Below are 113,603 nucleotides of genomic sequence, written 5' to 3'. Positions count from 1 at the left end.
GCCTCGCTGGCGCTTTCCTTCACCACCACCGAGAGGCCCGGCGTGACATAGAGTTCGTCCGGGTCACGGCCGTACTTGGTCATACGATTCTTGACGTCCTGGTAGTAGGCCTGGCCGACGTCGATGCTCTGTGCCGAGCAGTAGGTCATCTCGGCATGGCGGGCGCAGAACTCGCGGCCCAGCTCGGAGTTGCCGGCCTGCACGATTACCGGGTAGCCCTGGATGGGGCGGGCGATGTCCAGCAGGCCCTGGGACTGGAAGAACTCACCCTCATGGCAGATCACATGGCCGTGGCGTGGGTCGAAGAACTGGCCGTTGATGCGATCCGGCTGGTCGAAGGTTTCGTCGTCCCAGCTATCCCAAAGCTGCTTGCTCAGTTCCAGAAACTCGGCTGCGCGGCCGTAGCGCTGTTCGCGGCTGGGGGTGGGCAGGCCAAAGTTGGCGCCGGCCGCCGGGTTGAAGGATGACACCACGTTCCAGCCGGCGCGACCGCCGCTGATATGGTCCAGCGAGGCGAACTGGCGGGCGATATTGTAGGGCTGGGTGAAGTTGGTGTTGACGGTCGCCACCAGGCCGATATGGCGGGTCTGGGCCGCGATGGCCGAAAGCAGGGTAAAGGGCTCGAACTGGAAGCTGATGCCGACCCGGCCACTCTGCGCCAGCCCGTCGCCGGAGCGGCCGATGAAGTCGGCCAGGAAGAAGGTATCGAACTTGCCCTGCTCGGCCAGTTGCGCCTGGCGTACCCAGTACCCCACGTCTGGACGGCCGCTGTCGGTCGAGGTCTTGTGTCGCCAGGCGGCGGGGTGGTGGCCAAAGCGCATGAAGAAGGCGTTGAGGGCCAGTTGGCGGGGTCGTTGGCTCATGACGGTCATCCGGTTGGGTTGCTCGATGTAGGTCTGCTTGGCCCGCAATGCGGGTCTTGCATGACACATTGCAGCTTCCATGCCATCTTGTGATTTGCTGTAAGCCATTGAAATTCAAGTACTATTTTTTCCTCGGTCTATTCCGGTGGCTGTGTTGCTGCTGCGTTGCCAACAGTTATGCAGAACGGGTGGTGGCGAAAGCAGCAGCGTTTGGCCGCCAACCTGGCTGTTGCCTATGGAGCAGGTGTATCCACGGGCTGCTGCAAATCGCGCAGTTTATTGGGCGACGAAGTTCGGGCCGTGTCTGTAAGTGGCTGTTATTCAATGAATAAGTGCGTGGCATGCTAGCTGCTAAAGCCGGGCTTCCCTCCTTGAAAGCCGCCCGCCATGACCCACCCTGTACGTGTCCTCGTCCTTGCCGGCAGTGCCCGCCGCGCATCCTTCAACCAGGCGCTGGCCCGCCTTGCTGCGGCGGCGGTCGAGGCGCAGGGCGGCGTTGCGACCTACCTGGATATCGGCAGCCTGGATATCCCGCTCTACAACGGTGATGACGAGGATGCCTTCGGCCTGCCCACCGGTGTGCAGGCCTTGCGCGCCCAGCTGTTCAGCCACGATGCGCTGATCATTGCCTCGCCCGAATACAACGGTTTTCCCTCGCCCCTGCTCAAGAACGCGCTCGACTGGGCTTCCCGCAAGCAGCCGGATGAAGTACCGCGGGCAGCCTTTATCGGTAAGCAGGCCTTGTTGCTGGCGGCGAGCCGGGGCGAATCCGGTGGTGCGCGTGGCTTGGCACAGCTCCGACAGTTGCTGATCAACCTCAAGGTCGACCCGCTGCCCGAGACCCTGGGGCTGCCGAAGGCCGGCGAGGCCTTTACTGAGGATGGTCGCCTGCACGACGCCGCCAGGCAGGCGGAGCTGGCGGCACGGGTGCATGCGCTGCTGGCGGTGGTCCAGGCTGCGCGGCTGCAGTTGCAGGCGGTATCTGCCTGAATCTTGCGGCGCTGCATCAAATGCAGCAGCGCTGGCCTGGGGTTGCTGTTTTGCCATCAGCAAGGTGGCGAGATGGCAAGACGAGTGATCGGCTAAGTGTTTGATGGGGCTGGATTTTATGCATGGTTATTAAACTGGCACCTTTCATGCTCTTTGGTGATTAAGTCCCGTGTGATTAAGCCCTGTGTGACTAAGCCCGATGTGGCTTGTTGCCGCTACTGACTACCGCCTGGAGCACGAATCATGACCAGCCTCGCCTACGCTCACCAAGCCTTTGCCCATTCGGCCCGGCGCAGCCCCATACGCCGGCAGATGCGAGAGCAGACCCCGCCCGTGACCGAGCTGACACCCGCACAGCTTGCCGCCAGCCACGCTGCGGTGAGTAAGCCGAAGCTGGGCGGCTGGTGGTGGGTGCTGCTGGCGGTGGCGGTCCACGGTGGCGTGGCCTGGCTGGCCTTGCAGGGCAAGGAGGCACCGGTCGCGGCCAGCGAGCCACGGCAGCTCAAGCTCACCTTGACTCGACCCGAGCCGGTCAAGCCGCCCGAGCCGGAACCGATCCGGCAGGCCAAGCCCTTGCCCATGGCGGCCAAGCCCAAGACCGTTGCACCGGCACCGCAACCGGTGGCGACGACGCCGGTCGCACTGCCGCAGACTGAACCTGCGCCAAGCAGCGCCCCGGCCGTACCGGTGGCCGCCGCCCCGGTGGCACCACCGGTGGTGGAAAAGGTCAGCGAGGCGCGCGGCGGTATTGGCTACCTGAACAACCCCGCACCGGAATATCCGCGGCAAGCGGTGGCGCAGGGCTGGGAGGGCAGGGTGCTGCTGCTGGTGAAGGTGGCGCCCGACGGCACGGCCCTGCAAGTGGACATCAAGCAGTCCAGCGGCCGCAAGGTACTGGATGACGCTGCCGTCCGTACGGTCAAGGCCTGGCGTTTTGCCGCCGCCAAGCGAGGCGATACCGCCATTGAAGGCTGGGCCAGCGTTCCCATCGATTTCAAACTCTGATTACCGATCAACCGATTACGACTACCCGATTAGCCTGATAGCGAGCTTACCCATGATAGATACCGCACATATCCCCGCCGTCGAGATCACCCTGTGGTCGCTGGTTGGTTTTTCCCTGGCCACCTGGACGCTGATCCTGGTCAAGGCCTGGCAACATTGGCAGTTGGGCCGCCAGAATGGCCGCTTCTCGCGCGCCTTCTGGGAAGCCGCCGATCTGCGCGATGCCGCGCAGGTGACCGAGGGCAATGTCGGCCCGTTGCAGCGGCTGGCACAGGCCGGCTTTGGGGCCTTGCGCGATGGTGGCGGCACTGCCCATAACCTCGAGTACAGCTGGGACAGGCAGGAGCTGTTGGAGCGGCATCTGCGACAGCAGATCCAGAAGGAGCACCGCGCGCTGGAAAGCGGTCTCGCGCTGCTGGCCAGCATAGGCAGCACCGCGCCGTTCGTGGGGCTGTTCGGCACGGTGTGGGGGATCATGAATGCGCTGACCCACATCAGCAAGCTGGGTTCGGTCAGTATTGACGTCGTGGCGGGGCCGATCGGCGAGGCCCTGGTGGCGACCGGCATCGGCATCGCCGTCGCGGTGCCGGCGGTGCTGGCTTACAACTTCTTCGTGCGGCGGCTCAAGCTGATCCTGGCGGACCTGGATGACTTCGGGACCGACTTCCTCAATCTGGCGCAGCGTGCATCCTTCCGCCTGCAGGCGGGTAACCGCGACAGCAAGGTGGTGGACCTGCACGCCGGTAACCGGGAGGCGTTTGCATAATGGGCTTCTCTACCCGGCAGGATAACGAGGCGGTGCTGAGCGAGATCAACATCACCCCGCTGGTGGACGTGATGCTGGTGCTGCTGGTGGCTTTTATCGTCACCATCCCGGTGATCAACAACGCCTTACATATCGAACTCCCCAAGACCGCCAATACCGCACCGCCGCCACCGGAGAAAGCCGTGGTGGTGAGCGTGGACAAGGACAGCCGCGTGTATATCGACAAGCGCGAGATTGCCCCGGGCGAGCTGGAGGCAGAACTTAAGGCCCTGGTGGCGGCCAACCCGCAACTGGCATTGCGCCTGCAAGGCGACGAGAAGGTGCCGTACGGGCCGGTGGCCCGGGCCATGGCGGCGATAGAACGGGCTGGGGTGGGCAACGTATCGGTATTGACGGCGCAGTAGCGGTCACATGGCACGAGGCCCCATAAGGGCCGCGCCTTACAGGCTGCCCGGCGCGGTTGATACGACGGTCGGGCGGTGGCGACTACCTTGTTTTTTCCGGGGTGGAGGGCTGTGCTCGCGCCCGATTCTATAATCTCTAAAAGTTATCTGGAAACTACTTTTAATTATTGGTGGTTATAAGCGGTGGCGCATAGATTGTGAGTCAGACAACGATGCCGGCCACCCGAATACCGGCGAAAGGAGCCAAGCATGTTAAGCCAGACGACTGACAAGCCCTCGCTGATTTCGCTGGAGGGCTGTAACTCGCAGCCGACGTCGATCCGCGCCAAGGCACTGGTGTTTGCCGATCCTGCCTCGCAATTGCTCAAGCAGCAACTGGAGCAACTGGGGCCGAGCGAAGCACCGATCCTGATCATCGGCGAGACCGGTACCGGCAAGGAGTTGGTCGCCCGGCACCTGCATTATCTCAGTGGCCGTACCGGCCCCTTCCTGGCGGTGAACTGCGGGGCGATCAGCGAGCAGTTGGCCGAGAGTGAACTGTTCGGCCACGAGGCCGGCGCGTTCACCGGTGCCACGGCACGCCGCGCCGGCTGGTTCGAGGCGGCCGACGGCGGCACCTTGTTCCTTGACGAGATTGGCGACCTGCCACTTAACCTGCAGGTCAAGCTGTTGCGAGTCTTGCAGGAGCGGGAGGTGGTACGGGTAGGGGCGCGCAAACCGGTGCCGGTGGATATCCGCCTGGTGGCGGCGACCAACGTGGACCTGCATGACGCCGTGTCGTCCGGCAATTTCCGGCTCGATCTTTATTACCGGCTCAATATCGCCCAGATCAACCTGCCGCCGCTGCGCGAGCGCATCGGCGACATTCCGCCGCTGGCGGAGTACTTCCTGGCGCTCTACAGCCAGCGGCTCAAGCGGCCCTTGCCGGTGATCAACGACGACACGCTGGAGGCACTGCAGCGCTACCCCTGGCCCGGCAATATCCGCGAGCTGGAAAACGTCATTCACTACGCGCTGCTGGTCAGCGGTGGCAAGCAGATACGGCCCAACCACCTGAAGCTCAGCGGCGGCCTGCAGGCGGACTCGCGCCTGGGTGCGGCGGCCACGCCGCAGGTGGCGATACGGGGTGCGTTCGAGCAATTGTTCCGGCAGGGGGAGGGGGAACTCTTCAACCAGATCGAGGCGACGCTGGTCAAGGAGGCGTTCGCCTACGCCAAGGAAAACCAGGTCCGCACCGCTGCACTGCTGGGGATATCGCGCAATGTGATGCGCACCCTGCTCAAGAAGCATGGCCTGCTGGCCAGCGGTGAAGCGGATGAAGGACAGGAGGAGGGGGGAGAACTGCAGGCGGTGTATACCTACTGATTTTTTGCTGATTTCTGTGACAAGTCTCATAAGAGGTGGAGGAAGCCGTAACGAACAAGGCCCCCGGCAGTGCTGCTGCCGGGGGCCTTGCTTATGCTTGCGGGCTAGGGTTATTCGTAGACCAGCACGTTGCTTTGCAGGTTACCCAGGGCATCGTTCCCGCCAACGATCAGCACGCGGCCGTCTGGCAGGCGGTTGGTGCTGTGGCCCAGGCGGGCGGTCGGCATATTGGCCAGGGCGACATTGTCGTTCGCGCCAATGCGCAGGGCCTGGTTGGTGGGGGACTTGGCATCCAGATAGCCACCAAACATCAATACATCGCCATTACCCAGGACCACATGGCTGGCAGCGCTGAGGGCGGCCGGGATATCGGTCTTGTTGCTGAAGGTGCCGGTGCTGGGCAGGTATTGTTGAGCGGTACGCACGCCGGCGCTCGATTGCTGGTTCTCGCCACCGAGGAGCCAGACGCTGCCATCGGGGCGCAGGGCCGCGGTCTGCAGTGCCGGGATGGCGGTGGGGCCACCTGCCTGCACGCTGAAGGTGTTGTTGACCGGGTCATACAGCTCGGCGTACTGCGCGGTGCCCCAGGTGCTGAAGCCGCCGGTGATCAGGACCTTGCCATTGCTCAGCAGGGTAGCGTTGTGACTGGTACGTGCCATGGTCATACGGTTGGCCGTACCGCTGAAGGTCTGGGTGACTGGATCCCAGATCTCGGCCGTATTGCTGATGCCGCCGGGGAAACCCTCTGCCGTCTCGCCACCGGTGATCAGCACCTTGCCGTTGTTGAGCAGGGTGGCGGTATGGCGCAGGCGCTGGGTGGTCATGGGGCTGAGTACGGTGCTGATACCGGTGGCCGGATCGAACAGCTCGGCATTGACGGCGCCAGCGATGTTCAGGTTACCGCCGGTGAACAGCAGCTTGCCGCTGGGCAGCAGCGTCATCCGGTGCTCGCTGCGACCGTTGTTCAGGTTGCCCACCTGGGTCCAAACCTGGTTGACGGGGTCAAAGCGGTTGATCGCATCGGACTGGATGCTCAGGCCCCGCGAGCCGCCGCTGACCAGGATGCTGCCGTCCGGCATGGTTGCCGACGCGTGATAGGCGACCGAGAAGGTCTGCGACAGGGCGCGATAGCTGTTGCGGAAGCTGACCGGCAGGGTCAGCGAGACGGTTTTCACGTCTGCGCCGGTCCCGACCACCAGCTTGTATTCGATATTGTCGGCCAGGGCCGGGGTCTTGACGGCGACACCGCTGGTGACGGCACCGAGGCCGGGGTCGATACGCGCAACCTTGCCGGTGAACTTGGGTGTCAGCGTGGCGACCTCGCCGACCAGGTAGGTGCTCTTGTTGGCGGTCAGCGTGGCATTGCTGCCGTCGCCACCCGAGCCGTCGTCGAGCCGGTCACTGACATTGCAGGCTGCCAGGAAGGCCAGCGGCAGGATACAGACGAGGCGAAGTATTGGTTTGATCATGGGTTCCATCCTAATGGGGCATGGCCGTCATCGGGGACGGCCAATCTCGTTCTTTGTGCGTGGGTACCATCCCCGCATGCGGCTCGCTACGATTCGGCTTGGCCGTAGTCTGGCTTGTTACAGATACGGGATGGCGCGCACTTGGATGGTGCACGATATACATGGTTCCCGGCCTGCGGGGCAATACCCGCGCTGCCGGGAAACTAGACCAGTTGTACCTGCGGCTTGTCACCTTGCAGCCAGTCGGGCGCACGGTCGGTGATCAGGCGGTCGAAGGCCGCCAGGGGGGCCACGGCATGTGGTGTGATCTGGCCGAACTTGCTGTCGTCTGCCAGCAGCACGGCGCTGGCGGCATGCGTGATCATCGCTGCCTTGACCTGGGCATCGGTCGCCTCGTTGGCGGTGACACCGAGCTTGGGGTGGACGGCACAGGCACCAAGGAAGGCAATATCGGCCCGGTACTGGCTGACCATGGCAACCGCGGCGGGGCCGGCGAAGTAGCGTTCGGCGGCGCACCACTGCCCGCCGGTCAGCACCAGATCCACGCCGGCTTGCTCCGAGAACACATTGGCGACATCGAGCGAGTTGGTGATCACGCGCAGTGGCGAGACGCGCAGGGCGCGTGCCAACTCCAACGTGGTACTGCCGGCATCGATGAAGAGCGTCTGATGCGGCTCCACCAGTGCGGCGGCCGCGGCACCCAGCCCGGCCTTGGTCGCATGCCGTACCTCCGCCCGTTCCGGAAAACGCATCTGCGCGGTTACCAGCAGCACGGCGCCGCCGTGTGTCTTCTGCAGGAAGCCCTGGCCGGTGAGGGCCTTCAGGTCGCGCCGTACGGTGTCTTCCGAGACGCCCAGCTCGCGGGCCAGCGGGGCGACCTCCACCCGGCCGTGCTCGGTCAGTGCGGCGAGGATGCGTTGATGACGTTCCTGGACAAACATGGGCGAGCTCGCTTGCGTGAATTTGCGGTTTTATGCCTGATGTTATTTGTTACTGCAAGCCTTGCTTGACTAATTCAGCGTATTTCGGCAAATATTGGTGCTGTTGTTTGCAAGTTTGTGCGAGAAAAGCATGAAAATAGAGCATATCGCCCTCTGGGTTGCCGATCTGGAAGGCATGAAGGACTTTTACGTGCAGCGTTTTGGCGGCTCGGCCGGCGATCGTTACCTCAACCCACGCACCGGCTTCTCTTCCTATTTTGTCAGCTTCCATGAGGGGGCCCGGCTGGAGCTGATGCAGATGCCGGGCATCGGTGCCAACCCCAACCAGGTGCCGCAACAGACCATGGGGTATGTGCACATGGCCTTTTCGGTCGGCTCCGCGCTTGAGGTGGAGCGCAAGACCGAGGCCCTGACGGCCGCTGGCGTGCCGCTACTCTCGGCACCCCGGCTGACGGGCGACGCCTACTACGAGAGCGTGGTGCTGGACCCGGAAGGCAACCGGATCGAGATCACGATCTAGCCTCAGGAATGCTCCCAGAAAGCGCAGTTCCCAAGCCAAGAAAAAGGCGCGCTACCTGACGGTAGCGCGCCTTTTTCCTTTCCGTCTCCTCGCCTACTTGGCAGGTGCGGTGTCCTTGAACTGCTCACCCATCCAGCCCTTGAAGGCATCCATATTGGTAGGCCGACCGAGGAAATCCTTGACCAGATCCGCCGCCGGCTTGGTGGCACCGGGGTTGATCACGGCTGCACGGTAGCGCTGGGCGGCATCGCCATCCAGCGGGCGGTCGTGATTGAACTGGGCGAAGAAGTCGATCGCGATCACCTTGTCGAGGATATAGGTGTAGTAGTTCGAGGCGTAGCCAGCCAGGTGGGTGAAGCTGGTGTACATGCGGTCGCCCTCGACAAAGGCGTAGGGGCTGAACTGCTCGCGGTTCTTGCGCAGCAATGCGTCCAGATCCACCTTGGCCGGGTCGCGATCGTGCAGGTCGAAGGAGAAGCCGGCATAGAACAGTTGCCCTTGCGCCCAGCGGCCACGGCCAAAGGTACCGGCGGCGTTCATGCGATCCACGGTGGCCTGGGGAATGACTTCGCCGGTCTGATAGTGGCGGGCGAAGGGTGCCAGTACGGCCTGGCTGTGGAAGAACTCTTCCAGCATCTGCGACGGGGCTTCGACAAAGTCACCCTCCACATTGAAGCCGCCCTGATTCACCCAGCGGTTCTGGCTGCCGAGGATGTGGTGCATCAGGTGGCCGAACTCATGGAAGTAGGTCACGACTTCGTCGTACTGCATCAGGCCAGGATCGCCCGGTACGCCGCCGGAGAAGTTGCAGATCAGGATACCCTCGGGGACCTGCTTGCCACCGATGCCAGGCACCACCGGGCCGGCGGAGAACCATTTGTCCTTGCCGTCACGCGGGTGCATGTCCAGGTAGACGCGGCCGACGCGGCGACCCTTGTCGATCACGTCAAAGGTGGTGACCGAAGGGTGCCAGGTCTTGGCGTCCTTCACGGCCTTGAACTCGACATTGAAGATCTTGCCGGCGGTGGCGAGGATGCCAGCCTCGACCTTGTCGTAGGGGAAGTAGGGGCGGACCGATTGCGCATCGAAAGCATAGCGATCACGACGGTACTGTTCGACCCAGTAGCGGCCATCGGCCTGGGTGATGGTGGTCAGGCCCGGCTGCTTGGTCTTGGCAAAGGCCAGCAACTGCTCGAATTCACGGGTCTTGGTCTCGCGCGAGGCGACGTCCACGTCGGCAAACAGCTTACGCACATTGGCGGCGTTGCCCATCATCATGTCGGCGGTGGCGTAGTCCGCATAGCTTGGATAGCCCAGCAGGTTGGCCAGTTCATGGCGTGCCGCCAGGAAGTCGAGCAGGACCTGCTTGTTGGCCGGATAGGCGCGGGTGGAGTAGGCGAGGAAGACGCGACGGCGCAGGTCGGCATTGCTGGCGAAGTCGAATACCGGCGAGGCATCGGGCTCGTCGGTGGTGATGGTGTAGAGACCTTCCGCGTTAGGCTTGTGGCGGGCGATATAGTCTTCCGGCAGGCCGGCGAGTTCTTCACGCGTGGCGGTGACCGACTGGATGCCATCCTGCACGTTGCGGCCGAAGGCCAGCGTCAGGCTGGTGATCTTGTCCTGCAGGGTGCGGATCTTCTCGCGGGTGGCGTTGTCCTTGTCCACACCGGCCAGGCGGTATTGCAGCAGGGTACGGCGCAGGTACTGGCTGGTTGCCGCGTCGTTCGCTGGCATCGGCACGGCCGAGAGCGCCTTGTAGACCCCCTGGTTCAGCATGACGTCGGTCGAGACGGCGGAGATCTTCTGGTTCAGCTCCTGCGCCTTGTCGCGCAGGGCGGCGTTATCGCCCACCGCGAACATCACGTAGGCCTGGCTGCTGGCAAGGCCGATCTCGTTCTGTGCATCGTCAAACGGCTGCAGGGTATTGGCAACGGTGCGCGTGCCCTTGACCGCCAACAGCTTGTCCAGATGCCGCTGGGCCGCCGCAAGGCGCGCGTTCACCCAGCGCTCCAGGTTGGCGGGATCATTGCCGCTGATCCAGACGTGCAGCGGGTCTACCTTGGGCTTGGCGGCCTCGGCAGGGGCGGCGAGAAAGGCGGATGCGCAAAGTGCGGCGCATAGAGTGAGGTTGAGGCTACGCCCCAGGGAAAATGCGGCCACTGTCTTGCTCCATTCTTATGCTTGGAAAAGTCTTGCAGCAAGATAGGAGGCGCGCGCCGGGATAGCAAACGAATGCGCTCGCTGGCTGGATGTTTATCGATGCGCGCAACACAGTCTGGCTTCCTGTCAGGGTGATGGGGGCTTGCGCATGAAACATGCTTCAATCAAGTTACTGGTCCGAGTGCGGCCCAGGCCGGGATGGAGGATGCAATGAGTACGGTATGTCTGATCGGTGGCGGCTGGACGCCTGCGGCGTGGCCGCTGACCTATGGCCCGTTCGTGCAGGCGGCCAGCCATGGCGTGGAGTGCAAGGTGCTGGTGGTGCTGCATGGTGAGCCGGGTGACCCGCGGGGCGAGATGGAGGTGCGCTTTGCGCACGCCTTCGAGGCAGCGGGGCTGGCGGCATCGCAGTTGCAGTTCGTCTGGGTATCGGCCCAGTCACCGCTGACCGCTGCCTTGCTGGATGAGGCACGCGCGACCGGGGTGTTTGTTGGGGGCGGATTGACACCCGGCTACCATGCCGCCTTGTGCCTGGACCTGGACTGGCTGGGTCTGGTGAAGGCGCGCGGGTTGGCCTATGGCGGGTTCTCCGCCGGAGCGGTGATTGCGGCGCGGCAGGCCATCCTGGGTGGCTGGCAGGTGCAGCGCCGTGGCCGGGCGCTGCCCATGGTGCACCCGGATACCGGCGAGGACCTGGACCTGCTGACCGTCAAGCCGGGACTGGGGCTGGTACCGTTCTCGGTCGACGTGCATGCCGGGCAATGGGGCACGGTAAGCCGGCTGATGCAGGCGGTCGAGACCGGCGCGGTCGCCGAGGGCTGGGCCATCGACGAGGACACCGCGCTGGTGCTGGAAGAAGGCCGGCTGCGGGTGACGGGCTTCGGCCATGCCTATCAGGTGCAGCCGGGCGAGGATGGTTCGCTGCAGGTGCGCATACAGGCCGCCCTGGCTTGATGCCCGGCTAGCGGGCCGGATCGACGGTCAGCAGGATGAACTGGCTGACCTGGTTGTCGGCAAAATTGTCATCCGACGCCAGTAGCAGGGTCGCCCGGCCATCGGGGAGTCGCGGTCCCCAACTGGCGGCCTCGATATTGTCGATGCGGCCGATGCCCGCCTGGTTCAGGTGCAGCAGCAGGCGCTTCTTGAGCGGCGTGTAGGTCGTGCCGTTCAGGCTCGGCAGGTCGAGCACATTGCTGGCGCCCGTCACGGTTGCCTCGTACAGGCGCACGTCGAATTCAAAGGCACCCTTGCCGACTTCATGGCCAGACCGTTCGATCACCAGCAGGTGTTCGTCGTCGATGGCGAGGATTTCGCTCACGCCATTGTCGGCGCGTTTTTCGCCGTAGCTCCCGGCTACCGGTACGGCATCAAGCGGGTAGGCGTACTGGCGGCTGTTGCCGCCGGCCAGGTCGATCCGGCTGAAGCGGGTGTACGCGCCGTGTTCGGTGCTGGGTAGCGGGCCGTCCTGGTAGCGCGGGGCTTCCATTGATGTCCACAGTACCTTGCCACCCTGGGTGAAGGTCAGCCCTTCCAGCGCCAGGTTGTCGCGCACGCCGCGTTCCTGTCCCGGGACCATGCGCAGGTTGGTGGGGAGCGGGATGGTGCCGCTGTAGCGGCCGTCATCGGTGGCGCGGCGGATAAAGGGATGCAGACCCAGTTTGCGGTCTCCCTCGCTGGACCAGACCAGTCCGCCCTGGCAGGGATCGACGCGGATGGACTCGGCATCCGGGACATCGCCTCCTTCCCGTTTAGATGGGAAGTAACCACCGTCGGCCTGTCGCAGCGGCTGCACCTGCAATACCTCCAGGCGGCTGAAGCCTGCGGCGCCGTAGCGGATATCCGCCGTGTACAAGCGAGCGGGCGCGCGCTGGGAGCGATCGTCCGAGATCATGACCCAGCGCTGGGTCTGCGGGTTGTAGTCCAGGCCGGAGATACCGCCGAAATCGATCAGGGTGTTCGTGGCCTGACGTGGTAGCGTGGTCGTGGCCAGCACGCTCAGCTTGCCGATGCCGGTCGGGGCGAGCGAAGGCAGTGGGGCGGTGCAGGTGAGCGTGTGAACCGGAGGGGTAGCACAGGCGGCTAGCAGGAGGGCGATCAGCGCGGTGGCAAGCAGGTGCGGTTGGCGGGTGGGCATGGTGTTCGTACCGGGCGGTGAAGGGTGTTGCGGAGATGTTGGAGTGTAGGGGTGTTGCGTGACACGGCGGTGTTACGTGTATTTACACAAGCTGTTTGCAGGCTCAATCATCCGACGCTTATGCTGCTTTGTCTCCCCGTCTGGAGTTGTGCCTCATGCTGAGCTTTGCCCGCCCCTTTCTCCTTATCGGTCTGCTGCTGGGCCAGGTATGGGCCGCCGACTATCCGACGCCTACCGAGGGCGACTTCAAGATCAAGGATTTCCGCTTTGCCAGTGGCGAGGTGCTGCCCGAACTGAGATTGCACTATCGCACTCTGGGTACGCCAAAGCGTGATGCGCAGGGGCGGGTAAACAATGCGGTGCTGATCATGCATGGCACCGGCGGTACCGGCGGCCAGTTCATCCGCCCCGAGTTTGCGGGCGAGCTGTTTGGCGAGGGTGCCTTGCTGGATGCCGGACAGTACTACCTGATCCTGCCCGATGGCATTGGCCATGGCAGGTCGTCCAAGCCCTCCGACGGGCTTAAGGCCAGCTTTCCACGCTATGGTTACGAGGACATGGTCAAGGCCCAATACCGGCTGGTGACCGAAGGGCTGAAAGTGGACCACCTGCGCTTGGTCATGGGGACGTCCATGGGCGGCATGCATACCTGGCTGTGGGGTGAACGCTATCCGGATTTCATGGATGCGCTGATGCCGCTGGCCAGCCTGCCGACGCAAATCTCCGGTCGCAATCGGATTTGGCGCCGGACCATCATCGATGCGATCCGTAACGACCCTGCCTGGAACAAGGGCAACTACAGCCAGCAGCCACCCAGCCTTGCCACGGCCAGCGCCTTGCTGATGTTCATGTCCAGTAACCCGACCCTGCGCCAACAGCAGATGCCCACCGTCGCGGCGAGCGACGTGGCGATCGACGCCTTTGTCGCGAGCCAGGGCAAGACCAGCGATGCCAACGATACGCTGTACCAGATTGAGGCTTCCCGCGATTACGACCCCGGCCCTGGCCTCGAGAAGATCACGGCGCCGTTGATGGCGATCAATACGGCAGACGACATGATCAATCCGCCGGAGCTGGGCATACTGGAGCAGGAGATCAAGCGCGTGCCGCTGGGCATGGCGGTGGTCATCCCCCAGAGCCCGGAGACGCGTGGGCATGGCTCGCATACTGTGGCGCGGCTTTGGATGGGGAGATTGGCGGCATTGCTGATGTTGCCTCCTGCGAACGCTGCGCAGACACGTCCCCAACTGCCCTGACGGATTGACGATCCGGCGTGGCATGCTTGATGCCGATGACGATTGCAAACATGGGGGCGATCGATTTTGTGATCCTGTCGTGGTCGGGCATGCGATATTTACTGCTACCACGACGCGAATACCCACAGTAATCCGAACCTTACTTGAGGAAAGACAAATTCCAGCAAGTAAGCTGGAGGTACACTCTTGACGTGTGCGCGCGTTGTAAATATTGGTTGGTGTTCGTACTTGCGCTTCACATGAGGTGTTGCGCCATCATTCGGTAGGATAGTTCTGATATAGGTAATGCTTGGCTGGCTTCGTTTCGTGCAACAGGCGTAAGCAGGTCGGGGTTTGTGGGTCAGTCTGACCTCCATCCCATGGAAGCGATATGAAGTTCCGTTTGGAATTTCTGTAATCACAAGAATGACCACACTGCGCGATGTTGCTGCTTCGCGTTAAGTGTGGTCGAGAGGCTGCTGCGCGGAGTGCGGTTCATGCCCGTGGCATAAATAACTATTCGAGGGGGAGCAATGGAAAAAGCCCATTATTCAGGGCGGGTAGACTCGCGTGCAACGCGCTATGGTCTGTTCGCAGCGGTGGCAGCGTGGGGTATGGGGATGTGTCTTGTGCCAACGCTGAGGCGTCTGTTGTCTGCGTGCCTTCTGATACTGTTGAGCTGTGCCTTGGCGCCGCTGGCGCAGGCGGGCTGCACCATTACTTTCAGCGCCAATAAAACGGGTTCCACGCTTTATACGTTTATCAATGGCGACATGGTCTTATGCGACCCTACTCTGCAAGGGGCATATAACGATGCAAACTTGGGCCTGGGTAATGTGACGATGTCACCCAGCGGTTCAACGTTGCAGATGGACTCGTTTTCAGACCCTTCCCATATCCAGTTTACATATGTGGGGAATGGCAATGGCTCATCAGCCCAGGTTGAAACGGCCCATTTCTGGACCATTGCCAATGATGGCTTCACCATTGTTCAAAACGACGTTCGTGTATTCATCAACCCGACCATCGCCATCAGCCCTTCGTCGCTGACTAACGGAGCGGTCGGCAGTAGCTACAACGAGACGTTGGCTGCCACAGGCGGCACTGCGCCGTATTCCTATGTCGTGAGTTCGGGGTCATTGCCTCCAGGATTGCTGCTGAGTAGTGGCGGGGTGTTGAGTGGCACGCCAACAGCTAACGGCACTTTCAACTTCAGCATCAGGGTGACTGACAATACCGGCAGCACCGTCACTCAGGCTTATACCCTGACGGTCAACGCGCCGACGATTACTTACTCGCCGTCTTCACCAGCTTCAGGCACGGTGGGCAGCGCTTATAGCCAATCTCTGGCTAGTGCCAGTGGCGGAACGGCACCTTATACCTACGCAGTCGTCGCAGGTGGCTTGCCGTCGGGGGTAACGTTGGCCAGCAACGGTGCGCTATCTGGTACGCCGACCGCCGGTGGCACGTTCAACTTTACCGTGCGTACCACCGACAGTAGCGGAGGATCTGGCCCGTTCAACCGAACCAGCAGCAATCTGTCGCTGACCATTGCTAGTCCGTCCATCACCCTGGCTCCGGCGTCACTTAGCGATGGGACAGTCGCTTCGGCCTACAGTGCTGCGTTGAGCGCCATAGGCGGGACAAGCAGCTATACCTATGCGATTACGGCCGGCACACTACCGTCCGGGCTGAGTCTGAATACCAGTTCTGGCGCGCTGTCCGGCACACCCACGATGCAGGGTACATACAACTTTACTGTAACCGCTACCGACAGCTCGACCGGCACGGGTCCCTATACCGCCAACCGTGTCTACACGTTGACCGTGAATGCGCCCACCCTGGCGATCAACCCGGCTTCCGGTGGTTCCTACAATGGTACGGTAGGTATTGCGTATAGCAGAAGCTTCAGTGCCAGTGGCGGTACTTCACCTTACACCTATGTCTTGAACGTCAATTCCGGCAGTCTTCCGACAGGCCTGTCGTTCTCTACCAGCACCGGCGTGCTATCGGGTACACCCTCGACTGCCGGCTCGGTCAGCTTTACCGTAACCGCCATGGACAGTAGTGCCGGAAGCGGGCCGTATTCGGTTTCGGGCAGCTATAACCTATCCGTTGGGGCTCCAAACATTCAGGTTGCACCGGCATCACTGCCTAGTCCGGCAGCGGGCGCAGCGTACAGTGAGTCAGTTAGCGCCAGCGGTGGTACTGCACCATACGGTTATACCGTATCGGCTGGTGGCTTACCTGCCGGCTTGACCCTGAACAGCACCACTGGGCTTATCTCTGGTACGCCGACGGCGACGGGCAGCTTCAACTTTACGGTTACGGCTACGGACGCTGGCAATTACACAGGTAGTAAGGCCTTTAGTGTGGTTGTCTCGGCTCCAACGATTGCTGTAGCACCGGCATCCCTCACTTCTGCCATGGTGGGATCGCCGTACAATCGGACCGTCAGTGCGACAGGTGGTACGGCTGCTTATAGTTATGCGGTCACTGCGGGCACCCTGCCGGCTGGCTTGAATCTGAATGCTACAACCGGTGCGCTTTCTGGCACGCCTACGGCTGCAGGCTCTTTTAACTTCACTGTGACCGCGACAGACAGTACGACGGGTGTGGGCAGCCCCTTCACCGCTGGCCTCGCTTATACGTTGACCGTGCTGGCTCCAGCGTTGACGATCAGCCCGACGTCCGGCAGCAACTTGTCCGGTTCTGCCCTGACGGCCTACAGCCAGACGTTTGCAGTAGGGGCTGGCGCTTCGCCGTATACCTACGGCTTGGTAATCAATTCCGGCAGCATGCCTACCGGCTTAACGTTCTCCACCAGTACCGGTGTGCTCTCCGGGACGCCGACATCAGCCGGTACCGTGAACTTCACGGTGACTGGAACGGACAGTGCGACTGGTACAGGTGCGCCGTTCTCTATCTCTGGTACCTATAGCCTCACTATTGGCGCGCCGACAGTCACAGTGGCCCCCGCATCGCTGCCGAACCCGGCCGTAGGAAGTGTGTATAGCCAGACTGTCAGTGCAAGTGGCGGCTCCGCGCCGTATACCTTTGCCGTCAGCGCTGGTTCGTTACCCCTTGGGTTGAACCTGAACGTGACGACTGGCGTGGTGTCCGGTACCCCGACTGCTGCCGGGACTGCCAACTTCACCGTCCAAGCCACCGATGCCAATCATTTCGTCGGCACCCGCGTCTATAGCTTTACCGTTGCAGCGCCAACCATCGCAGTAGCGCCGGCCAGTTTGAGCAATGGGCAACAAGCGGTGGCATACAGCCAGACGGTGAGCGCGACGGGTGGTATTGCGCCTTATACCTTTGCGGTAACAGCAGGTTCCTTGCCTGTGGGTGTGTCGCTGAATACGGTCTCTGGTGTGCTCTCAGGCACGCCAAGCACTATTGGCAATTACAGCTTCACTGTCTCGGCGACGGATAGCTCGACCGGCACAGGTGCCCCCTTTACGGTTAGCCGCGCTTATTCAGTTACAGTCAGCATGCAACCGCCTGTGGCAGCAGCCAAGAGCGCAAGCACCAACAGCAATACGCCAGTTGCTTTCGACCTGACTGGCTCGATTAGCGGTGGTGTGCCGGCCAGCATTGCGGTAGCCACTGCGCCGGGCCACGGCACGACGTCAATCAACGGTCTGGTGATCACCTACACGCCTGCCAATGGATTCAGTGGTACGGATAGCTTCACCTACACGGCGATCAACGCCGGTGGGACCTCTGCCGTGGCGACCGTCACGATCAGCGTTACGTCCCCGCTGCCTGCGCCAGTGGTGAACAATGTCACGATGTCGGTACTGGCTGACAGCAGCAACAACGCTGCGCCGCTCAGCATGACGGGTGTGGTAGATGCGGTATCAGTTACCTCGCCCGCGGGCCACGGGACGGCTGTCGTCAATGGTACGGGTATTGTGTACACCCCGGCTTCGAGCTTTGTCGGCGTGGATAGCTTCACCTATGCGGCAAGCAACCTGGGTGGTTCTTCTTCACCAGCCACGGTAACGGTCACGATCGTGCCACGTATCATCCGGCCAGTTGCGGGTGATGTCAGTATGGTTATCGCTGCCAACAGCAAGAACAATCCGGTCACGCTGAATTTAAGTGGTGGTTCGGCATCGAGCATTGCCGTTACTACTGCTCCAGCGCATGGCACCATCATCGTCAATGGCACCGCTGTCAGTTACACCCCCGCTGCAGAATTTTCGGGGGTAGACAGCTTCACGTATACCGCGACCAACGAGGCGGGTTCATCGGCACCCGCGACGGTCAGCATCACGGTCGTCCCGCCCCCACCCGTCGTACGTCCTGTGCAGAGCAATGTGGTTATCAATAGTGCCAATAACACCATCCAGCTAATAATTGATGGCGGTCCGGTGACCAGCATTACCATCGTTACGCCACCTAAGCATGGCAAAGTTACGCTGGTTGGGCAGAGTGCGGCGATGAAAACTGGCGCTGTTGCGGCTGCTGCCATCTCTACACCCAGCTTGAAGTACACCCCTGATACTGGCTACGTCGGTCCTGACAGTTTCACCTATACGGCTAGCAATGCAGCGGGTACCTCCGCTCCTGCAATGGTGTCCTTGCAAGTGACGCTGCCACCGCCGGTGCTTGGCAAAGTGAGTGGCGTGGTACAGGCAGGTCAGTCGATCTCGCTGGATGTTGCGGCGCAAGCGACGGGCGGACCGTTTACCGGCTTGGCGATTGTCGGTGCGCCAGGCAGCGGTTCTGCGGTTGTGCAGGGCACCAGCATTGTCTATACGTCGAAGCCGGGTTTCAGTGGTCAGGTATCCATCACTTACGCGCTCAGCAACGCCTATGGCGCCAGCCAGGGGGTCGCTACCGTGGATGTGGAGGATCGGCCTGATCCCTCCAGGGATGCTGAAGTGAATGGTTTGCTGTCCGCACAAGCAGACTCGGCCCGTCGTTTTGCCGATGCGCAGGTCAACAACTTCGCACGTCGCATGGAGAGCTTGCATCGCGATGGCTGGAGTGATTCGAGCTTTGGTCTGAGCGTGGCACCCGTGGGTGCTGGTCCGGCAAGTTCGGGCAAGCACAATACGCCAGATCAACCCGGTACGACGCAGAGTGAACGTCGCGCCAAACTTTCAGCAATGCGATCCAAGCGCGGTGCAGATGTCGCAGGGGATGCGCAACTGGACGATGCTGGCCCCGCGGCGCCAGCAGCGCGGCGCGCACTCGGGATCTGGGTCGGCGGTAACATCGACTTTGGTCAGCGTAACGCCTTGACCGGCCAGGAGGCGTTCCGTTTCCATACAGACGGGGTGAGCCTGGGTGCCGACTATCGGGTCAACTCTGCACTCTCCCTCGGGGTCGGTGCGGGATTCGGTCGTGATGTCAGCGATGTTGGTGAGAAAGGTTCCAAGAGCAAGGCCACCAACAACGTGATGGCGCTTTACGGTACGTTGCGCCCAGCCGCAAAGGTGTTCATCGACGCTTTGGTGGGGTATGGCCAGCTCGACTATGACCTCAACCGTTACCAGACTGGTGGCGGTAGCCATGCGACCGGTTCGCGCAAGGGCCGGCAGACGTTCGGTGCACTGGTTGGTGGCTATGAGTTCCGTGGCGCAGACTGGTTGGTCTCGACCTATGGTCGACTCGATGGCATGAACACGACGCTGGATGGGTATACCGAATCGGCAGCAATCTACCCACTCCGTTTTGACGAGCAGGTCATCCGTTCGTCTTCGGCCGCAGCTGGCTTGCGCCTGCTGACGCGTTACGATCTGGGCTTGGGCAGCATTGAGCCGCGTGCACGTATCGAGTATCGCCGAAACTTCCAGGGCGCCGATGATGCACATATCCGCTACGCCGATTTTGGTAATGCAGGTGTGCTGTACACGTCGACAGCTGCTGAGTCACAGCGTAGCCAATGGCTGGTAGAGATTGGCGGTAAGTGGCATCTGCGCAGCGATGTATCGATATCACTCGACTACTCGGCTGGGCTGAACAACAGCAGTGGCTACAGTCATGCCATTCGTACTGCAATTGAAATGTTGTTCTAACGCATAGCGACACTTGCGAGACAAAGACGGGCAATGGTAGACATTGCCCGTCTTTGCCTGTGTGGCTGAGCCATCCGCTCGCACCTGGCAGGCACTATTTCATCAACAATTGTTAGCTTGCTATCACGGTACAGCGGCAATAACGGGCTATATGGAGGATGTTTTTGAAAAACTGGTCAAGACGGTTGATTGGCGTTCTGGGGATTGCTGGGGGTATCACTGCCGTTGCCGTCATTGGTGCTCAAGCGCTTGCCGTACCTGGGCTGCTGATGAAGTTGGTCATGATGCTGTATATCTTTGTCGCACTCTGGGGGATATATGTAGGCATTCTGCTGATCGAGCGTGATCAGAGGGCAGATCGGCAGAATTTCTACTTTTGGTTATGTCAGGTGCCAATCGTTTTCCTGCCGGGGATTGGTCATAAGCTAGGTATCGGGGCTTTCTTCTTTCTTTGGCTGGAGTTTCCGATCAGGGCGAACTTCTTTGTGGGTCTTGGTGCCAATCTCCAGTTCCGCTTGTTTCGGATTGAGCCACCGGTTGCTATTGGCGTAAATATTGTCGCCCTCGCCTTGGCTATTTGGTTCTGGCGCCAGATTGCCGCAGTCAAAGCTGAACCGTTGCCCGGCGGGGTGGCTGAAGTTGGGATGCCGGACGCTGCCGAGCAAGCCGAATCGGTTGGAGCAGCTTCCCATGCTTGAACAGAGGAGAAATGGAATGCATACCGGTAGCTGCCTTTGTGGCGCAGTGGAATATGAAATCGACAGTGAGCTGGGTGTGATTACCCTGTGCCACTGCTCGCGCTGCCGCAAGGCCAGCGGCTCTGCCTTTGGCGCAGTGATGCCGGTTGCGGCCAAGGATTTTCGCGTGGTCAAGGGGCAGGGTGCCTTGCGCAGCTTCACCAGTGATGGCGGGGTGGAGCGGGTGTTCTGTGGCGAGTGCGGATCGCCCATCATTGGTAAGCGGGCAGCCATGCCGGATGTGGTGCGGGTGAGGGTGGGGACGCTCGACGAGCCCGAAGGCACGCATATCGGCTCGCATATCTTTGTCGGGTCGAAGGCGTGCTGGTACGAGATTGCGGACGATGTGCCGCAGCATGTAGAGCGACCGATGTAGCGGCTTTTCCCCAGGCATGCTCTGGAGGCGTTGCTGCCCTGGTGCCTTAGCATCCTAGCCTACCCGGCAGGTGCGCTTCCCTACGGTAGCACGGCCTGTTCGGCACGGGCGGGGACGTCGATGGCGCAGGTGGTGTGTCCGGTTGTGGCAAGGAAGCGTTGCAGATCGTCCCGGGTCAGCGACAGGGTGATGGTGTTGACCAGGGGGTGGCAGAGTAGCCGCTCGGCATGCCAGAGCGGAGTATCCAGCAGCACTTCCACGCGCTGTTCGCGGTCGTTGATGGCGGCGAGCAGGGAGACGGAGCCGGGGGTGATGCCGAGGTGGGCAAGCAGGTCGTCGCTCGAGGCGAGTGTGAGGCGTTTTACGCCCAGGACTTCTGCCAGTTGCTTCAGGTCGGCGCTCTTGTCGGCCGGCAGGCTGATCAGGAAGTAGCGGCGGCGCTTGTCGTCCCGCAGGAACAGGTTCTTGGTCTCCGCGCCGGGGATGGGCGGGACGAGCCGGGCGGCCTCCTCGCAGGTGAAGACGGCAGGGTGGTCGACCCGCAGGTAATCGATCCGGTGCGCGGCGAGATGGTCCAATAGCGGGCGTGCCTGGGCGTCGGTCATGGCGTTTCGATTCCATTCTGCGGGCTGTTACCATGGAGGCCATGCGGCCTTCCTGCCGTGCAGCCTAGCGGCTTGTGCCTCCGATGGGAAGTCGTACCCTTCATTCCCACTTCAAGCAGACCTGACCATGAACCAAGCGACCTGGACCGAGGTTGATCACTATTTCTCCAACAGCCTGATCCCTGCCGACCCGGTGCTTGAACAGGCGTTGGCGGATAGCGATGCAGCGGGCATGCCATCCCATCATGTGGCACCGAACCAGGGCAAGCTGTTGCAGTTGTTTGCCCGGATGTGCGGTGCGCGGCGTGTGCTGGAGATCGGCACCCTGGCGGGTTACAGCACGATCTGGCTGGCGCGGGCGTTGCCGGAGGGCGGCAAGGTGGTGACGCTGGAATTCAACCCTGCGCATGCCGCGGTGGCGGCAGCCAATATTGCGCGAGCGGGTTTGTCGGATCGGGTTGATATCCGCATCGGAAAAGGCGTCGAGACCTTGCCCCTGCTGGTAGCGGAAGGTGCGGGGCCGTTTGACCTGATCTTCATCGATGCCGACAAGCCCAGTAACCCGGCCTACCTGGAATGGGCGCTCAAGCTCTCACGGCCGGGTACCGTGATCATCGGCGACAATGTGGTGCGCAATGGCGCGGTGGCGGACCCTGGCAGCACCGATGCCAATGTGATCGGCGTGCGGCGCTTCTTTGAGCTGATGGCCGAGAACCCAAGGCTCTCCGCAACGGCGATCCAGACCGTGGGCAGCAAGGGCTACGACGGGTTCTCAATGGCGATCGTGCAGGACTAGGCTACGAAGCGGGCAACTGCGTAATAGTGGCTCGCGCTGCCGCCCAGGACGAACAGGTGCCACACGCCGTGCGAGTGGCGCCAGCGCTCGCCCAGGCCATAGAACACTGTACCCACGGTATAGAGCACGGCGCCGATGCCCAGCCATAAGAGGCCGTAGGCGCTGAGCCGCTCGGTGAGCGGGACGATGGCCACGAGGCCGAGCCAGCCCATGACGGCGTAGAGCGTGACCGAGGGGGCGGCGTGGCGCGCCCACCAGAGTTCACGCACGATGCCCAGCAGGGCCAGCCCCCAGATCACACCAAGCAGGGACCAGCCCCAGGCGCCATGCAGCGTAACCAGGGCGATGGGGGTGTAGGTGCCGGCGATCAGCAGGAAGATGGCGCAGTGGTCGAGCTTGGCAAAGAAGTCGCGAACCCGGCCCCGGCTGCCGTGGTAGAGCGTGGAGGCCGCGTACAGCAGGATGAGCGTCGCCCCGAAGATACTGAAGCTGACGATCTTCCAGGCGTCGCCCAGCCGGGCGGCCATGAGGATGAGCACCACGGCACCGGCGATGGCGAGCAAGGTCCCTACCAGGTGGCTGAGGCTGTTGAAGCGTTCGCCGTGGTACATGATTGTCCTTTGGCAGCATCCAGTCTCCCGATATACCCGTGCTAAATGACAATCATTCGATGGTGGCCCGATGGATGGCCCCGACCTTGCGATCGACCGGCAGCGTGCTGAGCAGCCAGTCACGCACTGGCGCCCACAGCACGGCGTTCTGACGACGGAAGAAATTGAAATGACCAATCTGCCGCAAGCCCATCGCCTTGGGGCTGAGGGTGCGATGGTCGATGCGAGCGGCGCTGAACTGTTGCAGCAAGTTTGCGACCGTACGGGGCGGTGCAAAACCATGATCGTCAGCCATGCCGATGGCGAGCAGGGGGCCGCGGAAGCGCGCATAGCCCGATACGTCGAGCGAGGTGTCGCTGAACAGGTAGTCCGCTTGCAGGCTCCAGTTGCGCCAGTCCCGGGCGATGCCGGCGGGAAGATGGTGCCCCACGCCGAACCGGGCGGGCAGGTAGCCGAAGCTGCGCAGCAGCAAGGGCATGGCGACGTGCCAGGCGAACAGCATGCGCAACCATTGCTGCTTGGGGTAGAGCCGCCAGTAACAGGTGCCGGAGGCGATCAGGCACAGGCCACCGACCTGTGACAAAGAGGGGGCGAGTCCGCTAAGGTTGCCGCCAGCGCTATGGCCGATGACGACCACGCGGCGGCCGTCGGGTCCGATTGCGTCCAGTACGTGGCGGATCACGCCTTCGAGGTCGTAGCGGCCCCAGTCGGCCATGCGGGCCGGGTCCAAGCGCGCCGGCTGCAGGGCGGAGTCCCCAATGCCGCGTGCGTCCCAGCTCAGGACATCGAAGCCGGTATGAGCCAGGTCGCGGGCGAAATCGTCATAGAAGCGGCGCTTTACGCCGGCGGCCGAGTTGAGGATGACAACCCCGCGCCGTGGTCGGGTTGCGCGGTAGAGGCTGGCCTGCAGGCAGATGCCGTCGGCAGCGGTGAGGGTCAGGCGGGTGGCGTCCATGGTCTTGGGTCCGGTAGTCGAGTGCGGGAAAAGTGCAGCCGGAAACCATGGTAGGGTATGGACTTTACTCCACAGTAAGCAGGTGGCCGATGCGTATCGCCGAGCTGGAAAAACTGTCGGGCCTGAGCCGCGACACGATCCGCTACTACGAGCGGGAAGGACTGATCAGCACGCCGCGTCGTAGCGACAACGGCTATCGGGACTACGACCGGCATACGCTGGCCGAATTGCACTTTATCCACAAGGGCAAGTGGCTGGGCTTCTCGCTCGAAGAAATGAAGGTGGCGATTCCTTCGCTGCGCAAGCCGCCCGAGCGTTGCCAGGCACTGCACGAGGCGCTGCGGGAAAAGCGTGCCGCCATCGTCACCGCGCTGGCCGAGCAAACGGCGAGGTTGGCGGCGATGGACGCACTGATGGGCAAACTCGGGGTGTCGCCGGACGACACCTGAATCGGCTAGACGAGATGTCGCTCAGACCTTGAAGCGGGCGACCTGTTCTCCCAGCACCTGTGCCTGGTTCTGCAGGCTGGCGGCCGCCTCACGGGTGCCCTGGATGGCGCTGTCGTTGTCGCGGGCCATCTCGCTGATCAGCTCGATATGCTGGGCAATCTGCGTGCTGGAACTCGATTGCTGCGCGGTGGCGAGCGCGATTTCGCTGGTCTGGTCGGTCAACTGGTGGATATTGCGCTGGATGGCATCGATGGCGGCCGCTGCCTCGCGTGACATGGCTACGCCATGCTCCACCTTCTGGCTGGCCTGTTCCACATGGCTGACTGCTGCGCTGCTCTCCTGCTGGATGCCGGACAGCATGTCGCCGATCTGCACCGTGGCCTGGCTGGTACGCTCCGCCAGCTTGCGCACCTCGTCTGCGACGACGGCAAAGCCTCGGCCCTGCTCGCCGGCCCGCGCCGCCTCGATGGCGGCATTAAGCGCCAGGAGGTTGGTCTGGCCGGCGATATCGTGGATCACGGCGGCGATGGCGCTGATCTCCCGGGCCCGGCCATCCAGTTGCTCGACGCCGGATTTGACATCGTGCATGGAGACGTTGATGGCGGCGATCTCGTCGGCCGTTGCCTGGATGCGTTGGGCGGCGTCGCGAGTCAGTTCATCCGTCGCGCGGGCGGCCTGGTTGGATTCGCGGGCGTAGTCGGCCACGTGGGTGATGCTGACCGTCATTTCCTCGACCGAGGCGGCGGTCGATGCCGAGGCATCGCTCTGCCGGCGCGAGCGGTCGGCGATGCTGCCGGTGGTGCCGGTGAGATTGCGGCTGGTCTCATCAAGCAGGCCACTTTGCTGCTTGATGTCGGTGATCAGGCCCTGGATGCGGCTGACGAAGTCGTTGAAGGCACCGGATATCTGGCCGATCTCATCGCGCCGCTCCACCTTGAGGCGGCTGGTCAGGTCGCCCTGGCCGCGGGCGAGCTCCGCCATGGCACCGCTCAGGCGCTTCAGCGGGCGGGTGACGGTATGCATGGCCAGCATCAATACGATGCCCATGCCCAGCAGGCTTAGCAAGGCCACCACGAGCGTGGTGACCACGATGGCATTGGCGGGCCCCATGACGGCGGAGAGCGGAAAGCTCACGCGCAGCGACCAGGGCGTACCACCGTTGCCGACCACCAGCGGCGAGAACAGATGGGCCTGGCCGTTCTCGATGTATTCGTAGGTCTGGCCGGCCTTGATGGCGGCCAGGGCGGCCGGTGGCAGGTCGTCGGCCTGCTTGGCCAGCCGGGATGCATCGGCATGGGTGGCGTACAGGCCGCCGTTGGAGATCAGCGTCACGCTGCCGGCGTCGAAGGGTTTGACCTTGGCGAGTGAGGCTTGCAGACCGGATAGCGGAAAGTCTGCCCCCACGACCGCGACGAACTTGCCGTCGATCAGCAGTGGCGACATCAGCGAGGTCATCAGCACGTCCTTGCCCATGACCTTGTACAAGTAGGGCTCGATCAGTGCGTCTTTCAAGGTGCGTTGCGGGATGGCGTACCAGTCGTTCGCGCCAGCCTTGTCGTAGTCGACCAAGGGCTCGACCGCGATCTGGCCGCTGCCGCGGTTCCAGTAAGGCAGGTAGCGGCCGGTCTTGTCGTGTGCCGGTTTCTTGTCGACGTACTCAGCGTCCTTGCCATCGAGCGCGTTTGGTTCCCAGAGGGTGCTGTAGGCGAGGACGTCGGGATTGGCCTTGAGGAGATTGGCCATCATGGCGTCGATCTGCTCGCGGCTTGGCGGCGCACCGGCGGCCTTGGCGCCGATCAGCAGGTTGCCCAGGCTGTGGACGGTTTCGTAGGTGGCGTTCAGGCTGCCTTCGAGCTTGGCGGATTCGCTGGCGGCAAGGTGGCGAGCGTCTGCCATTGCGGCTTCACGCACGCTGTTGCGGCTCTGGTAGGCGACGATGCCGCCGGATACGGCGAGGCCGACCAGGGCACAGGCGAGGGCGGTCAGGGTGAGGCGAACCTGCAGCGAGAGGTGGCTGGAAACCATGGTGTGCGTCCCAAAAGATCCGGTCTTGCCGGGTATGGACCGCTCGCTGACGGTTTGCAACGGGCGTGATGGCTACGCCTTTCCTCCGCTTTAGGTATACATCGACCACGCGAGGGTGCCAAGACGTTTCGGGTGTGAAGATGACCAAGCCCCCGGGGTGGCTTTGTTCATGGTGCTGACACGTTGGGTCGATACGATGTCAGTTTTATCGATGATCGTATGCCATGCCTGCGACTATCTATTCAAAAACCGACAAGGGCCGGGAGGAGATCGAGCGTCGCCTGCACGGCCTGCCGGCCAAGGCGCGCCGCCTGCTGATCCTGGTCGATGGCTTGCGTCCCGCTAACGAGCTGGCGGCTGCCATCGGCCTCACGGATGAACTACCTGGCTTGCTTGCCCTGTTGCGCGAGGGCGGCTTTGTCACGTCTTCCGCCATGGCGTCCTTCACGGCACCTGTGCAGCCGGCCCGGCTAGCACCGCCGGTCGAGCCTGCAAAGGTGCCGACCGTCAAGTCGCCCGCCATGTTGCCTGCACCCATCAGCCCAGCCGAGCCCATCCGTATCGACCCTGAAGTACTGGCGATCGCCAAGCGGATCATGCTCGACAGTACCGAGCAATACCTCGGCCTGCTGGGCGCGGAGATCAAGCAGCGTATCGCCACGACCCATGATGCCGATACGCTGAGCCGTTGCGTCGCCAAGTGGAGTCTGGCCATGCGGGAGAGTCGCCTGGGCCGGTCGCAGGCGGCCGAGTACCTGCAGCAGGTTCAGTCGCTGCTCTGGGAAGAGACGCCCGCCCTGGCGTCGTGAGAGCCTGCGGTTCGGTGCGCGGAAGATACCGGTCTGCATGCCGGATGCAGGCTGTTTGTACAGCGTTCCGGCTTCGGTACGAACGTACCGGAATTCCACAAAAGCTGAGGACAACGTTGTGGATAACTCTGCTGGAGCATTGTCCGGCTTGAGTATTCGTGGGTTGCCTAATAATTGGGCAGTCGTGCAAGATTGAGGCGCTTGTATCACACATTGCCCGCTGTCCCCCTGGAACAGCCGGGCAAATGGGGTGTCGGTCAGGCCTTGCCGGGGCGGCCGGTCTTGAGCTTCTCGAGCTTGCCGACGGCGTCCAGCAGCTGTGTGTCCGACAAGGCGGCCAAGGCGGCCAGCCCGGCGCGGATCAGTTCGCCTTTCTTGACTTCACGTCCTGCCTTGATCACCCGGGTCTTCAGTTCCCCGAGCAGGGCGTAATCCTGTTCGGGGAAAGTGAAACTATCGCGTATCAGCTTGGTCTTCTTGCCATTGCCCTTTTCCTTGGCGGACTTGGCCTCCGGTTTGCTGGCTGCAGCTGGAGTGGCCGGCTTGGCTGCGGGCGTGGCTTTGGGTGCCGAGGGCTTGGCTGCGGTTTTTGGGGTGGCTTTGGGTGTTGACGGGGTGGATGTCGCCTTGCTTTGCTTTGGATCAAGCTTGGCGGCTGCCGTTGTGTTCTCCTTGGCTGGGGCGCGTTTGGGCGAGGCCGTCTTGCCGGCGCTGGCGGCGACCTTGGGCTTACTGGTGGTTACGGCGACTGGTTTGGCTTCGGCTGCCGTTACGGCGGGCGCGGTGGTGAAGGCGGGCGTGGCGGTATCGCCCGGGGCCGACGGAGCGGCAGGTGCCGCTGCGGTGGTAGTGGGCTTGGTGGTCTTGGCTGCAGCAGGTTTGCGCGACATCGTCGGTTTCCTTTGAATGTTGAAACGATATAAACTGTATAAATAATTTATACCGTTTATAGATAACAGGCAATGTAATGGCAATCATCATGGTCGCAAACCCCAAGGGGGGATGTGGCAAGTCAACCTTATCGACGCATCTGGCAGCATGGTTTGCACAGCAGGATGAAATGGTCTGTCTCGGCGACCTGGACCGACAGCAATCGAGCGCGCACTGGCTGTCCCTGCGGCCAGCCGGCCTGCCGCGTATCCAGGGGTGGGCGGTGGAAGAAGGCGAACCCCTGGCGCCACTACCAAAACACTGTCGGCAGGCTATCCTGGATACGCCCGCCGGCTTGCATGGCAAGTCACTTAAACTATTGTTGAACGCGGTGGATTATGTGGTGGTGCCGGTGACGCCATCGCCGTTCGACATGCGCGCATGCCAGGGTTTCTTTGAAGAACTGGCCGAGATGAAGGCGGTGCGCAAGGAGAAGGTAGCGATCGCCACGGTGGGGATGCGGGTTGACCCACGCACCCGTGCGAGCCAGCATCTGGTGGAGTTCCTCAGCGAGTTTGACCTGCCCTTGCTGACCTGCATACGCGATACGCAGCGCTATGTGCAGGTAGTCCAGGCCGGTATGAGCCTGTTCGATCTACCGCTGTCGGTCAGCCGGCAGGACCGGGAACAATGGCGCCCGCTGCAGGATTGGCTGGTACGATCCCGGCACGGTAGCTGAATACGTCTCTGGCGCAGCAAGGATGGAGTGAGATCGATTTGGGCATGCAAGCCGTAGCAAGCATTGTCAGCCAGACCTTGGGCCAGCATCTGGAGGCCGTGGCGGCGGCACGCCTGTTCCTGCTGGCGCAGCCGGATGATGACGAGGCGTTGCATGGCCTCAGGGTGTCGATCCGCCGTTTGCGCAGTGCACTGCGGCCACTGCGCCGCTATCTGGCGCAGGACCCCGCCGCCGTCGCTGCACTGCAGCTGCTGAAGCAGCTTCACGCGGCGACCAATCCCTTGCGTGATCACGAGGTGCAGGCGCAGTTGATCGAGCGCCTGTTGCTACCCGCCTGGCTGCCTGCACATGCGGCCTGGTTCAACGCCCGTGAGCAGCAGAGTCGGGCAGCCCGCGGCACGGTGCTGTCCATTCTGGCAGAGGGGGCATTGCCTGCCGCGCTGGAAGGCTTGGCGGCGTCCTTGTATGTGATCATCGCCGACCCTGCATGCCGATTGAAGCCTGCGATGCGGCGCGAGCGGCGCGTGCTGCAAAAGCGCGTGCTGCGGGTGACCCGACGGCTTGACTGGGTCATGCGGCGAGAAGCGCGCTGGCATGCGCTGCGGCTCGACTGCAAGCGCCTGCGCTATCTGATCGAGGGTTACGGCGGCCTGGCAGGCAAAGTCGGAACAGGTGGCAGCGCGGTGATCAAAGAGGCGCAGGATGCGCTGGGCCGCTGGCATGATCTGGACTTGTTGAGCGCGGGGCTGGTGGCGAGCGAGTTGCCAGTCGACCAGTTGACGCCCTTGCTGTCCGCGGCACGATTGCGGCAACAGGCCGAAGCGCGCCTTAGCCTGAAGGCCCTGCATCGCGAGCTTGCACACCTGTAAGTGTGTGCTGGCTGTCGTCGGAGTCGAGAGATCGCGTCGTCTACATTCATCCAGCACTCAGGGAGCGCACCGCATGTCGTCCTGTTTACAGCACATCAGTGCCATGAGCCTGTTTGTTGAAGACCTGCCGGCGAGCAAGGCTTTCTACCAGGCGGTTTTTGGTGTTCCGGTGGTCTACGAGGATGCCAATTCTGCCGTGGTCCGCTTTGACAACCTGATGATCAACCTGCTGCAGATCGACAACGCGGCCGAGATTGTCGCGCCCGGTGCGGTGGCTGGCCGGGATGCCGGTTCGCGCTTCCAGCTCAGCATCTGGGTGCCTGACGTGGAAGCCGTCTGTACGCAACTGCGGCAACACGGCGTCACGTTGCTGGCGGGGCCGATCGACCGGCCGTGGGGCATGCGCACGGCCAACTTCGTGGACCCGGCCGGGCATAGCTGGGAAGTCGCACAGAAGCTGGGCGCGGACTAGCCGGCGCCAGCGGCGGCGGTTGCTTTCTCCCACGCTTCAATCAGACTGGCAGCCTGTTACCGGCTTGTGCAAGGAGACCTGGGCATGGCAAAGAAAGACAAGCACGACAAGGCGGACAAGCCCGCCAAGATGCGCCGCGCGACCGACAAGCCGTCGATGTCGTCCGACGAATACGAGCAGGCGCTGTTCCTGCTGCATGTGGAACTGGTGAAGCTGCAGGAGTGGGTGGTACAGACCGGCAGCAAGGTCTGCGTCGTATTCGAGGGCCGGGACGGTGCGGGCAAGGGTGGTGTGATCAAGGCGATCACCGAGCGGGTGAGCCCACGGGTGTTCCGCGTGGTGGCGCTGCCGGCGCCGACCGAACGCGAGAAGAGCCAGATGTATGTGCAGCGCTATGTGCAACATTTGCCTGCGGCGGGCGAGGTCGTGATCTTCGACCGTAGCTGGTACAACCGGGCCGGCGTGGAGCGGGTGATGGGCTTCTGTACCGAGCAGGAGGCGGTCGAGTTCCTGCGTGCCGTGCCTATCTATGAACAGGCCATCGTCGACGCCGGCATCATCCTCATCAAGTACTGGCTGGAGGTGAGCCAGGAAGAGCAGACCCGTCGTCTCAAGGCACGCATCCATGACGGGCGCAAGGTCTGGAAGTTGTCCGAGATGGACCTGAAGTCCTATAGCCGCTGGTACGACTTCTCACGGGCGCGCGATGCGATGTTCGCGGCATCCGATACGGAGACCGCACCCTGGTATGTGGCGGATTCGGACGACAAGCAGCGCGCCCGCTTGAATGTCATCAGCCATCTGCTGGCCAAGATTCCCTATGAGACCGTGCCCCGGAAGACGGTGAAGTTGCCGGCACGGCAGAAGGCGGAGGGTTACCAGCAGCCTGATCATCCCTACCGCTGGGTGGCGGAACGGTTCTGATACGGCGCCGTATTCGTCGCTCCGCAAGCACCCGGTGCGACGGGAAAAGAAAAAGCCCTGAGGAGAGAGTCAGGGCTTGAAAGGACCCCATCGGGGTTGTGCTACAGGGAGACCCGGCATGGTCTGACGTTGCTGGGGCCTATTATGGTGGCGGATCATGACAGGCGCATTTCACCATCGGGCGATGCCGGAACCGGTGCTCAGGCTGCCTGGGCCTCGGCCGACTTGAGCTTGTTCACCAGGGCCACGTAGTCGCTCATGGCCTGTTCGCGCACCAGACCCCGCCGTGCGGCCCAGGCGTCGTATTTGGCACGGCCGACCATATCCATCATGCCGGGGCGGTCGCCATTGATATCGCCGACGGTGCCTTGCTTGTAGAGGGCATAGAGCGCCAGCAGCGTATCGTTGTCCGGTGCCTTGCGCAGGGTGCGGGACAGTGCGGCGGCGGCCTCGAAGGCCTTTTCCGCATCGCTCGGTCCGTCGGGCAAGGGCTCGCCACCGAAATGCCGGTCCTCGGTCTCCAGATCGTCCGGGAACCAGCGCACCTCCAGCAGGCGGCCTTGCCGCATGACCAGCGCCAGTACACCCTGCGAGGCGAGGGCAGGAGTGCGCAAGGTCGCGGGGATGACAGCCATGCCCGCGTTAAGGACTGCGGCACCGAAGGCGACGAAGTGGATGCCTTCTCCCGCCCAGCCCTGCAGGCGGGCCAGCCCCTTGCGACCGAGGTAGACGCCGCTGGTGCGGTTGGCGCCCGGCTGCGCCCAGACAAAATCGGGAATACCGCGATCGTACAGGGTGGCAAAATCACCACGCTCCAGATCGGCCTGCGCAGCGGCGAGTAGCGTGGTCATCTCGGCCAAGGTCATGTGTGGATTGACGTTGCTCATGCCCAGCGAGCCGGCGGTGCTGGCCTCGAAGAACTCCAGCACGTTCTTGCCGACGATCTCGCGGTCGTTATCCACGCAGACCATGTGGTAGCTGTCTTCGAGTACCACCATGCGCGCCTGCCCGGCACGCTTGCCGCCACCGATGTGTTCGACCAGGTAGTTGGCCGAGCGCAGGCTGGTCAGTTCATCCTCGCGGGCGTGGATGACCAGGGTGGGGCAACTGATCCGGTCGAGCCCCTTCATGACCACCGCGCGCAGCCGGTCCACCTCGCGGATGCAGGCAAGCGGCACCCAGCCGTAATGGAAGTTCTCGCCGCGCTCGAACTTGGCTTTCACGATCTCTCGCAATTGCTCGTTCTTGATGCCGTAGGGGTCTTCCTCGGCGACCTTCATGCGCTCGGGTACGGTGGGGATGTGGTACAGCAGCGGACGGAGGCCGCGATACCAGGGGGTGGCCCAACCATCGATATAGATGGGGGGGGCCAGCGCAACCAGGCGCCCCTTGCTGTGCTGCTCGCGCTTGACGGTCTCGATGGCCAGCAGGGAGCCCATGCACATCCCCATGACGTGCAGGACTTCATGCTGGTCGATGATCTCGCGATACTTGACCCGTACCGCCTCGATCCAGTCTTCCATGTAGACGCCGGCGAGGTCCTCAGGTTGGGTACCGTGACCGGGAAGGGTCAGCGAATGGGTGACAAAGCCGGCGTTCTTGAGCCGCTTGTGCATGGAGCCCAGGTCGTACTGGGTGCCGCCCAGGCCGTGGATCAGGAAGACGCCGGGGTCAGCCATGGGTGGTCTCCGGGGTGTCCAGCCGCAGCATGGCGACAACCTGCTCCACCTTGCCATCGGCGCCGCGTATGCCGGCCAGCCGTTCACGGATGCGCAGGGTGCGGCCGTCTTGCAGGCTCAGCCCATAGGTTTGCTCGCTGAAGGACGCGGTGCCCTCGGCTACGCCGGCCCAGGTGGCCTGTACCAGCTCGCGCTCAGCTGGGTCGATGCGATCTATCCATTCATCCAGGCTGGTCACGTCGGTGACGTTCGCTCCCAGTAACTGGGCGGCCCCTTCTCCCCAGACCGCGCGACCGGTGACGGCGTCGTATTCCACGCTGGTGACGCCGACGGCCTGCATGGTGCGTTCATAGCGCAGACGCCAGGTGCGGGCGTTTTCCAGCGCAACGCGCCGGTCCTGCGACAGGGCGCGCACGGCGATCATGACGCCGGCCCAGATGGCGACGAAGCCCTGGACTTCGATGACGGCTTCTCCCGCAAAACCATCGGTTACTGCGAATGGCCCGGCACCCTGTGCGGTACGCGCGATGATCAGCAGGGCACCGGCCAGCATGGCGAGGGCACCACCACGTGCCCCCCACAGTGCGACGGCAATCAGCAGGAAGGGCATGGGCAGGTAGGCGAGCGTGGCGGCGATATGGCCGTAGTGCTGTTCGGTGTCGCCGACGAATACCACGGCGACGGCGATCAGGAAGGTGATGAAGGCCAGTCCACCTCCGAGGAACTGTGACATGGGCATGCCACCAGAACGACGGACACGGAAGCCGCGAAAAGCTACGGCCAACGGTGCGACCAGCAACAGGCCGACGGCCGTGGAGAATATCCAGGTGCGTGCTTCGATCATCAGATCGGCCGAGGGGCGCTGCCATTGCCACAGCAGCATGGCGAGGATGCCGCCGAAGGTAGCCGCGAACAGGGCGCCGATGATCAGCAGTACAGCACCGGCAGGGCTTTCGGCATCATGTCGGCCCAAGGTGGCGATCCAGGCCCCGGCGGCCATGCTGACAACCTCGATACCGGCAAAGGGGAGGGCCCCGGCGATGCCTAGCCCATGTGCGACCAAACCCCAGATGAAGGACGCGACGGCAGCGCCGGCCAGAATGCCGGGCCACCACCAGCGGGCAGAGACCAAGAGCGCGGCAAAGGTGACGCCGCTGCCCAGCCAGACCGGCACGGTTTCGGTCGCGGCGCTCGCCAGGCTGCGCGAGATGGCGGCGACGATCAGGAACAACACGGCGATGCTGATCGCCCTTTTTGCCTGCTGCATGGCGACTTCCCCCTCTTTATATGCCTTGCAGCATAGTTGGCGGGGTTATCGGCTCGCAAGAACGCGACCGCGTGGGCAGGAAGACGGCTGGCGGGGTGTGTGCTCTTTACGACGGAGTGTGTTGGGGGAAAGAAAAAGCCCCGCGGGGATCACGGGGCTTGGAGTGCCCTCCAGGGAGGGCGATTTTGCAGGGAGACCCGGCGAGGTCTAACGTTGCGGGCTGCATTATGCCTATGTTCTATGACGATTGCATTGTGTGAAACCACAATGCCGCGACCGGGGTAAACCCTGCTAGGCATGGCGTGCAGGTGGCTGCCGGCGCTAGCATGGGTGGATCGGAACCGGAAGGAGGCTGGCCCATGCAGGTATCGCTGCGCGAGATCAATGCGGAGACGGTCCGACAGATAGTCGATCTGGCGGTGCACCCGCAGCAGCAAGGCTTTGTGGCACCCAATGCCGTATCGCTGGCGCAGGCCTTGTTCAGCGAGGAGGCGTGGTATCGCGCCATCTATGTGGACGACACACCGGCCGGCTTTGTCATGCTCTTCGACGAAACGCGGCGTGCTGTGCCGCCCGCGGTGCCGCAACTGGGTCTGTGGCGTTTCATGATCGCCGCGCCCTTCCAGGGGACGGGCGTGGGGGCGGCAGCCTTGCAGCAGGTGATCACCTGGGCGCGCGAGCGGGCGGTATTCGAGGTCCTGCAGACATCCTATGTGCCCGGCCCGGGTTGCCCGGAACCGTTCTACCTCAAGGCGGGCTTTCACCACACCGGCAGGATGGATGAGGATGAAATCGTGCTGGAATACCCACTCAAAGAAGCGACTACCGCTTAGTAGCACACCTGGTCGCGGCCCCGTCGCTTGGCGGCATACAGGGCATCGTCCGCCTTGTTGAGCAGGGAGCAGAAGTCATCGGCTTCGGCCCCCAGCTCGGTCACGCCGATGCTGACGGTGATGGGGATGAGGCCGGCATGGGTGGCGACAGGGGTCGAGTTGATGTTGGTCACCAGCTTTCTGGCAAAGCCGATGGCGAGCGGCAGCGGCGTCTCGGGCAGGACCATGCCGAACTCTTCTCCTCCCAGCCTGCCCATCAGGTCGCTGCTGCGCATGGCGGCCTTGCAGGTGGTGGCGATGCTGCGCAGCACGTCGTCCCCGACAGCGTGGCCGTGCTGGTCGTTGATGCGCTTGAAGTAGTCGGCGTCGAGCATCAATACGGAGAGTGCATGCCCGTAGCGGCGGGCCCGGTCGATCTCGACCTGGGCGGCGTCCTGGAAGGCCCTGCGGTTCATCACCCGCGTGAGTTCGTCCGTGGTGGCGAGTGCCTGCATCTGTTCCAGCGCATGGACCAGGACCGAGACGTCGGCATAGGTCAGCATGCGACCGCCGTCCGGCAATTCTATGCATTCATATTTGAGTACCCGGCCGTCGACCAGGCGAAGGTGGACCGGTGGGTGGCTGCCGGCTTTGACGAGGTCGATGCGGCGCTGGACGTATTCGGACAGCTGATCGTCCGGGATGGTGTAGATCCGGTTGACCTGGCCATGTTGCATCAGGTCCTGGAAGGTGTAGCGGCGGCCCGCCTCGCAGGGAGGGAGGCCGAACATGCGGTGAAAGGCACGGTTGATGAAGCTGGCGCTCAAGTCGCTGTCCAGCAGCACGATGCCGTACTCGACCTGATCGAGCGCGTCGCGCAACGTTTCCAGCCAGGAGCCCATGGCAACCTCGTTACCCTGCCACCTCCTGGCCAATTTTCCTTTTGGCTTGATTTTAGCGCCTGTTCGGCGCCTTACAGCCTGGCGGACGAATGGTGGGGACGAGCGGTCAACGGGGCCGGCGCGGTACGGCGCTTATTTGGCGAAGGCGGACTGCGGTTGCGGTTGGCGCGGCGTCAGGCAGCCCAGGTAGTCCTTCATCAGGCGATGGGTAAAGGCTGCTTCCAGTTCGCCCTGCTGTTCGCGGCGTTGCTTGAGCAGCAGATCCCACATTGCGTTCTTGTCTTGCATCGTCATGACCATTTCTCAGGTTGGTTGCGTTGGCGTGGTTCCCTGGCCAGGTACTGTGCTGATGCCATGGGAGCAGGCTGTATCCACACCATTGCAAAGGGCATGCCAACAGCATCGGGCCGCCTGTATAAGGCGTTTGGGTGCGTTGTGCCGGGATAAAGGCGGCATGGTCGCCACGTGGTGTTGCGCAAAATCGCACAGGGTTGACGTATTTGGGCACATTGCGAAAAGTCGCAGGACCGAACTGTCTCGGTAGGTGGTGCGCTGCCTTACCTAAAGTCTTGGTCCTTGCGTTCCTATGGCTGGGGTTCCTGGTCTGGTCATTACGCGTTCACGCCTGATCGTCGGTGTTTATTCCGGATGGCCTGATTGTGGTTTTTCCGGCGCCCGCTTTGCGAACAGCTAGGGAAAATTGAGCGAGAGGGGCACTTTTATTGAACCGCCCGGTCTGGGTGGGTTATTAATTTTAATTAGATGGCTTAAATAATGGACGCTGGGCTTATTGTCAGTGCGGTGTAAGGAAATAAATGGATCGATCATTGGAACTGGCAAGCCCAGCCTTGCGTCTACCCGGCTACTATAACCATGAAGCGTGGAATTGATCGTGAAAAAGTTATTGATGGGTGCTGTGGTGACAATTGCCGCAATCGGTGCGATGCCGGCGTGGGCAGAAGGTGGTTATGCAGGGTTATCGATCACTACGCCGGGCGAGGCGAAGATGAATTTCGGCGCAGCAGGTACGGTGGATAATTACAACAATCCTACGGCGCTAAAGCTCTACAGTGGTTACAATTTTTCCGATCAGTATGCAGTGGAGTTGGGGTATGGCGACTTCGGCTCCTGGAAATTTACCAATCCGGCAGGCGGGAAGAACCCGGATGCCAAGATCAGTTCCAATGTGTTTTATGTGGCGGGTAAGCAAACCTGGAATCTGACAGACAGTTTTGCCTTGTTTGGCAAGCTGGGGGTGGCCAGGAATTATATTGAAACGACGGGAACCAATATGGAAAAGTCGGATCATGCGGTTATTCGACCCATGGTGGGGATGGGTATGGATTATAAGATTGCGAATAATCTGTCCGCCGTGCTGGAATACAATTGGTATGGGAAAAACAATACTGCGAATGGCCAGTTCAAGCAGCAAAAACTGGAGACCGGACTGAAGTTCAGTTTTTAAGCTCCGGCAGCCGCCCGCCCGTTGGGCAACAGTGAAGCCCGCTCAAGGCGGGCTTCACATGGCCTGGATCAGCCTGGGTGTTTCTGGTCGGCCACGCCAGTATGGGCGGCACGCAGGTAGTCCAGCATCGCGAGGTTGATGCCGGTCCCTTCCAGCAGGGCCGGTTCGTTTTCCATGGCCGTGCGCATCTTCTCTCGGGTGCGGGGATCGCTACCGGCGAACGACTCGGTCAGGGAATGCCACTGGGCGGCGGCGGCTTTTGCGTCTGGATGGTCGCTCGGGACCTGGGCCTGCATGAGTCGGTGCACGATGGCGATCAAGGCAGGCCAGGCGCTCATATTGGTGCCGTAGTTGGCGCGGAACCGGATCATCTCGGTTTCATCCAGATAGCGCGCATAGATTGCAAAGCGGGACACGGCCTGCGCCCGGCCGATGTAGGCCATCAGCGCCGGATTGAGGCCCGTTTGTGCCTGCAAGTTGTCTTCCCGGTGGTACATGGTGTGCAGCTTGGGCAGCAGCGCGGCGTTGGCACCGGTGAACTGCAGGACCAGCGTGCGCCAGCGTGTGGCCAGGGCCTGCACCTGTGGGCCTTCCGGCGGGGTGCCGGCATCCAGCAACTGCTGGGCGGTGGCGATCAGGGTGGGCCACTCCGCTTCGGCTGCCCTGATATCGGCTTGGTCGGCCCGACCTTTCAGTTCTTCCTGTTCTGCCTGGGTAAAGTACTTGTCATACATCGTCATGCGCTCCATGGTGGATAACCACTCATCGAGCTCGGGCTCATGGTGCTGGGCCAGGGTGGTCCGCAGCCGGCCGAGGCGATCACGCAGGGCGACCGTCTCGGCGATGCGGGCATCGAGCGCCTGGAACTGGCGGTCGATCAGACTGGGCAGTGCCATGCCTGAGCCGGTGAGCAGAGGCCCGATGTCGGCCAGCGGCAAACCGAGCTGGCGTAGCGCAAGTATCTGGTACAGCCGCGCCACGTCCCGCTGGTTGTAGAGCCGGTAGCCGGCATCGGATCGGCCAGAGGGGGAGAGCAGCCCGATGTCGTCGTAATGGCGTAGTGCCCGGATCGTCACACCCGTTCGCTTGGCCAGTTCACCGATCTTGAGTTGCATGTTCGTTCCCTCCGTTTGCGTACCTTGAAGCCTGCCGTAACGAGAGGGTCAAGCGCTTTGCACGGGATATTACAGGGAGGAACCCATCCAACCCATGGTTCAGGCTGCGGACCTTGCCGAACTGCCGATGCGGGCGCTGGCGGCCACCAGCAGGATGGCGCAGCCGAGGCCGGCGAAGGCCACGTTGAGGCTGCTGGCATGGGCCACGAAGCCAATCAGTGCCGGGCCGGTGAGAATGCCGGTGTAGCCGACCGTGGTGATCGCCGCCACGGCGAGGCTGGCGGGCATGGCGGTCTGGGCGCCGGCCGCGGTGAACAGGATGGGCACGATGTTGGAGGCACCGAGGCCGATCAGGATGAAGCCCAGCAAGGCGGTGCTGACATAGGGCGTGAAGACGGCCAGGAAGAACCCTGCGGCGGCACAGAGCCCACCCACCAGCAATACCTGCTTGCCACCGAGGCGGCGCACGATGGCGTCGCCGCTGAAACGACCCAAGGTCATGGCCACCGCGAAGGCGGCGTAGCCCATGCCCCCTTGGCTGGCTTCCAGGCCGCGGCCGCTGGTCAGGAATAGCGCGCTCCAGTCGAGGATCGCGCCTTCGGCCAGGAACATGATGAAGCACAGCACGCCGATGAAGATCACCGCGCCGTGGGGCAGTACGAACAGCGGCGCATCACGCTCGCTGGGTTCCGGGTCACGCAGCAGATGGGCCTGGGCGGCGAATAGCAGGGCGAGCAGCAGTGCCGAGATGATCACGCAGGCCCAGGCGGGGGCCGTGCCCAGCCATAGCAGCAGGGCCATACCGCCGGCGCCGGCAAAACCGCCGACGCTGAAATGGGCATGAAAGCCGGACATCATGCTGCCGCCACTGGCTTTTTCCACCATCACGGCCTGGATGTTCATGGCGACATCCAGCGTGCCGACCGCAGCCCCGAAGATGAACAGTACCAGGCCCAACTGCCAGGGGCTGGCTGCCAGCGCGAGACCGGGCAGTGTCAGGCTCATGAGGCTGGCCGAGAGCAGGATCACCGGACGGCAACCAAAACGGGCCGCCAGGATACCGGTCAGGGGCATGGCGATCAGCGAACCGATGCCCAGGCAGAGCAGTAGCAGACCGAGTGTGCTTTCGGTGAGGCCCAGCCTCAGTTTGGCGTAGGGCACCAGCGGTGCCCAGGCTGACATGCCAAGGCCGGCCACCAGGAAGGCGAGCCGCGTTGCGAGTTTCTGTTGAGGGCCGATCAGGTTCATCCGTTTCATCCTGGGTGGGGTCAGGCGGTGCGCAATACCTGCACGCCAAGTCTGGCAAAGGCATCGGCCTGTTCGGCGTCGCCGTCGGCTTCGATCACGAGGTGATGAAGGCTGCTGGCGTCCATCACGGCATAAGGGGCGGCGGCACCGAGTTTTTCGCTGGTGACGGCGGCCAGTACGGCGCGGCTGCGCAGCGCGATGGCACGCTTGAATTCGGCTTCCTCGAAGTGGCTGGCGGTGATGCCGGCATCGCTATCGGCACCGCAGGCACCCAGGAAGCAGATGTCCGGCCGCAACTGTTCGATATCCCGCATGGCCCGGGCACCCAGGCAGGCGCCGACGCGTCCGTCGATCGGGCCGCCGATCTGGATCAGCTCCAGATCGGGCCGGTCCAGCAGGCTGGCGGCGATGCTGGGCGCGTTGGTGATGACGGTCAGCGGCAGGGCGGGAAGGGCATCGGCAATCGCGAGATTGGTGGAGCCGGCATCGAGAAACAGGATCTGCCCGGACCGGACCAGGCTTACGGCTACTTCGGCCAGCCTTGCCTTGCGATCCACGGCTTCGTGACGGCGTTCGCTCAGCGTGCCGGCCGCCGGCGGCAAGGGCAGGGCTCCGCCATAGACGCGGCGACACAGACCGGCTGCAGCCAGCTCGCGCAGATCGCGGCGGATGGTGTCTTCCGATACGCCCAGTTCCTGCGCCAGGTCGAGCGCCAGTACCCGGCCGTTGGCTTGCAGGCGTTGCTGGATCAGGGTCTGGCGTTCTTTCAACAGCAGGTTGCTTGTTGTCATGGCTCATAATCATGCATGAATAGGCATTAATATGCATAAACGTGCAAAAACAGTCAATCTTGCTGGTACGAATAAGAGGGGATCGAATGCCTGCCGACTCGTGGATGACCACCGTGTGATGTTGCAAAAAGAAACCCCCGGTCTACCGTGCGGTAGCCGGGGGAAGCAGGGAGTGATCTTTCGAAAGCGCTGCGTATCGCTCCTGGAAAACCTGACCCGCCCCGAAGGGCGGGGGTACCTCAGATGGCGGCTTCACGCACAGTGCGGGAAGCGACCTTGACTTCAGCAGACTGAACTGGGGCGTTACCGCCAGCGACTTGTTGTACGTCACGGCCGGTGCGGCTTTGTGCCAGCAGTTCGGTGCTGGTGTTGTTGCGGCGGAAAGCATCGGTGTTGTCCGGGCTGACGCGGGCCTTGCCGGCGATCACGATGGTGTCGGACGCGGCAGCCTTGTTGCTGGTGGCGCGGAAGGCATCGGTATTGTCAGGCGAGACGAACTGGCTGTTGTAGGCATCTTCGGAGAAGCTGAAGACCGGCGCGCGGCGGACGTCGTCGGTGTAGCCGATGCCGGCTGCGGATGCTTGTACCAGGGCCAGGCCGAACAGGGAGGCGGAGATCAGTTTGGTGACGGTGTTCATGATGTGATTCCTTTTTCAAAGTTGGAAGACGATGGTTTGGATGACACTGACCGGGCATTTGATTCAGCACTAAGTATTAGTGCGCTAACAAAATGATCGGTTGTTTACCTTCACTGCGCTCTGCTTACCTGACGTTCCCGGTCTGTAGAGCTGGGGAGCGATGTCTTGGCGGTCTTGCCTGTTTGCCGTGTCTCGCTGCCATGGACTGCAATATACATACGACACTAACTATTGGCAAGCTAATTAAAGTGCCGTTCGTCGGCTTCGGTATGAACCGGTGCCTGGATGACAGGCTGGAAGTGCCCTACAGTGAGGCAGTGCCGACCGGTTTCACGGGGATATCGCGTCCGGCAATACAACAAGACCGGGTACCGCGTCTGTACCTGGATGGAGGAAACACCATGGCAACGCAGATCTACGTCAACCTGCCGGTCAAGGATCTGGACCGCAGCGTGAGCTTCTTTACTGCGCTGGGCTACACGTTCAACCCGCAGTTCACTGATGAAAACGCCACCTGCATGATCGTGGCCGAGAACATCTACGTGATGTTGCTGGTAGAGCCGTTCTTTCAGAGCTTTACGAAGAAGACCATTGTGGACGCGCACCAGAGCACCGAGGTGCTGGTCTGCCTGTCGATGGATAGCCGGGAGGCTATCGACGCACTGGTCGCCAAGGTGCTGGCGGCCGGTGGTACCACCCCGGCCGAACCCAAGGACTATGGCTTCATGTACCAGCATGGCTACCAGGACCTGGACGGTCATCTGTGGGAGCTGGTGTATATGGTGCCGGGTGAGATGCCGGCGTGATCGTGCCCTTTACAGCGACATGCGACGCAGCTCGTTTTCCTCGATGGCGAGTTCCACCTGGTGCAGCACGGCGTCGACATCGGCCAGGCGTTCGTCGAGCTTGAACTTGCCGGTGAGCGGGGTATCGGGCGTCAATGCGCCATCCTTGTACAGGGCCCAGATTTCCTTGCCGTACAGGCTGGTCTTGAGCGAGGGCGCGAAGGCGCTGAAGTAGGCCTTCAGGTTGTCCACGTCCCGCTCCAGCATCTCGGCCGCGTTGCTGTTGCCGGCCGCGTCCACCGCCTGCGGCAGGTCGATGATCACCGGACCGTCTTCGCCGACCAGGATGTTGTACTCGGACAAGTCACCGTGGATCATGCCGGCGCAGAGCATGCGGACGACCTCCTGCACCAGCATGGCGTGGTATTGCAGCGCCAGGGCTTCATCGAGTTCCACATCATTGAGGCGGGGGGCGGCATTGCCGTCGGCATCGGTCACCAGATCCATCAGCAGCACGCCTTCGTAGCAGATGTGCGGCTGCGGTACGCGCACGCCGGCACCGGCGAGGCGGTAGAGGGCGTCGACCTCGGCGTTCTGCCAGACTTCTTCCTGCATCTTTCGGCCGTAGCGGCTGCCTTTTTCCATGGCGCGCGCCTGCCGGCTGTTCTTGACCTTGCGGCCTTCCTGGTAGCTGGACGCCTTGCGGAAGCTGCGGTGCTTCACGTCCTTGTAGACCTTGGCGCAGCGGATGTGCTCGCCGCAGCGAACGATGTAGACGGTGGCTTCCTTGCCGCTCATGAGCTGGCTGATCACTTCGTCCACGAGGCCTTCCTCGACGAGGGAGACGAGTCCTTTGGGGGTCTTCATGTGTTGCGTGTGATTCCGGGGGGTAGAGCTGAAACCAACACGTGTTTGCTGCGGCCAAGTTGGGCTCGGCCCCGTATCCGGTAGTCAGGGAGGTGGGAAGGCAGATCAGCCTGTGGCGGGGCGGCTAGCGCCAGTGGCGCACTTCTGGCCGGTGGCAAGGCATTGATCTGGATGCAGTTTACCAGTTCGGGTGACCAGGCCGGCAAGCGATTGCATCCGGCTGTCGGTCCCGTGCCCGGTCAGGGCTGATCGCAAGGCGGCAGGTGCTTGCGCATGCGCGCATTGGCCAGGGTGACGCCGCGCGCAACCGGCATCTGCCGCTGCACGACCTGAAAGCCCTGGCGCAGGAAGAATCCCTCGGCCGCGAGGCTGACATCGGCGTACAGCTCAGACAGGCTGCGCGCTGCCGCCAACTGGTGGATGTGCTGCATCAGCAGCGTGGCGACACCCTTGCCACCCGCCTCGCCCGCCACGAAGAAATGATCGATATAGCCATCGGCCTGCAGGTCCGAGTAACCCAGCAGTTGGCCTGCGTCCTCCACCACGAAGGGCTGGATGCCAGCCATGCGCCGGGTCCAGGTTGCCTCGTTGAATTCGTCCGGTGCCCAGGCGGCCAGTTGTTCCGGGCTGTAATGGCGGTGAGCGAGCCGGTGTATGGAGGAGTGGAAGATGCGCCATAGCGCCGGGGCTTCGTCGGGGTGGTAGGGGCGGATATGCATGGCAAGTTACTTGGGTCAGATGACGTCTGGGTTGTTGCCGGTAAAGCGTGAGAGGGTTGGAAACCCCGTCGCCCAGAACTTGAATAACACCATTCCGTTTTCACTCAGCCACGACTCAGCCTCAGTGGCTACGGCTGTCCTTACCGAAAATTTCAGGTCGTATCGATAAATCGCATTGACGACTTCTTGGTGCAAACCGGCAGTGTCATTCTTGCAGATACTGAAAATGTCGCCTGGCTGTGCTTCGAACAGCCGCTTGCGCCAAAGCGAATTGACACTGGCGTCGATGACGCCGTAGTCCAGCCAGTACTTGTGCAGCTTCTTCTGTAATCGCTTCGATCTGTTGATCATGTCATATCAAGTATCGATTGGATGAGGCGTTGATCTTAGCTTCATGCCGCATCGTGCTGGCTATCAAAACCATTACTAAATCCAATTTGATCTAACGCTGCCTGGATTCCAGACTAGATTGCCGTTGTTGGGTACAAACAGATCAAAGGAGATGATGATGGCAGAAGAAGCGAAGTGTCCATACTCGGGCGGTGCCCGCAGGCACGCGGTGGCATCCGCGCCAAGGAATGCAGACTGGTGGCCTAATCAACTGAACCTGAAGATATTGCACCAGCACTCGCCCGCATCCAACCCGCTGGGCGAGGCGTTTGACTACGCCAAGGCCTTCAAGCAGCTAGACCTGGATGCCGTGATCAAGGATCTCCATGCCCTGATGACGGATTCGCAAGACTGGTGGCCAGCGGACTATGGCCACTATGGGCCGTTCTTTATCCGCATGGCCTGGCATAGCGCGGGCACCTACCGGATTGCCGATGGGCGGGGTGGCGCGGGTACCGGTGGGCAGCGCTTTGCACCGCTTAACAGTTGGCCAGACAACGGCAACCTCGACAAGGCGCGCCGGTTGCTTTGGCCGATCAAGCAGAAGTACGGCCAGAATCTCTCCTGGGCTGACCTGATCGTGCTCACCGGCAATGTGGCGTTGGAGTCGATGGGCTTCAAGACCTTTGGTTTTGCCGGTGGTCGTGCCGATATCTGGGAGCCGGAAGAGGACATCTACTGGGGACCGGAAGGCAAATGGCTGGCCGACGAACGCTACCGTGGCGACCGGGAGCTCGACAACCCGCTCGCCGCCGTGCAGATGGGCCTGATCTATGTGAATCCGGAGGGCCCCAACGGTAACCCCGATCCAATCGCGGCGGCGCGGGATATCCGCGAGACCTTCGCCCGCATGGCGATGGACGACGAGGAAACCGTAGCCCTGATTGCCGGTGGCCATACCTTCGGCAAGGGACATGGCGCGGCTGATCCCAGCCGCTATGTCGGTCCGGAACCCGAGGGCGGCAGCATTGAAGACCAGGGTTTTGGCTGGACAAATCGTTTTGGCAGCGGTCATGGTGTCCATACCATCACCAGCGGCCTGGAAGGTGCCTGGACCAAAAATCCGGTGCAGTGGGACAACAACTACTTCGAGAACCTGTTCGGCTATGAATGGGAGCTCACCAAGAGCCCGGCCGGTGCGCACCAGTGGACACCCAAGGGTGGCGCTGCGGCCGGTACCGTACCGGATGCGCATGACCCTTCCCGGCGGCATGCACCGGTGATGTTCACGACCGATCTGTCGCTACGGCTCGACCCCGCCTACGAGAAGATTTCCCGGCGTTTTTTCGAAAACCCGCAAGCGTTTGCCGATGCATTTGCCAGGGCCTGGTACAAGCTGACACACCGCGATATGGGGCCGTTGTCCCGTTACCTTGGCCCACTGGTACCCAAACAGTCCTTGCTGTGGCAGGACCCTATCCCTAGCGTCGATCATGCGCTGGTCGAGGGGCAGGACATTGCCGAGCTGAAGACCAAGATACTGGCTTCCGGTTTGTCCATCGGCGAGCTGGTTACGACAGCTTGGGCCTCGGCCTCCACTTTCCGTGGCAGCGACAAGCGCGGTGGGGCCAATGGAGCCCGCATCCGTCTTGCACCTCAAAAGGACTGGGACGTCAATCAGCCGGCCGAACTGGCGAAAGTGCTAAAAAAGCTGGGAGCGATTCAGGAAGCGTTCAACGCTGGGCAATCCGGCGGGAAGAAAATCTCGCTGGCGGACCTGATCGTGCTGGGTGGCACCGCCGCTGTCGAAGCTGCCGCCAAGCAGGCCGGTCATGACGTGACGGTGCTGTTCTCGCCGGGCCGTACGGATGCATCGCAGGATCAGACGGATGTGGCGGCATTTGCTGTACTGGAACCCACGGCAGATGGCTTCCGCAACTACCTTCGGCAGGGCCAGGAGGGGGCAGCGGCCGAGCTGCTGGTCGACAGGGCGAACCTGCTTACCTTGAGCGCGCCGGAAATGACGGTGCTGATAGGTGGCTTGCGCGTGCTGGGTGCCAATATCAGGAACGCCGAACATGGTGTTTTCACCAAGCGGCCCGGCACCTTGAGCAATGACTTCTTCGTCAACTTGCTGGACATGCGGACGAAATGGGAAAGGTCGGCCGCATCGGACAGTGTGCTTGAGGGGCGTGATCGCGCAACGGGCGATCTCAAATGGAAGGCGACCGTGGTCGATCTCGTCTTCGGTTCGAACTCGCAACTGCGCGCCATCGCCGAGGTTTATGCGTCATCGGACGCGCAAGCGGTGTTTGTGCGTGACTTTGTGGCAGCCTGGACCAAGGTGATGAACCTGGATCGTTTCGATCTGCGGTGAGTGCTATGGATTGACCCTGACAAACAGGGTCAGGAAAAAATACGCCCCAGACTGGAATAGTCCAGTCAGGGGCGTGTCTTTGTTGGTCCTTATCCCTTACAGCCGCTCAAATCGGTTCAGGACCTGTAGATGGAACTCAGCCGGTGAGGACACGGGCACTGTAGATCATGATTTGGCTTGCGGTGTCATCATCGACTTGATGCGTTCTGCGGTGGCTTTCCGTTCGGCTTCCTTGCCGGTGTTCTGGTAGTACACCACGAGGTTTTTCAGGATGCTGACCACGTAGGGATGGTCAGGGCCCATCGTGCCTTCGACGATCGTCAGGGCGCGCATGCAAAGCGCTTTTGCTTCGTCGTCACGGCCGTTGACCAGGTAGACCCGGCCGAGGTTGTTCAGACCGATAGCGGTTTCAGGGTGGTCCGGGCCAAAGGCCTTTTCCCGGATATCCTTGGCGCGTTCGAACAGCGGGAGGGCATCCTTGTTCCTGCCCTGATTGAGCGCGACAAAGCCCAGATGCTCAAGGTTCAGCGCGACTTCCGGGTGATCCTTGCCGAGCTTTTCCTCGTTGATGGCCAGGGCTCGCTGCAGCAACGGTTCTGCCTTGGCATACTCCTTGGTGGTGATATAGAACGCACCGAGGTTGTTCAGCCCCTGGGCGACATCGGCATGCTTGGGGCCACGGGTCTTCTCCAGGATAGCCAGTGCGCGCAGGTAGAGCGGTTCGGCCTTGCTGAACTGTTCCGTGCCCTGGTACAGCGAGGCCAGGTTGTTGAGGCTCATGGCGACATTGAAGTGATTTGCACCAAACGCCTTCTCGCGCACGGCCAGCGCACGCTTGAGATAGGTCTCGGCCTGTTCGGCATTGCCGAGGTCGGCATAGATCTGGCCGATGCCGTTCAGGCTGGCTGAGACCTGTTCCGGATTGACCGGTTTGGCCTTCTCTGCCAGCGCGAGGCCGGCCTTGGCGGTTGCCAGCGCCTGGTCGAATTGGCCCTGGCGGTAGAGTGTTTCGGCCTGGGTGGTGAGCGTTTGCCACTGGCTCTCTGCGGCCAGGACGGGAAAGGCCGTCGCGGCGGCGAGCAGCAGCGCGGCTAGGGTGTGCTTGCGGAGCATGGTGTTTCCTTGACGGCGTGTGACGTAGGGCGGCATTTAAGCACAAAGCAGGGACCCGGGGCGTGCCGCCTGATACCGGTGAGCAAGTGGACTACTCATTACAGGTATGGTTCTGGGTCTTGTCGTTATGCACGGAATGGCTGGTGAACGGCGTTGCGCTTTGCGGTGTGGGGCCGAGATGCTTTTCCAGGAAAGTCAGCAACTTTTCGTAGTACAACTGCTTGTTGGCCTGGCGTTCCAGACCGTGCGCTTCGCCGGGAAAGACATACCATTCGCAGGGCTTCTTGAACGACTCCAGCGCCCGAACCATCTGGCGTGAGTGTGACAGCGGTACGCGCATGTCCGCGGTGCCATGCAGGAGCAGGACCGGCACCTGAATCTCCTTGGCCCGCTTGAGCGGCGACACTTCGGCAAATTTGGCCTGATCCTGTTTGCTGTCTCCGACCCAGCTTTGCATGAGCTCACGTGCGACGCTATTTTCGTTACGGTCAGAAGCATCCTTGAAGAAGTATTCGAGGTCGGAGACGCCGGCAAAGCTGACACCGCAGCGATAGAGCTGGGGTGTCTTGACCAGGCCATATAGCGCGGCGTAGCCGCCATAGCTGGCACCATAGATGCAGATGCGATCTGGGTCCGCGATACCCTGGTCGATCAGGTACTGCACGCCTGCCGTAATATCGTCCTGCATGGCCAGGCCCCACTGCCCGAAACCGGCTTCCATGAACTTGCGACCAAATCCACTGGACCCACGGAACTGCGGCTGGAGTACCGCGTAGCCTCGGCTCGCCAGTATTTGTACCTCGGCATTCCATTCCCAGTCGTCACGGGCTACGGGTCCACCGTGGATTGAGACGACCAGGGGCTGGGGTGTCTTGCTGTCTGAAGGCCGGGTCAGGTAGGCCGGAATCTTCATACCATCTTTGGCCGGATAGCTGATGATCTCCATGGGCCTCATCTGGGCAGGATCGATCTGTGGCTTGGCTTTGGCAATGAGGCGTGTGGACATGTCGGCCACATCCAGGAGCAGCCATTGTCCTGGGTCGGTATCGCTGAACGAGCGGACCAGTACGCGAGTATCTGGGTTGCCGGATAAGGCATTGATCCGGTTAGGTAGGGCCTTGTCGACCGCCTCCTGGATGCTGCCCCAGCGTGGGTCAAGCCAGTAGCGTCTCGTTTTCATGCCATTGGTGGTGACGCTACGAAGCTCGCCTGACTGGATACCGCTGGCGTTGAGGATGTCTTGGGTCGGATGACCCACCAGCAAGTCGCCGATCTGACGCTTGCGGGTGTCGTATTCGAAGACAGCTTTGGTGTCGCGCCCGATGCTGGAGCTGACGATCAACTGGTTATCCTGCTCCGGAACACTGATCGGCACCCAGAAATTGTCGGTCAACTTGAAGTCGGCCAGTTTTTCCCAAGGGGCATCGCCGCGCGGTTTATACCAGTTGCTGATCGTGGTGGTGCTTTGCCAGAGCGAGCTGCTGTGCATGGTGAGGGCGCGCAGTTCGCCATGTTTGTCAAAAGCCCATCCCATGGCGGTGCCGGATGTCGGGATGCGAAAGTTCGTCACCTTGCCGGTCCGTGCATCTGCTTTGGCCACTTCCGGTACCGGGCCGGTAGTGAATACCAGCAAGGTAGTGGATTCTGGATTGTCCTCCTCGGCTTTGCCGATGATGCCGGCGCCGATGTCGGCAACCTTGTTGCCATTGAGGTCCATCGATTCGGCCCTGGCGCCATAACTGACAGCCAGCAAGTCATTGCTGACCCATAGCACATTCTGAGGGTTCTTCCGGTACACGCTGAAACCCGCCTCGCCGATGCTGCCGCTGACCAGTAGACGGGAGTCGAGCGTGTCGGCATCGATCAGGACCAGGCCAGTATTGCGGCCCTTGTAGCCGATGGCAGCAATGTGCTTGCCATCGGGAGACAGCCTGGCGCCAATCATGCCCCTGGGGGCCAATGCGTCATCCAGCGTGAGGGCGTGAGCTGCGCTGACGGAAAGAAGCAGGACGAGCGTTGGCAGGAGGCCAAGGCGGTTAAGGACTTGTCTGACAGGTTTGTTGAACGTACTTGGTGGTTCTGGAGATGTGCTAGCGGTGCTGCGGAAAATAGCGTCCGACATAATTTTGAGTATGTATTCCAGATATTTTCAGGTGGGCGATAGGCGTTGTTACCGTGCACTGCTTTGGGCCGGACTGCGCTTGGGTACGCATGCGAGCAACGGGTTTACCGGGTGCTTTCTGTTGCGACAAAGGTAGTCAGGCTGAAGTCTTCCGCTTCTTGATTTTTGTAAGCGGCGGGATGATCGCATTGCGCTCGCGGCGCGGCTATCCACCAAATGGGGGAAAGGCGCTGAGAGGTAGACATCACCTGGCTACACGGGTTGGTATGCAAAAAAAAGCCCCGGCCAACCGTTGCCGGTTGCCGGGGTAGAGTGACTCCACGAAGAAAACGGTGCCTGGGGTAAGAGGCTGAACCCCGAGGGCTTGATCAAGGGTTGGTGCTGTACCAGGGCTCGTCCGATGCCTTTGCGAGGTTCGCGACCTTGATGTTGGCGCTGCCGCCGGCCACTTGCCGGGGCGCTGCCTTGGCCTTGATCACGATTTTCTCGTCCTGGTTCCCGGCATTCACGAACTGGCTGTTATAGGCGTCTTCCGAGAAGGCGAACACAGCCTTGGTATCGCGTTGCTTGGGCAGGGTAGGGGCGGCGGCCTTGGCGGCAGCTTGGGCCTCTGCGCTGAATTGGCTGTTGTAAGCGTCTTCGGAGAAGGTGAACACCGAGCCGGCGGCGGATGCCTGGACAAAGGCGAGGCCAAGGGTGGAGGCAACAAGCAGTTTGGCAATGCGGTTCATGATGGTGTTCCTTTCTGTGAGCGGATCGAGGTCTCGTACTGAGCGAGCCGGATGCGCTATAAAATTAGTGTGCTAAGTATTTGTTTGTATAACAAGGATGGTTGACGGGTTGTGCTGCTCGCTTTGTGCGGGCTGGCAGCGCGAGCAGCGCACCCTGTTCCATCATGGGTTGGTGCTGTACCAGGGTTCGTCGGCTGTTTTGGCGAACGCAACCTGCTTGATGACGCCGGCACTACCGGCGGCTACTTTGTGGGCATCACGGCCGGTGCGGCTTTGTGCCAGCAGTTCTGCGCTGGTGTTGTTGCGGCGGAACGCATCGGTGTTGTCTGGGCTGACGCGGGCCTTGCCGGCGATCACGATGGTGTCGGACGCGGCAGCCTTGTTGCTGGTGGCGCGGAAGGCATCGGTATTGTCAGGCGAGACGAACTGGCTGTTGTAGGCATCTTCGGAGAAGCTGAAGACCGGTGCACGGCGGACGTCGTCGGTGTAGCTGGTGCCGGCTGCGGAAGCTTGTACCAGGGCCAGGCCGAACAGGGAGGCGGAGAGCAGTTTGATGGCGTTGTTCATGATGTGAATCCTTTCAATGTTTTTCGTGATTCGATGATTGGGATGACACAGTCCGGTTATTCATTTACTGCTAAATATTAGCGCGCTAACAAAATAAACGGACATTGCTGTTTCACTGCGCTCTACCAAACGATGCTACTGGTCAGTGGAGCCGGTAGCGAGAAGGGGCGGTAGTGCTTGTTGGCCCTGTGTCTCGCTGCCATGGACTGCAATATACATATCGCGCTAACTATTAGCAAGCAAATTAAAATGCCGTTCGTCGGCGCCGGGAACGAAGAGGGTGTGCCCCTCTGGCTGTGAAAGGCCGGGCGTTAACGACGATGGAGCACCAGCGTGATCAGCAATACGGCATCGCTGACGCACTGCACCGAATGGGGCTCGGCATCTTGCAGGTAGACGAGGTTCCCGGCTTGCAGGGTATGGATCTGGTCATGGCAGAACAGGGTGATCTCGCCGCTCAGGCATTGCAGGGTCATGGCGCCGGCTGCCCGGTGCTCCTGCATCTGTGTGCCGGCGAGCATGGCCAGGCTGAATACCTCGATGTGGTCGTCCCTGATCAAGGTGCGGGACAAGTCCGTCCATGGTCCGGTGGTGCTCAGTGCGATGCGGACCAGATCACCTGACTTGGCATGTGGAATAGCCATGTAAAGCCTCTCTGTAACGTGTGCGTTGCCAGTTAAGGAGTGTCGACCTGCGCAGCGCCAAAGGGAATGGCCGTAAGTCAGGCTGGCGGACCTATTGGCACCCGTGCCCCGGCACGGCTCCCCGGTTTGGGCATAATGATCTCCCGTTCCCTCCTTCAGAGCACCCTGTGCATGTCTTTCCTGGACCGCATTTTCAAACCTTCCCGTGATGCTTTCGCCATGAAGTATCTGGCGGGTTTGCGTGAACTGGGGGATCAACGGCCCTGGCGTTACGACGGCGGCAGGTTTCATCTGGTGCTGGAAGGTGGGGAGGCCGATCAGGCGGTGATCAGTCTGGGCACCATGTATGCCGAGCACTGTGCCCTGCCACGCAAGCAGCGGGCGCAGCAGCTGCAGAATGTGGTCCGGGCGATGGTATCCGAGGTACCGCAGCAGTTTGCGCTGGCGAAGGCGAACCTCCTGCCGGCGATCAAGCATCTGACCGAGCGGGAGCAAGCGGCCCTGATGCTGGACGCGCATGAGCGACGGACCTCGTTCCCCGCCCAGTCCTTGTGCGGGGAACTTGAGGTCGCGGTGATGTATGACAGCGAGTTCAGCATGTCCCGGCTGACAGCCAAGCAGTTCAGCGAGTGGGGTGTGCGCTTCGAGGATGCGCTGGCGGTGGCGATGGAAAATCTGCGTGATCGCTCCGTGACGCCCATGCAAGCGGTGGTGCCGGGTCTGTATGTATCGGACTGGGGTGATTACTTTGATGCGTCCCGCATGTTGCTGACGGATTTGTTGTATCGACATTCGATCAGTGGTGCGCCGGTGGTGATGGTACCCAACCGTACCTGCCTGTTGCTGACGGGCGATCGGGACGAGGCGGGGCTGACCCGCATGCTGGCGCTGGCGGAAGAGGTACTGGCACAGCCGCGGCCGCTATCGGCGCAGATGCTGCGCTGGGACGGCGGGCAGTGGACGGTGTTCCAGCCGTCGATCGTGGCAGAGAAACTGGGTGAACTGCAGTTTGCGGATCTGGCCAATAGCTACGGTGTACAGAAAGAACTGCTGGATGAGCAGCATGAACGGGGTGAGGTCGACATCTTCGTCGCCACGTTCATGGCGATGCGCGATAAGGAAAATGGCAGGTTGTTCAGTGTCAGTACCTGGTCCAATGGCGTGCATACGCTGCTGCCGGTGACGGATTCCGTCGCCCTGCGTAGCGATGATTCGGAGGGGCACCTGTTGGTGGCCTGGGCCGACCTGCAGCAAGTGTGCGGCGCCTTGATGCAGGCGACGGAAGATTATCCGCCGCGCTACGAGGTACGGGCTTATCCCGATGCTGCGCAACTGGCGGCCCTGGCCGAGCGCACCGGGAAAGTCGCGTGAGTGATGGATGGATCGCCCGGCTGGTCGGTAGCCTGTGACCGAGTCGGCTTCGAGAAACCTAAAGTACAGTTGAAGATGGCGTTCTTCTGACCTAGGCGGCTGCGGTCCTTCCCGTGGGTGGCCAACGCCGTTGTGCCCAGCCGCCCAGTAGCGATAGTCCACCGCAGAGCAGGAAATAGCTCAGGGCGATGAAGCAGAAGATTTCCAGCGGGTAGATCTGTTCACGGTTATTGACCTGATTGGCGACAAAGGTGAGTTCGGCAACGCCGACCACATAGGCGAGCGAGGTGTCCTTGATCAGCGTGATCCACTGATTGACGAAGGACGGCACCATGATGCGGAGTGCCTGCGGCAGGATCAGGACCCTCAGCACCTGCAGCGGTGTGAAGCCCAGCGACAGACCCGCCTGCCATTGCCCCTCGCCCACGGCATCAATGCCGGCCCGGACCGACTGGCTGAGATAGGCGGCGCTGATCAGGGCGAGCGCGGCGATCACGGTGGCGACGCCCGGGACATCCAGCCCGAACAGGATGGGCAGCAGGAAATAGCACCAGAAAATCAGCATGAGTACCGGAATGGCGCGCAGTACGGCGATGAGGACAGTCAGTCCCCGGCGCAGCCAGGGTGGCCCCATGACCAGCAGGATGCCACCCAGCAGGCCGCCGATGGATGCCAGGAGGCCAGCGACGAGGCTCATGCAGAGTGTGAGTAGCAGGCCGCCGACGGCGCCCTCCGGCCAGTTGCCGAGCAGCAGGTAGCGCAGGTTGTTGCCAATCAGTTCGAGGTTCATCGTGACCACTGCCTCTCGGGTTGCTGGCGGAGCTGGCCCAGCGCCTGGCTGATCAGGATGAAGACCAGGTACAGCAAGGTGGCCACGGCAAAGGACTGGAAGGTGAGCAAGGTGGCGCTCTCCACCTGGCGGGAGCGGTAGGACAGCTCGGCGACACCGATGGTCATGGTTAGCGAGGTGTTCTTGATGGCGCCGGTGTACTGGCCCAGTAATGGATGGCGCACGATGGCCCAGGCCTGCGGCAGGATGATCCAGCGAAAGCCCTGCCAGGGCGTCATGCCCAAGGCCAGTGCCGCCTGTCTTTGCTCCTTGCGCACGCCGTTGATGCCGGCCGCCAGTTCCTCGGCGATGAAGGCCCCGCTATAGCAGGCGAGCGCGACCCAGGCGGCCAGGAATTCGAAGGAGGGCCAGGGCAGGGCCAGACCGAGCGGCAGCGCCAGCGCGCGTGGCGTGTTGAGCCAGATCAGCACGGATTCCGGAAACAGGCTGGGCACGGCGAAGTACCAGAGCAGTAGTTGCACCAGCAGCGGGGTATTACGCAGGACGGCCAGTACGGATTGCGCGGCCCAGCGGGCCGGCGGAAGACGGCTTTGCTTGAGCGTGGTCAGCACAATGCCGGCCAGGGTGGCACTCAGGCAGACCAGCAGCGATAGCCAGGCGGTCAGCAGCAGGCCTTGCAGCAGCCAGCCGAGGTAGTGGGCGTCGAGCCAGTTCTGGCCTAGCCAGGCGGGGGGAGCCATGGATTGTTTTCACCGATCGGAAAAGCACACGCCGCCGGCTTGCCGGCGGCGTCGGTAGGGCAGAGGGACGATCAGGTCTGGTCGCCGATCTTGAATTCACGCGGCAGCGGGGCCTTGGACTTAGGGCCAAACCAGCGGTCGTGGATCTGCTGGGCTTCGCCCTTCTTTTCCAGTTCCTGCAGCGTGTCGTTCACCAGCGCGACCAGCCGGGTCTCACCCTTGGGCAGGCCGATGGCCTGGTATTCGCGGGTCAGGGTGATGGGGGCGATCTCGTACTTCTGCTTGTCCGGCGCCAGGGCCAGCAGGGCGACCAGCTTGGCGCCATCCTGGCTGACGGCCTGGACGTTACCGTTACGCAGTGCGGTGAAGGCCAGCGGGGTATCGTCGTAGGCAACGACGGTGGTCTTAGGGTATTTCTCGCGCAGCAGGTTTTCCTGGGTGGTGCCCTTGTCGACGGCAACCCGCAGGCCGGCGAGCTGCTCGACGGTCTTGAGCGTATTCTTGCGCGCCAGGAACTGCTGGCCGGTGGAGAAGTAAGGGATGCTGAACTCGACCTGCTTGCGACGTTCCTCGGTCACGGTGAAGTTGGCAGCCACCAGGTCGGCCTTACCGGCGACCAGCAGGGGAATCCGGTTGGCCGGATTGGTCGGCACCAGCTCGACCTTCACACCGAGCTTCTTGGCGATGGCCTTGGCCACATCGACATCCAGCCCGTTGATCTGACGGGTATCGGCGTCCAGGAAGCCAAATGGCGGATTGCTGTCGAAGGCGGCGACGCGCAGTACGCCGGCCTTCCGGATATCGTCCAGGCGATCTGCCAGTACGGGCAGTGATAGGCCAGCCAGGGTCAGGGCCAATACGAGGGGGTGTTTCATAGCGCCTCCGGTAGGATGGGTTGTGGGGTCTGATGGCCGCATCGTGGCGGCTTCGTTCTTGCTGGTGCCCAGACTACCGAGTATTTATTATTCCAATAAATTATTAATAATGCTAATTGCAATAGCCATTGGTTATTTATAAGTACGCCGGACCCGGTCCGTAAGTGGGCCTTCGCTGACTGGCTATTCCTTCCCCAGGCTGGGTTCTCAGCCAAATCTCAGCAATTCCGAATCGAAAATCAGACTCCGCCCGATATCCAGGTGGCAACCGTGGGTCAATCATGGCGGCATGGAGTTGCGGTCGGCCTCGGGCCTGATCCGCAGCGGGATTTTGCAAGGCAACCGTGAGGCAACACCACCGTGATCGATGCGGCCATAGGCCATCTTGCCGGGCAGCTCAACCAGCACCTGCGGCGCTGCTTTGATCTGGCCGAGGACATCGTGGTGGTCTCCAACCTGCAGGAGCCGGATGGCGCTGCGGTGCCGGCGGTGGGCAACAAGCTGGTGCTGTTCCTGAACGGTATTGAGCGGGATACGGCGGCGTATCGGGCGCAGGGACAGGGGACGGCGGCACAGCCGACCCGTGTCGTCGGCTCCGAGCCGGTGTTCCTGAACCTGATGGTGATGTGCGCGGCGACCTTCAGTGGTCACAGCTATCCGGAGGCGCTGAAGTTCCTGTCGAGCGCGATTGCGTTCTTCCAGAGCAAGCCGGTGCTGGACCACCAGAACACGCCGGAGCTGGACCCGCGGCTGGAGCGGTTGATCCTGAATATCGAGAACCTCAACAGCAGCGAGATGCACAGCTTGTGGACCATACACGGCGGCCGCTACATGCCATCGGTGCTGTACCGGGTGAGGATGGTGAGTCTGGACGGCGACCACGTCACGCGCCGCGAGGTGCTGGTCCGCGAGACGGATACCAGGGTGGCGGGTTGATGCGGTTTGCAAGGAGACGGCTCGGATGACGCGCTACCGATTGCTAGCCAGTGTGCGTATCGAGCATGGCTATTACGCCGATACCTGGCCGCGTGGTGTGCTGCTGCAGCCAGTGCCGGAAACCGTGTTGTTCCTGGAACGGTTTGGCCTGGTGGTGAAGTCGGACGGCAGCCAGTTGGCGCTGATTGTGGATGAAGCACGACTGCCGGGTATCTGGAGTGAGCGCGACGACGAAGCAGGGCCGCGCAGCCTGCGGATCAGGTTGTGGTCTTCGGACCCGCATGTCGCCTTCTGCACCGATACCTCGGACCTGCCGCAATTGTTCGAGCCGGATGCGGGTTCACCCTTGCAGTTGCGGGCCACAGCCAGCCTGAAGATGGACGATCGCGTGCTGGAGGCCGGCCTGCTGGCAGAGCTGGCACTACCGCTGGTACCGCCCGGCGTGAGCGATCAGGCAGCCTGGATCACCGGCTTGGGCAGCGAATACCGACTCCGGCTGGAGGCGCGCAGCACGGTGTGGAAGTACCTGCTGATCGGCGATTGGCCGGTGCCGGATGTTCGGCTGGTAGATATGCGCAACGAGGTGCTGTTCTCGGTGCCGGAAGCCGAGGCGCTGCCCAACGGTACGACCGCCTGGGTGATCCGCTCGCTGTCGGCAATACGGCTGCAGGAGCGCGGTGGGCAGCGTTTCCAGTTGCGTAGCGGGCCGCCAGCGGCCGAACGAATCTTGATAGGGCGACTGCCACTGGCGGCGCCCGCAGGACTGAGGCACGAGCCGGTGCATGGGCAGATGGCTGCGGTCTCGGAAATCTTTATCAACCGTTGATTTCCCTCTAGAGGAGCTTGAGAGATGGGTGCAATGAAGACGCCTGGCGTCTATATCGTCGAAAAGAATGCCTTCCCCAACTCCGTGGTGGAAGTCGCAACGGCCGTGCCGGCGTTTATCGGCCATACCCAGAAGGCGGACAACCGCAACAAACCGCTGACGCTCAAGCCCTGGCGCATCAGTTCCATGACCGAGTACCACCAGTACTTCGGTTTTGGTCCCAGCCCGCGCTTCAATATTGTGGAGAACACCGATGCCTCACGTCTGCCGGCCTTCAGCCTGGGCGACAAGGGCTATGTGCTCGAGCAGCCGGCTGGCAAGGATGGCGGCAGCTACGGCCTCTACTATGCTCTGCGACACTTCTTCCAGAACGGTGGCGGGCCCTGCTACATCGTCTCGGTAGGTGATTACAACCAGGACCTGGATATCGACAAGTTCGAAGCCGGTATCAAGGAGCTGGAGAAGGAGCAGGAGCCGACCATGCTGGTGATTCCGGAGGCGGTGAAGCTCTCGTTCCAGTCCTGTATCGACCTGCAGGTCGCCATGCTGGCCCATTGCGGCGGCACCATGCGCAACCGGGTGGCCATTCTCGATGTGTGGGAGGGCTACAAGCCGCGCAACGATCCGGATGGCGACCCGGTGGCCAATTTCCGCGGCAAGCTCGGCATCAACTACCTGGACTTCGCGGCGGCCTATTACCCTTGGCTCAACAGTTCGGTGATCGGTGAAAAGGACCTCACCTACGAGAACATCGCCAGCGATTCCATTGATCTGCTCAAGCAACTGCTGCGCGATGACCTGCAATTGCCGGCCGATGCCGCCAAGGCGACGCCGAAGGAAAAAAGCTACCTCGATGCCATCGACGATATCAACAAGGACTGGAAGGCGGGCGACGCCACGATGTCCGAGCTGGATATCGAGAACAACAAGGCCTTGCTCAACAAAACCCTGACCTCGGTCAGCGGCCTGTTCAACACCATCATCGGTGAGGCCCGGCAGCAACTGAACCTGATGCCGCCAAGCCCCGCCATGGCGGGCATCTACACCATGGTCGACAACAGCCGTGGTGTCTGGAAGGCACCGGCCAATGTCAGCCTGGCTGGCGTGGTATCGCCGACCGTGAGCATCTCGGCCGTGGATCAGGAGGACCTCAATGTCACCGCCCAGGGCAAATCCATCAACGCCATCCGCAGTTTCATCGGCGAGGGGGTGCTGGTATGGGGGGCGCGGACGCTGGATGGCAACAGCCTCGATTGGCGCTACATCAACGTGCGCCGGACCATGATCATGCTTGAGGAATCCTGCCGCCTGGCTGCCAAGGCGCTGGTGTTCGAGCCGAACGTTGCCAATACCTGGGTCACCATCCGCAGCATGATCCAGAACTTCCTGACCAATATCTGGAAGCGTGGCGGACTGGCCGGTGCGGTGCCGGAGGATGCCTTCAGCGTGCATGTGGGGTTGGGGGAGACGATGACGCCCGAGGACATCCTGGAGGGCGTACTGCGGGTCACCGTGCTCGTCGCCATGGTCCGCCCGGCCGAGTTCATCGAAATCACCTTCCAACAGCAGATGCAGAAATCCTGAGGCGTACGCGCCCTGACCAAGACCCGACGGGCATCCCACAGGTGGATGCCCGTCGATAGATCGAGCATTGACGGAGAAATCTCATGGCAGACGATGGTTCGAAACAATCCACGAATGTATGGCCGATACCCAAATTCCATTTCCAGGTGAAGTGGGACAAGACTGTCATGTCCTTCGAGGAGGTATCCGGGCTGGATGTCGAGGCGCAGTTGATCGAATACCGGCAAGGCGATAGCCCGCAGTTCTCCACGGTCAAGATGCCGGGCCTCAAGAAGTTCGGCAACGTGACCATGAAGAAGGGCGTGTTCAAGGCGGATAACAAGTTCTGGGACTGGTTCAACCAGATCAAGATGAACACCATCAAGCGCGTGCCGGTGATCATCAGCCTTCTGGACGAAGCCGGCAAACCGACCATGGTGTGGACGCTGGCCAATGCCTGGCCGTCCAAGATCACCGGGACGGACCTCAAGGCCCAGGGTAATGAAGTGGCGGTCGAGACCATCGAGATCGTCCACGAAGGCCTGACCATCGCCAACAAGTAGGGCGGGTCAGCCTTGACAGGGGGCGCGGGCGGGGCTGTTGAGGCTCCCTGCCGCGCCAACGCGCCAGCCTGATTGATCTTGGATTCTGTCTATGCCAGGCCCACCGCCACCTCCGCCGCCAGGGCGAGCCGGACTGCCACCACCACCGGCGACCAATAGCGACAATGTGTTCATGCCGGTGGCGTTCCATTTCCGGGTCAGCATCAGCGGCTTTGGCAATACGGCAGACAGCAGCTTCCAGGAGGTGTCCGGCATCACCCAGAAGATGGAGGTGCAGGACCTGAAGGAAGGGGGCGAGAACCGCTTCCAGCACAAGCTGCCGACGGGCATCAAGCAGCAGAACCTGACCTTGAAGCGGGGCATCGCGGACAACCAGTCGCCATTGATGAAATGGTGCAAGACCGTGCTGGAAGGCGGGCTGGAGGTGCCGATCAGTCCACGTTCGGTGCGGATCAGCCTGTGCGATGCCAACCGCGACCCGGTACGGGTCTGGGTGTTCCACAACGCGTTTCCGGTGAGCTGGAGCGTGGATCCTTTCAACTCGACCAAGAACGATGTGGCGATAGAGACCATCGAGCTTGCCTACCTGTACGCAGAAAGGATGCAGTAGACCATGACGATCGAAGTGCGCCAGATGGTGATCAAGTCCGAGGTGGAAGCAGGCGGTGACGATGCGCAAGGCCAGGCCCGCGATGAACATGCGGGTGACGAGGCCGACTTGGCATCACACGAGCGTGGGTTGGCGCAGGCGGATGCCGTGCGCGAAGCCATAGCCCGCCAGGCGCGGCTGCGGGAGCGATAGATGAGCAACCTCTCGGGAGAAAAGACGCCGCTCAAGATGACGGTCTGCAGCGATGTGGATGGCGTAGTCTCGCCCATGAGCGACCCGGCCAAGTCGATCTCGCTGTTGATCAACCCGTCGCAACTGAAGGTAGGGCGCAAGACCAACTTCAGCAAGCAGAGCCCGCTGGGTGACCCTGGCACGGGGCGCAAGTTCAGCCATATGCAGCCGGTGACGCTGAGTTTCTCGGTGGTATTCGACGGCACCGGCGTAGTACCGCGCCCGCCGGGTACCCGCATGCCGCGCGAGGTCGAAGACCAGCTCGATGCGTTGAGTGGCGTGATCTATTCCTACGTGGGCAACAAGCATGAGCCCAATATCGTGCAGGTACTGTGGGGCAGTCTGCTGTTTACCGGCCGGCTGACTTCCTTCAGTACGGACTACACCTTGTTCAAGCCCAGTGGTGCGCCGCTGAGGGCGACCTCGTCGCTGGCGTTCGACTCCTACATGAGCACCAAGGAGAGCCGTCTGGCCGCCAACAAGAGCTCGCCCGACCTGAGCCATGCCGTGCTGGTGCGCTCGGGCGATACCCTGCCGCTGCTGTGCCATCGCGTCTACGGCGACAGCCGTTATTACCCCGAGGTGGCCCGCTTCAACGGCCTGCGCCAGTTCCGCGCCCTGGAACCCGGCAGTACCCTGCATTTTCCGCCGCTGGAGTAGGCCATGCCCAGCTCACCCCTGCTCGATAGCGATGGCCCCCTGCGCGTGACGGTGAAGTGCGATGGTACGGCGCATCCCGAGCTGGAATTGCTGTCGGCGACCGTACGCCATAGCCTCAACCGGCTGCCCTGGGCGGAGCTGGTGATCGAGGATGGCGACATGCCGGAAGGCACCTTCCCGACCAGTGATGCCGATACCTTCAAGCCCGGCAGTGCCGTCGTGATCATGGCTGGCTATGGCGACGATGAGGCCGAGATTTTCTCCGGCATCGTCGTGCGGCACGGCGTGAAGATCGATGGCCAGAATGCGGCACGGCTGGTGGTGGAGTGCCGCGACAAGGCTTGCAAGATGGCGATAGGCCGTCGCAATGCCAACCATGTGGACAAGCTCGACAGCGACATCATCAGCGGACTGATCGGCACCTATGGCCTGACCGCGACGGTCGAGGCCACCACGCTGCAGCACAAGGAGCTGGTGCAGTACTACAGCAGTGATTGGGATTTCATGTTGGCACGGGCCGAGGTCAACGGCCTGCTGGTCAACGTGCGAGCCGGCGAGGTCACCGTCAAGCCGCCGCAGACCGATGCCGAGCCGGTACTGGCGGTAGCCTGGGGCGCGGACCTGGTGGCTTTCCATGCCGATATCGATGCCCGATTGCAATACACCGAGGCGCAGGCTACCGCCTGGGACCCGAAGAACCAGGCCGTCGTGCAGGGCAATGCAGCCAAGCCGGTTGCTCTCAATGCGCAGGGCAATCTGACCGGTGCCACGCTGGCTGAAATTGCCAGCCCTGCGACCTTCGTACTGCAGACCGCCACCAGCCAGGAAGCCGCGATGCTGACCGACTGGGCCAAGAGCCTGCAACAGAAGGCCGCGCTGGCACGCATCCGTGGGCATATGCGCTTTGCCGGCAGTGCCAAGGCGGTACCGGGCTGCCTGATCGACGTCCAGTATGTCGGCGCGCGCTTCAAGGGGCCGGTATTTGTCAGCACGGTGGAGCATGTGCTGGCCGATGGTAACTGGCAGACCGAGGTCGAGTTCGGCATGGACCCGAACTGGCATATGGCGCGCGAGGATGTGATGGCGCCGGCCAATGGCGGCCTGCTGCCCGGTGTCGGCGGCCTGCAGATCGGCGTGGTGCTCAAGCTCGATGGCGACCCCAAGGGCGAGCAGCGGATACAGGTCAAGCTGCCGGTCATGCAAGCGCAGACCGAAGGCGTGTGGGCGCGGCTGCTGCAGTTCTATGCCTCAAATGCCTTCGGCGCCTTCTTTCTGCCCGAGGTAGGGGATGAGGTGATCATCGGCTACCTCAATGACGATCCGTCCCACCCGGTGGTGCTGGGTTCGCTCTACAGCAGCGGGCGCACGCCGCCGTATGCGCTGGAGGCAGCCAACAATACCAAGGCCATCGTCACCCGTGCCAAGCACAAGATCGAGTTCAACGAAGAGGACAAGATCATCACCATCACCACTCCGGCCAACAACAAGGTGGTGCTGGACGACAAGGACAAGTCCATCCTGCTGCAGGACCAGAACAACAACAGCATAAAGCTCTCCACCGACGGCATTGCGCTCGATACCCCCTACGACATCAAGCTCACCGCCAAGGGTGGCATCACGCTCAGTGCGGTGAACGCGATCGAGCTCAAGGCGCAGGCGGACGTGAAGGCCAGCGGGCTAAATATCAGCTGCGAGGCGCAGGTTGGTTTTACCGGCAAGGGGTCGGCCACCGCCGAGCTTTCCGCTGCCGGGCAGACCACCGTCAAGGGCGCCATGGTGATGATCAACTGACCGCCACGGAGACCACCATGCCCCCCGCCGCCCGCCTGACCGATATGCACACCTGCCCCATGGTAACGCCTGGCCTGCCACCGATTCCGCACGTCGGCGGGCCGGTGATCGGCCCTGGCGTGCCCACGGTGCTGATCGGCAAGCTGCCGGCGGCCGTGGTGGGCGACAACGCGGTCTGTGTCGGCCCGCCCGATGCGATCGTCAAGGGGTCGGCAACGGTCATGATAGGCAGCCGTCCGGCCGCTCGGGTCGGCGATCCGACCGCCCATGGCGGCAGCATCGTCATGGGGCTGCCCACCGTGATGATAGGAGGCTGATGATGAGTGTCTTCCTGGGGCGCGGCTGGAGTTTTCCCCTGCGGTTCGACCCGCGTACCAAGCAGGTCGCGATGGCGGTCGATGTCGAGGATATCGAGGAGAGCCTGCGCATCCTGCTCAGCACGAACCCCGGTGAGCGGGTGATGCTGCCGGCCTATGGCTGCGGTATACGCCGCATGGTATTCGAGACGCTGAACGAGAATACGGTGACGGAACTCAAGGAGCTGGTCCGCAAGGCCATCCTGTTCTTCGAGCCGCGCATCACCCTCAATGGATTGGAGGTGATCGCACCGGATGCACTGAACGGACGGCTGGATATCCAGATCGACTACAGCGTTCGCACCACCAATACCCGCCATAACCTGGTCTACCCGCTTTACCTGCAGCAGGCGACCGATCCTGTGAGTGCGGGGTAGCCGACCATGAACCGCGGCACCCAACAGAATCAGCGCCTTGCCGACGCCTTGCTGCCAGGTTACTTCCGCCCGGATGAGTTCAGCCTGGCGGAACGCATCCGCCTGAGTCTGGCCCAGGCGGCCTGCCTGCGGTTTGTGGCGTCCGATGTGGGCGACGCCGGTACCTGGGATGCCGCATTGCTGCGCGATGAAACGGTACTGCTGGCCGACCTGGCCGCGTTCCCGCTGGCACGGTTGCAGCAGGATTTCCTGCAGGCGGCCGTGTGGTCCGAGGAGGACAGCCTCTGGCGCCGGACCTGGCAACTGGTACAGCGCTATGACCTGTGGTGCCAGGGCCTGCTGGACGCGGAGTCGAGCGCTGGTCGCAGTGTGGGCGAGGCCATGCGGGGGCAGATCCGGCAGGGCCTGGCTAGCTTGCTGGCACAGGCGGCCGCGGTGTTCGGCCCGGGTAGTGGCCGCCTGCATGCCGACTGGCAAGTGGCGCCCGCTGCGGCGATGGGGCGGCTTGATAGCGACGCACGTCGGCAGTTGCTGCGCCGGACCTGGCTGGGCCTGTGTCAGGCCGTGGGCAAGCTGCAGGCCAAGGCGCAGGAACAACTGGAACCCAGCTACCGGACCGGGCGGCACGAGCCGGCCATGGCGCTGCTGCTGGCGACGCTGGAGCTGTTCCACTACAGCCGCACGCCTTTGAACCTGTTTCCCGAACGCCTGACCGATTTTTATTACAAGGACCTGCTGCGTATGCGGCCCCGGCCTGCCGCCATCGAGCGCGTGCATCTGCTGCTGGAACGCGATGGGCGTTTCCCCGGCCTGGTGCGTATCCCCGCCGGGACGCGCTTTGTCGGTGGCAAGGATGCTGCTGGCAGAGTGATCGAGTTTGAAGCCGAGCAGACTCGCGAGGTGACTGATACCCGTGTGGTGGCCCTGCATAGCTTGCGCCTGGAGCGCGATGGGTTGATCTCACCCGAGCGCGAGTTCGACTATGTCACCCGGGTAAAGGTAGAGGCCTTGCCGCTGGTGCCACCCGATGCGGCCTACGGCGTACGGCCGCCCTGGTGGCCACTGCTCGGTGGCCAGGCGAAAGGGTCGGCCGCCAAGGCGCTGGATGCGCGGCTGGGGCTGGCGGTTGCATCTTCGCTACTGGCGATGCGGGAGGGGCGGCGAGAGGTGCATCTGCGCTTGCAACTGGGCCACCCCGCTGACGGGGATGAGGCCCTGGCGCAGCTTTTGAAGCAGCCGCAGTCGCGCAGGGGCGTGGACTGGTTGATACAGGTTTTTGCGCGCTATGCCCTGCTGGAGCAAGCGCAGCATCCACCCCGGGCACGTCCATCGGGGGCGGCTGTGGTGATACCAGCTATGTTGGCGCAGGCGGCCTGGCAGCGCTCCAACAAGTTCGAGGCAGATGTGCAGCTTTGCTTTCTACTGGCGAGCTGCCTGGCGACTGACGACCCGTCGCTGTTTGCTGAAAGGCTGGGTCGATTGTTCGCCATGTGGCTGGTGGCCAGCGCCGAGGATCTGCGGCTGTGCGACCTGATCGCCTTGCGGCGGCATGCCGAGGAAGTGCATAAGGATGCCGAGCCCCACGCCGTGGAGTTGGACGATCCTTTGATCCTGATCTATCCGGTCCGTCAGGTGGGCGGGCTGCCGGGAGATGTCAGTGACGCGGCTTTCCGTACCCGGCCGGACCGGGCGCTGATATTTGACCGTGTATTCAATGGCGTCTGGCAAGGGCAGATCAGTACCAGCGAAGGTTGGCTGGTGCTCGACAGCGTGTTCAGCCATCGCCGACCTGCGACGACAGGAGAGAATGGCTGGGGCGGCTGTATCGAACTGGTCGTGCGGCTAGGACCCGAACAAGCGGCTGCCGTAGCCTGCCAGCCAGTGCTGCACGGCGCTGAATGGCCCTCGCAACCGGTCCTGCAACTGACCTTGCGTACCCAGACCCGCATGTATGCCTACAGCCTGTTGCAACAATGCATGCTGCAGGATGTGGTGCTGGACGTGACGGTCAGCGGTCTGCGTGATCTGGTGCTCTACAACCAGTTGGGTCGGCTCGATCCGTCCAAACCCTTCAACCCCTTTGGCCCGGCCCCTGCCGCCAATGCCTACCTGTTGTGGGGGAGTGCGGAACTCGCGACCAAGCCACTGAAATCCCTGCGCCTGCAACTGCGTTGGGGTGGCTTGCCCACGGTGGCCGGGGGGTTCGCTGTTCACTACGAGGGATATCCGGGCAGTTGGTCGAACGATGCCTTCCGGGTACGGACCCAGATGCTGCTTGATGGCGAATGGCAATCGGGTGGCGGCGAGCAGTTGCCGCTGTTCCGGCAGCGGGCGCGCGATCGTCGGCCCTTGCCCAACAACAGCCTGCAGGTGCCGGCGGCGGACCTGCGCCGGCTGCATCGTCCCATTCCTCCCTTGCGTGCCGGTCAACCCTTCCAGTTCGATCTGCATAGCCGCAATGGCTTCTTCCGCTTCGAGCTCTGCGAGCCGGCCGATGCATTTGGCCATGCGCTGTATCCCAAGCTGCTGACCGAGGTACTGACCCGTAACGCCCGGCGCAAGCAGCCTGATCCACTGCCCCATGAGCCTTACACGCCGCTGGTAGAGAGCCTGAGCGTGGACTATCAAGCCAGCCAGACACTCAAGCTGATGCAGGACAGGGCGGGTGCCGGCGAGGGCGGTGTGTTCCACCTGCACCCCTTCGGACTTCAGGCCATCCACGCCATCCAGCAAGGCCGGCAGCCCCGTCTGCTACCGCGCTACCATGAGGATGGCAATCTCTATATCGGCCTGGATGGCGGGGACCCACAAGGGGCCTTGAGTCTGTTTTTCCATCTGCGCAAGGAGGAAGCCGCCGAGCGCTGGATGGAGGTGGCACCACATATGCAATGGTCCGCCTGGTGCGACGATGGCTGGCGGCCACTGAAGACCTTCCAGCAGTTGTCGGACTCGACGCAGGGCTTCTTGCGCTCCGGCATCGTGCAGCTCAACCTGCCGGCTGGCATGCGCCGGTACTGCCCCAGCCTGCCGGGCAGTGTCTACTGGCTGAGCCTCAGTGCGGCCTGGGGGTTCGAACTGCTGGCCGGCCTGTACGGCGTGCATGCCCAGGCGATCTCTGCCTGCCGGGTAAAACCAGCAGAGGCGGCCGACTCGCCCGAACCCCTGCCGCCCGGCACTATACGTAACCCCTTGCAGAGCGTAGCAGGCCTACGCGCTGTCTTGCAGGTCGGGCCTTCATTTGGTCGCAGGCCGCAGGATCCTCCGTCGCAACTGCTGGTACGCAGCGCGGAGCGACTGCGCCACAAGGGCCGAGCGGTCACGATCTGGGACTACGAACGACTGGTGCTCGATGGCTTCCACGATGTCTGCAAGGTGAAGTGCTTTCCACACCAGCAGCCGACCCGCACCATCGACGGCGAAGGCAGGCAGACCGGCAAGGACAGCCATAGCCCAGGCCATGTGCTGATCGTGGTGGTACCGGCGCCACACCTCGGCAGCCTGTTCCATGCGACCGAGGCACCGAAGCTGGATGCCGCCCGGATCGAGGCCATCACCGCCTTTCTGCGCGAGCGCAGCCCGGTGGGGGCGCGCATTGTGGTTCGCAATGCCGCCTATGAGCGCATCCAGGTGCGTTGCTGCGTGCGGCTCACACCGGGCAGCCATGCCGGTGCGGCGTTGCGCCTGCTCAACCAGGCCATCGTCGAATACCTCTCTCCCTGGCATGAGGGGGGTTATGGCGCGGAGTTTGACTGGGAAATACGCAGCGAGTCACTGGAAGCGCATCTGCGCTCGCAGACCTATGTGCTGGCGGTCAGCCAGCTCTCGCTGTTGCATATCGTACGGAGCGACCGACGCTTCTATGCGCTGCGTGATACCGCCAGGCAGATCGCTTCGGCCGACGATAGTGGCCTGCGTCGGGTCAGGCCGGAGCAGGCCTGGAGCCTGGCATTGCCGACACGCCACCACCTGATCGAGGTGGTGGAAGACATCGCCGCGCTACCGCCGCAAGGCACCGGGCTGTCCCGCCTGGAAGTGGGTAATACCTTTATCGTGAGCCGCTCACGTCACAGCGATACCGAGAGGCCGACATGACCAGCAGGAGTCGCGAATCCCTCAAGCGCTATTTCAGCGAAGGCGCGCTACCGGACGAGGATCACTTTGCTGACCTGATCGACTCGATGTTGAACATGAGCGATGAGGGTTTCCGCAAGACGGTGGAGCGCGGCTACGAGATCTATGCGCCGCAGGGCCACGACGCGCTGATGAGTTTCTTCCGCGACCAGGAGCCGAAGTCGCCGGTGTGGCACATCGGTCTGGGGAGTGCACAGGACCAACTGCTGATCCACGGTCGGACGAACGACGCGAAGCAGCATGACGGCGGACGGCGAGCGGTAAAGCCACCGTCGGTGCTTTGCCTTGACCGGGCTGGCCGGGTGGGGGTGGGCAATGAAACGCCTCAGGCCGAGCTGGATGTCACCGGCACCCTGCGCAGCACGGGACGACAAGGTTCCTATGTGCGAAGTGGGACCGAGCGACTAAAGGCCGATGGCAAATGGAAGGACCTGACCGACGAACTGAGCGGTTGCCAGGCCTTCGAGGTCATGGCCGGGGTGGGTACGCCCGGCAGTGGCCGCTTTGGCCTGCTGCACGCGGTGTGCATCAACACCTACAACCCGACGCTGGGGATACTCAATTTCCTGAACCGCAAGCGTGGCATACGTTGTACCCATGGCTATTACAGCCGCCGCTGCGACAGGCTGGAGCTGCGCTGGATAGGCAGCAGTGGCCGGGATGCCCGCTACAAGCTGCAGATACGCAGTGGTTGTGACTTTGGCGGCGAGATCGACATGCAGGTCAACCTGACCCAGCTCTGGTTCGATCCGCATATGGACGGCTGCAAGGTGAAGCCATGAATATGCGTCTGATACCCGGCAATGATGCGCTGCCCGGCCCCGCCGGTGGTATCACGCCTGCGCCGCTACCGGCGGCGCCCGTCATCCCGCGGATCGAGGAGGTATCGCCATTCGGTTACACGGCCTTGCGGGAACGAGGCATCGCGCAGACGCAGGGGCTCTCGGGCGATACCTGGACCGACTATAACCACCACGATCCGGGTGTCACGCTGCTGGAGGCACTGTGCTATGCGATGACGGAAGGCGTCTTCGGCGCCGAGATGCCGGTGGCCGATCTGCTGTCGAACGAGGATGGCGAGATCCACTATCGTCGTCACGGCCTGCATGCCGCCGAAGAGATATTGCCGTGCCGGGCGACAACCGAGCTGGACTACCTGCGTTGGGTGCTGGACCGGGTGCCGCAGATCCGCCATCTGCGCATGGAGATGCAGGCGGCCAGCGATGGTTTGCCCAACGGTCTGTGGCAGATGGCGGTGCGTGCGCCAGCAGCCGTCAGCGAGACGGTGGCCGCTTCTGCGGCACGTGCCTACTGGTCGCAACGCAATCTGGGCGAGGATATTGCCGAGCCGCCGTTGGTCCTGGCACCCCGTTGGTGTTCGCTACGGATCACACTGGCGATCGAAGGCGGACGCGACCTGACCGATATCCTGGCCGAGCTGGTACAGCGCTGCAGTGACCTGATCAGTGCGGCGCCGCCGCGTGAGCCTCGGCAGGTTCGCCTCGCCCAGACCGATGTGTTTGGCGTGCCGCTGGCGCCGAGCGAACTGTTTGACGGCCCACCGCTGAAATACGGCTGGATCGCCTCGCGCGATCTGGAACGCGATCCGGCCAACCGGCTTTTCTTCAGCGACCTGATACTCGCCTTGCAGGGGGTGGAAGGGATCGCCGAGATACGTCACCTGAGCCTGAGTGCCGAAGGGCTGACCGCCAGTGACGGTGCCTTGCCCTGGCACGGCCCGGACTGGGCCTTGCAGCTACGCTGGCCGGATAGCCCGTTGTCCCTGGCGGACTGGACAGTGACGCGTCGTGGCAGCACCTTGGCTATCGATGCCGCCGCCTTGTTGCAGCGTCTGCATGATGATCTGCAGGCCAATCGCATCGTGCCGCAGGACATCACCCGGGTGGGACGTGCCGCGGCGGAGATGCTGGCGCGGCCCGCGGGCCATCCCTCTTTGCAGCAACCCTACTACGCCGCGTTCAATCATCTGCCACCCTTGTATCGTGGGGCGGAGGTGAATGAGCGCATCGGTGCCCGGCAACGGTTCGATAGCACGGCCAAGGCGCAGTTCATTGCCTACCAGGCGTTGCTGGAGCAATGGCTGGCACATGGCGACGCTCAGCTGCAGCACCTGCGAAAGCTCTACACCATCGAGGCTGCACCGCGGCAGAGCTATTGGTGGCAACCCCTGGGCGATCAGCATGTGGCCGGGCTGGATGATCTGCATCGCGAAGGCCGGGCAGGGGTGGCACGCAGCCTGTCGGTATTTGCCTCGGCCGACGATGTGCTGGCCCGGCGCGGCCGGGTACTGGACCATCTGCTGGCCTTGCATGGGGAAAGCTGTGGCCAGCGCAGCATCCAGGCCTTTGGTTGGTACTACCACCCGCGCGACTGGCAGCGGCACCTTTTCGAATGCAAGCGGCAATTGCTGCTGCGCATCGTGCGTCACACCCGTGACCGTGCCGCCGGCTTTGACTACAGCCGCAACTCGCTGGGTCGCAAGGGCAATACCGCCCCCTTGCAGCAACGGGTGAGCCTGCTGCTGGGCTTCACCCAGGCGCATAGCCGCGCCTTGCTGAGTACCTTGGCTGACCTTGGTATCGGCCTGGCGCGAGAGCCACACCCCGTGACCGATATCGACAGCCCTGCGGCCAGCAGCCCCTTGGCGATGTGGACGCCGCTGCGACAGCGGATCAGTGACCAGTACCGCGAGGATGTGGCCAACCGGCAGGTGACACGACGCCTGGCGCATTACTTTCCCGGGCTGGACCTGCAGGCCCTGCCACCGGCCCTGCTGCGTTCCGCCGTGCATGCCGATCATTACCTGGTGGAGCTCCATGGCGACCGGCGGAGCGAACATACGCTCTGGCTCGGCCCTGATGAGTCGGGACGTCATTGGCCCTTGCCTGTCCGGCTGGCCTCCGGCAGTGCCATCGCACCGGCGATCTACCTGCATGAGTTTGCCTGCCAGTTGCAGCGTGAGTGCGAGGGCCTGCATCTGATCGAACACATCCTGCTCCGGCCCAGGTTGCCATCCCTGAACCGGGACGACGCCGACAAGGTGGTGCTGGACCCGTATTTTCAGCACCAGATCACCGTGGTGTTTCCCGGCTGGACGGCACGCTGTGCGGACCGGGCATTCCGACATCTGGCCGAAGAGACCGTGTTGCTGGGTTGCCCGGCACATATTCAGGCCCATGTACTGTGGCTGGATGCCGACACCCTGGCGGAGTTCGAAGCGGCACAACGCAAGTGGCTGCGTGCGCTGCAAGCGTATAGCGCGGCACCGGGTAGGCCGGAGGTGGAAGCCCGGACGCTGGCGCAACGCCTCGATCAGTGCGCCGAGGCGATGCGGCAGTTGCTGGTCAGCGCAGCAGCCGACGCGGAGCAAAAGACATGAGCCAGCCCACTCCCCGCATGTCGACGCTGGCCAACGAGACACCCAACCATCTGATCGAAACGTTGCTATGGCAGTGCCAGTTCCGCGACCAGCGGCTGGCAAATGCCTTGCAATCGCGGCTCGGGCAGTTTTTGCGGGGGCCGGCGCTGGCAACGATGTCGGCACTGTTCGAGCGGATTTCGCCACCCGAGGAGGTCTGGCATATCGACAGCCTGGAGATCGACCTGGGCGTGCTGCAGGCCGAGGCGACGCCCGAACAGTGGGCTGACTGCCTGGCACAGCAACTCTGGACCAGCCTGTTGCGCCAGCGTCAGGCGCTTGACGGCCCGTCCTGGCAGCACGGCGTGGTGAAGGGCGTGGGGCCTAGCGTCGCGGTATCGGCCGCGCAGCATGATCTGGAGCTATTCCTGTTCTACCTGCAGAACGGTCATCTGCCATGGTCGGCCAATGCCATGGCGGGGCGTGACCTGGCCAACTGGCTGGTACGGCTGGCAGGGCGGACCGGCCCCCGGTTATGGATGCTGCTGCAGCAATTGCAGCCCGGCGAATATGTGCTGGAACGACTCAGCCGCATTGCGCCGTTCCAGGGCCTCCAGGCCCTGCTGGCGGTGCGGCACCGTGAGCTGGCGGACAGCCTGCTGCTGCTGGATGACGAATTGCTGACCCCCTTGCTGGCCAAGGGGCGTCTGAGTGCCTACCAGGCGCAACAGTTGCAACAGGCCTGGCGGGTAGCGGGCCTGCATGCGCTGTGGGGGCGGCAGGGCAGCCAACTGAGCGCCGAGCGGCTGCAGCGTTTGATCGAGACCCTGGGGGAGAGCCTGGCCAAACTGTTAGGGCAGGGTTGGCGCGTCCTGCTTGCACCGGTCTTGACGGGCAACGCGGTTGAGCGGCGTACCGAGCCGGCATCGGAATTTGCCCGCATGTTGCTGGAGAGCCTGACCGGCGTGGGCTGGTATACACCGGCAGGGCGCCTTGGCGGGGTTGCCGTCGGTGGGCAGGCTGGCCCCACGGACGGTGCGATGGCGGCACCGGAGGTCGATGGCCCATTCCTCGGCGCTGCGTCACAACGCCTGCAGGATGTCGCGCTGGCCCGGCTCGATGCGGCGCTCAGTGGCAGCCAGCAACTGCCACCGGGCCTGCTGCTGCCCTTGCTCGAAGTGCTGGCGATACGTAATCCCGCCGCCTTGCAGGCCCATCTGCATCACCATGTCCTCAAGCGCTCGACTCGGCGATCCTGGCTGGTCACGCTAGGGCCGCAGGCGGTATGGATGCTGATGCAGCAACTGGCGAGCAAGCGCACGCCGGCGACGCTCGGCGCGGACGAGGCACCGGCCGATGCTGACTTGATGCCTCGCCAGGTGGAAAGCTGGAATGAATCGTTACGGCAATTTGCGCTGGCTGGCATCCAGCAACCTGCCTGGCAGGGAATCGGGGGCGGCGTATCCGCCCTGCAGACCTGGTTGATGGACTACACCTTGCGCTACCTGGCGATGGGGCATGCCTTGCCGCAGGACCATATCGCCTGGCAACGGCTGTGGCAGCAGGCCATGGCGGAACTGGCCCCGCCGGTGGAAGCGAAGGTGGAGGCACCCGCCAGCGAGACGATGCCGGGTGCAAAGCCGTTGGCCAGGCTGGCGCCAGCATACACGGTGGTCCCCACCTTGCCGGCCGGCGCAGCGGCTGCCAGGCCTGTACCCAGGCCGGCCAGACCGTCGGCTGGCAAGCCTGCACCAAGGGAGGCAGGTTCCGGTGATCGGGGCCGGACAACGACACCCTCCTGGAAGGATGAGCCGGATTGGCCCGAGCACCTGCCTGAGTCGATACCTGTCGAGATGGCGGCTGATCATGTCGAGACTACTCCGGCATCTGTACCGGTTGGGGGCAAAGCGGCGAGCATGACCGAGCGGCTGGCGGAAATCGACGCGCTGCTGGAGCTGCCGTCCGAGGCGTGGGGGCCGGCGGAACGGCTACAGGTATCCGCCCTGCTGGAAGATGCCGCCACCTGCGAGGCTTGTATCACCCAACTGCCACCTGCCCGTCGCTGGCAGCTGTTGTCCGCGCAGTTTCCATTGCTGGGTACCAGCCTGCGGCGGCAGAGCGAACTACTGGTCAGTGCGTTGGGCAAGCTGTTCGTCGGACAGCCGCGGGAGCAGGTGGAGCGCAGCCACTGGCACTTCCTGTTCGACTACTGTTTTGTCGCTGGCCTGCCTCCTGCGCCGGCCATGCTGGCCCGGCGCTATGCCATGTATCTGCGTCGGCAGGACATGGCCAGCCATGGCGCGCAATCTGTCTCGCTCGGGCGCTGGCGCACCCGCTTGGCCGATGCACTGGATCGGCTCGTGGGCGGCCGACAAGCCGAGGTCGCGGTGCCGCCAGTGCGCGGGATCCAGGATGTCGACCCGACAATCGCCATGTGTGCGGCGTTGCGGAAGTCACCGAGCGTGGCGGAGCAATGGGAGGCTTGCCATGCCGCTGGGCAGGTGCCCCAGGTAGCTCAGCCAGCAAGGCCCGATGACGTGGTGGGCCAAGCGAATTCCCCTGTGCGCGCCACGCCCAACCTCGCCTTTACGCCACCACCTCCACGTGCCGAGGCGGCTCCCATCTGGCTGAGCAGTGCCGGGCTGGTGATCCTGGCGGGTTATTGCCAGCGGCTGTTCGCCATGTTGGGTCTGATCGAAGATGACCATTTTGTGGACGGGGCGGCGCAGGTGAGGGCCGTCCATTGCCTGGGCTACCTGCTCGATGGTCATAGTGACGGCAATGAATCCGACTGGGTCCTGCACAAGCTGCTGTGCGCCGTGCCACTGGCGCGACCGGTTCCCCCTTGCGAGGGGCTGGACGAACCGACGCGAGAGACGCTGGACGGTTTGCTCAACGCGGTGATCGCCCACTGGAAGATACTGGGCAATACCACCGCAGACGGCCTGCGCGAGACCTTTCTGCGTCGCACCGGCCGGCTGACCAGCAAGACCGACGACCATGGCAAGCATTGGCAACTGAAGGTGCAGACGGGGCCTTTCGACATGCTGCTCGACCAGTTGCCCTGGTCGTACGCGACCATCCGTTTGCCCTGGATGCCGGAGGTGCTCTATGTCGACTGGCGCTGAGACACCGTTCCTGATCCATGCCGAGGCCCTTCGGCTTGAGCTCGACTGGCTGGAGGCCATACTCGACCTGCGCCTGAAGACGCATTTCCAGGCAATGGAAGACGCGCCTGTCGTGCTGCCGGCACCGCCGACACTGCCAGGAGACAGCGCCTTGGGTGAGCTGGTCCGCGATACGCCGTTGGACCGCGATGCCCGGCTGGTGCTGGCACTGGCACTGGCGCCGCACCTGCGTCCGGCGGCGCTCGATCTGCTGTTCGTACGCAACAACAATCTGGAGCGCGGCTTTACCGAGTTTGGTGGTTGGCGCGGCCAGCGCCATGGGGGCTTTCTGCCGACGGGTGAAACGGCAGCGTTCCTGTTGGCTGAGGGTGATCTGGCACGGCGCATTGCCTTGCTGGCGATGTTTGACGGCCAGCACCCGTTTGCCAGCCAGAACCTGGTGCGGCTCGATAGCGACATCGAGGGTGAGCCGCAGCTCAGCGGCCCGCTGCAACTGAGCGCAGAGGCCTTGCAGCGGTTGCAGACAGGCGTGTGGCACAAGCCGGACTACAACATCCAGTTCCCTGCCAAGCGCATCAGCTCTGCGCTCGATTGGGAGGACCTGGTGCTGGCACCCGAGGTGATGGAGGAGATACAGGTAGTCCAGACCTGGCTGAAGCAGGGGCCGGAACTGATGCAGGAATGGGGGCTCGCCAAGTCGGTCAAGCCGGGCTATCGCTGCCTGTTCTATGGCCCACCGGGCACTGGCAAGACGCTGACCGCCACCCTGCTGGGGCAGACCGCAGGGGTGGATGTCTACCGGATCGACCTCTCCATGGTGGTCTCGAAATACATCGGCGAGACCGAAAAGAACCTCGCCCGCGTGTTCGACCAGGCGCAGAGCCGACGCTGGATCTTGTTCTTTGACGAAGCCGACGCCTTGTTCGGCAAGCGTGGTGCCACCCAGAACAGCAATGACCGGCATGCCAACCAGGAAGTGGCCTACCTGCTGCAGCGGGTGGAGGATTTCCCCGGTGTGGTCATCCTCGCGAGCAATCTGCGCGCCAATATCGACGACGCTTTTTCAAGGCGCTTTCAATCCATGATCTATTTCCCCATGCCGGACGCCAGCCAGCGCCTGCGGCTCTGGCGCGGCATGCTGGCCGCGCCGGAACGCCTTGCGCCGGATATTGATCTGGTCGACCTGGCCGAGCGGCACGAACTATCGGGTGGCGCCATGGTGAACGTGCTGCGGTTCGCCGCCCTGCAAGCGGCACGACAGGGCTTGCCACGTATCACGGCGGCGCACCTGCGCCAGGGGCTGGCCAAGGAACTGCGCAAGGAAGGGAGGACGGTGTGAGTCGCTTTCGGTGCGTGATGATGGCTGGGCGTGCATTGCTAGTGGGCGGCCTGCTGATGGTCCTGCCTGTGTCGGGCCAGGCAGCCCAGGTCCGGGCCTTGTCACTGGTGGTGGATGGCGCGACGGGAACCAAGCCTGCGGCGGAGATGGGGGCGGTTGCTCCCACCCCGGCGGAGGCGAGCTGCAATGTGAGCAAGCCCAAGGCGACGAATACCTGTGGGCCCGATGGCGTGCCGCTGCGGCTGGAACCCGCTCCGATCTACCTGCCGACGGCGGTGGTGGGTAGCACCTATCGCTACACCATCAAGGTGGGTGGCGGGCTGTTCCCCTATGGCTTCCAGTTGGTGGATGGTACGTTGCCCGTTGGGATAAACCTGCTACCGGAGGGCGGCATACAGGGCATCGCCATCAGCCGGGGCCGGCAGCGCTTTGTGGTGGAAATCAACGACCAGAGCGGTCAACAGATCAAGCAAAGCTATGTACTGACCGTGGTGCCGGCTAGCGGTAAGGCGAAGGTGGAGGAACCCGCTGGCAAGGTGCCGCCATTGACCACCTTGTCGATTGCCGATGCACAGCAGCCCTTACCGGCACGGCGCCGGATCGAACCCTATATGCTGACCCAGAAGTTGCTCGACAGCATTGAGTTCAAACCGGTCGAAGTGGTGGTGCCCGTGGAGGGTGAGCCTGTACCACCACCGCCCGTCCCCGAGAAGGATGCGATGCCTGATGTACTCAATGAGGCGGGCATCGTGCAGCTCAAGCAAATGCTGAAGTCGATGGTGGGGGTGGAGTACCTGAACCGGCAGCTCTTCGCCGCCGCGCTGGATGCCCAGGTCTGCCGGTATGCTGAAGCGATTACGCGTAAGGCTGCGCTGACGACCAAGCAGGTGCCGCCGAGCCGGGATCAATGGCAGAAGACCTGCCTGGGTTCCTGGGACAGGCTGGCTCAACACCCGACCACCGTTGTCGTCGAGGCCAGTGCGCCGGTACCCTGGCAGGAGCTGGGTCCCACCCTGGTGCCGCTGGAGTTGCGGACTTGGTTAATCGATCAATCCCGGCAAACGCAAAAGCTGGCCGTAGTCCCCAAGCCCATGTGGCTTGGGTCGGGCTGCAATTGCCTGGTGAGCGCGACCAATGGTGAGGTCTATGCCTTCTATCCCAACTGGCACGGTAGTGATAAAGCGCCGCCAATCGATTTCAGCCTGTACGAACGCATCATTACCTTTGGCCAGCCTTTTGATGAAGACGGCAATGTGGCGCCCATGCAGCCTGGGCCGGAGCAGCTGGCGTTCTTCCGCGCTGTGCACACCTACGGCAGCAAGCATGATGTCGCGATCTACCGGAACGACTGGCAGTTCTTGCGCACGCTACCGGACGACCACCAGGCACGGATCGTACGGCAGGTCGCCAAGCAATCCTTACGGATGATCGATACCCCGCTGTCCGATTTTGGCCGGCGCTGGCATGACTGGGCACCGGGCATTGCTACCGATGAACGCATTGGCGACGGCATTACGCTTTATCTCGATAACCTCCCTCGGGGCGACAAGCTCTGGCGTGAGGCGTTCGAGCGGTTCCGGCATCGGCTGATCCAGGCGCTGATCGCCGAGATGCGACGCTCGCCGCGCCAGTACACGCTCAACCTCATGATCAACGACGTGGACATGGTCTCGACCGAGAAACCCGCCATCACCCCAGCGGATAACGGCAAGGGCAAGCCCGGTTCCAAGTCGAAGGAGTCGCTGGATCCGGACGACGCCGATCGGATGCCTCGTTGGAGCATCGACAATCTGTTCGACTACCTGATTCTGGCCGAGGACCCGCGTATCCAGGATGGCCGTATCGCGCAGGAAGCAGGGGGCTACAAGAGCCGCACCAACCTCACGCTTCGCTATGTGGTGCTGCTGTCAGAGCCTACTCATGTCAGCAAGAGTGCCCTGCGGGACTTTGTCGAAGCATCGCCCCTGCTGGCTGGGGCCGATCGTCGCATTTTCCTTCGCAAGCTGTTCCCCATGGTATCGGTGGGGAGCGCGACCCCACCGCAGTTTACCGACGACATGGCCCACTTCATGAACAACTTTGGTGGCGTGGCCCTGTGGCCGCAGCCGGAACTGAACAAGGAGGTGTCGGATCATGTGGCCCACACGCTACGCACCAGCTTTCTGGCCAATGAGCCCAAGGAGAGCGCGGTCTGCGGCATGGTTTGCGAATACCGCTGGCCCTTGCGGGCGATATTCGCGGTGCTGATGATCGTGGGGGTGCTGTCGTTCGCCGCCTATTTCCTCTCCTGCCGAGTTCGTGCACTGGGTCGGCCCTACCAGATCTACCTGCTGCTGGGCTGTCTGCCGCCGCTGATTCTGGGGGGCCTGCTGCTGCAATGCGATCCTAGCCTGCTTGATCTGCGTGATGACAACAGCCTCTTGTTTGCCTTGATCGGCATCTTGCTGATCTCGTCCATCATCCCCTTGCTAAAACCCAAAGTCGAAGCGCCCTGAGGCGATGAAGGAGCGCGTCATGAAGATGCCCAAGGAATACGCTGCCGAATCGTCGCAGGTGCCGCTGCCGGCGCAGCGTAAGGCAAGAGGGGTGTTGCAGCAGCAGGTGGACGATAGCCCGCGCCAGCAAGCGCAACAGTCGCAGATTGCCCAACTGCAGGCCGATGCACCTGCCGGCAATCAGACGGGTATGCCGGACCAGCTCAAGCAGGGGATAGAGTCCCTCTCGGGCGTGGATATGTCTGACGTGCAGGTGCACAGAAATTCAGACAAGCCCGCCCAGCTTAATGCGCTGGCCTATGCGCAAGGCAATGACATCCACCTTGGGCCGGGACAAGAGCAGCACCTACCGCATGAGGCCTGGCATGTAGTGCAGCAGCGGCAAGGACGGGTGAAGCCGACGATGCAGATGAAGGAAGGTGTGCCGGTGAATGACGATGCCGGACTGGAGCGGGAAGCAGATGTGATGGGCGGGCGTGCAACCGCTTACACCGCGCAACGTAGCGCTATAAGTTCGACGGCGAAGGGAGTAAGCCTTGGGAGGCCGGTAGTCCAGGGCTACTTCCTGTTCAATGGTTCCGAAACCCGCGTAACAACCGTACCGAAGTTGTTTCGGATCGAGGGCAATCTCGAGATCAACAACATGCTTGCTCGATGGGCTGAGGAGGATAAACCGCACCCCTTCAAGGATTGGGATGGGGCGATCGATGCGGCGAGCGAGATTCTGAACGTAGGGCGCCAGGGCCACTCGTTTGTCGATGACCCGGTAGATTTTGATCCAGTGGATTTCAGCGCTTTAGCCTTGGACGAGGAGCAAGATGACGTCGTTGAGGAAGGTTCAAGCCTTAGTTCCTCTGAGGACGACGAACCGGAAGAAGCCGTACTGAGCGATTTTGGATTGGACGGTCTCCATCTATATCGGGCTGAAGATTTCAAAGATGATCAGGTTATTTCTAAAGATTCAATTATGCTGTACGGATTTTTTAGTACTTCGGAAGCCTATGCTAGGCAATACTATAAAGAGAAAATTGGTAGCAATGCGGGGAAGAAGGGTGCTTATAAATCAATGATAAAGATTACTTTGAATAAACCGATTGGCAATATATTGCTTGAGCTCATGGATTCGAAAGATGCATTCAATCAGAACTCAGGCAATGTCGGGAAAAGTTTAGTAGAAGCGAGGGGTGGGAAAAAGGCTGAGCAGAAGAAGGTAGAGGACAAACGAAAGAAAGACGGATATTTGAAGAAAGACGGTAGCGTCGACAAAACGAAATATCAACTGGCACTGCGTGCCGAGCGAAATAATACGCCGAATGCTGTGATGGTGAAGCAGGAACCGCTAGGCAACGAGGCCGTTGCGAATATTGAAGTGACCAGCAGGTTGCGTACGGTCGTGAAGGGTGGAGAAGGGGTTTTGGTAGAGCACCCTCTAGATAAGTATGTAGTCAGCATTGAGCGCTACGAGCCATGACACGATGAGCCATGCGTCGCAGGTATCTGCCCATAATTGGTAATGGAAGCCATGCACCTCACGAATTAGCTGTTTGCTCTGCGATCATGTAGGGATTCAGATTGATATCGTTGTGTAGAAACTTCCGCCGAGCTCAGGCCTTCTCTCACCGCATAACGCGTCAGTTCCGCAATGGTATGAATGCCCAGTTTTTTGAAGATATTTTCGCGATGGGTCGCGATGGTCTTGGTACTCAGATGCAAACGATCGGCGATTGCCTGGGTGCTTTGCCCTTCGGAGAACAATTGCGCAACTTCCCGCTCACGGCTGGTCAGCTTGGGTAGCTTGATCAGTTCATGGACTTGCGTCGGGCTGCGATAGGCCTGCATGACCGAGCCGATCAACTCGCCGCTCAGGTAGGTCTGGTTGGCCATCACCCGGCGGATGCCACGGGCGAGTTCCTCATAGGAATTATCCTTGAGTACATAGCCGGCCGCGCCGGCGTTCAATGCATCCACCACATGCTGGATATCGTCGTGGACCGACAGGCACAACAGCTTGCAGGGGAGTGGTTCGCTGCTCAGGCGGGTGATGACTTCCATCCCATTGAGAATGGGCATGGAGAGGTCGGTAATTACCACGTCAGGTTTGAGGCTGCGGGCGAGCTGTAACAGCTCCGAGCCGTTGGCGGCCTGGGCGATCACTTCGATATCGGTCTCCCTTTGCAACAGGGCGACCAAGCCTTCGCGGACGATACCGTGATCGTCGCCGATAATGACGCGGATGGTCATGATGCCTCCGAGGAGCAGGTAAGGGGTTGCAGTGCACTTGAGGTAGCGGTCGGTGCGTTGGGATACCAGCGGACTTGTGCCCAGACACCGGTGCCGGGTTCGCTGCGCAGGAAGAACTGCGCACCGATAGGCGCAAGGAAGGCACATAGCCCACTCAGGCCATAGCCTTGAGCATTCGCTTGCAGGATACGGTTGGCATCGAAACCCGGCCCGTCGTCGCTGACCGTCAGCAGCAGGCCGCCGCCATCGGATTCGGTCGCGTGGAGGGTGAGCCAGACGGTCGCGCCGACGGCGTGCTTGCAGGCGTTGATCAGCAGCTCGCGCGCTGCGCGGCCCAGGCGATATGCGGCGTTCTCCGGTATCCAGATCGGCATGCCGGGGCAGTCGAGTACGAGCTGGATGCTGCCCAATTGCCGTATCTCCGCGCCGATCACCTGGAGTTGCTTGACCAGATCCTGGCTGCCCGCTGCCGGCGCGGTGCGCAACTGGCTGACGGTATTGCGTATGGTCAGCAGCCCTTCTTTGACGAGCTGCCGGCTATGTAAAATCGCGGCTTCCCGGGTGGGGCAGTTGGGGTCCTGCGCAGCGTCGAGCTGGATCAGTGCGAAGGTCAGGAGCTGGGCAAGGCCATCGTGCAGATGGCGAGCCAGATCGGCCGGATCGGCAAGGGGTGAACTCGCCAGGCCCGGTGTGGCGCCGGGCTGTGGTAAGGGGTCAGACATTATTTCCTCATCCCTGGAGGTGTAGTACTGCGGCCGTGCTTGGACCGCGACGCCTCTACAGGGGAAGGATCAAGACGAATCCCCAGGAGGCGATGTTTTGTATGCTGAGGCGACGCTAGTCCACCGGCATACCCTCATAGTAGGCTTGATTTGCATATCCCGAATATGACAATTTCAATCTGGATGCATAACATTTTCCCGACCACCTGAAAACGCCCGATAGACCTTGCAAACCATGGAGCAGGCAGTGCAAAAACCAGACATTCGGATCGACGCACTCAGCCCCGGCCGACTAGCGGATTTCCTGCAATTCTTTGATGGCGAGGCATTCAGTGACAACCCGGCGTGGTCGTCCTGCTACTGCCAGTGTTTTTACGAGGATCACCGGACGGTGAAATGGAACACCCGTACTGCATTGGAGAATCGCTGCTGTGCGGCTGAGCGGATTGCCGCCGGCACCATGCGGGGCTACCTCGCCTACCAGGATGGTGAGGTGGTGGGCTGGTGCAATGCCGCGCCCCGCGCGCTGCTGCACGCGCTGGACGAGGAGCCGGTGCCGGACGCGGCTGAGCGTGGGACCATATTGTGCTTTCTGGTCGCGCCCCGCTTGCGTGGACAAGGTGTTGCCACAGCCCTGCTGGCTGCCGCCTGCGAGGGTCTGAAGGCGGCGGGATTGCGATGGGTAGAGGCGAACCCGAGGGGCGAATCCACCAGCATGACGGAGAACCATTTCGGACCGCTGCGCATGTATCTCGCGGCCGGGTTTACCGTAGACAGGCATGACGACGATGGGAGTGTCTGGGTGAGTAAGCAGCTCTAGCCAGGGGGGCGATGTCACAAGTACCGAAAGCCACGCCAGGGTTCAACCCCGGCCCGGAATGTTCTAGGCTGGAGGGGCTACTGCCGTTGCCGGCGAGGCATGGCACGGTGGCCTTGCCTTGCCTTGAACCTGACCCCTGACCCGAGAGCCTTATGATTACCACCCTCGTTCTGGTTGTCGTCGTGGTACTGGTCGCGATCCTGGTCGCTGCCGCTAGTCGACCGGATACGTTCCGATTCGAGCGTTCCATCGTGATTTCGGCTCCACCCGAAAAAGCTTACGAACTGATCGCCGACATGCGACGCTGGGTGGAATGGTCACCCTGGGAGAGGCTGGACCCGCAACTCAAGCGGGCGCATAGCGGCGCGCCAAGCGGCGAGGGGGCCATCTATGAATGGGATGGCAATAACAAGGTAGGTGCGGGCCGAATGGAAATACTGGAAGCCGAGCCGCCGGTGCGGCTGCTGATCAAGCTCGATTTTCTGCGGCCGTTCAAGGCCAACAATATGGCCGAATTCCTGCTGCAACAGCAAGGTGGGCAGACTACCCTGACCTGGGCCATGTTCGGCCCTAGCAATTTCATGTCCAAATTGATGGGCATTTTCATCAGCATGGACAAGATGCTGGGCAAGGATTTCGACGCCGGCCTGGCCAGCCTGAAGTTTCTCGCCGAGCGCAAAGTCTAGGAGCGCCCGTTCGGGACAAAAAAATCCCGGCATACCTTGGCAGGGAGCCGGGAGAGTCAGGGGAGTGATGAGCGAGGTTGGTCGATGGATAGCGATGACTGATCGCAGTCCATCAGGCCGGATGTTCAGTAGCTGGCGCGATACCAGCCCGTGGTGTCGCCGGTGTCTCCAGTACGCAGTACCAACTGCGTAGGCACGGCGTCATCGCCAATGCGGGGAGCACGACGGTAGGCATCGGTGTAATCCGCGCCGCGAGGTGTCTTGGCTTTCTGTACCGAGAGCATGGCGTAGGGGCCGACCGAGGCGTTCTCTACCGCGCGGCGGTGGGCATCGGTATGGTCAGGGCTCAGGTTCTGTTTGACCTCCAGCACACGGGAGAAGTCTCCCCGGGTGGCACGGTGGAATTCATCGGTCACGAAAGGGCTGCCAGCGGCGTAAGCCTGGGTCAGTGTCAGGCCCAGCAGGGTAGCGGCGAGCAGTCTGGTAGCGGTCATCATGATGTGTGTCCTTGTCCGGTTGCGTCTGGCGCTGTGGGATTAAACCAATCTGAAATCATGCTAACTATTATTGCGCTAACAATTTAGGCAGATCCAGGCGGTCATTGCGCTCCACTTGCTTGGTGCGACTGGGCAGTTGAGCCGGTAACGCTATCCGCCAGCTTGTCTTGCCTGCGGTTCGTTGCCATGCGTGTAATGTAGTTAATTCGCTAATAATTAGCAAGCTAATTAAATGACCGCTCGTCGGCCAGCGACTTTTTCACGTTAAGACCGTTCACTACACGGCGTCCTCGACGTGCTTACTAAAGAATTCGCTAAAGCTGATGGTGGTGATACCTGCTGCCTTCAATGGTTCTTGCAAATGCCTCAGGTGATCGTTCCCGATGCCTGCCATGCGGAAGTTTGCGCTGGGGACGCTGGCGTTGATGATGGCCTCATACATAAACACGTCGCGTAACGAGCAAGTGCGGCCGAGCAGTGTATCCACTCGCTTTCCGTCCTTATCAACGTTGTACTCATGTTGTTCATCGATCAGTTCTTGGCCGGTTACGCCGTTGCGATCGATTGTGGAGGTCTCTATCTCTTGCTTGGCCAGTGAAATGACCGCCTTGAGGGTTTTGGCAAGCAGCCCATCTTTCAATGCACGCTTTGCTCTGGCATCCATCGTGTCCCATTTTGCGAAATCTCCCGAGAGCGTAGTCAACTGAGAGATGAGGCTGGCGATCCTGGGGTTCGGCTGCGCTTGCCCCCCTTGCCAGGTACTCAGCCCATCCTTGAGGCTGTCAATCTGCCTGACCGCAGTATCGCCCCGTTTGTAATTGGCTTCTGCCGCTGCTACGCCGGGCTGGAAGGTGGTTCGCTTGTCTTTCTCGGTAGAAAAGTAGGGGCGCTTGGTGGCGTCGCGTTTCACGCTTTCCTTGCTCACCGAACGTGCATCTGACCAGGCGTCGAAATCAAGTTCCTCCACCGTGATTCCAGTTGGCGCCTTTACGGTAGGGGAAAGCTCTTTCTCTATATCTTCGTCCAGCGCGGCAAGCGCATAGGCGGCTTTGGACACAGAGGATTCCATTGCGTACTCTGTTGTCCCTGCGGTGGCTCTTGTCGGGATTTTCGGTTTTCTGGTTGGGGCGTCCTCCGCGTAGTGTTGGAAGGGCACTGTGCCACCTTCGCCCAGAATATTGCCGGTCTGATTGCTCTCTTGAATAACGGTGCGATAGTTCAGGATATTGTGGGCCTCCCCCAGCACAAAGAAGCCTGTACTGAACGGCAGCCGGTACCAAAGTGCCTTGCCTTTCACGAGGCCGACGTCAACAGGTTGCCCTGATAGGTGGTCATCAAACTCCTTCCGGTTGGCATAGAAGCGGCCGTATTTATCTTCAATCGCCGCTGTTTCCTCTGCCGATGGCCTGTCGATTCGTGTGGGGTCTTCGTCGACCGCCGCGCTCCCTGTGCCGTCCCAGGCATATTGGCCGTCAATAAGGGCGTAGCGCTGTACAGGTATATCTGCGCTAGTGCTCGCTGCAGCTTGAGCCTGCCTTGATAACGTCCTGCCTTGATGGCCTGTCTGCATGCGCAGAGTTGTTCCACCCGCCATCAGGGCCTTTTGCCCCATTTTGTCAGCCTCCTGCTCCAGGCCATCGTCGTCGTTGACCGGTACGCCGGCCATCTGGACAGTAGGGTTTACTCTTCCTTGCGCTTGTTGCACCACGTGCCAGGCCTCGTGCGGCAGATGTTGCTCCTGTCCCGGCATCAAATGGATATCGCTACCTTGTGCGTAGGCAAGTGCGCTCAATTGAGCGGGCTTGGTGGAGTTGTAGTGGACATTCACATGGTCCATGCTCATGCCTGAGAGCGTTTCTATCCCCATCTTGAGCTGGCTTGGCAACCCGCCATTTTGAATTACATCGGAACGTCCTGCCTGTTCATGGACATCCGCCGCTTGTTCTGCGGATGGCGCATGATTTTCTGCTCGCTGGCTGGCCAGTTGCTGCATGACCCGAGAGGGTTGCGTTCGTGGACTGTTGTCGGCGAGCGCCTGGAGCTGCGTGTAGCCTTTTAGGCCGGATGCGTGCTGCACTACAGGTTCCATAGCCATATTCTGGCTATTGGAGCGCTCGTGCTGTGCTGCCTGAGCCGTCTCTGCAGGATGGGCTTTCCCGGCCTGATGGGTTCTCATGTTGCCTCCTCTGATAGCGACTACCATTTGATGGGCGCCTCTTGGAAGATGCCTCAATTTTTATTGGTATCAGTCTGATCGCCATCTGTGATCGGTCGTATGACGAGCACCTGTTCGCACAAGGCAAACTGACTATCTAGTTTTAGAGGTTTTCTATGAGCTTTCAACGCTACTTTAGGATGCCGTGTAAGGGAATGGAGGTAGTCGGAGGATGATCATCTTGCAGCGAGCCCATGAGTAGGCTGGTGTGGTGATGGCAAGGGGTATCTCGCCCAGCTATCCCGCCGTTGCGCTGACTGAAGACAACGGCGGAATAAGTCAGCGAGACACAGCGACCCCGCTGAGCACTTGTCGGCTGGATCAAGCCGGGCTGTGGCAGACCGCTTCGATATTGTGACCGTCCGGGTCGCGGACGAAGGCACCGTAGTAGTTCGGGTGGTAGTGCGGCCGCAGGCCGGGGGCACCGTTGTCGGTCCCGCCGGCGGCGATGGCCGCTTGGTAGAAGGCATCCACCACAGCGCGGGAGCTGGCGGTGAAGGCCACGTGCACGCCGCTGCTGGCCTGACTGCCGCTACCCACCCAGAAGAACGGTTTACCGTTGGCGCCAAAGCCGGCATGGGCTTCGTGACCGGTCTGATCCTTGGTAACTTCCATCAAGAGGGTGATGCCCAGCGGTGCCAGTGCGGTGTTGTAAAAGGCCTTGGCGCGATCCATGTCGGTAATGGTGACGCCCAGATGATCCAGCATGTTCTTCTCCTTTGATCGACCGGCTACTTGGCCGGCCCTTGTTGGGGTGGGTGGCGCGCGGGCAGTATAGGCACGATCACATGACGTGTGAACGCAGGATCCGGGCCGAAGTGTCCTAAAGTGATCTTGAACTACGGTGCGCCGACGGTAGCTGCATTCCATGCAGGGGATTCGGCACCCTGTCGCACGGTAGCGGCAGCTGCTTGGATATCCGCGCATCCTTTCCGTTATTACGGTGCCACGAAGAGGCCGTTGCGGATTGGTGCAATAAGGAGTGGCAATGCGTTTGATCAGAGGTATACCCTGGCTGCGCGGGTTTGCCCTGCTGGCCTTGTGTGCGTGCCTGTTGCCGGCCCAGGCGCAGCGGCTGGGCTTGCTGGAATCGGTACAGCTGGACGGGCAGTGGGTCTACAAGGCGAGGCCCGGTGGCGGGACGCCGGCGCCGGTGTTGCGGGAAGTAACGGGAGGGCCGTTGTTGGGTCGTCTGCAACGCGAAGCAAGCGAGGGCTTCCTTCGTACCTTGCTGGCGCTGGATGCCGCCGCGCAGCGAACGGCCGGGGCGCAGACGATACAGCCAACCTGGCTGTTCAATGCGGAGGAAGACGGTGGATATGCCCGCCGTGGCTTCTGGTTGCGCGACAAGACGGGCGAGCATTGGGTGGCCGCGCCCTATGTCGATCTGCCGGTGAGCATGGCAAGCATCGATGACGGCAGCTTTGAAGAGATCTTTGCCCACGAGCTTGGCCATGTCTTTCTGCGCCGGTTGGTGCCGTCCTTACCGGATGGCTATTCACGCACACCGCATAGCAGCCTGGCGATCACCGACGAGCCTACGGCGTTTGATGAAGGCTTTGCGACGCATATGCAGGGTCTGGTCCGCCGCTATACCCATAATGCCAACCTGCGGGCGCACGACCAGGGGCTGCGCTGGCGGCCTATCACTCCGTTATGGCTGAGCAATGTAGACCGCGAACTGCGCGTGACCGGCATGCGCCAGAACCTGTTCATCCACGCCCAACTTGCTCTGCCGGGCGATACCCTGTTGCGGCAGCGGCGTGACCAGAGCAGCCTGTTTGATCGTAGCCGGCTCAAGAGCGGGAATCAGATGCTCGCCTCCGAAGGCTTTGTGGCGACGGTCTTCTATCAGCTCATGGTCAACGGCCCCGACAACGAGGCGAGCCTGGTCGGCCGCTACCAACCCTTGTTCGATGCCTTGCATCGCTTCAATGCCCAATCCCTCAAACCTGATAGCCATTTGCTGCCGACCTTGGCGATGGCGAGTGGTGATACGGCATTCCGCCGCGAGCTGGCGCGCTGGGTCGTCAACCTGAGCTACGGTGCAACCGTCAGCCCAGGCCTCAGCCGGCGTGTCGCTGCGCTGGGTGAACAGGGACAGTTGGGGGATATCGACGCCTTTGTCGATGGGCTCAAACCCCTGCGGCAGCAGCTCAAGACCCTGGCCGACGAAGTGGCCGAGGACCCGGTGCGGTTGAGCGCCGGTTTGAGCGGCAGCATCTGGCTCTTGAATGCCGCCACCGTGATCGAGGCAGGCAAGGCCAGGCTGCCCATGACGCTGGACCTCAATACGGCCGAGGCCGAACACCTCCGCACCCTGCCAGGTGTTGGCCCTGCCACGGCGGCCAAGCTGGTGGCTAGCCGAGAAGAGAGTGGGCCTTTCCGTAATCTGGTGGATTTTTGCTGGCGGGCCGGCGTGTCGGCCGACGCCGCGACCTTGCTGGAACAGATGCGGGAGGCGGCTCAGCAGGCTGGAACGTACGCACGGGAGTAGGGGCGGCCCCTTCTAAATGTCGCCTCTGCGAACGCACAAAAAAAGCCCGGCTAACGTTGCCGTAGCCGGGAAATCAGGGAGGAGTGAGAAGCAACAAAAGCAATGGCTGGGTAGCCTGGTCGCGGCGGGTGGTGAGACCCGCCGCCGGGTAAGACTTAGCGCAGTTCGACTGCGGCCAGCTTGATCAGCTGGTTGCTGCGGCCTTGCTCGGCGACATAGCCGGCACGGCGGAAGGCATCGGTGTTGTCCGGGCTGATGTGGCGGGCCTTGCCGGCGATCAGGATGTATTCACCCGAGCGGACGGTCTGGCTGGCTTGGCGGAAAGCGTCGGTATTGTCCGCAGTCACATTCTGCTTGGCCTGGTAGGCCACGGCGTGGGTAGCGACCGAGTTGTGGCGGACGGTATCGGTGTAGCTGGTATCGGCAGCGGCAGCGTAGGTAGCGGTCAGGCCAATGACGGAGGCGGCGATGAGCTTGGCGATGGTGTTCATGATGTGTTTCCTTTTCAAAGTGGGTAACTGGTCGAAGGTCTGGATCACTGGGCTGTCTTCGTTGCTGCGGTAAATATTAGTGCGCTAACGTTAAAGACAGACCTTAACTCTCATTGCGCTCTACTTGTCGGTGTTGCTGACCCGTGGAGCCGATCTGCGCTTCGCCGTGTTGCTGCGTTGCGCTTCCATGGACTGCAATATACTTACGACAATAACGATTAGCAAGCTAATTAATTAACCGTTCGTCGGTTTTGCAATGAACGGTGAACAGCAGGGTAGGTTGCACGTGGCAGGTTTGCGTGGAGGGCGACGTACTGAACGCGGCATCTCCGGGCTGTGTGCACCAGGGGAAAGGGGCTGTGGATCGCGCCGGAACAAGCATTGCTGCGCTACCGATAACGCTGAAGAATGGGTATGGCCCTTGCCGTAGTGCTTGAGGGTAGGCAGCCCGAACATGATGTCCATGACAGAAAGCGTCGCTCGATGACGATCATCATTACTGCGTTCGAACGGTCACCCGATGGTGGCAAAGGGTTGGCACGTGACACGCGTGTCCGTTGGGCGCTGGAAGAGGTGGGCCTGCCTTATGAGGTCCGCCTTGTGTCGTTCCGTGCGATGAAGGAGCCCGCGCATCTGGCGCTGCATCCTTTTGGGCAGATTCCCACCTATGAGGAGGGCGATCTGGCCCTGTTCGAGACCGGGGCCATCGTCCTTCATATCGCCGAGCACCACGCCGGCCTGCTGCCGGACGATGCCAAGGCACGGGCTCGCGCGATCTCCTGGATGTTTGCTGCGGTGAATACCGTGGAGCCGCCCATCCTCGAGCTCGCCAATGCGAAGCTGCTGGAAAGCGACAAGCCTTGGCACAAGGATCGTCTGCCCCTGGTCGAGCGGCGGGTGCGGGACCGTTTGCAACAACTATCCACCCGGCTTGGGCGTGCCGACTGGCTCGATGGCATGTTCAGCGCGGGCGACCTGATGATGGTGTCGGTAACGCTGAGACTGAAACCGTCCGGTCTGCTGGGCGACTATCCGAACCTTGCCGCCTATGTCGCCCGTGGCGAAGCGCGGTCGGCTTACCAGCGGGCGTTCGAGGCGCAAAGGGCGGTGAACACCCGCCCGGCGACTGCTTGATAGCAGCCCGCTCGGGATGAATCAATCCAGCGCATGAAAACGCGCGTCGTCCGGCCCCAGTTGGTGTGGGTGGGACCAGGCGGGCTCCCGCAGGCTGTGGGGTATCTGCTGGGCCACGCCCAGTAGCTGCGCAAAGATCGCCATGCGGATGGGGATGCCGTTGTCGGTCTGGCGGAAAATCGCCAGGCGCGGGTCGTGGTTGAGGTCGGTGGCGAGGTCGTTGGCGCCGGGGCGGCTGTCGCGCGGCAGCGGGTGCATGATCACCACATCCGGCTTGCACCAGGCATCGACCGCGGCCTGATTGATCTGGAACTCCGCCGTGTAGCCCTCGATCGCTTCGCCCGCCATGCGCTCCTTCTGTACCCGGGTCGCGTAGACCACGTCGGCGCCGGCCAGCCCGTCCGCCAGGTTGTGATGGACGGCGATGCTGTTGCCGTTGCGAGCACTGATATCGAGAATATGGCTGGGCATTTCCAGCCCACGCGGTGCCACCAGCGAGAGCTGTATGCCGCGATATTGACCGAGCAGCTTGGCCAGTGAATGCACCGCGCGGCCGTGCTTCAGGTCCCCCACCAGGGCGATGTGGCTGCCGTCGATCAGCTTGTTGAGGCGCGAGAACTCATGCTCGATGGTGTAGAGGTCGAGCAGGGCCTGGGTGGGGTGCTCGCCGGGGCCGTCACCCCCGTTCACGACTGGTATATGGGTGGCGCGGGCGAACTCCGCCACGGCGCCCTGGTCGGGATGGCGCACGACCATCGCGTCCACATAGCCGCTCACTACCCGGCTGGTGTCATAGATCGACTCGCCCTTGGCCATGCTGGAAAAGGTAAAGCCGGTGGTGTCGCAAACCGATCCGCCGAGGCGACAGAACGCTGCCCCGAAACTGATACGGGTGCGGGTGCTGGCCTCGAAGAACAGGTTGGCCAGCACGGCGCCTTCCAGCACACGGCTGATTTTCTGCCGGCGGGCGATGGGCTGCATCTGGTCGGCCAGCCGGAACAGGTCTTCCAGCGCATCGCGCGAGAATTGCTCGACCGAGAGCAGATGCTGGGAGCCGGCCACGCTACCGGCCGATTGGTATACGCTCTGCGTAGGGCTGCCGGCGCTGCGTAGAATCTCTGCAATGAACCGTTCCACCACCGTCGGCATGCTGCGGTGTTCGTTCGAATCGTCCGGCAGCAGCCAGCTATCCATGGCCCGTTTGCTGACACCTAAACGATCCGCCAGCGCGTCACGGGTGAGGTTGAGGGTACGCATCGCATCGCGAAGAACGATCTGCTGGGACGAATTCATAGTGTGCTCCAATACGCAATGTGTATATTTTGATTGTTTTTGTGCGATTGGTAAATACGCATTGTGTTTTTGCGGGCAGGCGACTTCTTAAGGATCACGCGTTGCAGATTGAGTCCGAACCTTGCTCCGAGTGACTGCGAACGAGGATCAGCGAGGCGTCCCCACCGCGGGGAGTGTGGGGGGAGTGGATGCGATACAGCGAAGCGCGCTTGAGCATCGAATATCGGTTGGCACCCGGCTGGGCCGGGTGCCGCGATCACGGTTCAGTCTGCGCGGTGCTGCGAGCGTGATCAGAAGTTCGCCGCCCGCTCACCAAGACCTTGCAATGGTCCCAGTGGGTTGTTGGTCCGCTCCATCTTGTCGATATTGGGCTTGCCGCCCCAGGTGCGGTACACCACCACGTCGTTCTTGAGCAGGATGATGGCGTTGAAGCGCCAGCCGGTGGTACGCCATTCGCGTCGGAAGTTGAGGAAGTCCGGCCAGAAGCTGCCGACGCGCTCGCGGTGTTCGCCGCTGACATTGATCTCAAGGCCGGTACAGTCTGCCGGTTGCGACAGGCAGCCGCGCACCCCTTTGTCCGCCTGCAGTCCACCGGCTTCTCCGCCCGGTGCAAAGCGGCGCAGGATGTCGGAGTAGTTGAGGGTCGCGACGTTGGCGTCGAGCTGCGGATCAAACCCCATCAGCCGCAGATCCTCCAGCTTGGTGCGGCGTGGTACCACCATACCCATGGTGGCCTCGGCTTCTTCATAGCTTTGCCAGATGGATTTTTCGGTGCTCTTGGCCTCGGGCAGCAGGCTGGCGCAGCCGCCGGACAGGAGCGAGGCGCCAATGAGCAGCGCGATACGTACAGGGACCCCGTTGCACATGATGACGCCTCCGGTAGCTAGCGTTGGCGCGGAACCTGCCCGCGTGGCACGAACATGGCTGAAACAGAGCAAAGTGCATGCCGAGAGCAAGGGCATCGGCCAAGTTGGCGACAGGTGCGCAGGCGTGGCTTTTGCGGTAAGGTTGTCGTCATGTCTACGCATGTCATCCCTGCGCTTTCCTGTCACGACGTCTTTGGCGTGGTGGTGGCGCGTGCCTGCGTGGCAGTCAAAAAATCGAAAAAACAGCGGCTCATCTGACCGGAGCGCTGTTCCGTCAGATGTGACGGAACAGCCGAGGTGTCGCTTTCTCCCTGCCTTGCTGCCGTCCCGCTGACGGGTTCTTCTCGGTCCTACTGGAGAGCAAGGCATGTCGGTATTCACAGGTATCTGGATTCCCCTTATCACCCCGTTTGCAGACGGGCAGGTTGATCATGCCGCCTTGCGTAGCCTGGTCGCGGACTATGTGGCTGCGGGGGTATCGGGGTTTGTCGCGCTGGGCACAACGGGCGAGCCCTCGTCGCTGGACGAGGCTGAGCAGGATGCCGTGCTGGCCACGGTACTGGCCGCTGCGGCCGGCAAGCCGGTGGTTGCCGGTTTGGCCGGCAACAACCTGGCGGCGCTCCAGCACCGGCTCACGTATCTCAATACCTTGCCGCTGGCCGGGCTGCTGGTGCCGGCACCGTACTATGTGCGGCCTGCGCAGGCCGGTATTGCACAGTTCTTCATCGGGCTGGCCGATGCGAGTGCCCACCCACTGGTGATCTACGATATTCCCTACCGTACCGGTGTGCGGCTGGAGATTCCTACGCTGCTGACCCTGGCGGGCCACCCCAATATCCGTGCGGTGAAGGATTGTGCCGGGTCGTTGGAGACCACGCTGGCGCTGGTCCGTGACGGACGCCTGGCCGTGCTTGCCGGGGAGGACATCAATATGTTCAACACCTGGTGCCTGGGTGGGCAGGGGGTCATCGCGGCGGCAGCCCATCTCCACACGGCAGACTTTGTGGCGGCTTACCAGGCAGTGCAGCAGGGTCGCCTGGCCGAAGGACGCGAGCGCTTTCTGCGCCTGGTTCCCTGGCTGCAACTGGCTTTCCGGGAGCCGAACCCGGCCCCGGTGAAGTGCGCCCTGGCGCTGCAGGGAAAGATACACAACGAGCTACGGCTGCCCATGGTGCCGGTGTCGGACGCGTTGGTGGCAACGCTGCGGGGGCAGTTCGCCTAGTGCGGCTTGCCGGTGGGAGGCAGGCCCGGGTGCGATGTAAATCGTACCGGGCCGGTGGTAAAGCCTGCATGGCTCAGCCGTGCCGCCTGCCGCTGATGACCTAGGCGTAGGCCATCTTGAAACTCTCGGCCGAGGCCAAGGGCCAGTAACGGTTGAACACCTCCAGTCGGCAGGGTCCGTCGGACAACAGTTCACCCGGCTCCAGAAAGCCCAGCACGTCGGATAGCCGCTTCACCTCGCTGCTGGAGATGCGGCGGACGATGTGCTGCGGGCGCAGCTCGGACGGGTGGTTGAGGCCGGCGGCCTGGACCAGTTCCTGCAGCGCGTGCAGGGTGTTCTCGTGGAAGCGATAGACCCGTTCGGCCTTGTCCGGCACCACGAGCGCTTTCTGGCGGTGTGGGTCCTGGGTGGCGACGCCGGTTGGGCAGCGGTCTGTATGGCATTTCTGTGCCTGGATGCAGCCGACGGCAAACATGAAGCCGCGCGCGGCATTGCACCAGTCGGCGCCCAGCGCCAGGGTGCGGGCAATATCGAAGGCGGTGACGATCTTGCCGGAGGCGCCAAGGCGGATGCGGTCACGCAGGCCGATGCCCACCAGGGTGTTGTGGACCAGTAGCAGGCCTTCCTGCAATGGCGTACCGACATGATCAGTGAACTCCATCGGTGCCGCACCGGTGCCGCCCTCTGCGCCGTCGACCACGATGAAGTCCGGGGTGATGCCAGTCTGCAGCATGGCCTTGGCGATGGCGAAGAACTCCCAGGGATGGCCGATGCAGAGTTTGAAGCCGGTAGGCTTGCCGCCTGATAGTTGCCGCAGGCGTTCGACGAACTCCAGCAGGCCGACCGGGGTGGAGAATTCGCCATGCGTGGCGGGCGAGATGCAATCCCTGCCCATGCTGATGCCACGGGTCAGGGCGATCTCCTGAGAGATCTTGGCGGCGGGTAGCACGCCGCCATGGCCGGGCTTGGCGCCTTGCGAGAGCTTGATCTCGATCATCTTGACCTGCTCGGTACAGGCCTGCTCCACAAAGCGCTCGGGGCTGAAGCTGCCATCGTCGTGGCGGCATCCAAAGTAACCGGAGCCCAATTCCCAGATCAGGTCGCCACCGCCAGCCCGGTGGTAGGGGGAGATGGAGCCTTCGCCGGTATCGTGTGCGAACTTGCCCATGGCGGCGCCCTGGTTCAAGGCCTGGATGGCGTTGGCCGAGAGCGAACCGAAGCTCATGGCCGATATGTTGTAGACCGAAATCTCGTAGGGCTTCGCGCGATCGGCGCCCACGGTACGGCGGAAGTCGTGCCCGGCCAGTTTGGTCGGGGCCAGCGAGTGGCCCATCCATTCGTAGTTGCTGGCCATGACGTCCATGTCCGTCCCGAACGGCCGGCTCTCGTTTTCCCCCTTGGCGCGCTGGTAGACGATGCTGCGCTGCTGGCGGGAGAAGGGTGTCTGCTCGTTGTCGTTCTCGACAAAGTACTGGCGTATCTCCGGACGGATGAATTCGAAGAAATAGCGCATATGGCCCCAGATGGGGTAGTTGCGCAGTACGGCGTGGCGTTTCTGCAGCAGGTCATAGGCACCCAGCAGCGTCAGCGCGGCCGATGGGATCAGCCACAGCCAGTGCAGGGGGCCGATGAGGGCCAGCGCCAGGACGATCAGCAGGACAGCGGCGGAGAGGATGACGGCCAGATAGCGACGGGATTGCATGCGTGATCCTTGCGGTGGGCGGGACGGAGACGAAGGCCTGCTATGAGGGCCAGCATAGCGCAGGGTAGGGGGCAATCCTATGGCCCTGAACCTTGCCGGCGGGCGTGTGGTGCATTCAAGCAGAAGCCGATGGCGCTGTTATGCCCCGAAAGGGGGATGCGGGGTGAGGCTGGGTGCGTAAATGAAGGTAAAAGGCTGGCGCGGTGAGTAGCTTGGGTCGAAGCCCAACATCGTTGTGCATCGGATCGCTCTTGTTGGGCTTCGCTGCGCTCAACCCAACCTACTTGTCGATCCCGCAAAAAAAGTGGGCCAACCGTTGCGGGCTGCCCACCTGAGTGCCGCCATCGACTCCCCTACTGAAGCGACGGCTGCGGGCGGTTCGGCGATGCGTTACGTCGCCGCGCCAGAGGGTGCTTTAGAGCGTCTTGCTGAAAGTCACGGCGACGCGACCGCGGCCGATATCCTTGTTGAAGGCGTTGCGGTAGTCCTGGCCGATATCGCCTTCGGCATTGGTATCGGTGTAATTGAGGCTCAGCGTGCCAAAGCCCACGTCCTTACTGACACCCAGGCGCCAGTCGTTGTAGCTGGCACTGCTGCGGTGGGCCACGGTCTGGCGGCCGATATGACCGCTGACGGTCCAGCCGTCACCGAGGCTCGGTGCCAGGGTCAGGTCGTAGTAGCTGCTGCCGTGGGTGTTGTCGCCGGTCTTGCTGGTCCAGCCGAACAGGTTGCCGGTGCTGCGCGAGTACTTGAATGTCGCCCACTGATAGCTAATGGCACCGTAGAGCTCGGTGGTGTTGGGGCTGGTCACGCCGGGGTTGCGGGTGCCCGGGTAGTAGTAGGTCAGTACGCCGATGTCGTAGCCCAGGTCGTCGACGATGTTGCCCTTGTAGCCGGTGTACACATCCAGCTCGGTCGGGTAGCTACCGCTGCCCTGGTCGGACAGCCAGCTGATGCTGGAACCCCAGGCGCCGGCATAGAAGCCGCTCTTGTGCGCGAAGTCGAAGCCGCCCTGGATGGCGGCTTTGTTGTTGGTCTGGGTAATGCCACGGAACAGGTAATCGGAAGTGACGGCCACGTTGCCGGTGAAGGTGTAGTCGGCAGCCGGGACATCGGCAGCGTGGGCCTGCGCGACAAAGAGGGCGCTGGTGATCAGGCTGGCGATGAGGGTGGTACGCATGGTGTGAGGCCTTTCAGATGAAGCGGTGAGGAGAGGCCTGCATGCTAAGGAGGGCGAGGTAAAGACGGAGTAAAGAAGCGGACGGCGGGCGTAAAAGTTCGATTGAGGCAATGCAGCCCGGCGAGGTGGCGTTGTCGTTTCTTGCTGCTGTGAACCCGCGGTGCTTAAGCCCGTCTTAGGCTGGCATCGCTTAAGGTGCGTACCGTACCCGTTCGGTATGTTGTTCCGCTTTCACCGGCCTTCGTCATGGCGCAGGTCCGGGTGGAAGTGATTTTCCACATGATTTATCAATGAGTTATCGATATATGAAATTACGCTGGCTGCTCAGTATCTTGCTTGTCACCACCGGTCTGGCCCATGCCAGGACGGTAGGCATCTTCAACGGCGCGGGTACTTGCGATGGTTGTGCCGAGACCGTTGCTACCTTCTTCTCGGCGCAGGGCGACAAGGTCGTCTACCTGAACGAGCACACCCTGAGCGCCGCCAAGCTCGCCCACATGGAGGTTTATGTGCAGCCGGGTGGCTCGGACGACATCGACGAAACACTGGATGCCCTCTCTACCGATCAGGTCCAGGCCATCCGCGAGTTTGTGCACGATGGTGGCAGCTATCTGGGTATCTGTGCCGGTGCCTATCTGGCAGCGCGCTACAGCTCCGCCGCCGACAAGAAAAAGGCCTATGGCCTGATCGACAATGCGGAATTGTCATCCGAGTCTTCGAGCGCTGCGCCGTCTTTGCTAAAAGTGCAATGGGGCAGCAAGAACCGCATGGTCTACAACCAGAGCGGCCCGCACTTCGACAAGAAAGCCGGGAAGGGTGTGCAGGTATTGTCCCGTTACACAAAGACCGGCCGCATTGCCGCGCAGGCCAGCACCTTTGGTGCCGGCAAGGTGGTACTGGTTGGCCCGCATCTGGAGGCCGACAAGGACTGGTATGAGAGCGATCATCTCAGCCTGCAATATGGGCTGAACCATGATTTGTTCCGGGAAGTGCTGGGGCGTCTCTGATAGCGGCGGTGGTTAGACTGAGACGCATGGCATGCCCCTTTCGGGGAGAGGAGAGAAAAGGTCCGGTTTCGGGCTGCCTCTCTTAAGTCGGCCTTGGGTTGTCTGCGTGAACGTGTCGCCGAAGGTAGTTTGCATAGACCAACGGAGTGGGGGATTTCATGATGATCGCGCCATCCTTTCATGCGCCATCCAGGGCCTTGTCTGTGCTGGGCATGGTGAGCCTGCTGCTTGCGGGGTGCGCCGCGATGCCTACGACGGCGACGCATCGTACAACTGAGGGCGTGCTAGCTTATACGCGGATCGGTGATGGCCGGCCGACGGTGGTGCTGCAATCGGGCCTCGGTGACGGCAAGTCGGCCTGGACGAACCTGATCTCGCGCCTCTCGCCACGCTACACGGTATTGGCCTATGACCGGCCCGGCTATGGCGACAGCAGCGCGAGCACGGCGCCGAGAGATGCCTGCACGGTGGCGAGCGAGCTGCACACCCTGTTGCATGCCGAAGGCGTGCCGCCACCCTACGTGCTGGTTGGGCACTCCCTGGGCGGGCTCTACCAGTATGCCTATGCGCGGCTCTATCCGGACGAGGTGAGTGGCCTGGTCCTGGTCGATGCGACCCATCCGAAGCATTGGCAGCATCTACAGGCCGATGCACCCAAGACGGCGGCGGTACTGAGTGGCATGCGCGCGACCGTGTTCTCGCCCATCATGCGGCGGGAGTTCGATGCTCAGGATCAATGCGTGGATCGTCTGGCGGCCCTTGCGCCTTTGCGCATGCCGGTGCGTGTGCTGACCAAGACCCGCTACGAGCTCTATGAGCGCGGGGCCTTCGAGGCGGTGGTGCATGCCGACGAGCAGGATTGGCTACGGCTGACGGGCGCTACGCGCGTGGAGCCAGTCGAGGGAGCAGGCCACTATATCCAGAATGATGATCCGGCCGCCGTGCTGCGTGCGATTGGGGCGGTTGCGGTGCCGGTTTCTGCTACTCATCAATGACATGCTGCCCGGGATGGATGACTGCCGTAATACGGTGTAATGCCCTGCGGGGATTGCGCCCTACGGCTTGCGGGGTTGAGCTGGTAGCGATACTGGGCGCCCCGGCTCAAACCTGCCACGGATTCAATTCAGCTTCAATTGTTCCGATGCCGGTAGACAGGCATTGACCGTCACCAGGTAGTGCCGCTGCATATAGGCGCTGGCGGTGTCTTCCGGGATGAGTGGGTTCGTGGCGTAGGTGTTGATGTGGGATTTGCCGGTCAGCAGCACGTCCGCCAGGATGGACTGGGTGTTGCTGTAACAGGCGGTGCGGAATGTCTTGGCATTCCACTCCTGTTGCAGCGTACTGAGCCTGGCCATGGCAGCGTTGAATTCCGGCGTGCCGAGGCCGGAGGACGGTAGCGTGCGGCTCGCATCGTAAGTGGCCGCCATGGCCTTGTCCCACTGGGCCATGAAGTGGTTGAACGCGAGATAGTCGGCGCGGTAGTCCGCCTGGGCAGGGGTGTCCTGAGTCGTGGCGGTTGTGGCGACCACGGGTGGCTTGGCCGCTTGCGGCTTGTACATGCGGTAGACCTGATAACCCAGCAGGCCCAGCGCAAGCGCGACGGGAACGATGATTTTCCATCCGCCCCAGCTCCGCTCGGGTTCGTCATCGACGACGGTATAGGTGATGTCGATCCTGGATTTGGCCGCCTCTGCTTGCGGGCCGACCTTGTTGTAGGCTACGCCGCAGCCGGGGCATTGCCAGTCGGGCGCAGGCTCCGCGGGCGCGCGCACGTAGCTACACTTTGGACAAGTGATATCCATTTTTCCTCTAGCCTCAATTGTTGTGTTTGTTTTTTTGCCGGGTGCTCTCTCGACGTTCAGGCTGAGCGTCGGGAACTGCCTGTGAGCTTGTGCCTCATTGGTGGGCACATACGTTCACTGGCGGCTCGCATGCTATCCAGTGCGCAGTTCTGGCGCTAGTGACAAGCGTGCAAGATTGGCCGCGTGACGCGTTGTCCGGCCTCATGCAAGGAGGCTTCACAGGCCACCTGCGTCCGGGCATGCTGAATGCCTTTCTCTCTCGTCCTGCTTGTCATGCCTGTCCATCTAATCCATCGCGCTGGTCTCGTCGTCGGTTTGATCAGCCTGGCTCTGCAGCAGGTGTGGGCGTCCGGTGTCGATCTGTTGGATCCGCAGCCGGAAGAAGCCATCGTTGTCAGCGCCAGCCGCATGGCGCAGCGGGCTTTCGATGCACCGGCAGCGGTGTCGCTGATCGATGCGGAGGCATTGCGCGATGCGGGTCCACGGGTGAACCTGTCTGAGGCCCTGAACCGGGTACCGGGCATCAGCGTGCTGAACCGTCAGAACTATGCGCAGGACCTACAGCTATCCATACGCGGCTTTGGTGCAAGGTCGACCTTTGGCATACGGGGTGTGCGGCTGATCGTGGATGGCATCCCCGCCACCATGCCGGATGGGCAAGGGCAGGCTTCCACCATTGATTTGTCTTCCGCCAAGCGGATCGAGGTACTACGCGGGCCCTTGGCATTGCTGTATGGCAATGCGGCAGGGGGCGTGGTGCTGGTGGAAAGCGAGGTCGGGGCGGCGCAGCCGACCGTGGGCGTCAGAGAAAGCCTGGGGGCCTGGGGCACGCAGAAGCGGGATGTGCAGTTTGCCGCAGGGGAGGGAGAGCACAGGGTACTGATCAATGCCTCGCGCTTCGAGACCGATGGCTACCGGCAGCATAGCGCGGCCAGACGCGATCAGCTCAATGCGCGCTGGCGCTGGCAGGTCGCTGCGCCAACCCGGCTGGATGTCACCCTCAATATGCTGGACCAGCCGGATTCGCAAGACCCGCAGGGTTTGACGCGTGCGCAGTGGCAGGCCGACCCCCGGCAGGCCATTGCGGCGGCCCTGACGCAGGACACTCGCAAGACGGTGCGGCAGCAGCAACTGGGTGCGGTGCTGTCCCACCAGCTGGATGACGCAACAACACTGAGTACCCGTGTCTATCTGGGTGCCCGTAGCCTGGACAATGCGCTCGCGACACCGCTGGCTGCCCAGCAGGTAGCGACGGCCAGCGGCGGCATGGTGGTGTTCCAGCGCCGTTACCAGGGGCTGGGTTTACAGCTGGACCGCCGCCAATCCATGGGGGAGGGGCTGGCGATGCGCTGGACGGCAGGCGTGGACTTCGACCGCATGACTGAGGACCGCCAGGGTTACCTTAACCTTGCCGGCCAGCGTGGGGCACTCAAGCGGGATGAAGACAACCTGGTCTACAACGCGGATGTCTTCCTGCAGGTCGCGCTGGATATCGGCCCCGCCTGGACGGCCACCGCCGGCGTGCGCAGCAGCCGGGTACGGTTTGAATCCGATGACCATTACCTTCGTCCGGGCAACCCGGACGACAGCGGTGCGCTGAGCTATCGGGCCAGCAACCCGGTGCTGGGTTTGGGCTGGCATGTGGCGAAGACCGTGAATCTCTACACCAATGTCGGCAAGGGTTTCGAGACGCCAACCTTCACCGAGCTGGCCTATCGGAACGGGGCGAGCGGGCTCAATACCGATCTGCGCGCCGCCCGTAGCCGGCATGCCGAGATTGGCGCCAAGTGGCGTTCGGCGGATCGTACGCAGCAGCTTGATCTGGCTGTCTTCGGCATCCGTACCACTGATGAGATTGTCGCCGACAGCAACGATGGTGGCCGCACCACTTACAAGAACGCCCCCAGGACCCGTCGACATGGTGTTGAGCTGAGCTGGCAGGGCCAGTTGAGCCAGGATTGGCGCGCCTACGCATCGCTGGCCACGCTCAGCGCCCTGTTCTCGACGCCGTTCAGCAGCGGTAGCCCGGCGACGGTCCTACCGGCAGGCAAGCGACTGCCCGGGGTGCCGGACAAGACTGCCTTTGCCGAGCTGGCCTATGCACCCAAGGCGGCATGGGGTGGGTTTGAGGCGGCGGTGGCGCTATCCCACCAGGGGCACATTCAGGTCAACGATGCCAATGACGACCAAGCGCCAGCCGTGACCTTGGTGAATCTGCGGGTGGGGTTTGCTCAAGCGGTAGGGGGCTGGGAGCTGCGCCAGGGCCTACGGCTGAATAATGCGACCGACCGCCGCTATGCCGGATCGGTGATCGTCAACGAAGCGAACCGGCGCTACTTTGAGCCGGCCTTGCCTCGCAATGCCATGGTGACGCTGTCGGCCCTGTATCGCTTTCAGTGAGTGCGGATTGACGTTTCGATGTGGCGCAAGGGACTGCGGAGATGGCGCCCCGGTAGGCGGCGGATACCGGCCCTGATGCGATCAGCGACGATGGCTGACCTCGACGGTGATCCCGCCCGGCGCAGTGAAGTAGAACATCAGGCTGCCGTGCATTGTCTGAGGCGGTAGGGGAAGGTCGGTGCCGTAGGCGACTAGCCGTTCGTAGGCATCCCACACGGCTTCGTCCGATGGTTGCAGAAAGCCGATATGGAAGTCCCGGGGGTAGTGCACCGCGCCTGCATGGTCGGTACGGTTCAGTGCCAGGATGAACCCATCCGCACCGCGCAGCAGGGCCATGCCGTTGTCACCCATGGTCTTGATCAGCGTGAAGTCAAAGCAGGCCTGGAAGAACGCCGCCGCGTTGGCGACATCGGGTACCGGGAGGTCGAGGTGGTTGAGCTGCATGGCTTGCTCCGCTGACATCATGCACTCAGTCTAGGGGACGGCAGTGTGTTCCGACATCGCACTCGTCCGATCAATCCTTCTGTTCTCCCTGCCGAACCCACAGCTTGCGGAAATCCATCCAGCCACAACGCGCCAGTTGTACGCCGCCGAGGTGCGGGGCGTAGTCCACACTCTGCCGTACATGGCGCATGGGTAGTAGCCAACCTTCCTGCACGACCCGGGCAAAGCCGGCTTCCAGCAAGGCCATACGCGCGGTTGAGTCCGGTTCGCCGGCGATCTGTCTGTCCGTATCCGCGAGCCACCGTAGCGCTGAGGCATCGGCCCAGCAGCGGAACAGGGCATCGCTGCTCAATGCGCCGTAGAGGCTGAACATCAGGTCGTCGTCCGTCACTTCGCCCGCCACCACCAGGTCGGCGGAATCCATCCATTCTCGCAAGGCGAACTCCGGGTAGGTGAGTACGGAGATGTTCACCCGGCTCCCCTGCGCTCGGAACCGCTCGGCAACCAGCTTGGCGAGGGCGATATGGGCATCGAGCTGGTAGGTGACGAGGTTGAGCTCGGCCGGCAAAGTGGGCAGATCCCCTTTCGCCGGTGGCAGGTGCTGCCAGACCGGCAGGTAAGCGGCCGCGAGCGTGCGGTCCTGGGACAGCCCGCACCGTGCGATGGTCGTGCGCAGGTCGGTGCCGATCGCCAGGCGATGTAGCGGGTTGGTAAAGGCGGTGCGGGCAGGGTTGAGCAGGACGAACTCGCAGCCTGGCTCCATCTGCTGCAGGGTTGTCCAATGCTGCGGTGAGAGATGGCGGTAGCTGAACTGGATATCGACATCCGGCAGCGGGCTGTCGTTGGGGACGACCCAGATATCGATCTCGTCGAGCAACGGCCGTTCACGGTAGTAGCCATCGAAGGCTTGCAGCGTGGCACGGTAGTCGTTGTTGCGCAGCAGCCGGAACGGCCCGGCGCCGACTGGCAGCGTGATGAAATCCGGTCGCAGCCAGTCGTTTGCCGGGATGATCGCTGCGGCGTGGTGTGCCAGCCGGTGCAGCAGGAGATGATCGGCCTGTTCGAGCACGATCCGACATTGCTGCCCATCACTATCGATCTCTACCAGGTGGCGGAACAGCGCCTGGTGCGGGCCGGGCGTATCGCGGACCCGGCGGAGTGATTGCACCACATCCTCCAGTCTCACCGCTTGTCCGCTATGGAAACGCAGGCCGGGCCTGAGCCATAGCCGCCATACGCGGCCATCCGGCCTGCTCTCCCAATGGTGTGCCAGCGCGGGCACGACGGCTTCGCGCTCACGATCGTATTCGGTCAGGCAGGCGCAGACCTGGTTGCTGATGTGCACCTCGGTGCGGCGATTGATGTGGATCGGGTCCAGGGCATGCAACGGCCGGTAGAAGGGGATACGCAAGGTACCAGCCCGGCCAGCGCCCAGGTAGGCGGGCAGGGATTGCTTGAGCCGGGCTTTGCCCTGGCTGGGCAAGCCATCGAAGGCGGCTTCCAGCCGGCCTTCTGCCAGCAGATGGTGAAGACGCTGCAGGCGCAGTGCATCGGGCTGTTGCAGCAGGGTGAGCGTGGAGCGATGCCCACGGCCGCGGCCGGGCTGCCATGTCAGCCAGCCCTCTGCCTGCATGCGTTGCAGCCGCAGGCGGACGTTGCGCTCGCTACAGCAGAGTGCGGCAGCGATATCGGCCAGGGTGGGCTGCGTCGTTTGCGGCAGCCAGTCTGAGAGGCGCTGGAACTGATCGAGCAGGCGCATGGTAATAAAAGGGGAAGTCGATACCGGAGTTTATCCGTTTTTAGCCTTCCGCTTTTTGGCGAGACTGGCTGCCTCTTCCCTCACGCCTCCCGCCCCATGTCTGCAGCCCTGCTCTGGCGCCATGCCACCTTCCGCCGGCTCTATGCCTCGACCATCAGCTTCTCGCTGGGCACCCAGGTCTACCAGCTGGCCATGCCACTCATCCTTTACGAGCTGACCCGTTCGGCCGGGGCGATGACCGCGATGCGGGCGGTAGAACTGCTGCCCAATCTGTTGCTGGCGATGTTCATCGGCGTATGGGTAGACCGGATAGACCGTGGCCGCTGGGCAAGAAGAGCCATTGCCGGCATGGTGGTGCTGTTTGCCATGCAGGCCTGGTTGCTGGACTGGGGCGCCCGTGCCCTGCCGATGTTCTTTGTCTGTGCCTTCGCGCTGATGACGCTCAACTACCTGTACAGCATCTGCCGCATGGGCATGGTGAAGGAGATGTTGCCTGAATCCCTGCTATTGCCTGCCACCGGGCAACTGACCGTACTCAACCAGGTGTTCGCTGTCCTCGGCCCCGCGTTGGCTGGCGGCGTGCTGGCCTGGCATTTGTCGCTGGGCTTGTGGATACCCATGCTGGCGATGTTGCTCGCCGCCTTTCTGCTGCGCGACCTGAAGCTGCCCGTGCGCCAGACCGACCCGAGTGGCTTCTGGCAGGAATGGCGCGAAGGCTGGCAAGTCCTGCGGGCCAATCGCCCGCTGTGGCACCTGGCCTGGCTGGTGGTGCTGACCAATGGCAGCGCCGGCGTGGTGGAGGTGTTGTTCCTGTTCCGCGCGCGGGATGAACTGCAATTGGGGCCGGCTCAACTGGGCCTGTTGTATGGCATGGCGGGCATCGGCGGCGTGGTGGGTGGCCTGCTCTGCAGCCGCCTGCGGCAAAGGCTGGGCCTGGGGAGACTGTTGGCCATGGAGCTGGCGCTGGAGTCCTGCTGCATGCTGCTGATGGCCTGGGCCGATGCATTGCCACTCCTGCTGCTGGCGCTGACGGTCAGCAGCTTCGCCAGCGTGATCGGCAACGTCTGTGTCTGGGGCTTCCGGCAGGAGAGTACCGACAGCCGTTATATCGGCCGTATCTCCGGCCTGACCGGCTCGCTATTCAAGCTCTTCATGCCGCTGGCGCTGGTGTTGTCCGGCGGGTTGGCGGGCAGCCTGTCATTGGCCTACCTGCTGAGCGTGTGCGCCGGGGCGCATTTGCTGGCGGTGCTGGGGACGCGGGTGTCGGCGGTGTATCGGGTGGTGTGATCCTGTTGGTCGACCGAGCGGGGGGCGTTGGTAAGTACCCATGTCGCGGGTCGGGTATGGCGTTGCAAACGGGTAATACGGCGTCCGGCTTGTTATCCCGGCGACCATATTCGATAACCAGTAGGTTATCCAACGGAACGCGGGGAGATGGGTCATGCGAGAGGTCAAGCAGCCAGCACCGCAGCTGAAGTCGTTGCCTGAACGTGGCCTCTCTGCACAAGATGAAACCGCACATGAGGCATCGGCTGTGCAGCGCATGGCGGATGAATCTCCGCAGTCCGCGCCCTTGCAAGCACTGCGAGAGATGGCTGCGGCGAGCCCCCGGCTTGCTGTCCAGCGGGCCCGGCGTGACGCCATGCTTGGCAGCGAAAGGATGGTTGCCCAGCGCGAACTGGTGGCTGGCCACCAGCCTGCGGTGACGCAGCGCGCCGCGCCGGCTGGCGGGCCTAACGGATTGCCAGACGGACTACGTGCCGGCATCGAAGAGATATCCGGTATGGCGATGGATGGCGTGCAGGTCCATTACAACTCGCCCAAGCCTGCGCAGTTGCAGGCGCATGCCTATGCCCAAGGCAACGACATCCACCTCGGCCCCGGCCAGGAACAGCACCTGCCGCACGAAGCATGGCATGTGGTGCAGCAGCGCCAGGGACGGGTGACGGCCAACATGCAGCACAAGGGCATTACCATCAACGATGATGCCTCACTGGAGCGGGAGGCGGATGTCATGGGGGCGCAGGCTTTGCAGCGGCGCACGATGACAGCACCTGTCATGGGCCAGTCGGCAGTGACCGGCACCGCGCCGTTGCAACGCAAGATCAAGATTGCGGACACCCCCGAAATTGGCGGCTGGGCTGGGCTGATATCGTCGCATCCCGCAGCTTCAGGATGGACCGTGCCTGTCGCCAGTGCGGTCAAATGGATGTTGCGTGACTCTCGAACACACCCGTTTCCGACCTTTGACCAATTGAATACGGATGTGACCGCGATAGTGGATACCGGTGCCGCGGCAGCAACCTGGCTGGCACAGCGGTTTGGGATCACTCTGCGGGGTGCACCAAGGTTCACTGGCGTGGCAGGAACGCGCTATATGGTGCAGACGCCGCAGATGCGGGGGGATATGCATGATGTTCGTGCCGCGATGGCGGTGGATCCCACCATGCGGCTCGTCTTTTGCATGACGGGGGGTGACCGGATTCCTGATGCAGGCGAGATATTGTCGTTCTATAGCGGGTTGGAGGCCAGGATAGACCTGGTGGCGGCCGAGCCCTGGGATGTCAAACCGGCACCCGGTGTCGCCATCGGGATGAGTGACGCGACCATTACCCTGCTGGATGCTGCTGAAAGGGACCCGCAAGCCGCCCGCAAGGCGATCAAGACCGCGATTACCGGCGCTCCGAACGAAGTGGAGGAGGCCGCCTATCGCAAGGAACTGCAGGATCGAGGCTTCAAGTCCGGCACACCCTATTGCATCATTAACTATCGTGATTCCGGCCATAAGCCGGAACCGGGCAGGGCCCCGTCCCATCCTGAACTGGATACGGGTGTGGCTGGCATGCAGCAGCTCTGCAAGATCGCCCTTAGTCGAGGGTTCACACCGGTTGTGATGGGCAGCCCGCCTGGCGGCGATTGGGGGGAGCCCAATCTGCTGAACTATTTCACCTGGCCTTGCTGCAAGCCGATCGACTCTCCGTCCGCCGTCTCCACCCGTAACAAGCGGCAGGCGGAGTATGGCCTGTTGCGCTATATGGCCGAGCACCTGAATGTTCGGGCCGTCTCCATGCGTAGCGGTGTGACCGACGCCATGGTGTTCTCCGGCATGGAGACCATTTCTCTGGATGTTGCCTATATCGAGGACGCCAGTTGGCAGCGTGCTTCCTTGCGTGACCAGATCATGCCGGGGGTATTTCACCAGGGGTTCTTTGAGCCACGGGATGACCCGGAAGAGGGACAGCATGTCGACGCCTGGGTAGGGGGCTTTGATGGGGATAACCTACGGATCATCGACAAGCTCTTTGATCAATTTTTTGGTACGGCTAAGGAGCAAATCCGTCACAGCACCGAACTGGACCCGCGTCACCCCTTCCGTGATCCCCGCTTGAGTGAGCGGATCATCACGCAACACCAGCAGAAGCTGACCGACGCGGTGGAAGCGCAAAAGCCGCATGAGGAGCAGCCCAAGAACAGAAAGCACCAACCCAAGAAGAGTGAGGTACTGAAAAAGCTGGAACAGAGAGTCAAATACACCGGCGCCAGCCTCCATTTTTTTGGGGAGAACTATGCTCGCTGGCGGAAGACCCACGATACCAACGAGGACCGGGTACCCCTGCTCAACCTGGCCGAGGATTTTGTGCACCTGGGGCACGCTCTGGACGACCTGGTTGCCGACTTGCACGATTTGCAGGTACGCCTGGCGCGCTTGAAAGCCAGCGTGGAAGAGCTAGGCCGGAGCCTGGATGATATGCAAAGGCGTCTTGATGCGCTCTAGTTCGCCTGAGCGCTCATTTCCTTCAGCTTCAGCACAGTTGCCCAATTGCGCGTGGTGAACGCTTCCTTGGTCAGCTTGTTGAAGGCCGGGACGATCTTCGAATCAAGTATGCCGACCTCGCACCACAGGTAGGCGGCCTGCGAGCCCAATGCGACCGCATCGGGTGCCCAATCCTGTTCCAGCATGGGCTGCGCCTTGCCGAGGTTGGCCTGGTCGGCCGTGAAGGCGATCAGGTGGCGGCTGGGGTCGCTTATCCGGTCTACCAAGGGGTTTTGCTCAATGATGGTATTGAACGTCGCGGTGCTGATGACGACGACTGCGGATGAGAACCCACACTTCGCTACGATGGCAGCTTCCAGCCCGCTGGCGATTCTGGCCGCGTCCTTTTCCTTGCTCTCGAATACGGCGTTGCCGCTGTTGAGCAGTGTGCGTGGATTGTGATAGCCGAGTGCTTCGATCATGCCGCGCAGATCGGCCATGGCAATGCGCTTGGCCTTGCCGACGTTAATGCCGCGGAGGAGGGCGATGTAGGTGGTCATGGGCAGTTATCGAGGCAGTAAGAGGGCAAGCGTATTGGTGGCTATTCGACATGGTCGATTTCCAGCCTGATATGAGCAGGTTGGTGCGGTTGTCGCAGGGGATGGTACAGGGATGACAAAGCACCTTACAAGCCAATGCCGGTACCACTTTGCGCGCTGGTCCGGCTCGGTCGTCGGAGTTGCTTGACTACCCAAGCTATTGAAAATTTAAGCTTTCCTTAGCGAATTTATCTGCTTGCCAGATCGAGGCCCGGCGTACTTTGTCGCTGCGCCCTTGGATATGGGGTGCTCCTTGCTGGCGAGGCGGTGGTTGATCAGCCCGGATGGCAAGGCCTGCGGCAATCATTGGTGGTGCTATGCCACCACGCCAGACGCCAACCGACTTTCGTGAGCACCTATGAACCACCAGACCATTACCCTCGTGCAGGAATCCTGGCGCAAGGTTACGCCCATCGCCCCGCAAGCTGCCGAGCTGTTCTACAACAACCTGTTTACTGCTGACCCGACACTGAAATCCCTGTTCAAGGGCGATATGGAAGAACAGGGCCGACGCCTGATGACCATGATCGGCGTTGCCGTTGGCATGCTGGACAAGCTCGATACGCTGGTGCCGGTCGTCCGCAATCTCGGTCGTCGTCATGCGGGTTATGGCGTGCAGGAGGCGCACTACAACACCGTCGGCGGCGCGTTGTTGATGACGCTGGGCCAGGGCCTGGGCGCTGACTTTACCCCGGCCGTGGCGGATGCCTGGGCAGAGGTCTATGGCGTACTGGCAGACACCATGCTGGAAGCCGCGCAACAGGAGCCGGCGCTGGAAGCCGCCTGATTGGACAGGTATTTCGCAATGCCTCACGCTTCAGGACTTGCCGATCGGCAAGCGCCAGGAAGCGCAGAAGACGGCCAGTTACCCTGGCCGTTTTTTCGTTGGTCGGGCAATGAACCAAATCCGGGTCTGACAGGACTGAAGGCAGGGCGATGAACAGCCCTTGGCCATTCAAAACAGGAGCGAGAAACGTGGTCTCAAGCAAGCGCATTGTCGTATCGGCCGTAGCCGGCCTATTCAGCCTGATGGCGGGCGCTGCCCATGCCGACGGCCTGGGTGACCTGAAGGCGGCATTGACCCGCCTGCAGGCGCAGGCGCCGGTCAAGGGCGTTGTGGAACTCAAAGCCTGGCGCAAGACGGGTGACGGTAAGGATGCTGAAGAGAGCAATGGCCAGGCCAGCATCGTGGTGGAAGACAGTCCGCGTGGCCTGCAGGTGCTGTATGGCAAGGACGTGCTCAGCAAGGTCGAGAGCGAGGAGCGCGCCCGCGCCAAGGACCCGAACCTCAAGGCGCCGACCATTTATGCGATGAGCGAGCTGGATACTTCGGCCTTGCGCCCCATGGTCTCTGCGGCTGCCGGCTTGGCCCGGCAGGTAGAGGAAGCCACCTTCAAGGGTGAGAGGGCCGATGCCTACGCCGGCAAGCCGGCGCGCGTACTGAGCTTTGAAATGCCGATCGAGAAGCTCAGTGAGCGCAACCGCAAGTATGTGAAGAAGTTCGAGAGCGTGCTCGATATCTGGATTGCGGCGGACGGTACACCGCTGGCAAGCCGCCATAACCTGAACGTATCGGGCCGGGCATTCGTGGTGGTGAGCTTTGAGCAGAGATCCGACGATGAATGCGTTTATAGCCAGGTGGGCGACCGTCTGGTGACGGTGCGCAAGACCAGCAAGAACAGCAGCTCGGGCGCGGGCGAGAAGCAGGAGAGCAAGGTAACGCGGACCTTGCAGGTGCAGTCCTGATCCATCGGCCAGGGGCCGGTGTGCCGGCCCCTTGGCGACTACGCTGCCGCTTGCGGCTTTGACGCGGTGCGGATCACGACATACTGCTTGCGAAATTCCAGCCCGTTCTGGGGCCAGGTTTCCACATATTTTCTGAGGTGTTCGGCGCCGAGCGGGAAGTCTTCACCGTCAACGCGGCAGTCTGCACTGATCTGGCCTTGGGCATCGCGCGAGGCGAACAGGCGGATGCCGACAAAGCGGTCTGATTTCAGCAGGGTGGTGAAGGCTTCATAGCTCTTGGTGTAGAGGCAGCAGGGGCAGAACGCGTGCTCTTCTTCTTTGGCTTCCTGATCGCGGGCGGCGTCCGAGCCGTAGTGGATATACGGCCCCATATAGATCTGTCGGCGCAGGGCGCCGCAGGGCTCGGACGCATCCAGATCCATGGTCAGCACCAGGCAGCTCTCGGTCGTTTCGGCCAGCGCGTCTTCTATGGTCGACAAATCGGTCTGCACCCAGCTGCGGAAGCCATTGATCAGGGACGTATCTTTCGATTCCCCGGAGGAGTGCTGGTATTCCTGCAGCCCGTTGGGGAAATACTCGGGATGGATGGCGGCAACGCGCGTGGTGGTGCGGATGTTGCCATTGCCCAGCTCGTGGGTTTCCAGAAAGTCGGTATGGAGTACCACGCCACTGGCGAGAGATAGTGCCTCGCCATGCTCGGTGACGGCATAGCCCTCTTCCTTCAGGACGCTGGCGAGCAGAATACTGAGCGTTTGAGGCTGGGTTTGTGCTGCCGGTTCCGGTTGCTGCGCTGGCAGGGGTGTTGCAGGGGGAGCGGGTGATGGCGTGGGTGAAACGGTGCGGTGCCGACCGAGCAGCGATTTGAGCCAATGGAACATGCTTCTCTTTAATCTGTAGGCTGGGGTTTAGTCCCAGACGTGAACCTTGCGACCTTCAAGGTCTTTGAACTCATTGAACAGGATGATCAATAGGTCGACAACGCTCCATACACCCAGGCCGCCAAAGGTGAACAGCATGGCGATGCCGGTTTTGATCTTGCCGGCATAGAAGCGGTGGGCGCCGAAGACGCCGAAGAACAGGCAGAGGACGGCCAGCAGGGGGCCGTTGAGTGGACTGAGCGGTGCGGTGGAGGTTTCCATGTTTTCCCCAAGGCTGCGCTATGGCTTGCGCTTGCCAGTGTACTGAGCAGAGGGCATGGAGTTTACGCGAAACCGCCGGGGTGAACCCGGCGGGCTGGGTGAGGCTGGGTCTTGCGCGCAACAGCCCGTAGGATCAAGCCGGCGATCAGCCCGGTTGGCCCAACTGCTTGCAAAGCGAATCTTTGTACGGACCGCGCACCTTGACCCAGCCATCGCCCGGTGTGGTTTGGGCGCAAAGGGTGGAGCGGTCGCCTGGGGCCTGCCAGAGGTACCAGGGGGCTGGGGCGGCCAGGGCGGCAAGTGAGACGATCGTAGTCAGGGCAAGCAGGGTGAGGCGCATAAGGTGTTTCCTCGGAGGATTGGCGAGTATAGGACACCCTTGGGCCAAGGCGAGTTCAAGCGATATAGACCCCGCAGTCTGCCCGGGCACAGCGGGGGCGAAAATGAAGGCCGGAGGGTCGAGGCAGAAACGCTAGAACCAGTAGTCCCCTACGCAACGGCCGTCACGCGGCAGGTCGTCAAAGGTATCAAGACCGTCGAAGTGATCGATGGGGATATGCGCTACCGTATCGGGCTCGGCCAAACGGAGGTTGACTGCAACGCGACGACGACCATCGTCCTCCAGGCGCAGGGCGAGCCAGTAAGCCACGCAGCCGCAGTTGGGGCAGAAGTGAAATTCTGTCGATTTGCCGCGGACATAGGCCTGCGTCTTGCCGGTGACATGGACGCCATGGTCTACGTAATCGTAGGCCCAGAGCACGCCGTAGCGCCGACAGACGGTGCAGTTGCACGCAGTGGCACCATCCGGTTCGCCGTCGTATCGCCAATGAACGCCACCGCAGTGGCATGTTCCTTCGATCATGAATTGTGCTTTCTATGAGCGGTTGACTAGCCAGCCATGCTGGTATTACGTGATCGCTTTCAGTGTAACGCCAAGCGTTGTTGCGGTGGTTCAAAGGGGTAAGGCGCCAGCGATCTTGTGCCAGTGCGACGACACCGTGGATATCCGCACCCCGCACGTGACTTAGTCCGGCGAGGCCATATTGCAATCGGCGCTATCTATTTCTTACTTGATTCTTACTTTTACCTTGCATTTGGCTTACAGCGATTCTAGGCTGATCCCACTGGTCTGGAAGTGGATATGGTCTGCACCTGCCGTGCCGCTTCGGATCAGTTAAATCAACTAGATATCAGTATTCAAGGAGACAACATGCACAGTTTGCAAGGGGTTATTACGCGCTGCGTATATGCCATTGTCATTATATTCGCTGCTGCTCATGCAGTTGCGGCCGATTACACCCAGGGAGTGGCCGAATCCGGCACGACCGCAACCATCTGGTTCAAGTCCACCGTTAATACCACTTGGGTCGATGTGCATTACAAGGTCAACAATGGCGGGCAGCAGAACGTCCGCATGAACTATGTGGGCGCCAATGCCCGCTATGAGCAGGCATTGAGCAACGTGGCTGTCGGGACCAACATCAGCTACTCGTTTACCTACAACAACGGTAACCCGGCCTATGACACGCCCAGCGTGACTTACACCACTACCGGTAATAGCGGCGGCGGCGGTGGAGGGGGAGGCAGCACGGTGGATCTGGGGCCGAACGTGAAGGTGTTTGATCCTTCCATGTCAGCCACCGCCATCCAGTCTGCGGTGGATGCGGCCTTCAATGCGCAACTGCGCAGCCCGACGGCGCAATTTGGCTCGCAACGTTATGTGTTCCTGTTCAAGCCCGGTCGTTACAACGTCTGGGTGAATGCCGGCTTCTACACCACGGTAGCGGGTCTGGGTCGTAATCCGGACGATGTGACGCTGCAGGGGGCGGTGAATGCCGATAGCGGCTGGAACTATGGTGACGAGGCCAATGCGACGCAGAACTTCTGGCGCTCGGTCGAGAACCTGGCGATCCTGCCCAATGGCGGTACCAACCGCTGGGCGGTATCGCAAGCGGCGCCGATGCGTCGTGTGCATATCCAGGGCAATCTGGTGATGAACCCGTCGAACGGTGGCTGGTCGAGCGGGGGCTACATTGCCGATAGCAAGGTAGACGGTGTGGTGGCGACGGGTTCGCAGCAGCAGTGGTATACCCGGGACAGCAATATAGGGAACTGGTACGACGGTGTGTGGAACACGGTCTTCTCCGGCGTGGTGGGTGCACCGGCACAGACTTTCCCGTCGCCGCCCTACACCACGCTGGGCAATACGCCGGTCTCGCGCGACAAGCCCTACCTCTATCTGGATGCCGCCGGTAACTACGCCGTATTCGTGCCCACGCACCGTGTGAACGCCGTGGGTGCCAGTTGGTCGGGCGGTGCAACGCCGGGCTACTCCTTGCCCATCAGCCAGTTCTACATTGCACGTCCTGGCGATAGCGCAGCCACCATCAATGCGGCACTGGCAGCCGGCAAGCATCTGCTGTTCACGCCGGGGGTCTACAACCTCAATGACACGCTGCGCGTGAACAACCCCAATACCGTGGTGCTGGGGCTGGGCTTTCCTGCCTTGATCCCCGGTGGTGGCGTGAACGCGATGACGGTGGGAAATGTGGACGGCGTGCGCATTGCCGGGCTGCTGTTCGATGCCGGTACGGTGAACAGCGCAGCGCTGCTGACGGTGGGCGTGCAAGGTGCGACGACCAGCCATGCGGCCAACCCGATCAGCCTGCAGGATGTGTATTTCCGCATCGGTGGGGCGGTGGCAGGCAAGGCCACGACCAGCCTGATCGTGAATGCCCACGATACGCTGCTCGACCATATCTGGGCCTGGCGTGCGGACCATGGTGCCAGCCCGACCGGCTGGGGGGTGAACACGGCCGATACCGGTTTGATCGTGAACGGCAACAATGTGCTGGCAACCGGCTTGTTCGTGGAGCACTACCAGAAGTACCAGGTGGTCTGGAATGGCGAGAACGGCAAGACCATCTTCTACCAGAACGAGATGCCTTACGACGTGCCGAACCAGGCAAGCTGGACCAGTGGTCGTGGCAACGGCTGGGCCGCCTACAAGGTGGCAGACGGCGTGCAGACGCATGAGGGGTGGGGCTTGGGTAGCTACTGCTTCTTCAATATCGGTGGGCAGAGCACCAACCTCAATGCCGCACGCGGCTTTGAAGTGCCGGTCCGGTCGACTGTGCGTTTACACAATGTGTTTACCGTCTCGCTTGGCGGCAACGGCACGATCTCGCACGTGGTCAACGACACCGGTGCGGTTACCAATAACTCGACCTCACCGAGCAATGTGATCAACTTCCCGTAATTGTTGGATCGGGCTGCGGATCATCCGCAGCCCTGCCTCCGGCTTGCGCAGATGGCTGCCTGAAGACAGGCAGTCATCTGCTTGGCGCGCAGACAAAGCAAACCTGATCGGAAGCCGTTGGCGACGATCAGTCGAACTTGAATTCCAGTACGGCGATTTCCTGCTGCTCAAGTACCACCTTGCAGGTGCGTGAGACTTCCACCGGTATTTTCATGCCACCGAGTTCCTGCATCTCGTTATTGGGCGTGCAACCGCCTGTCAGTGCCTTGCCTTTGTAACGACCTGAGAACTGCAATACCTTGTCGTCGATGTCTTCCACGACCTTCTCACCATTGATCTTTAGCGTATAGACGTCGTACTGCATCGGTATCTGCTTGATACAGATTTCGACCTTGATGTCGCCTGCTTCAGTATCGGGGCGGGTCGCGGTTTTGCAATTTGGCGCTGCCAGGGTGCCGAGCGGGATGAGCGTTGCAACGATGAGGGCGATGGGTTTCATGAGCGGTCTTTTGCAGGCACGGGGCTTTGTCGAATTGGCTGGAAACGCGCCAGATGCCCAGCGGTGATTTAAGTAAAGACCCTATAAGCCAGTGCCACCAGCCCCAGCCAGACCAATCCGGCGACGATCATCAGTGCGCCTTGGTTCATACCGGCAAGCACATTGTCGCTAT

At 62.0% G+C, this 113,603-nt stretch carries 102 protein-coding genes (2 of these 102 cut by a window edge); 53 read left to right on the top strand and 49 right to left on the bottom strand.

Annotation, left to right across the window (positions count from 1 at the left end):
• On the bottom strand, positions 1-863 hold the 5' portion of the coding sequence (locus ACYVHK_RS12810; RefSeq protein WP_460532386.1) for an LLM class flavin-dependent oxidoreductase. 517 nt of this gene lie to the left of the window's left edge; only the first 863 of its 1,380 coding nucleotides appear in the window; it begins with the start codon at positions 861-863; its stop codon lies beyond the left edge, outside the window.
• Between the two features lie 387 nt (positions 864-1,250).
• Between ACYVHK_RS12810 and ACYVHK_RS12805 the strand changes: the two genes are divergently transcribed.
• The 5 genes from ACYVHK_RS12805 (at position 1,251) to ACYVHK_RS12785 (ending at position 5,393) form a co-directional block, all read left to right on the top strand.
• Entirely contained in the window at positions 1,251-1,853 is a 603-nt protein-coding gene (locus ACYVHK_RS12805; RefSeq protein WP_460532382.1) for an NADPH-dependent FMN reductase, read from the top strand.
• A gap of 243 nt (positions 1,854-2,096) precedes the next feature.
• Positions 2,097-2,858: an energy transducer TonB gene (locus ACYVHK_RS12800; RefSeq protein ID WP_460532379.1), complete on the top strand. Its 762-nt coding sequence runs from the start codon at positions 2,097-2,099 to the stop codon at positions 2,856-2,858.
• 52 nt (positions 2,859-2,910) lie between these two features.
• On the top strand, positions 2,911-3,624 hold the full coding sequence (locus ACYVHK_RS12795) for a MotA/TolQ/ExbB proton channel family protein (RefSeq protein WP_460532375.1): 714 nt from the start codon (positions 2,911-2,913) through the stop codon (positions 3,622-3,624).
• Positions 3,624-4,028, top strand: coding sequence for an ExbD/TolR family protein (locus ACYVHK_RS12790; RefSeq protein ID WP_460532372.1), 405 nt, complete (start codon positions 3,624-3,626; stop codon positions 4,026-4,028). The genes ACYVHK_RS12795 and ACYVHK_RS12790 overlap by 1 nt, the downstream gene beginning before the upstream one ends.
• A 249-nt stretch (positions 4,029-4,277) precedes the next feature.
• A complete protein-coding gene (locus ACYVHK_RS12785; RefSeq protein ID WP_460532369.1) occupies positions 4,278-5,393 on the top strand; it encodes a sigma-54 interaction domain-containing protein in 1,116 nt (371 codons plus the stop codon).
• Between the two features lie 110 nt (positions 5,394-5,503).
• Here ACYVHK_RS12785 and ACYVHK_RS12780 read toward each other — a convergent pair whose 3' ends face one another.
• Positions 5,504-6,862: a Kelch repeat-containing protein gene (locus ACYVHK_RS12780; RefSeq protein ID WP_460532366.1), complete on the bottom strand. Its 1,359-nt coding sequence runs from the start codon at positions 6,860-6,862 to the stop codon at positions 5,504-5,506.
• A gap of 203 nt (positions 6,863-7,065) precedes the next feature.
• Positions 7,066-7,803: a DeoR/GlpR family DNA-binding transcription regulator gene (locus ACYVHK_RS12775; RefSeq protein ID WP_460532363.1), complete on the bottom strand. Its 738-nt coding sequence runs from the start codon at positions 7,801-7,803 to the stop codon at positions 7,066-7,068.
• A 130-nt stretch (positions 7,804-7,933) separates the two neighbouring features.
• Between ACYVHK_RS12775 and ACYVHK_RS12770 the strand changes: the two genes are divergently transcribed.
• Complete coding sequence (locus tag ACYVHK_RS12770) at positions 7,934-8,323, top strand: VOC family protein (RefSeq protein WP_460532360.1); 390 nt, start codon at positions 7,934-7,936, stop codon at positions 8,321-8,323.
• Between the two features lie 93 nt (positions 8,324-8,416).
• Here ACYVHK_RS12770 and ACYVHK_RS12765 read toward each other — a convergent pair whose 3' ends face one another.
• Positions 8,417-10,483, bottom strand: coding sequence for a M3 family metallopeptidase (locus ACYVHK_RS12765; protein WP_460532357.1), 2,067 nt, complete (start codon positions 10,481-10,483; stop codon positions 8,417-8,419).
• Positions 10,484-10,693: 210 nt separating this feature from the next.
• Between ACYVHK_RS12765 and ACYVHK_RS12760 the strand changes: the two genes are divergently transcribed.
• Positions 10,694-11,437 carry a type 1 glutamine amidotransferase family protein gene (locus ACYVHK_RS12760; protein ID WP_460532354.1) on the top strand — a complete coding sequence of 248 codons (744 nt, stop codon included), beginning with the start codon at positions 10,694-10,696 and terminating at the stop codon, positions 11,435-11,437.
• A 7-nt stretch (positions 11,438-11,444) separates the two neighbouring features.
• Here ACYVHK_RS12760 and ACYVHK_RS12755 read toward each other — a convergent pair whose 3' ends face one another.
• The gene (locus ACYVHK_RS12755) at positions 11,445-12,617 is read right to left on the bottom strand and encodes an esterase-like activity of phytase family protein (RefSeq protein ID WP_460532351.1); all 1,173 of its coding nucleotides are present in this window, start codon (positions 12,615-12,617) and stop codon (positions 11,445-11,447) included.
• 155 nt (positions 12,618-12,772) lie between these two features.
• Here ACYVHK_RS12755 and ACYVHK_RS12750 point away from each other — a divergent pair, with 155 nt between their 5' ends.
• The 4 genes from ACYVHK_RS12750 to ACYVHK_RS12735 all read left to right on the top strand — a co-directional run bounded on the left by ACYVHK_RS12750 (position 12,773) and on the right by ACYVHK_RS12735 (position 21,000).
• Positions 12,773-13,873, top strand: coding sequence for an alpha/beta hydrolase family protein (locus ACYVHK_RS12750; protein ID WP_460532348.1), 1,101 nt, complete (start codon positions 12,773-12,775; stop codon positions 13,871-13,873).
• 665 nt (positions 13,874-14,538) lie between these two features.
• The gene (locus ACYVHK_RS12745) at positions 14,539-19,887 is read left to right on the top strand and encodes a putative Ig domain-containing protein (RefSeq protein WP_460532345.1); all 5,349 of its coding nucleotides are present in this window, start codon (positions 14,539-14,541) and stop codon (positions 19,885-19,887) included.
• Between the two features lie 164 nt (positions 19,888-20,051).
• Positions 20,052-20,585 carry a hypothetical protein gene (locus ACYVHK_RS12740; protein ID WP_460532342.1) on the top strand — a complete coding sequence of 178 codons (534 nt, stop codon included), beginning with the start codon at positions 20,052-20,054 and terminating at the stop codon, positions 20,583-20,585.
• Between the two features lie 16 nt (positions 20,586-20,601).
• Positions 20,602-21,000, top strand: a complete 399-nt coding sequence (locus tag ACYVHK_RS12735; RefSeq protein WP_460532339.1) for a GFA family protein — start codon at positions 20,602-20,604, stop codon at positions 20,998-21,000.
• 80 nt (positions 21,001-21,080) lie between these two features.
• Here ACYVHK_RS12735 and ACYVHK_RS12730 read toward each other — a convergent pair whose 3' ends face one another.
• On the bottom strand, positions 21,081-21,605 hold the full coding sequence (locus ACYVHK_RS12730) for a prolyl-tRNA synthetase associated domain-containing protein (RefSeq protein WP_460532336.1): 525 nt from the start codon (positions 21,603-21,605) through the stop codon (positions 21,081-21,083).
• A 127-nt stretch (positions 21,606-21,732) separates the two neighbouring features.
• Here ACYVHK_RS12730 and ACYVHK_RS12725 point away from each other — a divergent pair, with 127 nt between their 5' ends.
• The gene (locus tag ACYVHK_RS12725; RefSeq protein ID WP_460532333.1) at positions 21,733-22,401 is read left to right on the top strand and encodes an O-methyltransferase; all 669 of its coding nucleotides are present in this window, start codon (positions 21,733-21,735) and stop codon (positions 22,399-22,401) included.
• On the opposite strand, the gene trhA is transcribed toward ACYVHK_RS12725, so the two are convergent.
• Both trhA and ACYVHK_RS12715 read right to left on the bottom strand, forming a co-directional pair.
• Entirely contained in the window at positions 22,398-23,012 is a 615-nt protein-coding gene (gene trhA, locus ACYVHK_RS12720) for a PAQR family membrane homeostasis protein (RefSeq protein ID WP_460532330.1), read from the bottom strand. The genes ACYVHK_RS12725 and trhA overlap by 4 nt on opposite strands.
• A gap of 52 nt (positions 23,013-23,064) precedes the next feature.
• Positions 23,065-23,967 (bottom strand): alpha/beta hydrolase family protein, encoded by a 903-nt coding sequence (locus ACYVHK_RS12715; RefSeq protein ID WP_460532327.1) that lies wholly within the window; start codon positions 23,965-23,967, stop codon positions 23,065-23,067.
• 89 nt (positions 23,968-24,056) lie between these two features.
• Between ACYVHK_RS12715 and ACYVHK_RS12710 the strand changes: the two genes are divergently transcribed.
• Complete coding sequence (locus ACYVHK_RS12710; protein ID WP_460532324.1) at positions 24,057-24,416, top strand: MerR family transcriptional regulator; 360 nt, start codon at positions 24,057-24,059, stop codon at positions 24,414-24,416.
• A gap of 21 nt (positions 24,417-24,437) precedes the next feature.
• Here the strand turns inward: ACYVHK_RS12710 and ACYVHK_RS12705 are convergent, their stop codons facing one another.
• Positions 24,438-26,441: a methyl-accepting chemotaxis protein gene (locus tag ACYVHK_RS12705; protein ID WP_460532321.1), complete on the bottom strand. Its 2,004-nt coding sequence runs from the start codon at positions 26,439-26,441 to the stop codon at positions 24,438-24,440.
• Between the two features lie 224 nt (positions 26,442-26,665).
• On the opposite strand from ACYVHK_RS12705, the gene ACYVHK_RS12700 reads away from it, so the two are divergent.
• Entirely contained in the window at positions 26,666-27,250 is a 585-nt protein-coding gene (locus ACYVHK_RS12700) for a hypothetical protein (protein WP_460532318.1), read from the top strand.
• A 257-nt stretch (positions 27,251-27,507) separates the two neighbouring features.
• On the opposite strand, the gene ACYVHK_RS12695 is transcribed toward ACYVHK_RS12700, so the two are convergent.
• Positions 27,508-28,140 carry a hypothetical protein gene (locus tag ACYVHK_RS12695; protein ID WP_460532315.1) on the bottom strand — a complete coding sequence of 211 codons (633 nt, stop codon included), beginning with the start codon at positions 28,138-28,140 and terminating at the stop codon, positions 27,508-27,510.
• A gap of 77 nt (positions 28,141-28,217) precedes the next feature.
• Between ACYVHK_RS12695 and ACYVHK_RS12690 the strand changes: the two genes are divergently transcribed.
• The 4 genes from ACYVHK_RS12690 to ppk2 all read left to right on the top strand — a co-directional run bounded on the left by ACYVHK_RS12690 (position 28,218) and on the right by ppk2 (position 31,124).
• Complete coding sequence (locus tag ACYVHK_RS12690) at positions 28,218-28,859, top strand: ParA family protein (protein WP_460532312.1); 642 nt, start codon at positions 28,218-28,220, stop codon at positions 28,857-28,859.
• Between the two features lie 44 nt (positions 28,860-28,903).
• The gene (locus tag ACYVHK_RS12685; protein ID WP_460532309.1) at positions 28,904-29,728 is read left to right on the top strand and encodes a CHAD domain-containing protein; all 825 of its coding nucleotides are present in this window, start codon (positions 28,904-28,906) and stop codon (positions 29,726-29,728) included.
• 73 nt (positions 29,729-29,801) lie between these two features.
• Complete coding sequence (locus tag ACYVHK_RS12680) at positions 29,802-30,200, top strand: VOC family protein (RefSeq protein WP_460532306.1); 399 nt, start codon at positions 29,802-29,804, stop codon at positions 30,198-30,200.
• Positions 30,201-30,284: 84 nt separating this feature from the next.
• Positions 30,285-31,124: a polyphosphate kinase 2 family protein gene (gene ppk2 / locus ACYVHK_RS12675; RefSeq protein ID WP_460532303.1), complete on the top strand. Its 840-nt coding sequence runs from the start codon at positions 30,285-30,287 to the stop codon at positions 31,122-31,124.
• A 200-nt stretch (positions 31,125-31,324) separates the two neighbouring features.
• On the opposite strand, the gene ACYVHK_RS12670 is transcribed toward ppk2, so the two are convergent.
• Positions 31,325-32,803, bottom strand: a complete 1,479-nt coding sequence (locus ACYVHK_RS12670) for an acyl-CoA-binding protein (protein ID WP_460532300.1) — start codon at positions 32,801-32,803, stop codon at positions 31,325-31,327.
• Positions 32,796-34,070: an MASE1 domain-containing protein gene (locus ACYVHK_RS12665; RefSeq protein ID WP_460532297.1), complete on the bottom strand. Its 1,275-nt coding sequence runs from the start codon at positions 34,068-34,070 to the stop codon at positions 32,796-32,798. Before ACYVHK_RS12665 ends, ACYVHK_RS12670 begins: the two co-directional genes overlap by 8 nt.
• Before the next feature lie 359 nt (positions 34,071-34,429).
• Here ACYVHK_RS12665 and ACYVHK_RS12660 point away from each other — a divergent pair, with 359 nt between their 5' ends.
• Positions 34,430-34,903: a GNAT family N-acetyltransferase gene (locus ACYVHK_RS12660; RefSeq protein WP_460532294.1), complete on the top strand. Its 474-nt coding sequence runs from the start codon at positions 34,430-34,432 to the stop codon at positions 34,901-34,903.
• Here the strand turns inward: ACYVHK_RS12660 and ACYVHK_RS12655 are convergent.
• Together ACYVHK_RS12655 and ACYVHK_RS12650 are read right to left on the bottom strand one after the other, a co-directional pair.
• Positions 34,900-35,784: a sensor domain-containing diguanylate cyclase gene (locus ACYVHK_RS12655; protein WP_460532291.1), complete on the bottom strand. Its 885-nt coding sequence runs from the start codon at positions 35,782-35,784 to the stop codon at positions 34,900-34,902. The genes ACYVHK_RS12660 and ACYVHK_RS12655 overlap by 4 nt on opposite strands.
• A 132-nt stretch (positions 35,785-35,916) precedes the next feature.
• Positions 35,917-36,078 carry a hypothetical protein gene (locus ACYVHK_RS12650; protein WP_460532288.1) on the bottom strand — a complete coding sequence of 54 codons (162 nt, stop codon included), beginning with the start codon at positions 36,076-36,078 and terminating at the stop codon, positions 35,917-35,919.
• Positions 36,079-36,676: 598 nt separating this feature from the next.
• On the opposite strand from ACYVHK_RS12650, the gene ACYVHK_RS12645 reads away from it, so the two are divergent.
• A complete protein-coding gene (locus ACYVHK_RS12645) occupies positions 36,677-37,249 on the top strand; it encodes an outer membrane beta-barrel protein (RefSeq protein ID WP_460532286.1) in 573 nt (190 codons plus the stop codon).
• 68 nt (positions 37,250-37,317) lie between these two features.
• On the opposite strand, the gene ACYVHK_RS12640 is transcribed toward ACYVHK_RS12645, so the two are convergent.
• The 4 genes from ACYVHK_RS12640 to ACYVHK_RS12625 all read right to left on the bottom strand — a co-directional run bounded on the left by ACYVHK_RS12640 (position 37,318) and on the right by ACYVHK_RS12625 (position 41,041).
• A complete protein-coding gene (locus ACYVHK_RS12640) occupies positions 37,318-38,364 on the bottom strand; it encodes a MerR family transcriptional regulator (protein ID WP_460532283.1) in 1,047 nt (348 codons plus the stop codon).
• 99 nt (positions 38,365-38,463) lie between these two features.
• Positions 38,464-39,612, bottom strand: coding sequence for an MFS transporter (locus ACYVHK_RS12635; RefSeq protein ID WP_460532280.1), 1,149 nt, complete (start codon positions 39,610-39,612; stop codon positions 38,464-38,466).
• 20 nt (positions 39,613-39,632) lie between these two features.
• Positions 39,633-40,403 (bottom strand): DeoR/GlpR family DNA-binding transcription regulator, encoded by a 771-nt coding sequence (locus ACYVHK_RS12630; protein ID WP_460532277.1) that lies wholly within the window; start codon positions 40,401-40,403, stop codon positions 39,633-39,635.
• A gap of 239 nt (positions 40,404-40,642) precedes the next feature.
• Positions 40,643-41,041, bottom strand: coding sequence for a hypothetical protein (locus ACYVHK_RS12625; protein WP_460532274.1), 399 nt, complete (start codon positions 41,039-41,041; stop codon positions 40,643-40,645).
• Positions 41,042-41,442: 401 nt separating this feature from the next.
• Between ACYVHK_RS12625 and ACYVHK_RS12620 the strand changes: the two genes are divergently transcribed.
• Positions 41,443-41,847: a VOC family protein gene (locus tag ACYVHK_RS12620; protein ID WP_460532272.1), complete on the top strand. Its 405-nt coding sequence runs from the start codon at positions 41,443-41,445 to the stop codon at positions 41,845-41,847.
• Positions 41,848-41,856: 9 nt separating this feature from the next.
• Here ACYVHK_RS12620 and ACYVHK_RS12615 read toward each other — a convergent pair whose 3' ends face one another.
• The 3 genes from ACYVHK_RS12615 to ACYVHK_RS12605 form a co-directional block, all read right to left on the bottom strand.
• Positions 41,857-42,693, bottom strand: a complete 837-nt coding sequence (locus ACYVHK_RS12615; protein ID WP_460532268.1) for a PA4780 family RIO1-like protein kinase — start codon at positions 42,691-42,693, stop codon at positions 41,857-41,859.
• A gap of 239 nt (positions 42,694-42,932) precedes the next feature.
• A complete protein-coding gene (locus ACYVHK_RS12610) occupies positions 42,933-43,412 on the bottom strand; it encodes a GNAT family protein (RefSeq protein WP_460532265.1) in 480 nt (159 codons plus the stop codon).
• A gap of 15 nt (positions 43,413-43,427) precedes the next feature.
• A complete protein-coding gene (locus ACYVHK_RS12605) occupies positions 43,428-43,763 on the bottom strand; it encodes a hypothetical protein (protein WP_460532262.1) in 336 nt (111 codons plus the stop codon).
• Positions 43,764-43,920: 157 nt separating this feature from the next.
• On the opposite strand from ACYVHK_RS12605, the gene katG reads away from it, so the two are divergent.
• Entirely contained in the window at positions 43,921-46,119 is a 2,199-nt protein-coding gene (katG, locus tag ACYVHK_RS12600) for a catalase/peroxidase (RefSeq protein WP_460532259.1), read from the top strand.
• Between the two features lie 165 nt (positions 46,120-46,284).
• Here the strand turns inward: katG and ACYVHK_RS12595 are convergent, their stop codons facing one another.
• The 5 genes from ACYVHK_RS12595 to ACYVHK_RS12575 form a co-directional block, all read right to left on the bottom strand.
• Complete coding sequence (locus ACYVHK_RS12595; RefSeq protein ID WP_460532256.1) at positions 46,285-47,232, bottom strand: tetratricopeptide repeat protein; 948 nt, start codon at positions 47,230-47,232, stop codon at positions 46,285-46,287.
• 91 nt (positions 47,233-47,323) lie between these two features.
• Positions 47,324-49,177, bottom strand: coding sequence for an alpha/beta hydrolase family protein (locus ACYVHK_RS12590; protein ID WP_460532253.1), 1,854 nt, complete (start codon positions 49,175-49,177; stop codon positions 47,324-47,326).
• Between the two features lie 545 nt (positions 49,178-49,722).
• Positions 49,723-50,085: a hypothetical protein gene (locus ACYVHK_RS12585; protein WP_460532250.1), complete on the bottom strand. Its 363-nt coding sequence runs from the start codon at positions 50,083-50,085 to the stop codon at positions 49,723-49,725.
• 162 nt (positions 50,086-50,247) lie between these two features.
• Complete coding sequence (locus ACYVHK_RS12580; RefSeq protein WP_460532247.1) at positions 50,248-50,652, bottom strand: hypothetical protein; 405 nt, start codon at positions 50,650-50,652, stop codon at positions 50,248-50,250.
• 311 nt (positions 50,653-50,963) lie between these two features.
• Positions 50,964-51,296: a cupin domain-containing protein gene (locus ACYVHK_RS12575; RefSeq protein WP_460532244.1), complete on the bottom strand. Its 333-nt coding sequence runs from the start codon at positions 51,294-51,296 to the stop codon at positions 50,964-50,966.
• A gap of 171 nt (positions 51,297-51,467) precedes the next feature.
• Here ACYVHK_RS12575 and ACYVHK_RS12570 point away from each other — a divergent pair, with 171 nt between their 5' ends.
• The gene (locus ACYVHK_RS12570) at positions 51,468-52,667 is read left to right on the top strand and encodes a DUF1444 domain-containing protein (RefSeq protein ID WP_460532241.1); all 1,200 of its coding nucleotides are present in this window, start codon (positions 51,468-51,470) and stop codon (positions 52,665-52,667) included.
• A 91-nt stretch (positions 52,668-52,758) separates the two neighbouring features.
• On the opposite strand, the gene ACYVHK_RS12565 is transcribed toward ACYVHK_RS12570, so the two are convergent.
• The 3 genes from ACYVHK_RS12565 to ACYVHK_RS12555 form a co-directional block, all read right to left on the bottom strand.
• Positions 52,759-53,457, bottom strand: a complete 699-nt coding sequence (locus ACYVHK_RS12565; protein WP_460532238.1) for an amino acid ABC transporter permease — start codon at positions 53,455-53,457, stop codon at positions 52,759-52,761.
• On the bottom strand, positions 53,454-54,197 hold the full coding sequence (locus ACYVHK_RS12560) for an amino acid ABC transporter permease (RefSeq protein WP_460532235.1): 744 nt from the start codon (positions 54,195-54,197) through the stop codon (positions 53,454-53,456). The genes ACYVHK_RS12565 and ACYVHK_RS12560 overlap by 4 nt, the downstream gene beginning before the upstream one ends.
• Before the next feature lie 71 nt (positions 54,198-54,268).
• Positions 54,269-55,072, bottom strand: a complete 804-nt coding sequence (locus ACYVHK_RS12555) for an ABC transporter substrate-binding protein (protein ID WP_460532232.1) — start codon at positions 55,070-55,072, stop codon at positions 54,269-54,271.
• Positions 55,073-55,432: 360 nt separating this feature from the next.
• On the opposite strand from ACYVHK_RS12555, the gene ACYVHK_RS12550 reads away from it, so the two are divergent.
• The 17 genes from ACYVHK_RS12550 to ACYVHK_RS12470 all read left to right on the top strand — a co-directional run bounded on the left by ACYVHK_RS12550 (position 55,433) and on the right by ACYVHK_RS12470 (position 78,928).
• The gene (locus tag ACYVHK_RS12550; RefSeq protein ID WP_460532229.1) at positions 55,433-56,008 is read left to right on the top strand and encodes a Pvc16 family protein; all 576 of its coding nucleotides are present in this window, start codon (positions 55,433-55,435) and stop codon (positions 56,006-56,008) included.
• Positions 56,009-56,033: 25 nt separating this feature from the next.
• Positions 56,034-56,834 (top strand): hypothetical protein, encoded by an 801-nt coding sequence (locus tag ACYVHK_RS12545; RefSeq protein WP_460532226.1) that lies wholly within the window; start codon positions 56,034-56,036, stop codon positions 56,832-56,834.
• A gap of 24 nt (positions 56,835-56,858) precedes the next feature.
• The gene (locus tag ACYVHK_RS12540) at positions 56,859-58,418 is read left to right on the top strand and encodes a phage tail sheath family protein (protein ID WP_460532223.1); all 1,560 of its coding nucleotides are present in this window, start codon (positions 56,859-56,861) and stop codon (positions 58,416-58,418) included.
• 83 nt (positions 58,419-58,501) lie between these two features.
• Complete coding sequence (locus ACYVHK_RS12535) at positions 58,502-58,960, top strand: phage tail protein (protein WP_460532220.1); 459 nt, start codon at positions 58,502-58,504, stop codon at positions 58,958-58,960.
• A 91-nt stretch (positions 58,961-59,051) separates the two neighbouring features.
• Positions 59,052-59,570, top strand: a complete 519-nt coding sequence (locus ACYVHK_RS12530) for a phage tail protein (RefSeq protein ID WP_460532217.1) — start codon at positions 59,052-59,054, stop codon at positions 59,568-59,570.
• Between the two features lie 3 nt (positions 59,571-59,573).
• Entirely contained in the window at positions 59,574-59,762 is a 189-nt protein-coding gene (locus tag ACYVHK_RS12525) for a hypothetical protein (protein ID WP_460532214.1), read from the top strand.
• Positions 59,763-60,461, top strand: a complete 699-nt coding sequence (locus tag ACYVHK_RS12520) for a CIS tube protein (protein WP_460532211.1) — start codon at positions 59,763-59,765, stop codon at positions 60,459-60,461.
• Positions 60,462-60,464: 3 nt separating this feature from the next.
• Positions 60,465-62,252 (top strand): type VI secretion system tip protein VgrG, encoded by a 1,788-nt coding sequence (gene vgrG / locus ACYVHK_RS12515; protein ID WP_460532208.1) that lies wholly within the window; start codon positions 60,465-60,467, stop codon positions 62,250-62,252.
• 17 nt (positions 62,253-62,269) lie between these two features.
• Entirely contained in the window at positions 62,270-62,569 is a 300-nt protein-coding gene (locus ACYVHK_RS12510) for a PAAR domain-containing protein (protein WP_460532205.1), read from the top strand.
• A 2-nt stretch (positions 62,570-62,571) separates the two neighbouring features.
• Positions 62,572-62,985, top strand: coding sequence for a GPW/gp25 family protein (locus tag ACYVHK_RS12505; protein ID WP_460532202.1), 414 nt, complete (start codon positions 62,572-62,574; stop codon positions 62,983-62,985).
• A gap of 6 nt (positions 62,986-62,991) precedes the next feature.
• On the top strand, positions 62,992-67,077 hold the full coding sequence (locus tag ACYVHK_RS12500) for a hypothetical protein (RefSeq protein WP_460532200.1): 4,086 nt from the start codon (positions 62,992-62,994) through the stop codon (positions 67,075-67,077).
• Positions 67,074-67,898, top strand: a complete 825-nt coding sequence (locus tag ACYVHK_RS12495; protein ID WP_460532197.1) for a hypothetical protein — start codon at positions 67,074-67,076, stop codon at positions 67,896-67,898. The genes ACYVHK_RS12500 and ACYVHK_RS12495 overlap by 4 nt, the downstream gene beginning before the upstream one ends.
• Positions 67,895-70,516 carry a hypothetical protein gene (locus ACYVHK_RS12490; protein WP_460532194.1) on the top strand — a complete coding sequence of 874 codons (2,622 nt, stop codon included), beginning with the start codon at positions 67,895-67,897 and terminating at the stop codon, positions 70,514-70,516. The genes ACYVHK_RS12495 and ACYVHK_RS12490 overlap by 4 nt, the downstream gene beginning before the upstream one ends.
• A complete protein-coding gene (locus ACYVHK_RS12485) occupies positions 70,513-73,623 on the top strand; it encodes a contractile injection system tape measure protein (protein ID WP_460532191.1) in 3,111 nt (1,036 codons plus the stop codon). The genes ACYVHK_RS12490 and ACYVHK_RS12485 overlap by 4 nt, the downstream gene beginning before the upstream one ends.
• Positions 73,607-74,962, top strand: a complete 1,356-nt coding sequence (locus ACYVHK_RS12480) for an ATP-binding protein (protein WP_460532189.1) — start codon at positions 73,607-73,609, stop codon at positions 74,960-74,962. Before ACYVHK_RS12485 ends, ACYVHK_RS12480 begins: the two co-directional genes overlap by 17 nt.
• Positions 74,959-77,457 carry an Ig domain-containing protein gene (locus tag ACYVHK_RS12475; protein WP_460532186.1) on the top strand — a complete coding sequence of 833 codons (2,499 nt, stop codon included), beginning with the start codon at positions 74,959-74,961 and terminating at the stop codon, positions 77,455-77,457. The genes ACYVHK_RS12480 and ACYVHK_RS12475 overlap by 4 nt, the downstream gene beginning before the upstream one ends.
• A gap of 19 nt (positions 77,458-77,476) precedes the next feature.
• Positions 77,477-78,928 (top strand): eCIS core domain-containing protein, encoded by a 1,452-nt coding sequence (locus tag ACYVHK_RS12470; protein ID WP_460532183.1) that lies wholly within the window; start codon positions 77,477-77,479, stop codon positions 78,926-78,928.
• Positions 78,929-78,993: 65 nt separating this feature from the next.
• On the opposite strand, the gene ACYVHK_RS12465 is transcribed toward ACYVHK_RS12470, so the two are convergent.
• Both ACYVHK_RS12465 and ACYVHK_RS12460 read right to left on the bottom strand, forming a co-directional pair.
• A complete protein-coding gene (locus tag ACYVHK_RS12465; RefSeq protein WP_460532178.1) occupies positions 78,994-79,698 on the bottom strand; it encodes a response regulator transcription factor in 705 nt (234 codons plus the stop codon).
• Complete coding sequence (locus ACYVHK_RS12460) at positions 79,695-80,420, bottom strand: sensor histidine kinase (protein ID WP_460532175.1); 726 nt, start codon at positions 80,418-80,420, stop codon at positions 79,695-79,697. Before ACYVHK_RS12460 ends, ACYVHK_RS12465 begins: the two co-directional genes overlap by 4 nt.
• Positions 80,421-80,667: 247 nt before the next feature.
• On the opposite strand from ACYVHK_RS12460, the gene ACYVHK_RS12455 reads away from it, so the two are divergent.
• Complete coding sequence (locus ACYVHK_RS12455; RefSeq protein ID WP_460532172.1) at positions 80,668-81,240, top strand: GNAT family N-acetyltransferase; 573 nt, start codon at positions 80,668-80,670, stop codon at positions 81,238-81,240.
• A gap of 152 nt (positions 81,241-81,392) precedes the next feature.
• On the top strand, positions 81,393-81,926 hold the full coding sequence (locus ACYVHK_RS12450) for an SRPBCC family protein (protein WP_460532169.1): 534 nt from the start codon (positions 81,393-81,395) through the stop codon (positions 81,924-81,926).
• Between the two features lie 125 nt (positions 81,927-82,051).
• Here the strand turns inward: ACYVHK_RS12450 and ACYVHK_RS12445 are convergent, their stop codons facing one another.
• The 3 genes from ACYVHK_RS12445 to ACYVHK_RS12435 form a co-directional block, all read right to left on the bottom strand.
• Positions 82,052-82,423 (bottom strand): hypothetical protein, encoded by a 372-nt coding sequence (locus ACYVHK_RS12445; protein ID WP_460532166.1) that lies wholly within the window; start codon positions 82,421-82,423, stop codon positions 82,052-82,054.
• 277 nt (positions 82,424-82,700) lie between these two features.
• Positions 82,701-84,599 (bottom strand): eCIS core domain-containing protein, encoded by a 1,899-nt coding sequence (locus tag ACYVHK_RS12440; RefSeq protein ID WP_460532163.1) that lies wholly within the window; start codon positions 84,597-84,599, stop codon positions 82,701-82,703.
• Between the two features lie 360 nt (positions 84,600-84,959).
• A complete protein-coding gene (locus tag ACYVHK_RS12435) occupies positions 84,960-85,346 on the bottom strand; it encodes a VOC family protein (RefSeq protein WP_460532160.1) in 387 nt (128 codons plus the stop codon).
• 280 nt (positions 85,347-85,626) lie between these two features.
• Between ACYVHK_RS12435 and ACYVHK_RS12430 the strand changes: the two genes are divergently transcribed.
• On the top strand, positions 85,627-87,135 hold the full coding sequence (locus ACYVHK_RS12430; protein WP_460532157.1) for a ComEA family DNA-binding protein: 1,509 nt from the start codon (positions 85,627-85,629) through the stop codon (positions 87,133-87,135).
• 155 nt (positions 87,136-87,290) lie between these two features.
• On the opposite strand, the gene ACYVHK_RS12425 is transcribed toward ACYVHK_RS12430, so the two are convergent.
• Positions 87,291-87,626 (bottom strand): hypothetical protein, encoded by a 336-nt coding sequence (locus ACYVHK_RS12425; RefSeq protein ID WP_460532154.1) that lies wholly within the window; start codon positions 87,624-87,626, stop codon positions 87,291-87,293.
• A gap of 483 nt (positions 87,627-88,109) precedes the next feature.
• Between ACYVHK_RS12425 and ACYVHK_RS12420 the strand changes: the two genes are divergently transcribed.
• Entirely contained in the window at positions 88,110-88,760 is a 651-nt protein-coding gene (locus ACYVHK_RS12420; RefSeq protein WP_460532151.1) for a glutathione S-transferase family protein, read from the top strand.
• A gap of 21 nt (positions 88,761-88,781) precedes the next feature.
• Here ACYVHK_RS12420 and ACYVHK_RS12415 read toward each other — a convergent pair whose 3' ends face one another.
• Together ACYVHK_RS12415 and ACYVHK_RS12410 are read right to left on the bottom strand one after the other, a co-directional pair.
• Positions 88,782-90,053 carry an aspartate carbamoyltransferase gene (locus tag ACYVHK_RS12415; RefSeq protein ID WP_460532148.1) on the bottom strand — a complete coding sequence of 424 codons (1,272 nt, stop codon included), beginning with the start codon at positions 90,051-90,053 and terminating at the stop codon, positions 88,782-88,784.
• A gap of 290 nt (positions 90,054-90,343) precedes the next feature.
• Positions 90,344-90,919 (bottom strand): hypothetical protein, encoded by a 576-nt coding sequence (locus tag ACYVHK_RS12410; protein WP_460532145.1) that lies wholly within the window; start codon positions 90,917-90,919, stop codon positions 90,344-90,346.
• Positions 90,920-91,286: 367 nt separating this feature from the next.
• Here ACYVHK_RS12410 and dapA point away from each other — a divergent pair, with 367 nt between their 5' ends.
• On the top strand, positions 91,287-92,141 hold the full coding sequence (gene dapA, locus ACYVHK_RS12405; RefSeq protein WP_460532142.1) for a 4-hydroxy-tetrahydrodipicolinate synthase family protein: 855 nt from the start codon (positions 91,287-91,289) through the stop codon (positions 92,139-92,141).
• Between the two features lie 100 nt (positions 92,142-92,241).
• Here the strand turns inward: dapA and ACYVHK_RS12400 are convergent, their stop codons facing one another.
• Together ACYVHK_RS12400 and ACYVHK_RS12395 are read right to left on the bottom strand one after the other, a co-directional pair.
• Positions 92,242-93,843 (bottom strand): FMN-binding glutamate synthase family protein, encoded by a 1,602-nt coding sequence (locus ACYVHK_RS12400; RefSeq protein WP_460532139.1) that lies wholly within the window; start codon positions 93,841-93,843, stop codon positions 92,242-92,244.
• Positions 93,844-94,258: 415 nt separating this feature from the next.
• The gene (locus ACYVHK_RS12395; protein ID WP_460532136.1) at positions 94,259-95,023 is read right to left on the bottom strand and encodes a TorF family putative porin; all 765 of its coding nucleotides are present in this window, start codon (positions 95,021-95,023) and stop codon (positions 94,259-94,261) included.
• Positions 95,024-95,328: 305 nt separating this feature from the next.
• On the opposite strand from ACYVHK_RS12395, the gene ACYVHK_RS12390 reads away from it, so the two are divergent.
• Both ACYVHK_RS12390 and ACYVHK_RS12385 read left to right on the top strand, forming a co-directional pair.
• Entirely contained in the window at positions 95,329-96,030 is a 702-nt protein-coding gene (locus ACYVHK_RS12390) for a BPL-N domain-containing protein (protein WP_460532133.1), read from the top strand.
• A 158-nt stretch (positions 96,031-96,188) separates the two neighbouring features.
• Positions 96,189-97,025 carry an alpha/beta fold hydrolase gene (locus ACYVHK_RS12385; protein ID WP_460532130.1) on the top strand — a complete coding sequence of 279 codons (837 nt, stop codon included), beginning with the start codon at positions 96,189-96,191 and terminating at the stop codon, positions 97,023-97,025.
• Positions 97,026-97,148: 123 nt separating this feature from the next.
• Here ACYVHK_RS12385 and ACYVHK_RS12380 read toward each other — a convergent pair whose 3' ends face one another.
• Positions 97,149-97,802, bottom strand: coding sequence for a hypothetical protein (locus ACYVHK_RS12380; RefSeq protein ID WP_460532127.1), 654 nt, complete (start codon positions 97,800-97,802; stop codon positions 97,149-97,151).
• Between the two features lie 303 nt (positions 97,803-98,105).
• On the opposite strand from ACYVHK_RS12380, the gene ACYVHK_RS12375 reads away from it, so the two are divergent.
• Positions 98,106-100,232, top strand: a complete 2,127-nt coding sequence (locus ACYVHK_RS12375; protein ID WP_460532124.1) for a TonB-dependent receptor family protein — start codon at positions 98,106-98,108, stop codon at positions 100,230-100,232.
• Between the two features lie 81 nt (positions 100,233-100,313).
• Here the strand turns inward: ACYVHK_RS12375 and ACYVHK_RS12370 are convergent, their stop codons facing one another.
• Positions 100,314-100,676: a VOC family protein gene (locus ACYVHK_RS12370; RefSeq protein ID WP_460532121.1), complete on the bottom strand. Its 363-nt coding sequence runs from the start codon at positions 100,674-100,676 to the stop codon at positions 100,314-100,316.
• Between the two features lie 70 nt (positions 100,677-100,746).
• Positions 100,747-102,435 carry an SgrR family transcriptional regulator gene (locus ACYVHK_RS12365; RefSeq protein WP_460532118.1) on the bottom strand — a complete coding sequence of 563 codons (1,689 nt, stop codon included), beginning with the start codon at positions 102,433-102,435 and terminating at the stop codon, positions 100,747-100,749.
• Between the two features lie 96 nt (positions 102,436-102,531).
• Here ACYVHK_RS12365 and ACYVHK_RS12360 point away from each other — a divergent pair, with 96 nt between their 5' ends.
• Both ACYVHK_RS12360 and ACYVHK_RS12355 read left to right on the top strand, forming a co-directional pair.
• Positions 102,532-103,722, top strand: coding sequence for an MFS transporter (locus ACYVHK_RS12360; protein ID WP_460532115.1), 1,191 nt, complete (start codon positions 102,532-102,534; stop codon positions 103,720-103,722).
• Between the two features lie 154 nt (positions 103,723-103,876).
• On the top strand, positions 103,877-106,210 hold the full coding sequence (locus ACYVHK_RS12355; RefSeq protein WP_460532112.1) for an eCIS core domain-containing protein: 2,334 nt from the start codon (positions 103,877-103,879) through the stop codon (positions 106,208-106,210).
• Here ACYVHK_RS12355 and ACYVHK_RS12350 read toward each other — a convergent pair.
• Positions 106,207-106,749, bottom strand: a complete 543-nt coding sequence (locus ACYVHK_RS12350; RefSeq protein ID WP_460532109.1) for a DUF1697 domain-containing protein — start codon at positions 106,747-106,749, stop codon at positions 106,207-106,209. The two genes, ACYVHK_RS12355 and ACYVHK_RS12350, sit on opposite strands and share 4 nt — an antisense overlap.
• A gap of 397 nt (positions 106,750-107,146) precedes the next feature.
• Between ACYVHK_RS12350 and ACYVHK_RS12345 the strand changes: the two genes are divergently transcribed.
• Positions 107,147-107,575: a globin family protein gene (locus tag ACYVHK_RS12345; protein ID WP_460532106.1), complete on the top strand. Its 429-nt coding sequence runs from the start codon at positions 107,147-107,149 to the stop codon at positions 107,573-107,575.
• 188 nt (positions 107,576-107,763) lie between these two features.
• Positions 107,764-108,534, top strand: a complete 771-nt coding sequence (locus tag ACYVHK_RS12340) for a hypothetical protein (protein WP_460532103.1) — start codon at positions 107,764-107,766, stop codon at positions 108,532-108,534.
• 38 nt (positions 108,535-108,572) lie between these two features.
• On the opposite strand, the gene ACYVHK_RS12335 is transcribed toward ACYVHK_RS12340, so the two are convergent.
• From ACYVHK_RS12335 to ACYVHK_RS12320, 4 genes are all read right to left on the bottom strand, one after another.
• Positions 108,573-109,412: a DUF6348 family protein gene (locus ACYVHK_RS12335; RefSeq protein WP_460532100.1), complete on the bottom strand. Its 840-nt coding sequence runs from the start codon at positions 109,410-109,412 to the stop codon at positions 108,573-108,575.
• 27 nt (positions 109,413-109,439) lie between these two features.
• On the bottom strand, positions 109,440-109,673 hold the full coding sequence (locus tag ACYVHK_RS12330; RefSeq protein WP_460532097.1) for a TM2 domain-containing protein: 234 nt from the start codon (positions 109,671-109,673) through the stop codon (positions 109,440-109,442).
• Between the two features lie 145 nt (positions 109,674-109,818).
• Positions 109,819-110,013, bottom strand: coding sequence for a hypothetical protein (locus ACYVHK_RS12325; protein WP_460532094.1), 195 nt, complete (start codon positions 110,011-110,013; stop codon positions 109,819-109,821).
• 132 nt (positions 110,014-110,145) lie between these two features.
• Positions 110,146-110,535 carry a GFA family protein gene (locus tag ACYVHK_RS12320; RefSeq protein WP_460532091.1) on the bottom strand — a complete coding sequence of 130 codons (390 nt, stop codon included), beginning with the start codon at positions 110,533-110,535 and terminating at the stop codon, positions 110,146-110,148.
• 348 nt (positions 110,536-110,883) lie between these two features.
• On the opposite strand from ACYVHK_RS12320, the gene ACYVHK_RS12315 reads away from it, so the two are divergent.
• On the top strand, positions 110,884-112,932 hold the full coding sequence (locus tag ACYVHK_RS12315) for a hypothetical protein (protein WP_460532088.1): 2,049 nt from the start codon (positions 110,884-110,886) through the stop codon (positions 112,930-112,932).
• 127 nt (positions 112,933-113,059) lie between these two features.
• Here the strand turns inward: ACYVHK_RS12315 and ACYVHK_RS12310 are convergent, their stop codons facing one another.
• Together ACYVHK_RS12310 and ACYVHK_RS12305 are read right to left on the bottom strand one after the other, a co-directional pair.
• Positions 113,060-113,431 carry a hypothetical protein gene (locus ACYVHK_RS12310; protein ID WP_460532085.1) on the bottom strand — a complete coding sequence of 124 codons (372 nt, stop codon included), beginning with the start codon at positions 113,429-113,431 and terminating at the stop codon, positions 113,060-113,062.
• Between the two features lie 68 nt (positions 113,432-113,499).
• Positions 113,500-113,603, bottom strand: partial view of a hypothetical protein gene (locus ACYVHK_RS12305; protein ID WP_460532082.1) — the 3' portion only. It continues 250 nt past the right edge of the window; the window shows 104 of its 354 coding nt (coding positions 251-354); the start codon falls outside the window, past its right edge — the gene reads right to left on this strand; its stop codon occupies positions 113,500-113,502.

The organism is Chitinimonas naiadis, from assembly GCF_054780835.1.
Note: the sequence above shows the minus strand (reverse complement) of the source record. Positions and strands in the feature narration are given on the sequence as shown.

Excerpts from the sequence above, each read along its gene's own strand:
- ACYVHK_RS12735 (WP_460532339.1), top strand. The coding sequence starts at position 20,602 with ATGCATACCGGTAGCTGCCTTTGTGGCGCAGTGGAATATGAAATCGAC.
- ACYVHK_RS12560 (WP_460532235.1), bottom strand. The coding sequence starts at position 54,197 with ATGGCTCCCCCCGCCTGGCTAGGCCAGAACTGGCTCGACGCCCACTAC.
- ACYVHK_RS12725 (WP_460532333.1), top strand. The coding sequence starts at position 21,733 with ATGAACCAAGCGACCTGGACCGAGGTTGATCACTATTTCTCCAACAGC.
- ACYVHK_RS12430 (WP_460532157.1), top strand. The coding sequence starts at position 85,627 with ATGCGTTTGATCAGAGGTATACCCTGGCTGCGCGGGTTTGCCCTGCTG.
- ACYVHK_RS12790 (WP_460532372.1), top strand. The coding sequence starts at position 3,624 with ATGGGCTTCTCTACCCGGCAGGATAACGAGGCGGTGCTGAGCGAGATC.
- ACYVHK_RS12500 (WP_460532200.1), top strand. The coding sequence starts at position 62,992 with ATGAACCGCGGCACCCAACAGAATCAGCGCCTTGCCGACGCCTTGCTG.
- ACYVHK_RS12480 (WP_460532189.1), top strand. The coding sequence starts at position 73,607 with ATGTCGACTGGCGCTGAGACACCGTTCCTGATCCATGCCGAGGCCCTT.
- ACYVHK_RS12525 (WP_460532214.1), top strand. The coding sequence starts at position 59,574 with ATGACGATCGAAGTGCGCCAGATGGTGATCAAGTCCGAGGTGGAAGCA.
- ACYVHK_RS12630 (WP_460532277.1), bottom strand. The coding sequence starts at position 40,403 with ATGACAACAAGCAACCTGCTGTTGAAAGAACGCCAGACCCTGATCCAG.
- ACYVHK_RS12325 (WP_460532094.1), bottom strand. The coding sequence starts at position 110,013 with ATGCGCCTCACCCTGCTTGCCCTGACTACGATCGTCTCACTTGCCGCC.
- ACYVHK_RS12320 (WP_460532091.1), bottom strand. The coding sequence starts at position 110,535 with ATGATCGAAGGAACATGCCACTGCGGTGGCGTTCATTGGCGATACGAC.
- ACYVHK_RS12450 (WP_460532169.1), top strand. The coding sequence starts at position 81,393 with ATGATTACCACCCTCGTTCTGGTTGTCGTCGTGGTACTGGTCGCGATC.
- vgrG (WP_460532208.1), top strand. The coding sequence starts at position 60,465 with ATGCCCAGCTCACCCCTGCTCGATAGCGATGGCCCCCTGCGCGTGACG.
- ACYVHK_RS12390 (WP_460532133.1), top strand. The coding sequence starts at position 95,329 with ATGAAATTACGCTGGCTGCTCAGTATCTTGCTTGTCACCACCGGTCTG.
- ACYVHK_RS12520 (WP_460532211.1), top strand. The coding sequence starts at position 59,763 with ATGAGCAACCTCTCGGGAGAAAAGACGCCGCTCAAGATGACGGTCTGC.
- ACYVHK_RS12755 (WP_460532351.1), bottom strand. The coding sequence starts at position 12,617 with ATGCCCACCCGCCAACCGCACCTGCTTGCCACCGCGCTGATCGCCCTC.
- ACYVHK_RS12585 (WP_460532250.1), bottom strand. The coding sequence starts at position 50,085 with ATGAACCGCATTGCCAAACTGCTTGTTGCCTCCACCCTTGGCCTCGCC.
- ACYVHK_RS12440 (WP_460532163.1), bottom strand. The coding sequence starts at position 84,599 with ATGAGAACCCATCAGGCCGGGAAAGCCCATCCTGCAGAGACGGCTCAG.
- ACYVHK_RS12590 (WP_460532253.1), bottom strand. The coding sequence starts at position 49,177 with ATGATTGGCGCCAGGCTGTCTCCCGATGGCAAGCACATTGCTGCCATC.
- dapA (WP_460532142.1), top strand. The coding sequence starts at position 91,287 with ATGTCGGTATTCACAGGTATCTGGATTCCCCTTATCACCCCGTTTGCA.
- ACYVHK_RS12785 (WP_460532369.1), top strand. The coding sequence starts at position 4,278 with ATGTTAAGCCAGACGACTGACAAGCCCTCGCTGATTTCGCTGGAGGGC.
- ACYVHK_RS12460 (WP_460532175.1), bottom strand. The coding sequence starts at position 80,420 with ATGTCTGACCCCTTACCACAGCCCGGCGCCACACCGGGCCTGGCGAGT.
- ACYVHK_RS12330 (WP_460532097.1), bottom strand. The coding sequence starts at position 109,673 with ATGGAAACCTCCACCGCACCGCTCAGTCCACTCAACGGCCCCCTGCTG.
- ACYVHK_RS12660 (WP_460532294.1), top strand. The coding sequence starts at position 34,430 with ATGCAGGTATCGCTGCGCGAGATCAATGCGGAGACGGTCCGACAGATA.
- ACYVHK_RS12395 (WP_460532136.1), bottom strand. The coding sequence starts at position 95,023 with ATGCGTACCACCCTCATCGCCAGCCTGATCACCAGCGCCCTCTTTGTC.
- ACYVHK_RS12360 (WP_460532115.1), top strand. The coding sequence starts at position 102,532 with ATGTCTGCAGCCCTGCTCTGGCGCCATGCCACCTTCCGCCGGCTCTAT.
- ACYVHK_RS12355 (WP_460532112.1), top strand. The coding sequence starts at position 103,877 with ATGCGAGAGGTCAAGCAGCCAGCACCGCAGCTGAAGTCGTTGCCTGAA.
- ACYVHK_RS12670 (WP_460532300.1), bottom strand. The coding sequence starts at position 32,803 with ATGGCTGACCCCGGCGTCTTCCTGATCCACGGCCTGGGCGGCACCCAG.
- ACYVHK_RS12710 (WP_460532324.1), top strand. The coding sequence starts at position 24,057 with ATGCGTATCGCCGAGCTGGAAAAACTGTCGGGCCTGAGCCGCGACACG.
- ACYVHK_RS12730 (WP_460532336.1), bottom strand. The coding sequence starts at position 21,605 with ATGACCGACGCCCAGGCACGCCCGCTATTGGACCATCTCGCCGCGCAC.
- ACYVHK_RS12570 (WP_460532241.1), top strand. The coding sequence starts at position 51,468 with ATGTCTTTCCTGGACCGCATTTTCAAACCTTCCCGTGATGCTTTCGCC.
- ACYVHK_RS12335 (WP_460532100.1), bottom strand. The coding sequence starts at position 109,412 with ATGTTCCATTGGCTCAAATCGCTGCTCGGTCGGCACCGCACCGTTTCA.
- ACYVHK_RS12375 (WP_460532124.1), top strand. The coding sequence starts at position 98,106 with ATGCCTGTCCATCTAATCCATCGCGCTGGTCTCGTCGTCGGTTTGATC.
- ACYVHK_RS12750 (WP_460532348.1), top strand. The coding sequence starts at position 12,773 with ATGCTGAGCTTTGCCCGCCCCTTTCTCCTTATCGGTCTGCTGCTGGGC.
- ACYVHK_RS12485 (WP_460532191.1), top strand. The coding sequence starts at position 70,513 with ATGAGCCAGCCCACTCCCCGCATGTCGACGCTGGCCAACGAGACACCC.
- ACYVHK_RS12470 (WP_460532183.1), top strand. The coding sequence starts at position 77,477 with ATGAAGATGCCCAAGGAATACGCTGCCGAATCGTCGCAGGTGCCGCTG.
- ACYVHK_RS12505 (WP_460532202.1), top strand. The coding sequence starts at position 62,572 with ATGAGTGTCTTCCTGGGGCGCGGCTGGAGTTTTCCCCTGCGGTTCGAC.
- ACYVHK_RS12640 (WP_460532283.1), bottom strand. The coding sequence starts at position 38,364 with ATGCAACTCAAGATCGGTGAACTGGCCAAGCGAACGGGTGTGACGATC.
- ACYVHK_RS12565 (WP_460532238.1), bottom strand. The coding sequence starts at position 53,457 with ATGAACCTCGAACTGATTGGCAACAACCTGCGCTACCTGCTGCTCGGC.
- ACYVHK_RS12805 (WP_460532382.1), top strand. The coding sequence starts at position 1,251 with ATGACCCACCCTGTACGTGTCCTCGTCCTTGCCGGCAGTGCCCGCCGC.
- ACYVHK_RS12400 (WP_460532139.1), bottom strand. The coding sequence starts at position 93,843 with ATGCAATCCCGTCGCTATCTGGCCGTCATCCTCTCCGCCGCTGTCCTG.
- ACYVHK_RS12615 (WP_460532268.1), bottom strand. The coding sequence starts at position 42,693 with ATGAAGACCCCCAAAGGACTCGTCTCCCTCGTCGAGGAAGGCCTCGTG.
- ACYVHK_RS12625 (WP_460532274.1), bottom strand. The coding sequence starts at position 41,041 with ATGAACACCGTCACCAAACTGATCTCCGCCTCCCTGTTCGGCCTGGCC.
- ACYVHK_RS12715 (WP_460532327.1), bottom strand. The coding sequence starts at position 23,967 with ATGGACGCCACCCGCCTGACCCTCACCGCTGCCGACGGCATCTGCCTG.
- ACYVHK_RS12315 (WP_460532088.1), top strand. The coding sequence starts at position 110,884 with ATGCACAGTTTGCAAGGGGTTATTACGCGCTGCGTATATGCCATTGTC.
- ACYVHK_RS12775 (WP_460532363.1), bottom strand. The coding sequence starts at position 7,803 with ATGTTTGTCCAGGAACGTCATCAACGCATCCTCGCCGCACTGACCGAG.
- ppk2 (WP_460532303.1), top strand. The coding sequence starts at position 30,285 with ATGGCAAAGAAAGACAAGCACGACAAGGCGGACAAGCCCGCCAAGATG.
- ACYVHK_RS12350 (WP_460532109.1), bottom strand. The coding sequence starts at position 106,749 with ATGACCACCTACATCGCCCTCCTCCGCGGCATTAACGTCGGCAAGGCC.
- ACYVHK_RS12780 (WP_460532366.1), bottom strand. The coding sequence starts at position 6,862 with ATGATCAAACCAATACTTCGCCTCGTCTGTATCCTGCCGCTGGCCTTC.
- ACYVHK_RS12465 (WP_460532178.1), bottom strand. The coding sequence starts at position 79,698 with ATGACCATCCGCGTCATTATCGGCGACGATCACGGTATCGTCCGCGAA.
- ACYVHK_RS12385 (WP_460532130.1), top strand. The coding sequence starts at position 96,189 with ATGATGATCGCGCCATCCTTTCATGCGCCATCCAGGGCCTTGTCTGTG.
- ACYVHK_RS12555 (WP_460532232.1), bottom strand. The coding sequence starts at position 55,072 with ATGAAACACCCCCTCGTATTGGCCCTGACCCTGGCTGGCCTATCACTG.
- ACYVHK_RS12610 (WP_460532265.1), bottom strand. The coding sequence starts at position 43,412 with ATGCATATCCGCCCCTACCACCCCGACGAAGCCCCGGCGCTATGGCGC.
- ACYVHK_RS12705 (WP_460532321.1), bottom strand. The coding sequence starts at position 26,441 with ATGGTTTCCAGCCACCTCTCGCTGCAGGTTCGCCTCACCCTGACCGCC.
- ACYVHK_RS12770 (WP_460532360.1), top strand. The coding sequence starts at position 7,934 with ATGAAAATAGAGCATATCGCCCTCTGGGTTGCCGATCTGGAAGGCATG.
- ACYVHK_RS12620 (WP_460532272.1), top strand. The coding sequence starts at position 41,443 with ATGGCAACGCAGATCTACGTCAACCTGCCGGTCAAGGATCTGGACCGC.
- ACYVHK_RS12605 (WP_460532262.1), bottom strand. The coding sequence starts at position 43,763 with ATGATCAACAGATCGAAGCGATTACAGAAGAAGCTGCACAAGTACTGG.
- ACYVHK_RS12370 (WP_460532121.1), bottom strand. The coding sequence starts at position 100,676 with ATGCAGCTCAACCACCTCGACCTCCCGGTACCCGATGTCGCCAACGCG.
- ACYVHK_RS12695 (WP_460532315.1), bottom strand. The coding sequence starts at position 28,140 with ATGTCGCGCAAACCTGCTGCAGCCAAGACCACCAAGCCCACTACCACC.
- ACYVHK_RS12510 (WP_460532205.1), top strand. The coding sequence starts at position 62,270 with ATGCCCCCCGCCGCCCGCCTGACCGATATGCACACCTGCCCCATGGTA.
- ACYVHK_RS12580 (WP_460532247.1), bottom strand. The coding sequence starts at position 50,652 with ATGAACAACGCCATCAAACTGCTCTCCGCCTCCCTGTTCGGCCTGGCC.
- ACYVHK_RS12445 (WP_460532166.1), bottom strand. The coding sequence starts at position 82,423 with ATGATGACCGCTACCAGACTGCTCGCCGCTACCCTGCTGGGCCTGACA.
- ACYVHK_RS12760 (WP_460532354.1), top strand. The coding sequence starts at position 10,694 with ATGAGTACGGTATGTCTGATCGGTGGCGGCTGGACGCCTGCGGCGTGG.
- ACYVHK_RS12540 (WP_460532223.1), top strand. The coding sequence starts at position 56,859 with ATGGGTGCAATGAAGACGCCTGGCGTCTATATCGTCGAAAAGAATGCC.
- ACYVHK_RS12530 (WP_460532217.1), top strand. The coding sequence starts at position 59,052 with ATGCCAGGCCCACCGCCACCTCCGCCGCCAGGGCGAGCCGGACTGCCA.
- ACYVHK_RS12690 (WP_460532312.1), top strand. The coding sequence starts at position 28,218 with ATGGCAATCATCATGGTCGCAAACCCCAAGGGGGGATGTGGCAAGTCA.
- ACYVHK_RS12345 (WP_460532106.1), top strand. The coding sequence starts at position 107,147 with ATGAACCACCAGACCATTACCCTCGTGCAGGAATCCTGGCGCAAGGTT.
- ACYVHK_RS12595 (WP_460532256.1), bottom strand. The coding sequence starts at position 47,232 with ATGCTCCGCAAGCACACCCTAGCCGCGCTGCTGCTCGCCGCCGCGACG.
- ACYVHK_RS12800 (WP_460532379.1), top strand. The coding sequence starts at position 2,097 with ATGACCAGCCTCGCCTACGCTCACCAAGCCTTTGCCCATTCGGCCCGG.
- ACYVHK_RS12650 (WP_460532288.1), bottom strand. The coding sequence starts at position 36,078 with ATGACGATGCAAGACAAGAACGCAATGTGGGATCTGCTGCTCAAGCAA.
- ACYVHK_RS12680 (WP_460532306.1), top strand. The coding sequence starts at position 29,802 with ATGTCGTCCTGTTTACAGCACATCAGTGCCATGAGCCTGTTTGTTGAA.
- ACYVHK_RS12425 (WP_460532154.1), bottom strand. The coding sequence starts at position 87,626 with ATGAACACCATCGCCAAGCTCATCGCCGCCTCCGTCATTGGCCTGACC.
- ACYVHK_RS12665 (WP_460532297.1), bottom strand. The coding sequence starts at position 34,070 with ATGCAGCAGGCAAAAAGGGCGATCAGCATCGCCGTGTTGTTCCTGATC.
- ACYVHK_RS12575 (WP_460532244.1), bottom strand. The coding sequence starts at position 51,296 with ATGGCTATTCCACATGCCAAGTCAGGTGATCTGGTCCGCATCGCACTG.
- trhA (WP_460532330.1), bottom strand. The coding sequence starts at position 23,012 with ATGTACCACGGCGAACGCTTCAACAGCCTCAGCCACCTGGTAGGGACC.
- ACYVHK_RS12420 (WP_460532151.1), top strand. The coding sequence starts at position 88,110 with ATGACGATCATCATTACTGCGTTCGAACGGTCACCCGATGGTGGCAAA.
- ACYVHK_RS12435 (WP_460532160.1), bottom strand. The coding sequence starts at position 85,346 with ATGCTGGATCATCTGGGCGTCACCATTACCGACATGGATCGCGCCAAG.
- ACYVHK_RS12310 (WP_460532085.1), bottom strand. The coding sequence starts at position 113,431 with ATGAAACCCATCGCCCTCATCGTTGCAACGCTCATCCCGCTCGGCACC.
- ACYVHK_RS12655 (WP_460532291.1), bottom strand. The coding sequence starts at position 35,784 with ATGGGCTCCTGGCTGGAAACGTTGCGCGACGCGCTCGATCAGGTCGAG.
- ACYVHK_RS12535 (WP_460532220.1), top strand. The coding sequence starts at position 58,502 with ATGGCAGACGATGGTTCGAAACAATCCACGAATGTATGGCCGATACCC.
- ACYVHK_RS12495 (WP_460532197.1), top strand. The coding sequence starts at position 67,074 with ATGACCAGCAGGAGTCGCGAATCCCTCAAGCGCTATTTCAGCGAAGGC.
- ACYVHK_RS12795 (WP_460532375.1), top strand. The coding sequence starts at position 2,911 with ATGATAGATACCGCACATATCCCCGCCGTCGAGATCACCCTGTGGTCG.
- ACYVHK_RS12545 (WP_460532226.1), top strand. The coding sequence starts at position 56,034 with ATGACGCGCTACCGATTGCTAGCCAGTGTGCGTATCGAGCATGGCTAT.
- katG (WP_460532259.1), top strand. The coding sequence starts at position 43,921 with ATGGCAGAAGAAGCGAAGTGTCCATACTCGGGCGGTGCCCGCAGGCAC.
- ACYVHK_RS12700 (WP_460532318.1), top strand. The coding sequence starts at position 26,666 with ATGCCTGCGACTATCTATTCAAAAACCGACAAGGGCCGGGAGGAGATC.
- ACYVHK_RS12415 (WP_460532148.1), bottom strand. The coding sequence starts at position 90,053 with ATGAATTCGTCCCAGCAGATCGTTCTTCGCGATGCGATGCGTACCCTC.
- ACYVHK_RS12365 (WP_460532118.1), bottom strand. The coding sequence starts at position 102,435 with ATGCGCCTGCTCGATCAGTTCCAGCGCCTCTCAGACTGGCTGCCGCAA.
- ACYVHK_RS12490 (WP_460532194.1), top strand. The coding sequence starts at position 67,895 with ATGAATATGCGTCTGATACCCGGCAATGATGCGCTGCCCGGCCCCGCC.
- ACYVHK_RS12635 (WP_460532280.1), bottom strand. The coding sequence starts at position 39,612 with ATGAACCTGATCGGCCCTCAACAGAAACTCGCAACGCGGCTCGCCTTC.
- ACYVHK_RS12685 (WP_460532309.1), top strand. The coding sequence starts at position 28,904 with ATGCAAGCCGTAGCAAGCATTGTCAGCCAGACCTTGGGCCAGCATCTG.
- ACYVHK_RS12410 (WP_460532145.1), bottom strand. The coding sequence starts at position 90,919 with ATGTGCAACGGGGTCCCTGTACGTATCGCGCTGCTCATTGGCGCCTCG.